Source organism: Neobacillus sp. B4I6 (assembly GCF_050434045.1).
Lineage (GTDB): Bacteria > Bacillota > Bacilli > Bacillales > Cytobacillaceae > Neobacillus.
Genome location: NZ_JBNPWB010000002.1, coordinates 5,727,501 through 5,842,843, shown reverse-complemented (window position 1 = coordinate 5,842,843; position 115,343 = coordinate 5,727,501). Strand labels below are relative to the sequence as shown.

Sequence of the window (115,343 nt, the reverse complement as noted above, 5' to 3'; positions counted from 1 at the left end):
CTTGTCAAGACATAAGAATATATACAAATTCGACACAAAACCAAGCAACATCCCCTTGCATTCGACGAATATCTTTGATTATATTATTGTGGGAATATTTTTTTTTTGTGGAATTTTCGAACTTCTTCTATTAGTTATATATTCTGGCATAGGTAGGTAACAACTATGGTATTTGACGGCATCATTATTTCGTTTATAGTAGGGTTTCTTCGAAAAGGGAATCTAAGAGCACTGGCACAGTTGAAGCTAAAGTGGGGATGGATCTTTCCTCTTCTATTGGTTGTTGAACTAGCCGTTTTTATGCTTCAAAATGATTACAAATTTCTGGGACAGTTAAGCGGATACATTTACATTGTGGTATATGTACTCGGTTTGCTATTTTTATTTATGAACCGCAATTACCAAGGATTTACTCTCGTTCTAATTGGTGTATTTCTCAATTTTTTAGTCATGGTGATCAACGGCGGAAGAATGCCGGTTTCATTGGAAGCTGCTGCAGTTTTGGATCCCGAATATATCGAAGTCCTTAAAGAAAGCCTATACGCCAAGCATACGATGCTAACATCTTCTACGTATCTTGGATTTTTGGGCGATGTTATTCCCATCACAGACCCCTATCCACGAACACAAATCATCAGTATCGGTGATATCGTTATGAATATTGGTATCTTCTTTTTCATCCAACATCTCATGGTTCATCATCCAGTCGCCAAAAAGAGTGAATACACACCCGCCTCCTTTAGAGGAGGTGAAAAAAGATGAAAAATGAACAAAAAAAAGGCATTAAATTAACTGGAATTCTTTTCAATGCAATCATTATCGGTTCAATTATTATTGCTTTAACATCTGGATATAAATTAGTATAAGAGTAGAATGGTAGGGAGAAGTAACTTTTTTTACTTCTCCTAAATTTATTTATGAGAGTGATGAGTATGCGTATTATAAAGACACCTGCAAATATATATCTTTTCTTAATTTCAGTCTTAGGTATTTTGTTTTTTACTTTCTCAATTAAAATCCCACAGTACTCTCAAATGGATTGGATTGTTATTTTTGCTTTTTCCGGTTCCATCTTATTGCTTAATTACTACACCGTACTGATTCCTCCAAAGGGTAATTCCCTTTCCATGGATTCTTCTATTTATCTAGCAAGTCTTTTTTTGTTTGGATTAAATACATCATTACTTGTTTTATTCATACATTCTATTGTATTTGCTTTATTCCAGCGAAAAATCGCCTGGTGGAAACATGTGTTTAACTTCTCTGTTTATTCTTTAATGATTAATAGTGCCTATTATGTTTTTATATATACAAATGGCATCACTGGACCGATCAGTGTCGATAACATTCTTTCCTATTTACTTTCTTTTTGCACCTATTTTGCACTAAATCTACTATTAGTTGGGATCTATTTCATATTGGCAACATCTGAAAACATCGTAAACTTTTTTAAGGAAATTATTGAAGAGACAGCTGCCACATATATTATCACACTTGTACTTTCATTAGTCCTAGTCATTTTAATGAAACCCGACGAATTATTCGGTCTGTCTCTTTTCACCTGTATTGCCTTTTTATTATCATTAGCATTTAAACAGTATTTTAATTTATATAAAGAGATTTCCGAGAAAGCCAACAAAGACACCCTGACCGGTCTCAATAACCACGGTTACTTTAAAGAAATTTTGGAAAAGGAAGTAGCTCTCGCAAAGGAAACGGATCAGCCTTTAAGTGTGGTCATCCTTGATATCGATGATTTTAAAAAATTTAATGATTTGTACGGGCATATTCAAGGCGATCATCTGCTCCAGGAATTTGGTGCCATTTTGAAAACCGAGTCCGACACGGCAAATTTTATCGTTGCACGCTATGGCGGCGAAGAATTTTCAATCATCATGCCAAACACCGATCGTAAAACCGCTTATTCGTTCATGAATGAATTACGGAAGAAAGTAAATGACACCTACTATAATGGGGTGGAACGTCTCCCATACGGCTGCTTGTCCTTTTCATCTGGGATTGCCGAATGTGAAAAGGAGACCTACAATATTTCTGAACTTTTGAACAGAGCAGACCAAGCCATGTATGCGGCGAAGAACCAAGGGAAAAATCTTGTCCAAATCTATAATGGGCTTTCCGAATATTCCGTTCATCACTCGCTTTCACTTGAAAAAGAGCTAGAGGAAGCGGAGTTTCAATTAAAGATCTTCCTCTCAAAGGATGTATATACCTATCGCCATAGTAAACGGGTCTACCAATATGCGGTTGATTTTTCACGGATGCTTAACTTAAGTGTTCATGAACGCAAAACGCTGATTCTTGGAGCTCTTATCCATGACATTGGAAAAATAGAAATCCCGCGGGAGATTTTAAATAAAAAAGGAAAGCTTGAGCCTCATGAATGGGAATTGATGAAGAAGCACGTAACCTATGGAAAAGAGATCATTTCAACGAATAAAAAATTAGAAGACTTGATTCCGCTAGTTGAACTCCACCATGAACGCTATGATGGGAACGGCTATCCATATGGCTTAGCAGGAAAATCGATTCCAAAGCTGGCGCGAATTCTCTGCGTGATCGATTCCTTTGACGCAATGACAACCGAGCGTCCTTATCAAAAAACAAAAACCTTCCATGAAGCAATCGCTGAATTGCGCAACTGCTCTGGAAAACAATTCGATCCTCAATTCATTGAACCGTTTATAGCGATGATCAAGGAGTTTGATCACTCCGGGGATGAACGGAAAAAAGAGCTTGTCACAGTGAATGGCTAATACCTTGAGTTTGTTCGAAAAAAACACCATGCTGCCACAACTGGTTAACTGCAATCCTCTTCCTTTGTGGGAAGAGGACTTTTTATGGGTTTCATAAATGACATTTTCCAAGAGATCCCATCTCAAGGATTAAGTTTCCTCTCTTTGATTCTACAAAACTCTCCAAAGTGTCCTTCGGCCGCTTGCCGATGGACAAAACTCTTCCTAGACACCAGCAAAATGTCCTTCGGATGGGTTCCGATGGACAAAAATATCCTTGGACACCCGTAAAATGTCTTTCGGACGGGTTCCGATGGACAAAACTCTCCTTGGACACCCATAAAATGTCTTTCGGACGGGTTCCGATGGACAAAACTCTCCTTGGACACCAGCAAAATGTCCTTCGGATGGGTTCCGATGGACAAAACTCTCCTTGGACACATGTGAATCACATATCTGTGTTATTATTGAACTAAATTTATGAGGGGGGATGACTGCGGTGATCCAATATAAAGAACTCCACCATGTTAGTCTAACGGTTACTGATTTAGAACGTGCCAAGCATTTTTATAGCAGCATCTTATGTTTAAAAGAAATACAACGTCCTAATTTTGATTTTCCTGGTGCCTGGTACGAAGTTGAGGGACAACAGCTCCATCTAATCGTTCTTCCTACATCACAAACGATTCGCCAAGATAAACGCCTGAGCAGCAGGGAAGGCCATTTTGCACTAAGAGTGAAGGATTACATAGAGACGCTGAATTGGCTGAAAAGTAAGGATGTTGAACTGTTAGAGAAACCTAATGGCATGAGCGGTTTTGCACAAATATTCTGTGCGGACCCTGATGGGAATCTAATCGAACTAAATGTCGATCAAAAAGACCTTTAGGAATGCCGGCAGCTGACGAACCTTCCAAAGTAAAAAGGAGAAGTGCGCGAACACTTCTCCCCTCTAACAACCTACCAATCTACGAGAGCGTGAGAGGTACAAAATTTTACGCTTCCACCGTCTTCGCAATAATGGCACCAACAACCAGCCCCCATACCGGTGCACTAATATGGAAAAATGATACTTGCGATAACGCGATGAGGAAAGCAAATAGGGCACTTAAGCGATATTTATTTTCGGAGAAACCCAGCTGCAAACTAGAAAGAAGGACGCCGATTAGCGCAAACCCTGCTAGCATCGATACAAAAGCATGGGGTAACGATTGGATAAATGGAACGATTTTCCAAGCAAAAACACCAAACAATAATGTCAAAATCCCTGATACCACTGCTGCCATATACCGCTTTGATTTTACCCCTGCATCCGAACTAGAACAGATGGCGGTCATCATGCCAGCAATATTCGCACTTTGCCCCCCGAAAAAACTGGCAATAATCGAAAACACTCCACTAAAAGAAACAATTTTTCGAATGGGCGGTTCAAAATCCGAGCTTTCTAGTGCGCCGATTCCAGGTGCCACATCATTACTTAAGATTAACATGGCCAGAGGCAGACCTAATGTGACCATCCCCATCCATGTAAATTCCGGCATTTGTATGGATGGTAGGAAAAAAGCAATCTCCTTAGATGAGCTTTGTAGATCTTGGGTTAAAAACAAAGTAATAAAAGCGACAACCACTGCGACCATAACGGCCGGGATCCGTTTTGAGATTTTCGTACTGATAAAAAAACTAAGCAAGGCGAATCCGCCTACTAAGGGTAACGCCTTAACGTCTTGGACAAGCTGAACAACGTAATTGGTGACCAGACCTGCCAGCATGGCTGCAATGACTTCTTTCGGAACCCATTTAATAATTTTAGTAAAAAGTCCTGACAACCCAATCAGCAAAATCAACAGCCCCGATATCACATACCCGCCAATTAGCTGGGGATAAGTAAAATGTGCTGTCACTGTCGCTAAAAAAGCAACCCCCGAAATCGAGTGAGCTCCGGTAATGGGAATTCTAAATAACAGAGGCATAACAATCCCTAACAACCCTCCAAAGAAATAGACGGCAAACATCCAATTGATGGTTTGCTGATTAGAGAAATGCCCTGCCGCTGCTGCCTGCAGAATGATTAACGCTGGACCTGTCATAACTAAAGTACTAGAAATTAATCCAGAAGATACGTTTTGAGTCGTTAGATCTTGAAAAATTGATTTCCCTTTATTTTCACGTAATGGTTCAATTGGTTGCTCACTAATTAATCTATTTACCTGCCCCATTTTTTCTCCTCATACCCTTCTTCAAATAAACGACTTTTATTGTTAGTTTAGACAACCTTCTACAAAATGTATAGGACCAAGGCAATCTTCGACAACCTATTAAAAACTCACTGGCAGCCCTTATCATAACAAAAGGGATGGGGAATAAACTAGAGGAAAAAATAGCTTAAAAAGGGGAAAGGTGCATTCTCGCCGGTTCTCGAGACTGCACCTTTTTTTCTTTTAGCCTTTGATGGCTTACTTTTCCAAATAATCCGCAAACTAATTAAAAGTTTGACCTAATTGCAGGTATTATTTCAGTTACTATTTCATAAATAATACCACCTGACATCACAACGGCTGGTACAATGAGAAGGGCGAAAAAAATGTAAGTGTATTTCAGTCTGCTATTCGATCGTTCCACCCAATTCGTAACCCGATCTACTAACCTAGCTAACAGCAAACCTCCAAAAAGGAAAAGGAGCGAAAATAATGTGATTCCTAATGGAGCTTGAGGTCCAAACAAGTCATTATCAGGGTTGGATAAAAAAAAGGAAATCCCCAAGATAACTAGATTCATACCTCCGTAAATAAAACCTTTACGCACCCACCCTGATGGTAAATAACGGTGAACAAACGTATAGACGATACTGTTAGCCAATGAAAAACCGATCCCGAGTAATATTAACAAAAATGTCCCTTCAAACGTAAACCCTCCGGCCATATGAGGAAATACCATAGCAATGATTTTCATGATTAGGCGTAGTAATAGTCCTGAAATAATTCCAGTCACAATGGCAGCAAAAAAGCCAATCCCTAAATTTTTGGCTATAAACTGTATGGGTTCCGAAGCTTTGGTCCTGACCTGTCGCTCTATAATGTACACCCCCTTTATCCTTGAAAGCTCAGCATTATATTATTGATACTAAAAAGAGGGGTGGATAATACCTTTAGTAACAAAAAGATTTTTTTATATCAAAGCTGGAGTATCCATTTTTTTTAACTCTACGGGCATCATACCCTTCCGTAATCCCAAACCTGCCGACCGTCAGCTCTTTGCCGAGAAACATATTTTCATAGACCGTTAGATAAGGGATAATATTTAACTCCTGATGAATCACAGCAATTCCTGTTTGTTCTGCTTCCTTCGGATTTTTAAAATGAACTTCTTTTCCTTTGATAAAAACTTTCCCAGCATCCCGTTCGTAAATACCGGTTAATATCTTAATCAATGTCGATTTCCCTGCGCCATTTTCCCCCATCAGGGCATGGATTTCACCTCGTAAAAGCTGAAAATCGACTTGATCCAACACCCTGTTTCCAGAAAACGATTTGCTGATACCCTTCATTTCGATGATAGGTGTGAGGCTCATATTAGAAAATCACTCCTGCGTGTAAAATGATATTGGCATAGGGAGTTGCTTCACCGGTGCGAATTACCGCTTTCGCATTCTTCGTTAACGCCTTTAGTTCTTCATGGGTAAGATAGGCAATTGGAACACCATTTACTAGATTCGTAACCTGCGCCTCTACTTCTGGATTCTGATCTTTGATTTCATGAGCAAGGGTTACTTTTTCCACCGCCATATCCGCTAATATCACTTCCAGTGTTTCTATAAACGATGGGGTCCCTAGGCTAAGAGCAAGATCAATTCGGATCGTTTCTTCCGGGATTGGCAGGCCGCAATCTGCAATCACGATCGTATCCGTATGACCAAGCCTTGAAAGGACTTCGGAAATGTGACTATTTAATATGCCGTATTTCTTCATAATTCTTCCTTCCTTTCCCGTAAAAACGTCCGAACCTCTTCCATCGTCGGCATGCCGCCTTGGGCACCAAGCTTGGTAACCGAAAGGGCCGCAACCGCTGTCGCAAACTGGCAGGCCTCCGCCAAAGACGCCCCTTGACTAATCGAATACGCGAATCCTCCATTAAAAGAATCCCCTGCACCCGTCGTATCGACAACATCTACTTTAAAACTAGGAATCTCTACTTTTTCCTCTTGAAAAAAAGTAATCCCCTTTGAACCTCTGGTAATAATACATTTCTTTAACATTGCTTGCCGTTCTTGCTCCGTCCATTCGACCGAATCAAAGAGTAATTGTTGTTCATACTCATTCGGAGTAAGATAATCGACCTTTTCTAGCAATTCCTTCGGAAGCGGCTGAATCGGTGCAGGATTCAAAATCACCTTTACCTGATGCTTGTGGGCAAGCTCGACTGCTTTTTCGACACTTTCAAGTGGTATTTCGAGTTGAAGCAACAAGATATCACTTTTTGCAATCACGTCCTCAAACGATGCCACAAACGCCGGTGTCACATGATAATTCGCACCTGGAATCACAATAATCTGATTCTCTCCATTCGAGATGGTAATCGCGGCGATTCCTGTTGAGGTATCTGTAACCGGTTCCACATTGTCCACATTGACACTCTGTTCTTTCAAATGCTTCAATAGGTCCTGGCCAAATAAATCCTTGCCGACACAGCCAATCATCGTCACATCCGCGCCTAATCTTGCAACGGCAACGGCCTGATTAGCGCCCTTTCCTCCAGGAATCGTATGAAAGGATTCCCCCATCAACGTCTCTCCAAGAATCGGTACTCGGTTGGTACTCGTCACTAAATCCATATTGATACTGCCGATGACAGTTATTTTTCTATTCTTCAAATGTTATCACTCCTAATCCCTTGTAGATTGGCCTTTCATTAATGAAACTTCAAACAGATGATCAAGCTTCGGAACGGTCTTTCCTTCAATCAGTTTTAGCAACAGCTCACCGGCTGTAGAGCCTAGTTCATAAATCGGCTGAGCCATCGTCGTGATTTCAGGACTGGTTAATTGGCTCAGTTGGATCCCATCAAAACCGATTAACGATAGATCGTCTGGTACCCGAATCCCCAGCTTTCTAGCCGCCTTTAAGACGCCTACTGCCATATAGTCGTTCCCTGCAAAGATCCCATCAATATCAGGATTCGTAATCAGTAACCTCGTGGCTGCCTCTGTCGTCTGCTCCACATGATAATTTCCATCCACCACTAAATCCGGGTGAAACCATGATTCGTGCTCCACCTCAGCTAAGTAGCCTTTATACCGTTCATCCGCATTGCTAATGTCGTGCGGACCGCGAATATGAGCAATCTTTTTGCAGCCAATCTTCTTCAAATACTGAACCGCTTGCCTTGCCCCTTCCAAATTGTTAACCGAAACGGAGGGAAGGTCGCTACTAATTGGCCTGTCTAACGCCACGATTGGGATGTCTCTATTTTTAATATGCTTAGGTGTCAATGTACTCGTGACAATAATAATTCCATCCACATATTTCTGCTTCATGACATCCAAATACATGATTTCCTTTTCCACTTGCCCATCCGAATTACAGAGAATCAATGTATATTCCTGACTGCTCATCACATCTTCAATCGCTCTTGCCACTTCAGGAAAGAACGGGTTCTTAATATCCGGAACAATCAGGGCAATCGTCTTCGACTGTTTCTTAAAAAGACTTCTGGCCACCTCATTTGGCACATAATTTAATTCCGAAATGGCGAGCAGAACCTTCTTTCTGGTTTCCTCGTTGATATAACCTTTATTATTTAAAACTCTAGAAACAGTGGCAACAGACACGTTTGCTAAAGCTGCTACATCCTTAATCGTGCTCATGCTGTTCACTCACTTCCCTTAATGAAAAATTTCTCATTTATTTTATGTAACCCGTTACATATTCTTTTAAAAAAAGCTCTTTTATACCTGGCTGTTGATTTCCGCTCCAGGCGCTTCGCTTTCCGCGGGCGGTCCGGGGAGCCTCCTCCGGCGCTAGAGATGAGCGGGGTCTCCCCTGCCCCGTCCTCCCGCAGGAGTCTTCGCGCCTTCCGCTCCAATCAACATGTGCCAAAATCAACAATGAGCTTTAACATAGCCTAAAAAAAAGGTCTTATCATTTTGTGTAACCCGTTACACATACTTCTAAAAAAAAGTGGTTGGTACCCTACTGAAATCTCAGCTTGTGTAACCCGTTACATACTCTTGTAAAAAAAGGTGTTGTTATCACTTTGTGTAACCCGTTACATACTGGTCAAAAAAATATCGATCCATCTCTTTTTGTAATCGCTTGCATTTACAAGTTTATTTTAGGGGCTATTATATTTGAAGTCAATACTTTTCTTATTAATTATTTTACAATAATTTAATTGTTACATTATTCTTCACATTTCGTAATATATTTACTAACCTTCATTAAATTAAGTAAATAGAACGATAGATCCCCTTCCTTACTGCCTTGCCAATCTGAACACCAATTACTTTCGACAAATATCGGGCGGTGCCTGTGTAACCGGAAAAAAAGCGCTTGCATTATTAAAATGTTCTATTATAATGCTTGTATACAAGTATACTCCTTAAGAGAAGGTGAATTTATGGCTGAATCAAAGGAATTTCTTTATCCTGAAAAATGGCTTTCAAAAGCTTCAGCTGGTGATCGTGTAACATCCGAGCTTAGAATGCGTATTATTTCGGGCATGATAGTAAGCGGTGCTATCCTATCTGAAAATAAATTAGCTACCGATTTTGGTGTGAGCCGCTCACCCATTCGAGAAGCGTTAAGAATACTTGCATCTGAAAATATCATCCGATTAGAAAGAATGGGTGCGGTTGTCATAGGTTTAACAGAAAAAGAATATGCAGAAATTTATGATGTACGTTTACTCATTGAAACGTTTGTGTTTGAACGGCTAGTAAGGATGGACACGAATGAATTAGTAATGGAACTTAATAAAACACTAGAAATGATGAAAATTGCCATAAAATACCGAGATGCTGATGAGTTTTCCTATCAGGATGTCCTATTCCACGAAACAATTATTCGGTCAATCAATCATTCCTACATCCTGATGATCTGGGAAAATTTGAAGCCTGTGATGGAAAGCTTGATTGTTCTATCCATGCGCAGTCGTTTTAAAGAAACGTATGAAGACTTTACAAGGATCATCAATAATCATCAACTGTATATTGATGCGATCAAAGCAAAAGATCGAGAGCTCATGATTAAGTCGTTACATGAAAACTTTGATGATGTTCAAGAGAAAGTTGAAGACTTATATATGTCCCAACAGATGCTTTCGAAAAAATCTGATAAAATCAAAAAAATCAGTAAAAAAATATAAAAATTTCTTAATTAATTTAAGCTGAAATATATATAGCCAATTCAATGGCTTAGTATATTTCAGCTTTTCTTTACAACATATATCTAAATGAGGTTTTTACATTTACACAAAATCCTCCTCAATTGCCATTTAAAATTAAAAAAACTTTATCCGCCTACCCCCAAAATCTTTAAATGATTATCTAAGTGTTTGGAGATGGTCATTTTTTGTCGAAAAATCTGCCCGCGAGATTGTAGGATAACTTTCAGTTAACATTTTTTACAAATTCAACAGTATAAAATCAATCTATTACAATAGAACGATACATTTTTCAACACTACACCTATAGGAGGAGTCAAAGTGAATCGAGTTTTTAGGTGGATTGTTAGATCATTATTTGCTCCTGTCACAGGAAATGCAGGAGCGGTTGCAAGTACACTTGGTTTTTTCATGGGGTTTTTCCCTTTAGATAGTTTTAGAATTCCATTATTGCTTGTTCTTTCACTTTTGTTGCGTCTTAATATCATTGCCTTATTTCTTGGAACGTTGATTCCGCTTTTTATACCAAAGATGAATCATTTACCCTTCCTCGATATGCGTGTATTGGAGGATTACTGGTTATTTTCTACCCTGAAGTCAAAAATACAGCTTTCACAAACTTTTGTCTCGGGGGTTCTAGGAGGCTTGATTGGCCTTGTCTGCTACTTTATTTTCCATTGGTTTTACAATTTAGGGCTGAAAAAGAGGGAGAGAAATCAAGAACATGTTTTTCTTGATCCAGCCAAAAGACGCTGGTCTATTATCAAACGAATGAGTGCAGGCTTTACGGTTTTAATTATTTTAGTATCGACTATTTTTATTGAAAGTCTTAATACGAACCCAGAATTTCCTGAACTACAATTGAATAAAAGCGCAGTAAAGAGCGGGATCGAGCCGATTAATAAAAGTTTCAGTACAGAACAGCTTGCCACTCAGTTTCAAAAAACGAGTCCTTCCCCTCTTATTCAAAAAAGTATCGGGCAATCAAACAAAAAACAAGAAGTGTATGGTTTTTACGTCGATTGGGACAAAAACAGCCATACTTCTTTTAAAAAGAATAGCGATTCGATTACAACATTAGTGCCGGGGTGGATGCAGCTTACTCCTGGCCTTACCCTAAAAACCAGCACGGACAAGTCCATTATTGCAGAGGCCAAAGCCCATAATATAAAGATTCTCCCATTAGTGAATAATTTTAGTCATAATAAATGGGATGGCGAAGCTCTTCACCGCTTATTTATTACTCCTGGTGCTGAAGATCTTTTTATTAAAAAGATGTTGGATTATGTGAGAACAAATGACTTTGACGGAATTAATATAGACTTTGAAGATATCCATCCAAAGGACAAAGATGATTTCACACATTTTATCGATAAAGTTCATGAGGCGTTTCATCCACATGGTCTTATGGTTACACTGGATGTTCCACCGAATAACAACAGTTTTAACTATACTTCTTTAGCAACGAATGTTGATCGGATGATTGTCATGCTCTATGACCAGCACCATTCGATGAGTAAACCTGGACCTGTGGCTCCATCTGATTGGGTAAAAGAGAACTTGAACCAGCTCCATATTCCTTCTGAAAAATTGATTGTGAGTTTGGGAAGCTTCGGTTACGACTGGGAAGAAAACTCCCATCAGCCCGCAGATACGGTTGCTTTCGGCGATATCATGGATTTAGGAATTGGGACCAACCTCCAAATCCAATGGAATAAACAAATAGGTAACCCTTATGTACGCTACAAAAGAAACGGAAAAAACCATGTTGTTTGGTTTTTAGATGCAGCTTCATTTTATAATCAAATGAAGTTAGCGATGGATCACGGTTCAAGAGGAATTGCGGTTTGGCGACTCGGTTCTGAAGATCCTTCAATCTGGAATTACCTGAATAAACCAAAGGAAATAACCGATCCATCCCATGCCCTTCAAACCTTGGTCAGCCCTAAGCCTGTTCACTATACAGGTGCTGGAGAGATTTTAAAAATTGCCTCTCCATCAGAAAAAGGAAAAAGAACGATTCAATTAGATTCACATGGGTTGATTCAAACCGAAACCTATCGTAAATTACCAAAGCCTTCCGAGGTCGTTCGGTATGGCCAACCAAAACGTAAGGAAGTCGTCCTTACCTTTGATGACGGTCCGGATCCAACCTATACACCACAAATATTAGACATTTTGGACAAGAATCACATAAAAGGAAGCTTCTTTATCATTGGAGAGAACGCACTGCAGCATCCAGAACTGGTTAACAAGATGTATAAAGAAGGTCACGAAATTGGTAACCATACCTTTACCCATCCGGATGTTGCATCGATCACACCATTTCAAACGAGAATGGAGCTAAATGCAAATCAGCGATTATTTCAAGAAATTACCGGTCATTCGATGACTCTTTTCCGTCCGCCGTATGTGGCTAATGCGGAACCGAGCACAAAGAGCGAACTGGAGCCAATCTTGCGAGCACAGGATATGGGTTATACCATGGTCGGTGAATTAATTGACTCAGACGATTGGCAAAGACTTTCTAGTGATGAAATTGTGAAGCGGGTCTTGGATCAGCTTCCTGAAGGAAATGTGATTTTGATGCACGATGCTGGCGGTAACCGCTCCAACACGGTAGAAGCCTTGCCTACGATTATTAAAGAACTCAAACAGCGCGGCTATACATTTACCACCATTGCTGATCTAACTGAAAAAAATAATAGTCAGATTATGCCCCCTGTTAAGGACAGCCCTTATTTGGTCTATGACAAGGCTGTTTTCATGGTGCTACAAGGCTGGCACGTAGGATTAAGCTTCCTGTTCTACTCAGCGATCCTGTTAGGAATCTTGCGATTGGTTATCTTTATTTTCCTTTCAAGGAAGCAGGTAAAAAGATATAAGGAGACCGTGATCGACCCTGGCTTTACCCCTTCTGTCAGCGTCGTGATTGCTGCCTATAACGAGGAAAAAGTAATTTGTAAAACAGTAGATTCTATTTTATCGAGCGATTACCCAGCTTTTGAGGTACTGATTATCGATGACGGATCAAAGGATGATACGGCTGGTGTCGTTCAAGAAACTTATGCAAAACATCCTCTTATCAGATTAATAAAAAAAACCAATGGGGGAAAATCTTCTGCTGTTAATCTTGGTTTTAAAGAAGCAAACGGGGAAATCGTGGTGGCTCTTGACGCGGATACACTTATCGCGGAAAATGCCATTTCATTACTTGTTAACCATTTTAAAAATGAAAAGGTTGCTGCGGTTTCAGGGAATGTAAAGGTCGGCAATAAGGGGAACCTTCTTACAAACTGGCAGCATATCGAATATGTAACAGGCTTTAACCTAGAGAGAAGGGCTTTTGCCGCTCTCAATTGCATTACGGTTGTACCAGGTGCAATCGGTGCATGGAGAAAGACGGCGGTAGAAGAAGCTGGATACTTTCAAGAGGATACACTGGCAGAGGATACCGATATCACACTTACCCTTTTACGCCAAGGGAAAAAGATTGAATTTGAAGAAAAGGCATATGCCTTTACAGAAGTTCCGGAAGATATTAAAAGTCTGGCAAAACAGCGTTACCGATGGGTTTATGGTACCTTACAATGCTTATGGAAACATCGGGAGGCTTTATTTAATAAAAAACATAACTCATTAGGATTTATCGCCCTACCAAACATGTGGCTTTTCCAATATATTTATCAAACCATATCGCCTATTGCAGATATCTTGTTTATTTTAGCCCTGTTTAACCCGCACCCTGAAAGAGCAGCGATTGGATTTATTCTTTTTTACTTGCTGGATTTCTTAACTTCTCTCTATGCGTTTCGCTTGGAGAAAGAAAGTCCCAAACCACTAGTCTCATTGTTTCTGCAACGAATCTTGTACAAACAGCTTATGACTTATGTAGTAATAAAATCCATCTTCTCAGCAATAAAGGGAGTAACCGTTGGCTGGGGTAAACTAAAACGCAAAGGTAATGTAACTCAGGATACCTCGATTGCGAAGGTTAAGGAAACGATGTAATGGATCTTCATACAGGTCTTCCCCATTTGGGGAAGACTTTTTCTCTGCATATAAAAAGGATCACCATCATTCGGTGATCCTTGCGGATAAATTACATTTTCTTTCCATTGTTTTCTTTTGTATCCCTACGGCTCTCAGCAGTTTCTTTTGCTTCTTGAGCGACTTGTTGTCCACGGTTGGTTTTTGTTGTGGTTGCAGTAGTTTTCGTCGGTGTAGTCATCGCAGGTTTTGAAGTTGTTGTTGGTGCTTTTGTACTTGTCGCAGGTTTCGTTGTTGCACTTGCTGCAGGTTTCGTTGTTGCACTTGCTGCAGGTTTCGTTGTTGCACTTGCTGCAGGTCTCGTTGTTGCACTTGCTGCAGGTCTCGTTGTTGCACTTGCTGCAGGTCTCGTTGTTGCACTTGCTGCAGGTCTCGTTGTTGTAGCAGTTCTCGTTGTAGTGGATTTACTCGTTGTTGTTGGTGCTTTTGTGCTTATTATAGGTATCGGTGTTGCAGCAGGCTTTGTGGTTGTTTTCACATTCGTATTAGCAGAACTGGTTGTAGTTCTACTGCTGGATTTTTCTATATTCTGTTGAATGGCTGCTACTTCCATATCATTGGTATTCCTATTTTTTAAAGATACTTGGATAACAGGACGGTCCTTCACATTCGCTGCTGGCGTTTGAGGTTTGTCCTTTTTTTCTGCCGGGTTGATTACATCTGCTTTTTTTCGGTCTGCCGATATAGGTATAGCCATTTCTTTTGTTAATCGTTTAATAGGTTGACCTAACAAAGCGTTGGCGGCAGAAAACGTAACAGATCCCGCTAATACCATGGCAATGGCTCCCTTGGTTATTTTAATCATGTTATACCCCTCGTGTTTTTTTGTGTGTTCATACTAATAGAATACGAACGATCCAAATGTCTTATGGGGGTGAGAAAATAGAGTCTATTAAAATTCCCAATGCAAGCAAAAAAAGTGCTGCTCTTCATGTCTCAAGACAAAAGAGCAGCACTTTTCTTTACCTTAAATCATTCACTATATTCTGTTATCACTTAACAACGTTAGAAATACCCTCGTTTAATCCGCCAACCACTTTCACTCGGAACTGGTAGGAGGTATTTTCCAACAACCCTGTCACTACTGCATTGTTTGAGCTTACTATAACCGGCTGCTTTGTTGTCGCAGTGCTCCATGTTACGCCATTATCGCTGGATTGCTCAATTTTCACTTCCGTTGCCTTGACAGCAGCTATCCAGCTAAGCGTAGCTGTATCTTTTGTTTTCTGCTCTTCAGATGTCCAGGAGCTTCTACAACAATAGCGATTGGATCTTTTGATATCGGAATTTTCTTTACTGAGAAATAACCTTGTGCTTGATCAATAGTTCCTTTTGTTTATGTACCTGAGCTTTTGCGTAAATAGAACTTGGGGGAATTACACAAATTAACGAATCATTTTGGAGGAATTGATGATTATAATATTTTACCAGTTTCATAAACTGTACGGGCAGGCGAAGCCACAACCACACTAAAAAATATGACCCAGAGCAGGAATCAACATACCTTTTTAAAAAGGAACCACTGGTAGCTGCTAAAACCAGCATTTGTGCCCATACATCATGCACCAACAGCTACCAATTTCCCACCAGCCAAAGCAGCGTGTGGCAAAAACTTAGCGTAACCCCACGAATCTTTTATGTTCCTTAATAATAAGCTGAATAAATCTTTCGCGCTCCTCTTCACTACTTTTGAGAATTTTAATATTTTCAGGCTTCCTTAAGAAGTGCTTAACTCTCTTGTTATGCCAAATGATGTAATTGTATCGAACATCTTTATTCAGGTTGGAAAACCATTCTTCTTCCTTTAATTCATCGATGTTTTTTTCTAGTTTTGACATCGGAGTAGGGAAAATTACCTCCACTAGACCACTAATCAAATCACCAATCAAATCAACCAAAAAATCACTAATGATTATCATAACTGCTCCTTGCCCTAAAATAGATTTTTCCCAGCAATTTAATAATATTATTGGAGGGGTTGGAAGTAAACATTCGTCCTTGGAGAAAGATATCCCTCGCACCAGGCCTTTTTAAAAAGAAGCAGCGGATACTTGCCTGGCGAGTAGTCTAAAAATACTCCGCTCAATATGAAGGAATGAAGAATGAATACAACAAACGCCGGGAGGAAATGCACATGCTCTTTAAACGTTTATAGGTAATTATCCCTGTAAAAATAGTTCCATTTTCATTATTTCATTTATAAGAAAAAAGTATTGTTTTAGTGCGCTTTACTAAATATTAACATTCTATCAATTACGGCTTTACAATTCTCCTATACTTTTAAATTGAAATACATAAACTTATAGGAGATGAATTGAAAATGAAAAAGAGTTTAATAGCCGGATTAGCTTGTCTGTCACTTTCGGTAACAGCAGCGGCTCCTTACGCTGTTTTCGCCCATCCCATTCAAAGCACTGCTACAGATAATGGACAATCGACTTTACGACCGCTTACCTCTGATGTAGCGGTAATTGCTCATCGCGGTGCATCTGCCTACGGCCCGGAACATACACTCGCCGCCTATAAGCAGGCGATGACGATGAAGGCGGATTATGTAGAATTCGATTTACAAATGACAAAGGACGGCCAATTGATCGCCATGCATGATGAAACCTTGGCGAGAACTACCAACGTAAAGGAACTTTACCCAGACCGCGCACCTTGGCGGGTAAAGGATTTTACTCTCGAAGAGATCAGCCGACTGGATGCAGGTTCGTGGTTTAATAAAACTTATCCAAATATGGCGAAAACTGAATACATCGGACAGCATGTGCCGACACTCGAGGAAGCAATTGAATTTGTCAAAAAACATGGTAACGGAAAAGTTGGCCTTTACATGGAAACAAAAGCGCCAAACGTTTATCCAGGGATGGAAGAGAAAGTAATTGAAATCCTGAAAGAAACCAATGTACTTGATGACGAAAAGCTTTTTCTCGAATCATTTAGTGAGGAAAGCCTTCGTAAATTAAAAACTCTTGCCCCTAATGTAAAGCTGATTCAACTGTATTCAGGAAGTATGCTGGCAGGCAAGGATGTATATCAGGAAATGAAACGGATCTCTGACTATGCAGCCGGCGTAGGTCCTAGTAAGGAGCTTGTTGTGCCAAAACTAATAGAAGCCGCTCATCAGAATCAGCTTCTAGTGCATCCATGGACAGTCAATTCAGAGGACGATATGGTCTCCTTGCTTTCCCTTGGTGTGGACGGAGAGTTCACAAATAATACTGACCAGCTTGTGGACTTACTGGAAAAGCCGTATATTTCACATGGAGTGGCAAGCGGAGATATAACGGATTCATCAGCGATTTTATGGGCCCGCGCAAATGTTGATGCAAGAGTTCAGTTTGAAATTTCAACCGACAGCAGTTTTAAACACGATACAATCGTCAAAACGAGCCATGCAGATGAAGCACATGATTATACAGTAAATGTAGAGGTTAACGGATTAAAGCCTGATACTACTTATCATTACCGGGCCCATGCAGTTTCCAGCCAGTACACCGTAAATGGTTCATTCAAAACAGCACCGGAGGAAAACAGCTTAAAGCCAATGTCAATCGTTTGGGGCGGAGATACTGGCGGCCAGGGAGAAATACCGCCATATAAATCTTTCAAAGCGATGTCAGCAATCAATCCAGATTTCTTCCTGTTCAGCGGGGATACCATCTATGCTGATAATAAGACACCGGCTGTTCCTAACCCTCCATCTCAAACCGTTCAGGATTTCTGGGCGAAATATAAGGAGAATCGTACGGATGCTGGATTACGCAGCCTTTTACAAAAAACAGGAACGTTTGCTATATGGGATGATCATGAAGTGACCAATGACTTTTCAGGTCCTTCCCAGCCGTTGACTTCAGCGGGGTTGGGTGCGTTTAAGGATTATTGGCCAATTTCAAGTGAACGCAGTTCAGCGAACAAGCTTTATCACAAGTATTCTTGGGGTAAAGCAATGGATATGATCATTCTTAACAACCGCGGCTACCGCTCTCCAAACACCATGGCAGATGGGCCTGATAAAACAATGCTCGGTGAAGAACAAGTGAAATGGCTGGAACAGCAGCTTCTCGAATCTGATGCCAAGGTTAAATTTGTCGCGACTTCCGTGCCAATCTCCGTTCCGACTGGAAAAGCAACTGCCAGGGATGGATGGGCAAATGGTAATCAAGTAAACCCTAATGATGTAACAGGATATGAGAACGAGTTCAAAAAAATCTCGGATTTTATCATTGAAAAAGGAATCAAAAACGTTTATTTCGTCACAACCGATGTCCATTTTGCCGAAGTCATCAAATATGATGCCAATCATGACGGCAAAACAGATTATCACGAATTAATCAGCGGTCCGATTGGAGCAGTAAAAATCAATCCTGGTACATTGGATCCTACCTTCGGTCCTGAACGCTTGTATGCGGAAGGTAATTTCTTCAACTTCGGTGTGTTCCATGTAGATCCGGCAAAAAATCAAGCAGGCGTGGAAATTCGCGATGAAAATGGAAAAGTCCATTTCAGCCATTCTTTCCAACTAGAAGATTAACTTAACTGTTCTAGTTAAAAGAAAACCGGGCAATTGCCCGGTTCTTTTTTGACTATGAATTACCTCTTGTAGAGCGATTTTCTTTTTACACAATAATGAGCCGGTCTGGCATCCATTTCATCAGAAAAGGAAACTCAGCTTCCAAGGGTCCTCTATGATACATAAATTTCAATTAGAAAGATCTAAAGCGGCAAGAAATTAGTTAATTTTTTCCAATTTAGTATAACTTAATTCTTTTCCAAAGAAGGATTCAAGCTGATTAATTAAATCCTTGAATACAGGATGTCCATGATACATAAAGTCATTATGTTTGCCATCGATAATGTATAGCTGTTTTGGTTCTGTTGCTGCTTCGTAAAAATGAATGGATTCATCTACAGGATGAAGAAGATTATCTTTTCCATGTGCTACGAATAGTGGACATTCAACGTCCTTTGCCACTTTATCAGCATTCAGACTAATAATGGAATCCGTAAATTGTAATTGTGTTAGTTTGCCAAATGGAGATAAAATGGCTAGTTCTTTCTGGACATAATCATTGGTTGCTGGATCTAATGGATAATGAATAAATGGGTCCTCGTTTTTAGAGCTTCCTGTTGTAACGCGAAGAATACGATCTTCTTCAATCATCTTTTTGATTTCCACCCACTCTACATAGGAGTGGATGGATTTTAGCCATCTTTCTCCATTGAAGAAACCGTTTAAAGCTGCAACCGCCTTAACTCGATCATCCGATGCCGCTACACGTACAACGTTAGATGCACCCATTCCCCAGCCGATTAATCCGATGTTTTCAGGATCAACCTCTTCCTGGATCTGCAAGAAAGTAATGGCATTTTTAATATCTTGTACTTGTTCATCTAAAATGACTCTTCCTTGCGGCCCCTCACTTTGTGCAAATCCGCGGTAATCAAACCCAAGGCAAACATATCCAGCCTCAGTCAAATTGCGGGCAAACAAACGAGGATAGAATTCATTAAAGCCATTGTAGCCAGAATTAGGGATGATAGCCGGTCTTTTTTCACCTGGTTGATAATCGTCTGGCAAATAAATGGTCCCCTCTAATTTAAATCCTTCACTATAAAAGCTAATTTGGCGTTCTCTCATTATTATTTCCTCCTAATTTTCATCAATTTGATAATTTTTCACTTAAAATGTGGATGGTCTTAAGGTCCTCGATATTTTGAATACAATTAAATAAATCCTCACAACGATTAGTCCCTAAGATGGGCTCTACTAAACTATTAAACTTTTGTCTCTTTTCAATCGCAGATAGTGGATAATCATAGTCTCCCTTTGCTTGATGGACCCCAGAAACGTATAGATTCCCCTCAAGATCTTCCAATTCTATTTTGCTAAGAGCCTTATTTGGGAATTCACTATTCAGGTCTTCACTCTCATAAACTTCAATTTTATCCATGATATTTAATATCTCTGGATGATCCAATTCATTTAAGACTTGATGGGGTCCTACCTCACCGGAATACAGATAAGCGGCAATCGGAAAGGTTAAGTTATATTGTGCTTCTTCTGTATTCTTTGGATGGGTTCTGCTTAAACAAGCTGACTCGGCAAAAGTATAAACTTTTATTCTATTGACATTAACCGATGAGATATCATATTTTTCTAGCAATTCCCTTAACGCTTCTATTCCTGGCTGGGCCCACCTGCAGCAGGCATAGGGCTTATAATAAAGTTCATCAATCCTATATAACTGCCCAAGTTCTTGTAAGTACGGAACAGCTTCCTCCATTTCAAACAGAGAAGGATTCCCGGAAAAGCCCTCCTTTGCTAGGTAGGAAGCACTGATTCCAGTCATACATCCCCAACCAATCCCGTCCTTCAACATGGAAGGTTTTTCAATACAGCGCATCATCGGTGAATAGGTAGATTGGTATTCAGCAATACCGAGAGCTTGATGAATTTCATTTGTAGATAAGCCTATCACCCTGCCCACCCCAGCTGCTGCGCCAATAGCTCCCCATGAACCAGTACAATGATATTCAGGACGAAGCTGGTGGGCAAGAATTCCTGCTCTAATTGCCACTTCATAGCCAATCAGTAAAGAAGTCATAAATTCTTCGCCAGAAATAAGGTATTCCTCAGACGCAGCTAAAACGGCTGGAAAAATAATCGCACCTGGATGACCCTTTACAAGGCGATGCCCATCATCCATATCCAACGCATTAGCTGACGTTGCATTAACTAAGGCAGCTCCCGTAGCATTTACTTTATGAGAAGTCATGATAATAGAGCTAGCTCCAGACCCATACTGACTTCTGACAAACTTATTCACTATTTCAAATACATTTGTTTTAGTCCCTGCAATCGTACAAGCAATAATATCTGCAAGTGTCTCTTTTAATGATTGCTTTATCTGGTTGGAACCCGATGTATAGGATTCTTCCGTTATATATTTCACTATTTTGCTAGGAACAACAGGCAAAAATATCACTTCCCTATTTGCTGCCCTTTATTTTTTTATTAGACTTTCCTTTTCTAACCACTCGCGGCTCACTTCCGTGACATCTTTATGTTCTATATCCACTGCATAATTGAGGGACATCATGGTATCATTATCAAGCAGGTCAGCTAGTTTATTAAGCAGCTTAGGAAGTTCAGGGTTTTTATCGACTACTTTCTGACTTACAACTGGAGCACCGTTATAAGCTGGGAAAAATTTCTTATCATCTTCGAGATCCACGAGCTTAAAGCCCTTGATACGACCATCAGTAGCGAAGCCAACCGAGACATCAACTTGCCCATCCTTTAAAGCATTGTAAAGCAGCCCAGAATCCATTTTGACAACGTTCTTTGAAGGAAATTCGAAGCCGTAAAGTTTTTGTAAACCTTTCACTCCGTCTTGACGAGCATAAAACTCTGCATTAGAAGCAAACTTTAATTTTTCTGGATTTTTTTCTACTAACTTAGCTAAATCGGAAATCGTTTTTACACCCAATTTATTTGCTGTATCTTTCTTCATCAAAATGGCATAAGTGTTGTTAAAGTTTGCTTTGTTTAACCAAGCGATTCCGTTTTTCTTATCGTTTTCCTTTACTTTTTCATACGCTTTATTAGAATCTGTTTCTACTTCTTGTTTTTGATAGACTACTAAACCAGTACCTGTATATTCCCAATACGTATCAATCTGCCCATTTTCTAACGCTGAGCGGACGACAGTACTTCCCATATTGCTTGCTTCCTCAACATCGAAGCCGTTTTCTTTTAAATATATGGAAGTAATTTTAGATAAAATATGTTGCTCCGTAAAATCCTTACCTCCTACCGTCACTTTACCTTTGCCAGAATCACCTCCTTCATTATTTGAAGTTGAACTACTACAAGCTGCTAAAGAGAATAGCATCACAACAGCGAAAAACAGGGACATAAATTTTTTCATTGGTAGTACCTCCTTATATGGTAATTATGCTGCTTCAAGTGTTCTTTGGAGACCTCGTGGAATGATTACCTTTTCGAGTCTTCCTAATAAAAAATCAAGAAGGATGGCTAAAATAATGACGGGGGCAGCTCCTGAAAGCATGATTCCAGTATCATACAGGGAAATTCCTGTAAAGATTAAATCCCCTAAACCACCGCCCCCAATTAGGAAGGCTAAAGCTGCCGTCCCAACATTTATGACTGCTGAAGTTCGAATTCCTGCCATTATCGCATACATGGCATTGGGAAATTCCAATTTAAAAAAGATTTGTTTTGAGGTCATTCCCATTCCTTTCCCCGCGTCAATGATAAGTGGATTGATGTTCTCAATCCCTGCGACCGTATTTCGAAGAATAGGAAGTAAGGAATTAAACCAGAGCGCGAAAACCGCTGTTTGCCAGCCCAGTCCAAAGTAGCTCATGACAAGTGCAAGAATAGCTAAGCTTGGTACCGTTTGGCCTATATTGGCAAAGTTCATCACGATCCAATCATATTTTTTAAATTTGGGACGAGTAATCATGATACCTAAAGGCACGGCAGTAGCAATCGCAAGAGCTGCAGAAATACCAACTAATTTTAAATGCTGTCCTGTTAAATAGAATAGATCGCCTGGGTTATCCATGATGAACTGAAAGGCACCAGCGAAGTATGCCCAGCCTAAAATAGCAAGAACGAATATAATTAGACAAACCTTCACGATTTGTTCTGTTTTTTTTCCAGTCAAGACCCTCCCTCCTTACCTTACAATTGAAATATCTTTAGGATGGACTTCCGTTAACAAACTGAAATCAGAAACACGAAGTACTCCAAGCTTCCTGTTATGATCATCCACCACACATGCCTCTCCGTTAGGTGCCATTAACAGCGTGGCTAAAGCTGACTTTAAGTTCTCATTTACAGAAATGACTTGACCATGCCATTCATTATTCAAGCGATTGATTTTAAAACCATCCATCAAGACTATCAAATCTCTTACAGTTAATAAGGTTAATCGCTTTAAGGACCGGTCGTCTCCGACGAAATCACGAACAAAATCATTTTTCGGGTTAGACAAAATTTCATCAGGTGTACCAATTTGCATGAGTTTACCTGTATCAAAGATGGCTATTTTATCCCCTAATTTAATGGCTTCATCGATATCATGGCTTACAAAAAGAATCGTTTTTTTCATTTCTCTTTGGATTTTCAAAAATTCATTTTGTAAGTGATCACGTATAACGGGATCGAGTGCTCCAAAGGGTTCATCCATTAGCATAACGGGCGGGTCAGCGGCTAATGCTCGGGCAATTCCAATTCGCTGCTGCTGCCCACCTGACAATTCATACGGATACCGCTTTTGAAATTGGCCCGCGTCTAATCCCATCATTTCCATCAAGTCACTGTATCGTTTTTTCATTTTCCCCTGATCCCAGCCCAACATTTTTGGGACGACATTAATGTTTTCTTCTATGGTCATATTTGGAAATAATCCATTATGCTGAATCACATATCCAATCGATCTACGAAGTTTAATCATGTCCATTGAATTGATATTTTTACCTTCTACTTCAATGATACCGCTTGTTATCGGGATTAAGCGGTTGACCATTCGAAGCAACGTCGTTTTTCCACAGCCTGATGGTCCAAGAAATACACATATTTCCCCTTGTTCAACATGAAAATTAATATTATTAACAGCTGCAACTTGCTTGTTACCGCTTTCATAAACCTTTTTGACATTTTTAAATTCAATCATTCCACTCCACCTTCCTCCTCATTTCGTAAAACTACTTTACAACTTTGCTTAAGTTCGGGCACTTCGGCCTGAAAATTTCCGCTGAAGCCTACCTAACAATAAATCTACGGATATAGCTAAAATAGAAACGGCGATTGCCCCGACCTGAATCATGGCTGCATAGCTGGTTGAAATACCACGCGCAATATATCCACCTAACCCGCCTGCTCCGATGTAAGCGGCAATGGCACCTATACCGATGGTTAGAACTATGGCCATTCGTACACCTGCCATAATCATCGGAAAAGCGAGTGGCAGTTCTACTTTCATTAACCGTTGAAATGTCGTCATTCCCATTCCAATCGCTGCATCTCTTACATTCGGATCCACATTCTTAATCGCAATATAGGTGTTTCGAATAATCGGTAATTGCGAGTACAAGATTAAGGCAACAATAGCTGGTAAAAAGCCAATCCCTTGGTTAATCAGTGAGAAAATCGGTATCATGATCCCAAATAAGGCAATACTCGGTATTGTCATGATAATGCCTGCAACAGCCAGAACCAAATCAGCCAAGCTCTCCCGCTGTGAAATAAAAATTCCAAACGGCACTCCAGTTACAATGGCAATCCCCACTGCTAATCCAACTAATTGAATATGCTCAAAAGTCATCTGAAGTATTTCTGTCCAGTTCGATTGGACAAAATCAAGTATCTCCAATGTCCGCCCCCCTTTGTGTTTTCTACTAATAAAAAATGCAAGTTTCGTGCCAACATTAAACACAATGTTTTTATGTAATTTTCTTAAAATTTGTAAAAATTACCCCTTTTTGTGTAAAAAAATATTTACAAAATCGATGTGTGCCATTAAAAAAGAAGAACTGATTCAAAAAGTCACTCGTTTATGACCGTTTGAATCAGCTCCCATTAGATATTTTCAGAAAAATACTTGTTCATCTTGTATAAAAGGCTTTGTCTAGAGATGCCAAGTTTTCTTGCCGCTTTTGCATGCTGTCCAAGTGATTCATCAAGAGCCCTTAAAATGTATTTTCTTTCAATTTCATCTAAGATTTCTGGCAATGGGACATTGTCTTCCTCGAAGTCAATGATCCCTTCATTTTTCATTGCACGTATTTCCCTTGGAAAATCCTCAATCGTAAGTAAATCTCCATTACATAAAACGACAGCTCTTTCAATCGCGTTTTCAAGTTCGCGAACGTTGCCCTGCCAATGATATTCAATTAAATAATTCAACAATTCCCGATTGGCTTTATAATTTTTTTGATGTTTATTTCGATACTTCTCCAAGAATTTTTCAACTAAAAGAGGAATGTCCTCCTTACGTTCCCGTAATGGCGGAATCGTAATGTCCACTATATTTAGACGATAATATAAATCCTCTCTAAATTTGCCCTCTTCCACTAGTTTCTTCAGATCCCGATTTGTAGCACAAATGATCCGGACATCGACTGTTCTTAAAACGTCGCTGCCAACCCTCATAAACGTCTTATCTTGAGTGACCTGAAGTAGCTTTGCCTGAAAAGCAGGTGAAATCTCACCAATTTCGTCTAAAAAAATAGTTCCTCCATTTGCAGCTTCAAATTTCCCTTTCCTGCTGGATACGGCGCCTGTGAAGGAACCCTTTTCATGACCAAATAGTTCACTCTCCAGCAATGATTCAGGAATCGCTGCACAGTTTACTGGAATAAAAGCAGCTTGTTTCCGGTCACTAAGCATATGGATCATTTTTGCAATTTTCGTTTTTCCTGTGCCGCTTTCACCTTGAATCAGGATATTTGCTTCCGTAGTGGAAACCCGTTCCACGAGGTTAAGGATGTTTTTCATCTTAGCACTGCTTGTCACTAGTCCTCCAAAGATTTCGGATTGCTGAAGCTGCTCTTTTAAAAGTTTATTTTCCTCTCTAACGCCAAGCCATTCAAATGCCTTTTCAATGATAACCACCAATTCCGTTAACTTTACCGGTTTCACCATATAGTCAAAAGCGCCTGCCTTCATCGCCGAAACAGCATTGTCAACGTTTCCAAAAGCCGTCATCATAATGTAGACCTTATTAGTATAAAGTCCAATAAATTCTTGCAGGAGCTCTAAACCAGAAGCATCGGGGAGCTTCATGTCTAAAAATACTAAACTCGCAGGAATTTCAGTAATTTTTTTCCGGGCCTCTTGACCGTTTGCAGCCGTATAAACGGTATAGCCCTGTTTGGAAAGCGAAGATTTTAAGATTTTTAAAATTTTAGATTCATCATCTACAAGTAATATGTTCTTCATGACCCTAGTTCTCTCCTCTCCGCGCTGAATTTCGGAAGCTGAACCGTTAATTTTGTTCCGCCTAGATCAGAATATGCTTGAATTTCCCCGCCAAACTGGGTGGTGATTTCATAGGCTATCGATAATCCTAAACCAGTGCCTTCCTTTTTGGTCGTATAAAAGGGGTTAAAAATCCAATTGATTTCCGATTCCGGAATTCCGATGCCCGTATCTTTTATTTCTACTAACCAATTTGCGCCTGACTCAGACAAATGAACCGATAGGTTTCCACCCGCTTCCATGGCATGAAAACTATTAATAATAATGTTTAGAAAAACTTGACTTAACTTCCCTGGAGAAGCAAAAACAAATGCTTCTTTCGTGTAGATAATCTTTGTAACGGAAATCTTCTGTTCTGAAAATTTATTTTTTAATAGATTTAGAAGTTCCTCTATTACGGCAACTATATCAACCTTTTCCCATTCCTCATCAAATTCGCCCTTTGATAATTTCAAGAACTCAGATAATGTTCGATTCATTCGATCGGTTGTTTCTAAAATATCGTCGGTCATTTCTTGAACATAAGAAGAATCGGTCAAATCTAATTGAATTGCTTCTGCTGCCGCTTGAATAATGCTCAGCGGATTTTTGATTTCGTGTGCAATCCCTGCTGTTAATTGTCCTAACGAAGCAAGTTTTTCACTTTGCTTCACGAATTCCTCCATTTTTTTAAAATCACTTACGTCTCTTATAATCAGAATCGGGCCAATAATCTTTTCCTCTTCATTACTAAAAATAGAAGAATAAATTCTGACGTCACGCTTGTTTCCATATTTATCATAAATATGGCTTTCCAGCTCGTTAATTTCCTTGCCTTCCTTAATGGTTTTCCAGGCTAAAAATTCATCTTCTGACCTTTTAAATGACAGATCAATAATAAATTTGCCCATTACTTCAGCTCTAGAATACCCTGATAAATCCTCTGCACCTTTATTAAAGGTAACAATCCTTCCATCCTTATTCATCGTGATAATTCCATATGGAATCGATTCTAATATATTAAACAAATATCTTTCTTTATTTTTAAGTTCTGTGGCCATGTTTGCCATGGTAGTAGCAAGATTCTCAAGCTCGTCACCGGTATGAAGCAGTTCAAAGTGATCCCTTTTACCTTCAGAATATTCCTTCGCTTGTTTCGTTAACGTAGTCACGGGCCTAATAATTCGAAATGCGCCGAATAGGGTTAGTAAGTAAGTTAGAAGCAGAATAATTAAAAAACCTTTCAAAAGTAGAACTTGCACTTTTTTTGCAGGTGCCAGCGCCTGGTCGATAGATTCACCAATAATAAGGCCCATCCCCCCTAAGGTCATGGGTCTGTAGGATGTGAGCATTACTTCATTAAATAATTTTCCTTCCCAAATACCGATTCGATATTTACTTAACCTTTTTCCTAACGGATGTTCCGATAACGATTCTCCAATATGATTTTCATTTGTATGGGAAATTATCGTTCCATTGCGGTCTATTAATATATTCAGTCCTTCTGTTCCAATCTTGCCTTGTGAAAGATAGTCTGAGAGGGTGCTTAAATTAACATATGCGATTACGGCACCCCGATAATTCTCTTTTTCATCAAGAATAGGATAGGCGATCCCGATTGTTTTCCGGCCGTCATCCAACGTAAGAAGATTGGTAATATAAAACGTTTTGCTCCATTCTAATCGATATAAAATAGAATTTAACTCGGTAGACCGTGAATTATTTACATTAGGTATGGTAGCAATGGAATTTCTAGATTCACCGAGGACGTCGATGAATAAATAAAGCGGATTTTTAGAAACGACATGATTCATCTCTGCCTGATAAGTATCCGTATTATCATTTTTAGCGAATTCAGAGATAACTCGGATATCATTGATCATTTTGTCAAACATAAAACTGGTTTTCGTACTAATCGTCTTTCCCATTAATTGATTCCGATACTTTATTTCGGAACGTACCGAATCATTTAATACAGTCATCGTAATATAATAAATCGAGGCTAAGGAACTAAATATAACAACAAAAGTAAGCAGGACATATCTTTTTGTAATTCTAGATTGCAATAATTGCTTCAAGTTCATTACTCCTATCGGAAGTTCTCCTCTTCTATTATATAATATTAAGAAAATTCGTGTAAATTTATATTATAGGAGAATAAGAAAAGCGAAAGCGCCCGTTTAGCAGCGTATGGACTGGAGCGCTTCGACGGGGATAAAAGAAAGACAGAGAGCGAAGCTATTGTCCGAAAAGCATCGTGAAATCCTCCGATGAAAAGACATCATGTAGCTTTTCGACGAGCTGAACAGCAGCTTCCTCTAATATGCTTTGGCGCAGGAGTACATAAGCGATTCGATGTTAACTTATCGTAGGGAGAAGAGCGAAGTACACTAGCCGCTGGGCGCTGAAGCTAGACAGGAAAATAAAATGCCCTTACTTTAAAGCACAGATCCTTTGATCCATACTCCAAAGCAGGGCTTTTTAATTCTGTAGGAATAGAACTAAATAAACTTCTGATCTGCAATCTCGTGATAATGCTTCATGGTTACATGAACATCCTCATCCCTTATGACAGGTAGAAGCTTTCTTATTTCTCTTACCAACCTCGTATCAATTTCACATAATTGAACGGACGATTCTCCATAAGGACATTGGACAATGATTTGGCCATATGGATCAATCACCTTTGAATTTCCATAAAACGCGATTTCATTTTCCGTCCCGACCCGATTGACTAATGCTACATAGCATCCGTATATTCCTGCATAAAACTTTCCAACTGTTTCCCAGCCCTCAGAACTGGAATACTGACTACCAAGGCCCCCTTCTGGACTATTGATTAAACCAATGAGGAGGGAGGTATGGTGATGGGCTGCAATATGTGGCAAGGACGGCTGCCATAAATCATTACAAATGAGCATGCAGGAAGTGAAGGAATCGATTTGCTGGACATTTACTTTCCTTCCCATAGAAAAATATTTTCCTTCTTCAAAAACACCGTAATTAGTCGGATAGATTTTTCTTTGAACTGATGCGACCTTACCGTCATTAATCATCATCGCGGAATTGTAAATTTGGTCTCCCTTACCTTGCTCCACAAAACCGAAAACAACACTCATTCCGATCTCTTTCGATGCCTTGCAAACCTGCATAATTTCATTTGAATCGGATGTTAACGCTACATCATAAAGCCGACTTTTAAGATCATAACCTGTTAAGGATAACTCCGGAAAAACCAGTAAATCTGCTTTTCCTTTATTTTTTTGCATGATGTTAATCATTTCTACTAAATTCGCATCAATGTTTCCAAAGACAGGTGCAACCTGGGCTATTCCTATTTTCATATATTTTCCCTCGTTCACTCATAAACTTCAATTGGTGCCTGTCACCCCACAAGCTTCTGCAAGTACATCTACTAAATGAACTCCTTGTACATGACCGCTGCATCCCTGTCTTTCGATTCCCACACGCATTTGCAGCAAGCATCCCGGATTAGTGGTGACAACGGTTGTCGCATTCGTCTTTTCCACATTATAAATTTTCTTATCAAGGATTTTCATCGATTCCTCAAAGTGAAGAAGATTATAAATACCACCCGAAGCACAGCAGCTATCACTGCCAGGAAGTTCCACAAAGACAGCCCCAGGGATGGAACGTAATAATTTCCTTGGCTCTTGATGGACCCCTTGAACATTTCGTAAATGACAGGAATCTTGATAGGTAATGACACCATCCCATTCTTTCTTAAACGGGAGTGGACCGAATTCCACGAGTACCTCACTAATGTCCTTGGAAGCCATGGTAAAGTTCTTTGCCCGCTCAGCCCACTCTTCCTCATTTTTTAAAAGATGGTCATATTCTTTTAGCTGTGCCCCACATCCGCCTGCATTGTTAATATAATACTTAGCATTTGCTTCCTCAAAGGCGGCAATATTTTTTTTCGCCAGCTTCTTGGCCTCTTCAGTCATCCCTTGATGGGCATGAAGAGCGCCACAGCAATTCTGTGATTTTGGAATAATGACTTCACATCCAACCAATGTTAACAGTTCAATGGTCAGCCTATTGGTTCGATGCAGCAGCGCGTCGGATATACAGCCTGTAAAAAACGCGACTCTTGCTTTCATTTTTCCCTTAGCAGGGATTACAGTACCAAACTTATTTCGTTTCATTGGAGACTCTAAAGCAGGAAGTACACTTTCAAATTGGGCCATCGGTTCCGAAATCTTAGGTAAAAGCTTTGTTTTATTCACCATCGTTCTGAGACCGGACTTTTGATAAAACCACGTTACATTCCCGAGCACTCTCATTCGCTTTGGATACGGGAAAACTTGTGATAATAGGAATTGCTTCAGCTTGTTATTCTTAGCTCGCTGATTCTTGTTTTTCTGCTCCTCGGCAATGACCTCTTTGGCTGATTCTAAAATATGCCCATAAGGAACGCTGACAGGACAAGCTACTTCACAGGCCCGGCACCCTAAGCATAGATCAATCGGTTCAGCCAAGTGATTGGAAACATCGATTTTTCCTTCAGCCGCCATTTTGACAAGGTTAATTCTTCCCCTTGGCGAAGCCGATTCTTTCCCTATTGATTCATACGTAGGACACGCAGGTAAACAATAACCACATTGGATACACTGATTAGTCGCTTCATAAGCTAAATCGTATAAGCGGTGAGCCTTTTTCGGGACGATCGAGAGTGGTGGAGCTGCTGGAATTGCATCTAATCTCTTTAAAGGAGCATTCATGCTAAACGAGCACCACCTTTGTTTGCCCTGCTTTTGGAAAAATTTTTCCCGGATTTAAGATATGGTTAGGGTCCCAGGCGTTTTTTACCTTTTTCATTAAATCAAGGCCAGCAACACCCAATTCCATCTCCATATAAGGTGCCTTCAGCGTTCCAATTCCGTGTTCACCTGAAAGGGTTCCCCCAAGCGATACAGCCGCCTCAAAAATCTCACTTACCGCATCTTCCACTCGTTTCATTTCCTCTATATTTCGTTTATCCGTAATAATATTAGGATGTAAATTCCCATCGCCTGCATGTCCAAAAACAACTAAATTCAGTTGATATTTTCTGCGGATTAGATTCAATTTCTCCATCATAGCCGGAATTTGGCTGCGGGGAACGGTGGCATCTTCAGAAATTTTCGTCGGTCCCATTTGCGTGATGGCAGGGGACACCATTCGACGCGCCTTCCAAATGTCCTCCCTTTCCTCTTCTGTTTTTGCTGCACGAACACTAGTTGCCCCTACTTGCCAGCAAAGCTCTTCACATTTTTCAATTTCCTCATTGATCGCCAAAGGATGTCCATCTACCTCGATAATCACGAGGGCCTCTGCATCAATCGGAAGCCCGCATGGACTGAAATTCTCGACTGCCCTTATGCATGCGTTATCCATTAGTTCCATGGCAGCAGGCAAAATACCAGAAGACAAGATTTTCGTGATGGCATACCCCGAATCAACTAATCTACTAAATGTCGCTAATAATGTTTTCCGTGCTTTTGGCTTTGGTATTAACCGGAGCGTGGCTTCGGTTACGATTGCCAAGGTCCCCTCCGACCCAGCAATTAATCTGGTTAAATCATATCCTGTTACATTTTTGACCGTTTTCCCGCCTGTGCGGACAATGTTTCCTTCAGGTGTTACCACTTCTAAGCCAATAATATATTCCTTTGTCGTTCCATACTTAAGCCCTTTTGGTCCACTCGAGTTTTCCAAGATATTGCCGCCAATGGTCGATATTTTGGAACTGCTCGGATCTGGCGGATAAAATAATCCCACCTCTTCCGCCTTTAGATGAATTTCACCAGTTATAATACCTGGCGAAACGATAGCTAGCATGTTCTCACGGTCAATGATTAGCTTTTTATTCATCCTCGTCATATCTAAGACAATACCGCCCTCAACTGGCAATGGCCCTCCGCTTAAGGACGTAGCCGAACCTCTTGGATAAATCGGGATGTGATACTTGTTTGCTATTTTCATAATCTCACTGATTTCATAAGCATTTTCAGGCTGAAGGGCTAATTCAGGTAAATATTCACCAAAAGAGGCATCATAGCTGTAAGAATATAGGTCCGCCAAGTCGGTCAACATCCGCTCGGAAGGGATAATTTGCTCAATTTCCTTTACTATTGTATCATCCAATTCGATTCTTCCTTTCTAAATCCCTAACAGCCTTTTAGGAATGTCATTGACCATCGTCGTAATTTCCTCTTCTGTTATCCCTTGTGCGAGCATATCCTCAATAAAATTGCTTAACGCTTTAATGGGCGGCAGATTGTGGCGCTGCCCATAATCGGTAACCATTACACAAGACTCAGCACCCAGTTGTTTAATACTTTCTGCCATTTCCTGAATAGTGATATCGTTAAAATCTTCACTACAGGCTAAATAGCATTTTTCGAGGATACATCCTTTTTTCACTAACTGTTTCTCTATTTCAAAATGAACCCTCGCAATGCCTAAATCCGTATGTTGGATTAGGATTTTCTCGACCTTTCTCTCTTTCGCCGCTTCTACTAAAACAAGAACTTCTTCAGCAGCTAAATGCCCCGTAGCTAAAACAACGTTAGCCTCTGCGATTAACTCTAGAATTTCATAGACCTCAGGAAGTATGTTCTTGTCTTCATCCCAAATTTCGATCCCAGCAGCAGGATGTGTCATCGCGCGTTTACTATTGAAAAATTTCGTTTTTTTCTTACCAAAATATCGTTGGTGTTCCTCAGCTGAAAATGTGGGCATCCAAATGATTTTTGCCCCCAAACGGATAGCGGCGTCAACAGCGGTTGCTGACAAACCTCCGGTAAAGTAATTACAAACTAAACCTCCATATACATGTAATCCAGGCTCTTTCTCACGAATTAGGCTTGCCCGGTCCACAGTTTGTGCTTCATGAGCTTTTAATACAACACCCGCCATTTCAGCCTTTTTAACATCTGCTACAAGTTCCCAATCCGTTTGTTTCCTTGGGAACAAACTTGGTGAACTGTGAACATGTAATTCAATGGCCCCTTTAAGTAGTGGATGGAATTCTTGAGTCATCCTGGTCACTCCCCCAACAGATAAATTCATTTATATATTAAGCAATTTTCATGCCAACTCCTTTTTCAGGATTAAGGCACAAATATTCACCATTTGATGAGAGATTATGTAAAAAAAGTAGAACAAAAGCGCAAGATTTTTTTACAATTGGGTATTTATTGTTTTCCTTCCGATGAATCAGATAAGCAACAACTATATATTGAAACAAGAATTTTCGAGCGTGACAGGCACCAAAATTTTTTCATGAACGTTTATTTTGTCACAACCGATGTCCATTTTGCCGAAGTCATCAAATATGATGCAAATCAAGGCAGCAAAACAGATTATCACGAATTAATCAGCGGTCCAATTGGAGCCGTAAAAATCAACCCTGGTACATTACATTGGATCCTACCTTCGGCCCTGAACGCTTGTATGCGGAAGGAAACTTCTTCAACTTCGGTGTGTTCCATGTAGACCCGGCAAAAAATCAAGCAGGTGTGGAAATTCGCGATGAAAACGGAAAAGTCCATTTCAGCCAAACATTCCAGCTTGAAGATTAAAAAAGGGTAACCGAAAAAAGGAGAGACTATATTAATTTACTAGAAGATAATAAAAGGGCAATACCCAAAGATTATGTCCAAAAGGTCAAGAAAGAGGGCTAACCGTTCTAGTAGATTACTACTTGTGGGTGAGCCCTCTAATTTTGCATTTAGAAAATGTAAAAGTACAAATAACCTATCCAAACTGATAAAACGCTAGGTTCGCTGATAAATGTTGGATTTCCGCTGATAAAATGATCCGATTCGCTGATATCTTACAAAAATCCGCTGATAAAATGATCCACTTCGCTGATATCCTTCAAAACTCCGCTGATAAACTGCACCAACAGGACTAATTTCACTCCTTCAGGATCATAAAGCTAACTATAAATCTATATGGAGCACATTTGTTTGCGATGGTTCTGCTTCTATGAACAAAAAACCGCTATTTTACTTATGATTAGGTTCAGCATAGAAGTTAATTCCAGAATAATTTTATTGTTGTTTTACAAACAATAACTTAGGGATCAACAGAGTTTTTCGTGAAATCATCATGAAAGGATAAAATAAATGAAAAAAACCTTTGTGCTCCTATTTAGCTTCATTTTATTACTACAAATCAATTTATCTCCAGCTCTTGCAGCGAATAACCCGAGAAATATATATGAGGTGAAATCCGGGGATTATTTATGGAAAATTGCTAATACCTATGGGTCCTCTGTAGCAGACCTGAAACTAATCAACGGATTACAATCGGATTTACTATTAGTTGGACAAAAATTAAGGGTCCCTATCATGTATCAAGTGGTTCCTGGGGATACGCTCTGGAAGCTCTCACAATCGTTCAATTCTACCGTCTCTTTAATCGCAACAACAAATGGACTCACATCCGATGCGATTTATGTTGGACAAAAACTAAAAATTCCTCCTAAAAAGCTGACCATGGATGGAAAGTTTATACGGATGAATCGAGAGGAATTTAAAGATTGGATATTTAATCAACAATTCACTAGAAAAGTTGGCAAAATCCAACAACATCACACGTATCAACCGTCTTATCAGCAATTCAATGGGTCCAATCATTTTGCTTTGATGAAGGACATGGAGAAATATCATGTTCAGGTGATGAAATGGAGTGAGATCAGTCAACAATTAACTACATTTCCAGACGGAACAGTGGTAGTAGGCAGGTCCTTTAACAAACCTCCAGAAGGTTCATTTGGATTACTAAATAAATCGGCCATGCATGCAATTGAAGCTGATGCGTTAGCCATTGAAAATGTTGGAAACTTCGATGCAGAACAAATGACTGCGGCACAGCGGGAAACGATTGTCACTGTCGCTGCCTTGCTTATGTTGAAATACGGGTTAACTCCTTCCGTAGATAGTATCACCTACCATCATTGGTGGGATATTAATTCGGGGGAAAGAGTGTTAGACCACGGTGAAGGACATGCAGTGAAAACGTGCCCTGGTACTGGATTTTTCGGTGGAAATTCCACAACGAATGCCAAAAACAATTTTTACCCTCTTGTGTCACAAAAAATGCAAGAAATTTTATCCTCAATGCATTAGACATCGAATCCAAATAGTTGGGGAAATAACATGTTTAATCGCACACAAAAAAACACCGTAATTAGCACGGCGTTTTTTTGTGTATTTAGTAAATCGAATATACTAATCATTTAATCCCTTTCCATTGAGAATTTGCTGCACATATTTTTCAACCCTTGACTCTCGAGTTTTGGATTGTTTGGGTTGAGAAAAATAAAGTATGTATGCTCTTTGCCGTCCCGGCGTCAATGCTTCAAAAGCAGTTTTCAAGGCAGGGATTTCATCGAATTTATTTTGAAATTCTTCAGGAATGGTGTATTCTGTATTCTTTTTAAAATTCACTTCCAAACCAGCTTTTTCAACTTCAATGGCTTCATAAATATAGGCTTTCAAGATGGGTTCCATTTCAACTATTTCTTGAACATTGGTGAACCGAATCTGGCGTGCCGCCTGTACATTCTCCGTTTGCTGGATTAGAATCCCATGGGCATCCTTTAACAAGGCACCTTTGTGAAACAGAAGCGCACAATATTCTTTAAATCCATGGATTAAAACTATGTTTTTTTTCTCAAACGTGTAACAAGGATGCATCCACTTAAATTCTTCGGTCAGATCACAGTCAAGAACGATATTTCTCAACCTCTCATATTCTTCCTTCCACTTTTTAGCTTTGCTTAAAAATTCATCAACCTTAGGATTCATTCTACTATTTGTCATCAAGGAACACCCTCTTCAATTTTTCAATCAGCTAACAATCAAGAATTATCATTCTCAATTTTTCCAATTCTTAAGAAAAAAAACATCCTATCTTGGACATTTTATGTTTTGGTTTTATTCCACTTTAACTTTTATACTATCAAAGGCATTGTAACCATAGCCCTTTCTGTTCCAAAATGGTTCCGAAGGTTGAACATTCCCTTGAGAATCAGTTGCTTTTAATTTTATCGTGTATTCACCTTTTTTTAGTGCCTCCCATTTATAATTCCAATGAACCCATGAGTATTTTTCGGATGGAGAATTTAGTTGACAGGGTTCCCAAGTTTGACCACCATCTAAACTAATTTCTACTTTTGTTATCATTCCTTCTCCTGTCCGTGCAATTCCTTTAATTTCATAAATTCCTGTATGCAATAATTGTCTATCTAAAGGATATTGTATGGTGGAGTTAACATTGGCAGCAGTGACGGAAAACTTTCCTCCATCGTTTTCTTTGTTTGGGTAGTAAACGTAATCAACTACTTGAAAGGGACCTTTAAATTCCTTGTCAATCACAGTAATTTTTTTAATCCATTTTACAGAAGCCATTGCATACCATCCAGGAACAATCAATCTCAGGGGAAAACCATGCTTGAATGGGATGGGTTGATTATTATATTCATAAGCAATAAGGATATCTGGTTCAAGGGCTTTTTTAATGGGTAAGCTTCTTGAAAAATTAAAAATTTGGTTGGAATCAGGCCTTTCTCCATAATCATAGCCTTCAAAAACAATTTCTTTTGCAGTATCAATCAAACCAGTGTGCTGTAGTAAGGTCCTTAATGAAACACCTTTCCAAATTCCTTGACTTATTGCACCTTTTCCAAATTGTTCACCAAATACCTTTGGTTGAAATAACTCACGCTTATCTCCAGCACACTCTAAAACAACTTTTATAGTTTTCGATGGCAATGAGTAAATTTCCTGTAAAGAAAATATTTTTGGGGTATGCACCAATCCATCAATTGGGAGAAGATAAAAGGATGATGTAAAGTGGGGGTAAGAAAAATGGTTTCTTCTGTAAAATAATTTCCCATCCACAATATCGCTATTTAAAAAATGTATAGGTGTTTCCTGATTTTCAGGGAATAAAGTCCTTGTAATTAGGTAGGGTTTTACCTGGGGATGGTCGAAATTTTTCAAGTAAATACCTCCTTAAAAATTGCTTTGTTATTTAATGCATATGTAATCGGTGGTTTATTATTCAAATTCCCCCTTATTAAATTATAATCTGTTTTTTTAGAATAATGGCTATGTTAAAGCTTATTGTTGATTTTGGCACATGATGATTGGAGCGGAAGGCGCGAAGACTCCTGCGGGAGTACGGGGCAGGGGAGACCCCGCAGGAGCGAAGCGACGAGGAGGCTCCCCGGCACGCCCGCGGAAAGCGAAGCGCCTGGAGCAGAAATCAACAGCCAAGTATAACAGAGCCAAAAAAATAAAAAAACACAACAGTTCGTTGTGTTCAATTCATCTATCGAAGTCGGTCCAATAAGAAACCGCCTTTAAATCTTCTTGGCTCATATGAAATAATAAACGCACGAGGTTCAAACTTTTCCACCGTTGCAATTAGTTCATTTTCTCTATTTCTCTTTGTCAATATTTCCATCCGATGACGTTCACTGTCTCGGCCTTCACCCGTATATAAAGTAACGCCGAAGCCATTTTGTCGTAATGTGTCTATCAAATTACTATTTTTTTCTTGTGTATTAACCGTTACGTTTATATAACCAATAGCTATTTTTTGTTCCAATTTCGTCCCAAGGATAATTCCTAACCCGAAGCCAACTGCATAAACAACCATTGATACAAAACTTTGATCTCCACCAAATACGAGAGAAAGGCCAAAAACATAAATTAACATTTCTGCAATACCTAATATCGATGCTAACACGGTTATATTTTTAACCAAAAAGATTGTTCGCAGCGTGTATATAGGTACATAAATCAGTTGTAACAGCAAAATCAAAAGAATCTCTTTCACTTTGGCACCTCTATCGTCATTTTTAAAGTACACTTTATTTTATCTTTTTTAATCTAAATAAAATAGTGTTATTCTTCCTTTAAAAGGAAAGAAGATATTTAACGTTTCTACAAACAATAATTTCAATAAAAATGATATATTGTCAGATTTTCTCAAACCTTGTAGAATTAAGATTGGATAGATGCGCCTGTAAAAAAAGAGAGAAATAGGTTATCTATACCGAAAATATCCTATCTAGGGGGAAATTATGAGAAACAGCAAGGTTACCATCTTTTTATTGTCCTTTTTCTTTCTATTAGCCGTCTTCTTCATTCCAGAAAAAGCTTTCGCAGCAATAGGGGACAGAGCGACACCGTACAGTGCATGGGATTATCACAAGTTCACTTTGCAGGAATTCAAGACCGACACACCTCAAGTGGTGGATTTGCAGCAATTTGATATGTATTTTGGGGAAGATGCCAACAAAATCATTCAATCTGAAGATGAATCAAACCAAGTTCCGGCAGCGGATGAACAGTGGATATTAATGGGTTTTGATATATCCTATATCTCAGGACCGGATGAACCCTTGGTTGCCGCTGATCTTATTTACAGCGATTATAATTTCTTTACAACGGGCGGGCAGAAAATCACTCCAATTGCAACCGCCTCGTTTACAGACCAATACGCAGGACTGGATGAATTAGATGTTAATTTGAACCGCGGTGAATCGTCCGAAGTATGGTATGGAATTCTTGTTAAAAAGTCAGCCGGCCTCCCGGTGATCAGGATTGGTACGGGTGTGAACCAGGCAACGGGTGCAATCAATTATAAGTGGTTTACAACCGATCCTTCTTACCTTGAGCCAGTCGTTACATCGAAAGCGACAGCGAGCTCCTATAATAGCATAAAGCTAACATGGACTCCTGCAACAGGGGTTGACGGTTATGACATTTACAGATCAACATCAAGTGCCGGGACTTTTACAAAAATTAGCAGCACAACCGATCCTACTGCCTATTACACAAACACAGGCTTGAATACTGGTACAACGTATTACTATAAAATCCAGACTTATTTTACATTTGATAATGGCGAAAAGATTTACGGTGCATTCAGCCCGGTTGTTTCCGCAAAGCCAGTACTGGCGGTCCCAGCTTCTCCGAAGGCAGCATCGGCTTCTTATTCTAGCATCAAAACAAGCTGGACGGCCGTCAGCGGTGCAAGCGGGTATGAAGTATCCCGTGCAACCTCCTCGACGGGGACGTATTCTCTAGTCGGTAATACTACGACCGCAACGAGCCTCACGAACACAGGGCTTTCTACCAACAAAGTATATTATTACAAAATCAGGGCGTACCGAATGGTCGGGACAACCAAAGTTTACGGCGGTTATACTACAGTGGTCTCAGCCAAGCCAATCCCGTCCGTTCCAACTAATTTCAAGGCAGCATCCGCTTCATATTCCAGCATCAAAACAAGCTGGACGGCCGTTAGCGGAGCAAGCGGGTATGAAGTATTCCGTGCCACCTCTTCAACGGGTACGTATTCCTTAGTCGGTAAAACCACGACCGCAACGAGCTTCACGAACACAGGGCTTTCTACCAACAAACTATATTATTACAAAATCAAGGCGTACCGAATGGTCGGGACAACCAAAGTTTACAGCGGGTATACTACAGTGGTCTCAGCCAAGCCAATCCCGTCCGTCCCAACTAATTTCAAGGCAGCAAGATACAGTTCAACAAGCATCAAAACGACCTGGAGTGCGGTAACAGGGGCAAGCGGGTATGAGGTGTATAGGACGACTTCCAGCACCGGAACATACAGCCTTGTCAAAAATACGACCTCCCTGTATTTCACCAATACTGGATTGACAACCGGAAGAACCTATTATTATAAAGCAAGGTCCTACAAGTTGGTCGGCACTCTAAAAGTGTACAGTGGCTGGACAGCTGTTTCAAGCGCAAGACCATAAAGCAAAAAGCCTGGAATTGGCAGCCAGGCTTTTTTTACGGTCTAAAAATGCTAGTAAACTACCAGCACGAGTTATAAGTGCAAGTGCTGAAATAAAGCCGCCATTGGCAGCTGGATTTCAAGTAAAGGAAGCTATCCAAAATCCATTCTTCAAGTGGAAGTTCCATTCAATCCTTTTAATCCCAGGATCCCGTATTTAATTTGCCCATTGTTTCAGAACTTGTTCTTGTGCCATACGATAAACTTCTTCTTCTGTTTGGTCTTTGCTAGCTATTACGTTGGTTTGATAGACTTTACCTTTATGTGTTACATAGATTGTATACTTGTACATTTTGTTCTATCTCCTTTATTTAATTCTAACTTTTTGTTCATTCCACTTCTCTTAGTTATTCCTACAAATGTTTTTTAACTTTTTTATATTTTACAAATAAAATGAAATTGATTAAAGCTAAATAATAGGTCAAGATTTGACAAATTCTCAACTTAACAAAAATTAATATACTCACTAGCAACGGTAATGACTGGAAAAGTCAGTAAAATCAACAAACTTTATATGATTCTAATCTCTTATGTAATTTTTTACACTTCTTAAAATGCAGAAAAATGTCGAAATATAAAAACTAAAAAAGGCTGGCTCCTTATACCGATCTTAAATTACCCTTTTGTTTTTTACTTTGAAGTTAAATAGCCCCAAAGTAAAAAACCCACCTTAGATAAGATGGATCTTACTTATTTATTAAACTAACTGGCCCGATAGCTCAATAGCAAATAAATTACAACTCGCTATTTCTCCCAAAGCTCGACCAGTCGACCTTCAGGATCTTCAATCCAAATAAACTTTCCAAACTCACTAACCTCTTTTTCCTTAACAAGAGGTACACCAATTTGTTCAAGATGCTTAATAGTCTCGTTTAGATTATGTACTTGAAAATTTAACATCACTTGTTGTTCTGTTGGAAAATAACTGTCATTCTCGGCAAAGAAAGAAAAGATAGTCTCATTTCCTAATTGGGGTTTTATCACAGTCCCATTCCAATTTTCTATTTCAATCTTCAACACTTCACTGTACCATTTTTTTATAACATCAAGATTCTTAGTTCTCCAAAATATCCCACCGAAACCTTTTATCATCGTAACTAACTCCTGTCTTTCTTTAAATTTTTAGTTTTTCGATTACATTAGACATTCGAGATTTAATGTTACGTTCCTTCTTCAACTATACTACATATAACTGCTCCTTTAGTTGAAGAAGAATAGCCTATTTGCTATGAAGAAATGCTGTTCTTCTTATGTTATATAAAATCATACAAATTTATTTTACATAATGTTTTTTAAAATCTGGGTGAATAGAAAATTTTTGACGTAAATTCACGAGGTTTTCCCCAAAACTTTCCTCTAAAAGTTCTCTATGTTTCTCCATAATTTCCATGAGATACAAATCATGAATCATGACTTCTGTAATTGGCATTACTAACCCAACATGCCTTGTCCATGCTGCACGGCTATCTTTACCCAGCGAGACAATACCTGCTACTACTTCTGAATCATCTCCACTAATAACAAGCCATCGTCCACCATACTCTTCTGTAATTTCATGACCCATATAATGTAGGTAAACATTAGCAAAATCAGTGACGATTTCCCCATAAGCAATAATTGTTACGTTGACCCCTCTTTTTACTGCCTGTCTTAGTTCAGACTCCAATTCTTCGAATTCCTCTTTCCAAACCTCTAAGAGAATTCTTTTTTTTGCAGATAATATACAAACTTTTACCTTATGGAGTATTTCATTGTGTCCCGTTATATTCCAGATATTTTCACGGTCATTTGCAGAACGTTCGAACTCCGCTAGTGATTTTTCTGCCAGTTCAAAATTCTCTTCTGCTTTCCTTCGGCGGTTTTTAATTAGCTCCTTTGCAGGAACAGGAGTGTACTGTGGCGTGTTTCCAGGACTAACCAGAATATCTCCTCGTATGGCGAGACTGTCTAGAACTTCATATATTCTTGAACGTGGTACACCAGAATTTTTCGCTACTGCATATCCAGTTAATGGCGATTCTTCCAATAAGGTAAGATACGCTTTCGCTTCATATTCGGTAAAATTTAGATTCTTTAATGTTTCGAAAATGGTTTCTTTCATAAACCCTCCAATAGAATATTAGTCGCTACCTTAGTAACTAATATTTTATCAAAATCTGTTGATTATTTCCAAAGGCTTCTGATATACTCGTAGTAAGTAGTTACCTCGGTAGTCACTATTAGCAAAGGAAGGGAGAAAAAACATGGATAGCTTACTAACATACATTTCAATTGCTGCAATGATGGTTGTTATACCAGGAGCAGATACTATGCTCCTGGTGAAAAACACGCTCAGCTATGGACCAAAAGCTGGACGTTATACGGTTCTCGGAATGGCAACGGGACTTTCTTTTTGGACGCTTATTGCTATTCTTGGATTATCTGTTGTTATTGCAAAGTCTGTAATTCTTTTCAGTACAATCAAATATTTGGGAGCTGCTTACTTAATTTATTTGGGTATAAAAAGTTTTTTTGCTAAAAGTTTGTTCTCTTTAGAGGAAATTCAAGCACAAGCGAATGGACCTACCAATTCTTCAAGTCGGCATAATAAAGAGTCCTTTATGCAAGCGTTACTTAGTAATGTTCTTAATCCAAAGACTGTTTTGGTTTATATAACTATCATGCCTCAATTTATCGATTTGAACGGAAATGTAAATCAGCAATTGATTGTGTTAGCATCAATCCTTACTTTACTTGCTGTATTGTGGTTTCTAACCCTTGTTTATGTAATTGATTACGCAAAAAAATGGTTGAATAACTCCAAATTCCAGAAAGTATTCCAAAAATCAACTGGCTTAATGTTAGTAGGTTTTGGCGTTAAAACAGGGATTTAAATTTCATTTATTAACACTCCTAATTCGACTTTTTCCGTTCAGACAACTGAACGGTTTTTTGTCCTCATTTGTTTCAAACGTGCAACTCACCCATTTTCAACAAAAGCACCCGGTAGTTAACCAACCAATCTAAACTGCCCGTTTTTTAAATGCCCCTTCATCGCTTTATCAATACAGACAAGTCACCCTCAAAAACTTTTTCATCTTTATGATTGAAGGTAGATAACAATACAGTAAGGATACCTGTTTCATCTTTAGTTGCTTTCTTATCAATAACTTTAACAGTGATTTGCAATTCGTCTTCAGGAAACACGGGCTTTATAAATTTAATATTATTCATTCGTGTTCCAGCAATAACATCATCACCATAGATACCTTCTTCAACCCAAAGCTTAAAAGAAATGGCTAGTGTATGTATACCAGAAGCAATTATTCCATTAAACCTTCCCTGATTTGCTTTTTCCTCATCCAAATGCATATATTGAGGATCAAATTCACCTGCAAACCTCATAATATCCTCTTTTGTTAATTTTAATGATCTAGTTTGGAACTCCTGTCCAATTGTAAACTCCTCTAACTTCATTCCTACACCTCTATTTTGTCATTCTTGTACTTGTTTATTTTAGCACCACTTAATCGCAAGTGAGAAAAAATCGTCAAAGTCTTATTCAGCTAATCTGCCCCTTTAGCCATCCATGAAGCGCAAAAATCAGCGTTTCACCACAGAGAAGGAAAATTGTTTTAAAAACACCAAAAGGAAAGGAGATTCAAACGTTCTCTACTAAAACTGTATTTCTATTACAGTTGGTTGACTGGATTAAACAACATAATTGTACCCATGTCGCCATGGAAAGCACGAGTGTTTATTGGAAGCCTATTGTAAATTTACTAGAAGCTGAGGATATCGAGTTTTTAGTTGTGAACGCCCAACAATGAAGGCTGTTAAGTTGGGATCTGTGGTTTCAGATGAATTGGGCGTTTCAGCACGAGATATGCTTGATGCCATTGCCGATGGTGAAGAGGACCCTTAAAAACCAGCAAATTTCGCTCGACGCAGTATGAAGAAGAAAGAAGAACTGGAACTCGCCCTAAAAGGCTATATCAATCCGATAACGATACATTGACGGAAGCTGCAACTTTATCCAAAATGCCAGAGATGACATTTTGTGACGTGCCAACTAAAAAACTAATGAGGATTAGCATGTAAATTTTCCGTGTGTTATTCATAGTGTCCAAGACACTCCTTTATCTTTAATTTGTTCTTCTTGCAAACTTAATAGTATTTTCAAAAAAGCTGGCATTCACAACCCTTCCTTTTGCCATCTGTTCCAAAATAATACTTTTTACCTGAAATGGTCTGACTTCAGCGTAAGTCACATCTTCAAGACGTGGAGAAATCTCTGGTGGGCAAAGTTTTACTTTTGGTGGAACATACATATTTTAATTCCCTCATATGATCAACGAAAAAGAAAACACACCCAGACGACAAGAATTACCTGACTGGGTGTGCTTTGCTATTATTGGTTTTTCTTTGAGACTTATGTAGTGATTTCTGCATCTCGTCCCACTACTGTTCCTTCTATCACTTTATCAGTTTACAGGGAAAATAAGAATAGCACCTACACACAGTGCAATAATACGAATCAGGTACATAGGTACTGAGAACAACCAGAACTGTGGAAGCTTATATTTACCCATGCCTAAAATCATAGCAGGCATACCATCGATTGGCATGTACCCGCCGTTCCATCCAGATACTACAACGGCAACTGCGGCAGCAACAGGATTAAGTCCCAAACTAAGGCTGGTTGCAATAGCGATTGGCGCAAAGATGAATACAGAACCCATATTTGAACCAGTAAAAGTAGCACAGGTACTAGTTAGAAGTGCGAAGATCAAGATAAGAATGAATGGATTGATATTAGTACCCAATGAATGCGCCACAACCTTTCCGATCATAGCTGTAAATCCAGAGTTAGCCAGAGCGTCAGCAACGCCGATAACACCAGCCATCATAAGGATTACAGGTGCACCCATATTATCACGAACTTCTTTGAAATCAAGTACGTTGATGATTAGTAAGAATGCTCCTGCAAGGCCAGGGATGACATAAGAAGCATTGCCCAACACGTTCATAAGCATCATACCAACAACACTGAGGGCAAATAAAGCGATGGTGCAGTATTCTTTCCATGCAGGCATAGCCACAATCTCAGCCGTAGCTGCCACCTCATCCATTACAGAAGCTGCCGAAATTGGATGATCCGGTAGAAGACGATAAGCAACCAAACTCCATACTAAGAAACCAAGAGCCAGGATGAAATTCACTACAGCAAATTTCGTCATAGAAAGCCCGTCGTGATAACCTGCCGTTTCCAGTACGCTGACAGTAACACCATAGAAGAGTGCTACATTGAAAGGAATCAAAGGGTGGTTAGTAGCAAACCCCAAAGGCATCATCAGTTTGGACGTAGGCATTTTTTTATTGTAAGGGATAGTAGATATCAAGGATAAAATCAGTACATAGTAACCAGTGGCCCCGGCACCTGGTAAACTGGCACCAAGCATAACTACCACGAGCAAAAGAGCATAGCTCTTATAACCGCCCTTATTTACTAAAGCAAGCATAGAGGCCTGAACCTTACCAATCAAGCTAGTCTTCATTAGTCCTGCCATAACAACCATAAAGCCAGCAATCATGATAACACTTGGGTTCACGAAGCCTGCGAAAGCCTCCTGAACAGTGGACAGACCGGTGACTACTAGCAGAAGGCAAGCCAGGATTGGTGGTGCACCGAAGGCCATCTTGTCCGACATGATCAATCCAATCATCAGGATCAAGATACCAAGGGCAAGAATCATGTGCAATGTCATTTCTTATTTCTCCTCTCTTAATAACCAAGTTAACTGGATATTTTTTTTACTTGGGTTTTATCCCAAAGCCTATCAAACTATAATTATGTGTAACTTAATATTTAACTTATTTCTCCAGATGTAGGATTGTAAACCCCTTCATTTTCTCGTTTTTCACCATATATATCTTCAACTGAAAAACTATTATATTTTACACATATTCTATTCTTATATGCGTATACTAAATGTAATCGTCCTTGGGCATCTTGATAAATAGTAGGATATTCAAATTGTGAATTATTCGTTTTATTCTCTGCTCCAATAAAACCTTCTGCGTGTTCAATAATTCGACCGATTGGCCAAGTATTTCCGCCATCTTCAGACACTGAAACCACTACCGGGTTTCTTAATCCAGGCCATGCTACTTTACCTTTTTCAGGATTATTAGCAGAGTTTGCATTATATGCAATAGCAATTGCATCGTTATCCAGTTTGATTGCACTTATACTTGCATTATTATTTGGTAAGGTTGTTGGCTCAGGCACTGTCCAAGAATCTCCATAATCCGTTGACTCACTTCTATAAATATAATCCGCAAATCTACTTCTCATAAATGCCACTAAATGACCATCTTCTAATTCTATAACATTGGCATGTACTCGTCCGTTACTTTCAGGCATGCGTACTTCTTTCCATGTTAGTCCTTCATCATCTGATACTTGAAATACTGTAGGATCGTTTGTAAGACCTAATTCTGAATCTTCACATACCCACGTGCTAAATATCCATCTACCATTACTTAATACTTGAATAGTTTGTCGAGCAAATGTACCAGGCTGGCTAAATAATACTTCTGGTTCAGTCCAATTTTCACCATTGTCGTATGTTTTCTGATATTTAATAATGGACGTAAACTGCATATTATCTTTATCTGGTCGTCGACCTTCCTGAGAAGTATAGATTAACCATACTGATTTATCAGGTGCGTGGAAAAATGCTGGGTTTTGCTCACTACGCCTATCATCCTGCGAGACAATTTTCGGTTCATTCCACTCTTGAGATTTATGATTAAATTTTGATAATACTATTGAAATATCGGGACTGCCTTCAAATGAACCTGCAAACCATGCACATAATAAATCTCCATCGTCTAACTTAATAATAGTTGGTGCATGTGCGGTTGGAAAAGGACCAGATGGAATTAAAGAAAAATCAATATTTGTATAATCATCATGATATAATTTACCGTTTGGAATTGACTCGCGAATTACTAATTTATTATTACTCATACTAATCACCTTAATCACCTTATCTTTCTAATTAAATTTCTACCTTAATTACCGCTTTATTGTATTTCGTCGCTTGATCTATATATTTTAACGCTTTATGTCCATCGTGAGGCAGACAAATATAGGCCATACCTTTACCGTTGGCGATTTTTGGATTTAATGATATATATTCATCTAAATTTTCTATTAAATCAAATATCACACTATTCACTTCGTTTCTTAATTAACATTATTTGCTAGCTGTACTGCGTAATCAATTGCATTTTCAAGACTAAGTTCACTCGCAGTCATCTTACCTGCTTGATCGAATGCTGTTCCATGATCAACTGAGGTTCGGATAATTGGTAATCCCAATGTAATATTAACTCCAGAAACCTCTTTCCATTTATTTTGTTCTTTATCAAATACAAACCCTAATAGTTTTAATGGGATATGTCCTTGGTCATGGTACATTACCACAACGATATCATACATTCCACCACGAGCTTTTGAGAAAACTGTATCTGCAGGTAAAGGTCCGAATACATTAATCCCTTCACTTTTAGCTGCTTCAATCGCAGGGATGATCTCATCAATTTCTTCCGTACCAAACAATCCATTTTCTCCACAATGTGGATTTAATCCCGCCACAGCAATCCTTGGATTTTCGATACCCAAGTTTAGACAAGCATGATGAGCAATGTTTATTACATCTAATACTCTCTCTTTTTTAACTAAATCGCAGGCTTCTCTTAAAGAAACATGCGTTGAAACGTGAACCACTCTTAAATCACCATCAGCTAACATCATAGAAAATTTAGAAGTATTTGTAAGCTGTCCATAAATTTCTGTATGACCAGCAAAGTGATGTCCTGCTAAGTTTAACGCTTCTTTATTTAATGGATTCGTAACGGTTGCGTCTACTTTCCCCTCAAGTGCTAATTCAATGACTTTTTCAACATAGAGATATGCTGCATTTCCGGCATCTTTAGACACTTCACCAATCTGTAATTCATTTGCATCTACAGAAGCTAAGTCAATTACATCCATTGTTCCCCATTCATACAATCCATCTTCCGGTGTAGTAATGGCATTTACTTTAATATTAACCTCTGGGAATTTCTCTAAATAGCTCTCTACAATACTTTTATCTCCAATAAGTAAGGGGTTACATTTTTCGTACAAGCTTTTCTTTTGAAAAGCTTTGATTGAAATTTCAGGCCCGATACCTGCAGGATCACCCATTGTTATTCCTATAATTTTTTTCATAATGTCCTCCTAACTACTTTATCCCTGCTTCAATATTTTCATTTAATACTGATTTTAATGCTGTAATTCCTTCATCAGACACTTGATTGAATGGTGAACGGCACTTCCCAACCGGATAGCCTAGTAGTTCAACAGCGGTTTTTACCACAGTATTTGGATTCGCAAATTTAAAACAATCTCTAAAACTTCTGATAGAATCTTGATATTTACGAGCTTCTTCAATATTATCATTTACAAATTGTTCGTATATTTGTGCCATAGTAAATGGATAAACATTAGAACATCCTGCAATTCCGCCTGTTCCCCCAGCAAGTAACGTCCATAATATTAATGAATCATTACCTGATAGCACAGAAAAATCTTCTCTATTTCTTGTTCTTTCAATATATTGAAGAATATTATCAAAGTTTCCACTACTATCTTTGACACCAACAATATTGTCAATGTGACTTAGTTTTTCAACAGTCGCAGGTTGAATCGTATTACCCGTTCTAGCTGGAATATTGTATAAAACAATTGGCATATCAACCGCTTCAGCAACTGTTTTAAAATGATGATAAATCTCTTCTTGAGTTGCTGCTGCAAAATAGGGTGTAATGATTGATAGGTAGTCTACACCAACACGCTTTGCTTCTAGAGACAAGCGAATGGTATCTTGTGTTCCAACTAATCCTGTGGATGCATAGACTGGAACCCTCCCCGCTACTGTATCAACTACTGTTTCCATGACTTGCACTTTTTCTTCTTCACTTAAAATGTATCCTTCTCCATTCGTACCAAACGTAAAAATACCATGAACACCATTCTCAATGACTCTATTCACCTGATTTACGAGTTCTTCATAGTTAACTTCTTCATTGTCATACATTGGTGTAACAAGTGGTGTGATAATTCCTTGTAATTTGTTTTGCACACGAATCACTCCTACATAATTTCTAAATAAATTTTACGAGCATCTTCTGGTGTTACTTCTCTCCTATTATTCACAAGTAATCGTTGAACTTCCATTCCGGCCTCGACTAATCCTTCTAGATCTTCCTCCGGCACATTGAAAGCTTTTAAGCTAGTTGGAATTTCAAGTGTTTTCACAATGTTTTCTATTAAATCAATGATATATTTTGACTTTTCATTTACATTTAATTCTTCATTTTTTTCTTTTACCACTCGGTCATAGGCTTTAGCTAAGAGGTCTTTAATAACTGGCTCATTAAACTTCATAACTGGTGTTAGTAGAATTGCGTTAGAAACACCATGAGCAATGTGATATTTTCCACCTAAAGGATATGACAATGCATGAACAGCGGTAGTCCCTGAGGATGTAATCGCTACCCCACCATAGAAAGAACCTAATAACATATTACGCTTCGCTTCAAGTGCATCTGGATTTGTGCAAGCTTCAATAATGTTATTCATAATTAAATCTAATGCCTCTAGTGCAAAGGTATCACTGATTGGGTTAGCTTTTTTTGAAGTAAAACATTCGATAGCATGTGCTAGAGCATCAATACCTGTTGCTGCAGCAATAGGTTTAGGTAAATTTTTTATCATGTTGCTATCTAAAATAACATGGTCAGCAATTAATTCACCATTTACAATACCAACTTTTAAATTTTTTTCAGGTACTCCTACAATACTATTGGGAGTTGCTTCAGATCCTGTACCAGCTGTGGTGGGAATCATTAATGTTGTCACTTGTTTTTTAGCTACTAACGGATCCTCTAGTAAATCTTTTACAGTATAATCATCAGTAGATAACACGGATGCTAATTTAGCGATATCCATAACACTTCCACCACCAACTCCAATGATAAAATCAGAGTTCAATGCTTTAAAATGATCAACAACCTCTTGAGCTTCTATGTAAGATGGCTCTGTTGGTATATCCGATAAGATTTCGTACTCGATATTATTCTTTTCTATAATACTGATGACTTCGTCTAGCAAGCCAACTTTAAGTATGCCTTTATCTGTAAATATCGTAATTTTTGTCACACCGTTTTTGATAATTGTATGGAGGTTTTGCATGGCATCTGAACCTGCAAATACATTTGTTGGCATTTTTAAATTATATTGATTTAACATAATGTGCATCCCCTTTGTCCTTAATCAATGTATTTAATTTAATAAATAAATCTTCATCACCAAATCCGCCAGATTTAGTAATGACATAATGTTTTTCATCCTTAAAATCAATACTTCCAAGAACAATTCCGGGGAATAATTCTTTCAGAGGTTTAATTTCAGTAATCTCCAATACTCTCATTGATTGATATAATGTATCTCCACCTGTAAATAATAACGTTCTTTTAATACCATTTGACATAAGATTCTTTACTAAGTATCCGAGTGACTGTCCTATTCTAAATCTTATTTCATTTCCTTGATCAGGCAGTTGATATACTTGATCGGTCGATACATTCCCAAATGTTTCAAACATGAAAGGTTGTTCAATTTTTAAATATTGATGGATATTTTCTTGCCCTTTTACTGTATCCCAATATTGTTTATCCCAAAGTTGCTCCATCGTTAAAGATATTCTTTCATATCCATTCACTTCCGCAAATGTAATTTGCTTTTTTGTTACTGGATTCACACTTCCACTTACAATCAATAAAGGAAGTTTAATATCGTTTTGAGTGGTATCCCTTTTTTTATAGATTATATTTGCTAATGCTTTAGCAAACCCCGCACACCCCACCGTTATATTTAATGCATCATTCATTAATAGCTCATTCCCTTGAGATAACATCTCCTCATCAGAGTGACTTTCTATTAACAAAATTCTTTCTTCTTTTGGAGGAATTTCATATTTTTTTGTAATATAAGTTTTTAAATCTGCTTCTTTAAGTAGAAGAGATGGGATATGGCTTTCAGTTACTGGTTCGTACGGATCTTGTCCAAAAACACTTTCACTTACTGGTATTGAATCTATAAGTAATATTCCTTCACAACTAAAGCGATTTTGTTCTGGATACGCCGGAATAAAGGGAATTGATACATCCTCGAAAACATCACTCAAAGCTCTTAACTCAGAAGCAACATTTCCTCTTAATGCTGAATCAACTTTTTTAAATATATATGGAATATTTTCTTCTTTAGCTTTTAAGACGATCTTCTTGATCACTTCATATGCGTCACATTTATTCAAATATCTTGTTTCAGTATTGAAGACAAGTACTTCTAATTGATCTGTAGTTTCACCAAATTCGAACTCTAAATCAGAGGTCACTACAGTTTTCACACCGTAATTAGAGAACTGGACTCCAGTATCAAGTGCTCCAGTAAAATCGTCAGCCATTATAAGTACCCTTATCATTTGTTCACCACCCACTTTATAATTGAATTATAGGTTTATACTCTACCTAAAAAAATATGATAATTATAATTATTGTTACATTTTGAAACTTTTCTATTGAAAACGTTACCACAATTCAAAAATTCGTGTTAAACTGTTTAAATATGAAACATATAAGGGGAATATAAATGGAAAATATAACAAAAATCCTGGGTATAGCACCTTACGAAGAGCTAAGAAAATCAATGGAAAATGTAGGATCTACTTTCTCTAATACTTTGCTAAATACGTATACTGGTGATTTACAAGAAGGAAAAAAGCTAGCCCTGGAGGTGATTCATAACGATTACGATATTGTCATATCAAGAGGAGGTACAGCTGACTTAATTAGGAAGAATATATCTATACCAGTTATAGATGTTTCAATATCTGTTTATGACATTTTAGGAGCGATCAAACTAGCAAATAACTACACTTCTAAATTTGCTATTGTAGGTTATTCAAGTATTACTGAAACGGCACATCTAATTTGTGACATATTAGATTATTCTGTGGAAATATATACGATAGATGATTCAAGTGATAAATTAGGTCTACTAAAATCACTGGGAAGAAAAGGGATTAAATTAGTTCTTTGTGATGCAATAACGAATAAACTAGCACTAGAAATTTCTTTAAATACGATCCTTATTACATCAGGAAGTGAAAGTATTAGACGTACATTCGAACAAGCAATAGAGTTAAATATGCATCTTCAAAAATTAAAATTACAAAATAACTTACTCACAGAAGCTATTGAAAATTTTAAAACTGACTGTTTAATTTTATCCAGTCAGTTTGAATTGATTTATTCAAGTTTAGATACAGAAATTAATGACTCAGTCTATAATTATTTACTTCATAAAAAAGATACTACTCCATTTAATGAATCACATACTTTTTATCATTCAGTAAACAACACTCTTTATAACTTAAAAGTAAATATTTCAAATAAGACAAATGATATTTTTTATATTGTAACCGTCCAAAAATCCGTAACACCTATCATGAATTCTAAATTCGGTGTTACCTATGAAGATAAGTCAGAAGTGGAACAAAAATTAAATAATAACTTATATAAAAATCCTATTATCACAGATGATATTAACGATAAAATTAAACAAATTAATTTAAGTAATGCGCCCATTATATTACTAGGAGAAAGTGGTACAGGAAAAGATATCGTCTCTCAAAGTGTCTTCACCAGTCAAAATAATAACAATAATACAATGGTAACAATTAATTCTAACTTACTAAATGATACAATGTGGAAACACCTTTTAAACACAAGTAACGGCCCCTTCCTTGAGGTTGGTAATACAATCCAGTTTAATCACTTTGATAAAATTTCAAATGAAAACTTCGAAAGGTTAATCACTATTATTGAATCTACTAACTTACACGTAAGTAATCGACTGATATTTATTTGCGAAAAAACATCTGAAGGTATTACATCAGAATTCTATAAAGAATTAATGAATCGAATGAATTCTATAAGTTTTCTTCTACCTACCTTAAGAGAAAGAAAAAATGAAATATCGGCTATATTAACTATGTTTTTAAATAAGGTAAATATTGAAAACAATACTGATATTATCGGGTACGAGCCCAATGCTCTGGCTACTCTTTCACAATATAATTGGCCAGGTAATTTCAAACAATTAAAACAAGTTCTAACTGAATTAGTATACTTATCTAAATCGCTATATATAACTAGTAATAATGTCAATAGTATTTTGGGCAAACAAAAAATTGTTGAAAATATTTCTTATTCAGAAGCTGGAATGAATATTTCTTTTAACAGTAGCAAAACATTAAATGAATTTAATTTGGATTTGATCAAGCTAGTACTTGATCAACATAATGGCAACCAAACTTTAACAGCTGAGCAGCTTGGTATCAGTCGAACAACGTTATGGAGATATTTAAATAAATAAAAAAGGCTCTTTGTCAAATTCATCGTGTCAAGAATCTTGGTATTGAAAGCCTGAACGATACAATGACCAATCCATGGTGTATTTCTTTTTCAAATGGATGAGCCTTGCTACATAATCAAATCCTAGTTTAAATATACTAATTTCTTGTATTTAATGGGTAAAATTAGTTAGTTTAGCAGGAAAGCTTTACTAGCAAAACCGCGATGCCATAAAAATAAAAAGCCCCGGATCCACGATAGTGAATACAGGGCTATGACAATCTATGATTGATCTAAAGAATACTGCTTCTTGAAGTAATTCTTGTATTCCCCACTAATAATTTGCTCCCACCACCACTTGTTATCCAAATACCATTCAATCGTTTGCGAGACTCCCGTTTCGAATGTGTAAATTGGTTTCCACCCTAGCTTCTCTAACTTCGTAGGGTCAATGGCGTAGCGCTTATCATGACCTAAACGGTCAGGGACAAACTCAATGAACTCTTCCGATTTTCCTAACGTGGTAATAATCGTTTTTACCACTTCTAAATTTGTCCGCTCGTTGTGCCCGCCTATGTTATAGACTTCACCGGTAACACCCTTATGCAAAACAAGGTCTAGTGCTGCACAATGATCATGGACATGCAGCCAATCACGGATATTCTTTCCGTCACCATAAATTGGTACCTTCTGATTATTTACTACGCGAGAAATCGTTAACGGGATCAATTTCTCTGGAAAATGGAAGGGACCATAGTTATTGGAACAACGTGTAATATTGACTGGCAGTCCAAATGTTTCGTGGTAGGCACGAACCAAGAAATCAGAGGAGGCTTTACTTGCACTGTATGGACTATTGGGTTGTAACGGCGTCTCTTCTGTAAACAATGTCGATGAATCCAGCTCTAACTCACCGTATACCTCATCCGTTGATACATGAACAAACTTGGTGACTTCTATTTGTTTGGCGGCATCAAGTAACATTTGCGTCCCTAGCACATTCGTCCGAACAAATATTTCTGGTTCCGTAATTGAGCGATCGACATGGCTTTCTGCGGCAAAATGGACCACATAATCAAACTTTTCTTTTTCAAAAAGCGGTAGAATGGTTTCGCGATCAGCAATATCGGCTTTCATAAAATGATAGTTTTCCTTCATTTCGATCTCACAGTGCTTGGTTAGATCGCCCGCATAGGTTAATCCATCTAAATTATAAATTTCATACTGAGGGTATTTGTTAATCATATATTGAACAAAGTTTCCACCGATGAATCCGGCTCCACCAGTTACAAGAAGCTTTTTCCCTTGCATTACTTCACCTCTTGCTTTAACGCTTTTAAGTACTGCTTTAAGGATTCCTGCCAAGACGGCAATGGAATAAATCCATTGTCCAGTAGCTTTTGCTTCGACAATCGCGAGTTCTTGGGACGGGCGGCCCTTGTCGGATATTCCTCTGTTTTAATCGAATGGACTTTTACTATTTTGCCCGCTTTGTGAAAAATTTCTTCGGCAAATTCAGCCCAGCTACAGAATCCCTCATTCGTGGCATGATAGATTCCATATCGATCCGTTTGAATCATATCAATTAATAAACGCGACAAATCCAAGCTATTCGTAGGCGAACCCACTTGATCTCCCACCACATGTAGTTCATTTTTAGTTTCAGACAATCGCAGCATCGTTTTTACAAAATTATTCCCGTTTAATCCAAAAACCCATGATACCCGGACGATGAACCAATCGGATAAGGTCGTTTGGACAATTTTCTCCGCTTCATATTTGGTCTGCCCGTAATAACCGACGGGGTTGGGCGCGCTCGTTTCGTCAAAAGGTGCATCACCCCATCCATCAAAAACATAATCTGTACTGATAAACATAAATTTAGCCCTTAGTTTCTTGGCGGCGCAGGCTAAATACTTGGTCCCATCAACATTCACCTTCCAGCAATTTTCTTGATCATCCTCTGCTTGATCAACCGCCGTATAGGCAGCACAATGGATTATCGCATCCGGGTTGATTTCTTTTACAACCTTGTAAACAGAACGCTCATCTGTTATGTCCAGATCTTTTGACCCCACGCCAACCATTTCAATACTGCGCCTCGCCCCTTCACGAACCACATCAAAACCGAGCTGTCCTGTAAAACCCGTCACTAGAATTTTCATCGTTTATTCTCCAAAGTTAAAATTATTTTCTGCATCTGCCAGGCATGGAGCCATTTCATCCTTTGTAGATAGTATCGGAGTCACAACTGGCCATTCAATTCCAATGGTTGGATCGTTCCAGATGATGCCCCGGTCACATTCAGGTGCATACAAGTGGTCTACTTTATATTGAACTTCCACATCATCGGTCAACGTCAAAAATCCATGTGCAAACCCCTTAGGAATCAATAATTGACGTTTATTTTCCGCACTTAACTCGATTCCAAACCACTTCCCATACGTGTGGCTGCCTTTACGAAGATCGACGGCCACATCAAATATCGCCCCTTTGGTACAACGAACGAGCTTGGTTTGCGCTTTTGGATGTAATTGATAATGCAATCCCCGTAATGTCCCTTTGGCTGCCGAGAATGATTGGTTATCTTGAACGAATTTCACAACGATTCCTGCTTCCTGCAGCCTTCCCTCACTATAGGTCTCCATAAACCAACCGCGATGATCGCCAAAAAGTTTTGGCTCGATAATCATTACCCCTGGCAGGGAAGTCTCAATCACATTCAACCTATCACCTCTTTTAATACTTGATGCTGCCATTGGCTACTTTTAATAAATATTGGCCATAACCTGTCTTGGAGAATCTCTCACCTGATTCAATTAATCTATCAATATCAATCCAGCCATTGATATAGGCGATTTCTTCGGGTGCAGCGATTTTAATTCCTTGATGATCCTCAATTGTTTTTACAAAATTAGTGGCTTCCACTAAACTTTGATGTGTTCCCGTATCCATCCACGTAAAACCCCGCCCAAGCAGCTCAACCTCGAGTTCTCCCATCCGTAAATATCGATCATTTACAGTAGTAATCTCTAACTCACCTCGTGCCGAAGGTCTGACACTTTTGGCAATATCCACAATTCGATTGTCGTAAAAGTACAATCCTGTGATCGCATAATTTGATTTTGGTACCTGCGGTTTTTCTTCGACGCTTAATACTTTTCCATTTTCATTAAATTCCACTACACCAAAACGCTCTGGATGTTGCACATGGTAACCAAAAATGGTTGCCCCACTCTCCTTTTGAGCCGCACGTTGGAGAATTTTTCGCATCCCACTGCCGTAGAAAATATTGTCTCCTAAAATCATCGCGACAGAATCATCACCAATAAACTCTTCCCCAATTAAAAAAGCCTGGGCTAATCCATCTGGGCTCGCCTGGATTTTATATTCTAGATGTATTCCAAACTGTGATCCATCACCGAGCAGCGCCTCGAAACGCGGGGTATCCTCTGGAGTTGAAATAATTAGAATATCACGAATCCCTGCAAGCATTAAGGTGGAAAGCGGATAATAGACCATCGGCTTATCATAAATGGGTAATAATTGTTTACTGGTGACCATCGTTAACGGATATAAGCGTGTCCCGCTTCCACCTGCTAGAATAATAGCTTTCATCGTAACCTCCATTCCGGGTCGTTAGGGAAGGAATTTTGGTTTGGGCTGCCTATCGGGTTTCATTCCTTTATGTATATATGCTTATTTTGTAGTTCACGAAATATTCCACTGCTGGTGCGAACAGGCATGTTCGTTGGTTTAAAAAACGCTTGAAAAGGCCCGATTTCTAGGGTGGTTTTGGTGATTGTTTTCGGGATAGCTGTGAATCTAATAATAATTGACTGGATTGACACAAGAATGCCAATGTTTTCCCATAAATTATGATTGAATAGATGATTCAAAAACTGTAAAATTAATAGAATTGATTTTGCTAATCCATCGGAGGAAATTATGAAAAAGAAGAATAAACGCAAATGGCAGATTGCCGGCTTTAGCATATTGGGGATTATTTTACTCCTTGTTGCGGGCCTTGGATATGAATACTATAAGATACAGCCGAATAATCATTTTACCACGGTGCCTGTAGTTAGTTCAGGAAAAACGGACGATTCCACATCAACAAGTGAATCTGTCGAGGTAAAAGAACCCGTTTTTAACCTGTTATTGATCGGGTCCGATGAACGAAAAGGACAAAATGTGGGTCACTCGGATTCGATGATGTTGGTCCATGTCGATTTAACAAAACATCAATATGATGCGATTAGCATTCCACGTGATACCCGAGTTCATTTAGATGGGTACGGCTATACCAAACTAACAAGTGTTCAATATATTATGCAGGCCACAAAAGGCGCCCAAAAAGGAGTAGAAGCAGCAGTCAATGCAGTCGCTGAATTAACAGGAACTCCGATCAATTACTATGTCGAAACCAATTATGGCGGCTTTCAAGCAATGGTTGATGCCGTCGATGGCATTGAGATGAGCGTACCATTTGATGTGAAATTAACGCATCCTTGGTATGGTGAAAACAAGGATAAAGTGATAAGTGCTGGAACCCATTCCTTTGACGGAAAAATGGTAGCTGAGGTTGTACACGAGCGCTATTCCCTCGCAAGTGGCGAATATGGTCGTCAAAAGTTACAAGAAGAAGCACTAAAAGGAATTGCGAAGAAGGCCTTAAGTCCAAATAATATCACCAACTTGCCTTCATTAGTGAAATCCATTCCTGACTTTGTGATTGCGACCAATATGTCTACACAAGATATGTTAAGCCTTGGACTAGCAGCGAAAGATTTCGACCCCAACACCCAGCTGGAATACCACCAAATCCCCGGTGAAGGAAAAAGAATGTACGATGATATCTTAAAAGCAAATAACTACCAGCTAGTGATTAATCAGGACAAAATCAAAGATCTAGTAGCTCAGAACTTTTAAATAGAATGGATTGGTAACTCTATTAAGCCGAATGATGATAAAGCATCATTCGGCTTTTTTTCGCTTTGGAGTGGAGAGGTAACCCTTTTAAAAATAGGCTTTGGCAAAGAAGTCAGTCACGTAGAGGGGTTCTACGTTACCCAATACGTTGGAATTTCTTGAGTTCAGTCACGTAGAGGGGTTCTACGTTACCCAATACGTTGGAATTTATTAAGTACAGTCACGTAGAGGGGTTCTACGTTACCCAAAACGTTGGAATTTCTTGAGTTCAGTCACGTAGAGAGGTTCTACGTGACCTAATACGTTGGAATTTCTTGAGTTCAGTCACATAGAGGGGTTCTACGTTACCCAACACGTTGGAATTTCTTGAGTTCAGTCACGTAGAGGGGCTCTACGTTACCCAATACGTCCAAAAATTCCGAGTACAGTCACGTAGAGCTACAAGGCGACGAAAATGTGATTGAATCTCTGATCGCCTGACCTAAAAATAAAAAAACAACCCCTAAAAGACGGGATTGTTTTAGAAAACGCTTTCATTTTATTGATGTGTTTCGATTAACTGGTCTCCTCTTTTCGCTGCAACCATTAGACTCATAATCAAAAGCATAGAGAACGATCCAACAAATAGGCCTGCAATAAATATAAACATAGTATTACCTCCTAGAGTGTGTTTTATAATTCGTAGTAAGGTGATCGATCATATTCGGTAACTGGCTAGCATAGTTTTGACAACCTTAGCCCCTCTAGTTTTGCGACACCATCTTTCAATGGGAGTGCCCTTTCGTACGAACTATGTGTTTATTTTCATATTATACCATCGATTACTATGGATTAAATAGCCCTATTAACCTATTTAATATGAAAATAAAGTGACGCAACGACAATCTTACATCCATTCGCACTTCACCACATTTATTGTCGAAATATTTTTTCAACTTTCGCGCATTTCTACGTTTTTCCCTAACAGTGGTTGGGTATCATAAAGGAAACAATCTGAAAACTTAACACCCCTTAGTTGGGGAAGGCCTATTCGAAATCCCAACTATTGAAAGCGTTATCAGTAAAACTCAAAAACCATAAATGTTTATCTATGTCGATCATAGGAGTGGATTTCATGGACAAGCAGGGGAATCTATTAATTGGATTAATTTGGGGTACATCACTAAGTGTTCCGTTATGGATTGCGTTTTTCGGTTGGATCAAAGTAATCACTCATTTTATTTTCTAATAGGCTGAACCGGCAACAGTATCATCTAAAAAAAAAGCGTAAAAATCCTTATCTCATAGGGGTTTTACGCTTTTTTTTGATAAAAATCGATTCACTATCCCATAAATCACAATTCCCACTATCGCTCCCGCACTATCAATGAAAACATCTTTTACCTGAGCCCCTCTGCCCGCTACAAATAACTGGTGGAATTCATCAGAGACTGCAAAAAGGACACAGATCCCAATAACCAACAAAAGGCGTTTAATTCCTTTGATCCGATTAACTCCTAACGCAATCTGCACCCATATAGCAAGGACCAGGTAAATAAAGAAATGTGCATTTTTTCTTACGATATGATTCAAACTGTCCAAGTTTAATTCCGTTTCAGGAGTAACCTTCTCCACGGTTTCTACCACTTTCTCCGTTACCCCTATACTAAGCTTGTCAGAATTCTGAGCTGCCTGAGCTGAAAGATTAAATATAAGTAACATCCAAATGACTACAATAAGCCATGGTAAAAGATACATGAGTTTTCGATACTTTAACATGACTCTCGCTCCATCTCCATTTGCAACTCTGACTATCCAAAATATATAACCTCCATTCTACCATTTTTTCAGAGAATATAAAATTATAGTAAAATTTCCCTAAGCGACACTTATTTCCGTGATTTTTTAAAATAATAATTAATAAATCCAATAACAAATAATAATTTGTTAATTTGAATTTTTTAAATTATTGAAAAATTACCTTGTAATCCCTCGACAAAATTGTTATTATAACGTACATGTAAAATTAATATTATTTAACAATACTATTGTTAGGGCAATAGTACTATTCGAATATCAAGCAGGAGGTTCTCATATGAGCAAAAAATCTATGAAACTATTATTAATTATACTCCCTTTTATTTCTCAGTTAGCAGTTTTACCTTTCGTAAATCGAATAGACCCAATTATTTTAGGATTACCCTTCCTTCAATTTTGGCTCTTTTTATGGATCGTATTAACACCGTTATGCACATTTGGGATTTATCAACTTCAGAAATCAGAAGGGAGTCTTGACTAATGCAGGGAAATTTGACAGCTTTGTTAATCACAGTCTTCATTGTCTTGACCGTTGTTTTGATTGGATTTATCGCAGGGCGGAATAAATCATCGCGAAGCTCTGTAGAGGAATGGTCTGTTGGCGGTAGACGATTTGGCGGATTGCTGGTTTGGTTTTTAGTAGGGGCTGATTTATATACAGCTTATACATTTTTGGGATTGACGAGTACAGCCTATGCAGGGGGAAGTCTTGCATTCTTTGCTATTCCTTACTGTATCTTAGCCTATTTTGTTTCATACTTTTACCTTCCTAAACTATGGAAAGTAGCGAATAAATTTAAACTAACCACACTTGCAGACTATGCGAGAGAGCGTTTTGGCAGTAAACTTCTTTCTTCTATTATTGCAATTGTCGGCGTATTGATGCTTATCCCGTATATCGATTTGCAGTTAGCAGGGATTCAAGATACGCTTCAAGTAGCTGGAACAGGATATATTAATGTGAAGGTAGTCGTGATTACGTCATTCCTTCTTGTGGCACTTTTTACATTCTTTAGCGGTATCAAAGGCCCAACCTATACAGCCATCATTAAAGATGTTCTCGTATGGGCGATTATGTTATTCCTTGTGGTTTCTCTGCCGATTATCCATTTTGGCGGCTGGAGCCCGATGATTGATACACTTGTGAAGGAATCACCACAATTGCTGACGATTCCAACCGACGGCCCCAAAGGCATTCCATGGTTCATGACAGCATCTGTAGTCTCGGCCTTGGCATTATTTATGTGGGCTCATGGAGCAACAGGAGTATTCACAGCGAAAAGTGCGGATGCCATTCGAAAGAATGCGATGTTCTTGCCTTTATATAATATAGTCTTAATTCTGGTCATTTTCCTTGGCTTTGTTGCTTACCATGTGTTACCTGCCGGAAGCAATCCGCGTTTTGCCTTTTTAAATCTAATTCAAGTTTCATACGGCGGGATTGGACAAGGGTTAGCTTATTCAACAATTGCCTTAGCATCCTTAATTCCATGCTCTATTATGGCCATCGGTGCTTCCAACTTATTTGCAAACAACATTTATCGTGATTTAATCAATCCCAACGTAAAAGGGTCTAAATTAACTCTCGTCACTCGTTCAATGGTGTTTGTTGTCATTGGTCTTGCTTTATTATTTGGACTGTTATTCCCTACAGCACTAGTATCTTTGCAGCTTTTAGGTGTTTCAGGAATGGTTCAAATTTTCCCTGCAATTGTTGTCAGCTTATTCTGGAAAAATCAAACGAAACAAGCAACAATTATTGGATTACTTGTGGGATTAGCTACAACATTTACAGTATACGGAACAAACAGCTCACATGGAATTTATGAAGGGTTCTGGGGATTATCAGCAAACTTCTTAACCATTATCATTTTGAATCCTTTTTTCACAGCAAAAGCGAAACATCAAACAAATTCTGTAAAAGAGTATCTGTTTAATTCATCAAAGTCTGTACAATCCAAAAAAAGAAAAGGCGCATAATTGGTTTCGAGAAATGCATAGAAAATGCCCTGGGAGAGATTAGTCTCACCAGGGCATTTTTAACGATTATGAACTTTAATTCGACTTACGCTTTTACAGCTGAAACTCTTTGCTACCTCTGCAACTTTTTCCAGACCTTCAGCAATAATAGTTTCAGCTTGGGCAGGCATCGCATTATGACCTTCGATAATTACTTCATCGACAATCTCCATACCGAATACGCCGCCAAAAACATTTTTAATATAATTAGCCTAAAAAATGTCGAGAGCTGTCTTCAACAATGACTGTTTTAAAAAGGAACCACCGTTGCTGTTGAACTAGATACTGTGACTTAAATCATCAAATTCCCTTTTTTTTAAACCATATCCCATAGGAAATTCGACACATTTTGACAAAACCAATGTAATAGTCAAATAAATACTTCCCATAAAAAGGTCAAACCTTTACATTATTCTGCTTTAATGGCAGGGATTTTTTCACATTCATAGAAATACATAGAAGACAAGTCATTATACGAGGGGGATTTGAATGGAGTTTTCAGTTCTCGTTTCAGGGTTGCAATATTTCTTGTTGATTATGGGTGGATGCTTGATTTTTTTCATCCTAGTGTTATTTTTCTCCAATAGATACACAAGGAGTAAATTAAATCAAATGGAACAAAACGAAAAAATGAATGAAATACAACGAATGACACGGTGAACAGTTTTCAATGTTTCCGCTAGTTAAAATATTTGGCCCTTCCAGCATAAATGTGAAGTACATACGCTTAAGCTGAGAAGGGCTGTTATATGGACGAGTGCAATCATAACAAATATGATCCACAATTAGAGGTAAATCATTTCAAGCGTTTCCCATTTCATATCTTAAAATTTTAGAGAATGAACGGTGTCGTAAAAGTCGTTTCTAAATATACGAAGTATTGATCGTATTTCAAATAAAAAACTGGATCGCGATTTAATCGATCCAGTACATTTATATGGGTTTTTCTTATAATTCTCCTTCATCCTTGATTTTCCATATAATATAACGAATGATGTTAAGTATTTTACTACAAGGATAATCTACATCTGTCCCTAGTATCGGCCCCACCTACGCCAGATACGCTGACGGCCACGCATGCCATCCAACCCATTATTTATTATAACGGAAAACGCTTACATTTTCAAATTTAAATTGAATTTTCAGAAAAATTTTCTTATAGTTATAAATTTACTGTTAATTTTAATGGGCAAAATCCTCCCTTTATCTTCTCTGGTAAAACGAATTATTGTCCAAAAAAAGAATTTCTGCTATTTCTTTTGCCTTGAATATCATTTTTCCCCTCCACAGAAAAGAACATTTAGCCTATTACTTTTTCTTTCTTACATGATTTCCTTATGAACTCAGTGCCAATTATTTACTTGGGTCTTTTCTCGCACGTCGCATTGTACCATTACAAATCTAGGAATTTATCATTTTGCTAAACAACGAAGAAAATGGGCACCACATAATGGCGCCATCCCTATTTCTCTTGAAACTGCCAAGTTAATATCACTGTATGCAACCTATCTGACACCTTACCCAACATACTTTATCATTGCGACTTCATCACAGCAATCCAACTTAGGACAATTCATACAATCCACCCACACTTTTTCAGGCAAAGTCTCCTTTGCTACGATCTTAAAACCACATTTTTTGAAAAACTCTGTTTCGTATGTGAAAGACATTACACGGCTAATTCCAAGTTTCGGCGCATCACTTATAATACGATTTACTAATTTGCGACCAATACCTTTTCCAGCATAATCGGGAGAAACAACCAAAGATCGTATCTCTGCCAGGTCCTGTCCTAAAACATGTAATCCTGCAACCCCTAGTATATTATTATCCTCTTTCATAACATACAAACATTGTAAATGTTGATAGAGTGATAAATACGTTCGAGGCAATACGATTCCTTTTTTAGCATAAATTTGGACTAAATCATAAATATCTTTAACATCACTTGTCACTGCATGATAAATATCCATTTTGTATCTCCTTTTGCAATAATTATTTATAAATATACAATAATACGTATTTTTATTCAATGATTATTAGGGACAAAAAATATTTTTATCCCCTTAAGTAAAAAATAGCTTGGATCAACCTCCCAAGCTACATTGCCATTAACAATTACTACCTTAAGTCATTTTCAACCGTTTCTTTTCCTGTTCACAAAATTCCTCACGGTTGATTTACTCCGATAGGTACTCTTCACATACATTATTTGTCAGCTAATGTTAACTTACTAGCTGTCGAACTGTTACATTTGAGATTGTAACTCTATAGCATACTTGCTGCTACACGGATAAATAAAGGAGCTCTTCTTCTTGAACTTACCATCTCCCCAAAATTTACTATACTCCTCTTACTGCTTTAACAAATTCTTGGACCATTTCCCTAAAACACAAGAGAATAATTTGGTAAATATGTATCAAAATTCAAAAAAATGAAACTCTTCCTCTCTCAAAGCGTATCTCTACATGGAAAGAGACAACAGGGATTTTACAGAGCGTCGGAACATAACTCTTTTTTTATGATGATTCCGGGTAACAAAAAAGTATTTGAAGGAGGTTTTTTACAACTATGATTTCTCGTTTCAAAAGTTGATAAAAGAAATAGTAAAGGTTATGAAACATTGTCGTACTGGAAATTAGCTTTGTCCTTTTTACTTGTGAAAAACTATACAATATAGAAATGGAAGGATGTAATAAATGGTTTCATCTAAAAGGTTTTCTGGATACAACTTACGCTATCTTCAAAAAGATTTGATTGCCGGGTTAGTTGTTGGGATTGTTGCGATTCCTTTAGCAATGGCTTTCGCTATTGCTAAAGGGGTAAGACCAGAGTATGGACTCTATACGTCGGCAATTGCCGGAATCCTTGTTTCTCTTTTTGGAGGTTCTAAATTTCAAATTGCAGGCCCGACTGGAGCCTTTGTCCCGGTTTTATTGGGAGTCGTGATCCAGTTTGGATATGAAAAGCTGTTAATCGCTGGCTTCTTGGCAGGGTTTTTAATTCTTCTTATGGGTGTGTTTAAATTAGGAAGGTATATTAAATTTATCCCTCGTCCAGTGGTAATCGGCTTTACTGCTGGAATTGCCGTGATTATCTTTTCTGGCCAGATTGCCAATTTCCTGGGGCTTGAAAACTTAAAAAAAGAAGAAGCCTTTCATTTGAATATGAAAGAAATTTTATTTAATTTAAATACAATCAATATTTATAGTATTTTTACAGCAAGTATTTGTTTAGCTATTGTCATATTAGCACCAAAATATTTGCCTAAAATTCCAGGTGCCTTGTTAGGATTAATGGTTTCAACTGTTGTTGCTGCACTGTTCTTTCCAAATCAGGTTGCAACCATCGGTTCAACTTATGGAGCCATTCCAAATGAATTACCAAAATTTGAGTTCCCTGAGTTAACGGTCAATGTAGTGATTGAACTCCTTCCTGCTGCGTTCATCATTGCCATGCTTGGGGGGATTGAATCATTATTATCTGCCTTAGTAGCAGACAACATATCCGGCAGTAAGCATGAAAGTAACAAAGAATTGATTGGACAGGGATTGGCCAATATCGTCACCCCTTTATTTGGAGGAATTCCTGCCACTGGTGCGATTGCGCGAACGGCAACGAATATTAAAAACGGTGCGTTCTCCCCTTTATCAGGTGTCATACACGGTGTTGTCGTAGTACTAGTGTTAGTATTGTTAGCGCCATATGCCTCTGCCATTCCTTTGGCCAGTATGGCTCCCATTCTTATGTATGTTGCATGGAATATGAGTGAGCGCAAGGAATTTGCCCATATTTTACAATCAAAAACGATGGATTCCCTTGTAGTAGTCTCTACTTTTCTGCTAACCGTTTTTATGGATTTAACTACAGGCGTTGGAGTAGGTCTGCTTTTAGCTCTCCTCGTTTTTGTCATCCGAATAAGCAGTACGTTAAAAGTATCAAAGGTTTTGCCGGATCCAAACGATAAACTAGTAAAACCCGAAATGGTCAAGCAAGGTTCAAACTGCCCGCAAATTAATATTTACACTGTAGAAGGTCCATTATTCTTTGGCACCACCGAGCAGTTTGAGAAGGAAATGGAAGAAATTTTGCATTTAAAACCAAGAGTGCTCCTGTTAAGAATGAGTAAAGTTTCCATCGTGGATTCGTCTGGGGAGGCCCTCCTCATGAATCTTGTAAAAAAATTCAAGGATAGTAACCAACAAAGTAATATTTTCTGGTATCCAGCCGCAATTGGAAGATTTATTTAAGAAAACTGGTTTTTATCAATTGGCAGGTAAGGAAAATTTCTTTGCCCATACAGGTGATGCTATCAATTATGCTCTCTCAAAACTGGACGTTAAGCGATGTAAAGGGTGTAAACATTTTTCTTTTGCAGAATGTTCAACCCTCTCAAAAGACGAAGCAAACCCTAAAGCAAAAAGAAAAACAAAACGTGAGCTTGGGTTAATTTAATTGGACATCCCCCTTTTTAGGGAGCCGATGTTAATAAAACATCCTAAAACATTAAATGGAGGAAAAAATTATGACCGCGATTTCTAAAATTCTCGATTTCAACAAGGATTTTGTTGACAAAACCGGTATGAGGAGTTTAAGACGACAAAATTTCCAGATAAAAAACTAGTCATCCTAACTTGTATGGATACTCGTTTGCTGGAATTGCTCCCCAAAGCTATGGGTCTAGGAAATGGGGATGCGAAAATAATCAAAAACGCCGGGGCTGTTATCTCTCATCCTTTCGGCAGTATCATGCGCAGCATTCTAGTCGCAATTTATGAACTGAAGGCTGAAGAAGTGTGTGTGATCGGTCATCATGGATGTGGTATGGTAGGTTTAGAAGCATCCTCTATTCTAAAAAAAGCAAAACAGAATGGAATTGACGAGGAGCGGATCGATATTCTCACAAACGCTGGGATTGATTTGTCCAGGTGGCTGACGGGTTTTCAATGTGTAGAAGAAAGTGTCGCCAACAGTGTCCGTTTAATTAAAAGTCACCCATTATTCCCTAAAAATATCTCTATTCATGGGATGGTGATTGATCCTGAAACAGGAAAATTGGATCTGGTGATCGACGGATATAAAGATATAAAGTCAAACAGCACAAACATACCCAGTCTTATAAGTGAGGTGTCTAAATGATTCCCCACTAGCAAGTTTCGAGGGAATAACTTAGGAGATTTTCAGAAAGATGCAGTTGTTGGATTGATCGTCGGTATTGTAGCGAGTCCTTTAGCGATGGCCTTTGCCATTGCTAAAGGAGTAAGACCGGAATATGGACTTTCCACAGCAATTATTGCCGGAATCAACATTCAACTGTTAATCTGTTGTATTCTGTTTAAAATGGTTGATAGCGTTTGGTTTAAATTATTTAATTCCACAAAGTCCAAAGACAAATTTTCTAGTAATTTAGTAGGAATACATTGAGCTTTGCCCTTCAAGTCTTCGCCTTTTTTAGTCAATGAAATGATTACCGTTCTTTCATCCTCTAAGGATCTCCGGCGTTCAATGAGACCATTCCCTTCCATACGCTTTAACATAGGAGATAATGTTCCCGAATCTAAAAATAACTTTTGCCCAAGCTCTTTAACAGTTACCGATTTTTCCTCCCATAGTACTAACATTACTAAGTATTGAGGATATGTGACATCCAACTCTTCTAATAAATTTCTGTATAATTTAGTGATTTCACGTTCTGCTGAATAAATCTTAAAACAAATTTGGTTCTCTAGTTTTAATTTATTGTTGTCCATTTTCTTGTCCTTTCTTCTTTCATCAGTACCATTATAATACTATAAACATTTATTTAAACCACAAATTAATTTTACACAATTTAATTGTTGACTGCAGATTATTTTATTGCTAATATAGTTTTATAAAATAAGTTGTGCACAATTTAATTTTATAAAACTATATTTTGGAGTGATTTTTTATGGAAACATTGTACACTGCAAGTGCTACAGCAGAGGGTGGTAGAGCTGGGAAAGTAACAAGTAGTGATGGAACCTTAAATTTAGCACTATCAATGCCGAAATCACTAGGTGGTCAAGGAAAAGAAAATGCAACAAATCCTGAACAATTATTCGCTGCTGGCTATGCAGCTTGCTTCGATAGTGCGTTAAATTTGGTCGCAAGACAAGAGAGAAAACGAATTGACTCTAAAGTTACTGCGGAAGTTTCACTTGGAAAAGATCATGATGGCGGATTCAAATTAGCTGCGGTCATAAACGTGTCAATAAAAGGGGTATCATTCGCAGAGGCTGAGGAATTAGTAAAGAACGCTCATGGTGTTTGTCCTTACTCTAAAGCAACAAAAGGGAATATCGATGTAAAATTAATGATGAGTGTAATTTAAATTTTCCCTTCAAGCAACGTCCTAAAGTGGATTTATTATCAAACAAAAAGAGGCTAACTCTCCTACAAACAAGGAGTAAGCCCCTTTCTTTTGTTCACTTTACTCATTTGCTTTCTAAAAGCCCGGCAAAACTGAATTTCCCTATATAATTTGTTCGACTTCTAGGTATTCGCCATTTGTATCCTCTGCTGTTTTAATAAATATTACCTTGGAATCACTTTCCCTCTTTGGCCACAAAATCTCCTCCAAAAGTTAATATTCAAATAAACCACTCTTTCTAGAAACATACGGCTTAATTGCAGATGGAAAAATAAATAAGAAGGGATTTCCTCAGAACTTCTTTCATTTATCTATGCTATTAAAAATGCAGGATACCAATTTAGCAGATGTTCATTTATTTATACAGAAATTTATATTTGGAAATGCATCTTACATTGGGAAATTGTTAGGTATGGACAAATACTTAACAATATATATGTAGATGCAAAATAGAAAATGAAGGTCGGGTTGGTCCGGAAAATGACGGTATCCAGAGGCAGGGCTTACACAGAATTTTGAACATGTTGGGTCGAAATTCGTTAATAAAATCTACTATTATCCAATTTTCGTTCTATTAAGCCCCTATATTATGGAATCTAGGTGTTATGTCCAAGCTCACTTATTCCTTTTCCATATAGTAATAAAAAAAGGAGGTGAGAAATTGAGCAAAAAAAAGTATAGCTCTTCACGCAAGGATGAAGAGAAAGTGAGTAATAGTGAGCAAAGCTCTTTACGTAAAGATATAGCAAAAATAGAATCGGCACACCAAGAGTGTATTGACCGTGCTTATCGTATTCCCATATTTTTAAGTACGACAACTCATTTAAATGACAACCAACAACGGTTTCTAAACCGTCTAATTTTAGAGATTGAGAATGCTTTGCTTTTTCCGCGTACATTACCTTTAAGCGAAAGTTATCCCGAATCCATTTTAACTGATATTCGTCGGTTAGTTTCATCAAGCTATGGAATGTTGGCTGTAAACCTTCGTCGTTTTAAAATTGAAACAGTTGACGTCAATGCAGGACCCCTTCCACCGTCCACTCCAGTCTGGGTAGGATCAGTTTATTCACAAGTAGAACCTTCTATGGCTTTTCAATTTGGTCTACCCTTATTATTAGTAAGGGAAGAAGATACTGACGCAAATAATGGAATTTGGGCAGGCGGAATTGCCCCACTTAACCTCTTTATAGTTTGGCATTCTGAAACTCAAACTGTTGATCAATTCTTTAGCACTGCTGAATGGAGATCAGCCTTTGAAAATTGGAGTGCACAAGTAAGAAATGCTTTTTATATTCAGACAGACCCTAAGTTCAAGTACAGATGTGAATGATAAACTGGTATATTAGCATCAAGTCGAAAATATACAAAGCTTTGTTCACCTTATATATTTTCGACTTATTTACATAAAATCAAATATTTCCATTTGGGTATCAAAAACAAAAAGATTTACTTCACTTTTTTTGAAAACAATTTGCCAAATTTCTTGGCACTATCCTTATTTTTTTGCACCTTAACGGCAAAAAGGCTCTTTCCGATAAAATGGAAAGAGCTTTTTAATTTTATATACACATGGAATCAAAAAAATAACACGCCTTTACAGAGAGTTCAAGGATTCTTTCTTTTTCCCTTCATTTTTCCTTAAAATCAAAAAGTTTTATTTTGATAGTTTGCCAATATTAACCTTTGTTCATTAAGCAAAGAGGACACGAGCCTCATCAAGTAAGCGATTTAAGAAATCTTGCAGCTTTTGAAAAAATGACTGACCCTCTTCAGATTGCAAATATGTCGAGATTTTTTCTGTCGTAACACTAAATTGTTCTTTTACTTGGTTCCAGTCAATATCCATAGCGTTTAGTTTATTGAAGAAGTCTACTAACATATCTAACTCTGCATCTTTTAAAGTAATCCCAAGCTCCGTGGCAACTTGTTCAATTAATGCACGCAAGTCAGCTTCTGTTTTCGGTTCATTCTTGGCGATTTCATCCTTGACTTTTCCCATGAGAGCAGCAGCATTTTCCGCTCCAATGGAGTCACCGAGCTGTGCGGTTTTCACCATTTCTTCATTCGCCACTTTTTTGATTTCTTCAGGAATTTCTTCATTAGTTGTCGTTTCGTAAGCTTTCATAATTCCTGTTAAAGCAGCTGTACCTGTAACAGAAAACGGAGCGGTAATCTGAATTTTTGCATCCTTTACACCCGCTGTAAACAAGGCATTTGTATACATTTCATCCGTAACCCATGTAATATTGTTCGTTTGAACGTCTAACCCGGAATCTTTGGCACCGATTGTGATGCTCGCTGATGAAATAGCAATAGAACCAATTTGTGCCTTAGGAATAGACTCCCCTAAATAATCATGCTCTTCTTTATTGGATACGGTAATAATTTGTGCGTTTTCCGGTACCGCTAACTCTGCTAACATTTCATTTTTTTGCTGTTCGGTTAGGTTTTCTCCTAATGTAACAATGACATCTCCTTCTGCTACGTCTGCAAAGCTGATAGAAGGAACAGAGAAAAGCATCAGTATGGCAAGAAACATTGCATGTAATTTTCGTTTCAAAAAAAGACCTCCTTTTATACATTCAACCATTCATATAAGAATGGTTAATGTTTCGCCAATTATATTTAATATCAATAAAGAATACTTCCTGAAAAATTGGCTTTGAATTATCTTAACATAGAGGTTGGGATTTTCATTGAAAGAATGGGTAACTTTTATGTTAAAAATCTATTAAGATTCTTACATGGCAGATAATAATGTTACAACCTTTACAGTAAACCTCAAAAAGCTTAATAAACTAACGTACGTATAACGAATATAATTTAGTGGAGTAAAACTTTGAAAGAAGTCTATAAAGACGATGAAAAATTACCAAGAACACAACTATATGAGGGACAAATCGAAGAAACGGAACGATAGTAAAAAATTCCAATCGAATGATGAATTTATGTAAAAACACTGTAAATTAGGTAATCTTTAAAGGAACTTTAAGCATGATAAAAAGGCTTCACAGGGAGCGAAACCTTTTTGTTAGCAGAGTTCATGTTAATCTTTTGTCTTGATTGAAATTAGATATTCTAACCTACTTTACTTTCTTCTATGGCATGTTGCCAACTTGGGTAGTAATACAAAGCACTCCGCATTAAATCAGGATAAAGTTGTTTTACCTCTTTTTTACGTAGAGAATTACCTTCGTTCTGTAACTTCTGGATCTGAGTAATGTAAAAAAGCCCTGGGAGAGGCTATTCTAACCAGGGCTTTTTGCACCTAAAACAGTATAATTAATAATCTATTTCTCCGACTTAGGCCGTTACAGCTGAAAAATTCTTTGCTACCTCTGCCACTTTTGCTAGACCTTCAGCAATAATAGTTTCAGCTTGTGCTGGCATCGCGTTATGACCTTCGATAATTACTTCATCAACGATTTCCATACCGAATACGCCGCCAAATACATTTTTTACATACGTGGCTGCCATTTCCATTGGTGCAGTTTCAGGCGTTGAGTAAATGCCTCCGCGAGCACTTAGGATAACGGCTTTTTTGTCAGTCATTAAGCTGATTAATTGACCAGTTTCACTGTATTTAAATGCGAAACCAGCTGCGTATACATAGTCGATAAACGTTTGTAATTTAGCAGGGATCGTTAAATTCCAAAGCGGGAAGGCAAATACCACTACGTCCGCAGCAGTTAAAGCATCCATTGCTTTTTGTTTAGCAGCTAAAATACGTTGTTCGACATCTGTCATCTCTTCGCCTGATTGTAATTTACCGAACGCGTTAAATAAATCTTGACCAAAGTAAGGCATATCTTCGGCAAAAACATCGTAAGTCGTTACATTGACGCCTTCTAAGTTCTCCATGAAAGTTTCATACATTTTACTAGAAACAGCTTCAGAAGCTGGACGGTTGTTTGCTTTCACTACTAATATATTCATCTATTTAAACTCTCCTTAAAAATCGTATTTATTTTTATCTCGAATTCATAATATATTAAATACGAGTTTTTGGCAAACGAAAGGTACTGACAAGGAAGGGAAATTTCGCCATGTTTACGTATTTTGAAAAAAACTTACAGACTCATGGGTTGATTCATTAACATCGTTACCGTTTTCTTCTTTTTTCTGCGATCATGGTAACGATTAGTTTCTATTCGTTACCGCTAACCCCGTTTTTCCTTGGTCACGGGCACAATTAGCTTCTTCCCCATCTCGAACATATTTACAGACCATTAATAGAATTAATCGTTTATTTACAATTCTTTACACTCACTCAATTAACATAGGTATGGTAGTAACCTATAATCATAGATGGAGATGAAAATCCACTACGTACATTATTCTTAGGTATACAGCTATATAAGAGGAGGAAATTTTAAATGCTACAAAATATTGGAATTCCTGGTTTGATTCTTATTCTTGTAATCGCCTTAATCATTTTCGGCCCTTCAAAATTACCGGAATTAGGCCGCGCGGTTGGCTCCACATTAAAGGAATTCAAAAAGTCAACAAGAGATTTAGTTTCCGATGAAGAGCCGGCAAAAGCACAGCCCAAAAAGGAGGAAAAAGCCATTTAATCCAATCATTTTTTAGGAAGATGTAAGGAGGCTTGCATCTTCTTTTTCATAAGGAGGACCGACCAGATGAAAAACCATGATATGGCCCTGATTGGTCATTTTGAAGAATTACGTAAACGTCTCATTTTCGTACTAGGAACATTTATCCTGTTCTTCATTGTATCCTTTATCTATGTACAGGACATTTATCTCTGGCTAGTGAAGGACTTAGAAGTGAAGCTGGCCATATTAGGACCGAGCGACATTTTATGGGTCTATATGATCCTATCAAGTGTCGTGGCCATTGCAGGAACCATCCCAATGGCCGCCTATCAAACTTGGCTGTTTGTCCGTCCCGCATTGAAAGAAACGGAACGTAAAGTAACGCTGGCTTATATTCCAGCACTATTCCTTCTATTTATTATCGGAATTTGCTTTGGTTATTTTGTCATTTTTCCAACGGTATTTCAATTCCTCCTCTCGATGTCAGAGGAAATGTTTATGACCTTTTTTACAACAGAAAAGTACTTTATGTTTTTAATTCATATGACGCTTCCATTTGGATTTTTATTTGAACTCCCAGTGATTATCATGTTCCTAACAAGTGTCGGAGTGCTGAACCCATATAGATTGCAAAAGATTCGAAAATACGCCTATTTTGTACTAATCTTAATCGCAATCTTTATCACCCCGCCGGATTTTCTATCAGACATATTGGTAATCATCCCCCTGATTTTCCTATATGAATGCAGTGTTCTATTATCAAAGGTCGTGTATCGGCGAAAACTACAAGTGAATCTAGCTGCGTAAAAGAAGTCTTAGTCTAAGTGCTAAGACTTCTTTTTTTATGAAATGGTCCATAAACGAGCCATCCAACATTAGTCAAAAAGAAAAGATGTAAACCAGACACAGGGCCGGTTTACATCTTTTTATAGATTCATATAAAGTTTAAATTTTCAGTCCGTGGCGCTCAAATGCCGCTGCTTCCAGAATCGACATTCCTTGACTCTCGGCAAACTGGGCAACCTTGTTAGAAACCTGTGGTGCAAAATTTTTCGAAGGAGCAGCGTAAGACATTTCTCTTGCACGGGCAGAGTTACTGCGGGCAAATGGACCCCAGATGGCAAAGGTTCTGCCTGGGCTTTGAATATTAACAAACAGCGTGTTTCCGTCAGGCGAGAAGGTAGGACCTGTCATTTCAGATCCATTGAGACGATTGTGAGCAAAAGGATAGATTTTGCCTTCAGGTGTAATTCCCATAAGTCGATCGTCACCTGCTCCATCTTCCACGAACCAAAGGTCGCCCCATGGAGTCATAGCAATGTTATCCGGAGATTCCATTTCTTTTGCATCTGTTGCCTCATAGAAAAGCTCCAAGGTATTGGTGCCTGGAATGTAGCGGTAAATGCGTCCAAGATTTTTTTCGCCGGCAGAGCTGTCATCGAACCAAAAGACACCCGCTTGGAAGAACGCTCCCTCTAATTTTTTGAATTCAATACAGCCTTGTGCCTTGGCATCCTCGCGGCATAAATGAGGATCTAGTTCCTTCCAGACAATCTTAAAGGTTTGTCCTGTTTTAAATGTGCTTGCTGATGGGCCAGCTACCTCTTCAATCGCCGCCGCATAAAGCTTGCCGCCTTTTTGCAGGGCACCCGGCTGTTGGGTGGTATCATTTGGGATAAAACGATAGAAATAACTTGGAGTTGCATCTTCAGTCAAGTAAACATATCCTGTCGCCGGATCAATCGCACAGGCTTCGTGAGAAAAGCGTCCCATTTCCTTAATTGGGGTTCTGGACATTTCATTCTCAGGCTGCTGCGGGTCCACTTCGAATACATATCCGTGCGTCGCAGAACGTGTTTCTTCACAAGTCAGCCACGTACCCCAAGGTGTCGCTCCTCCTGCACAATTTCGAATGGTACCTGAAGAGGTTACATATTCTTTGATGACGTTTCGATTTGGGCTAATAACTAGTGCAGTTGTACCCCCTGCAGCTGCGGCATCATAAGGCTTGGTTCCAATCACCGGATTTGCTGCACCTGGACTCAATTCATGATTACGAACAAGAATGGTTGTATTGTTAGGTCCTTCAAAAGCTGCCATTCCATCAAAGGCGCCAGGGATTTTACCGCCGTTTGTCAGTTGACCGCCCTCTTCGGAAATAATCTTATAATGAAATCCTTTTGGAAGATCGAGAATTCCATTCGGATCCTGAACCAAAGGACCATACCCGCCAAAACCGCTGGTTGGATTATTGGTAGTATCCGCAAATACTTTTGAACCGAGTGTTAACACTCCGGTTGATCCAAGCGTAATTGCAAGTGTGCTCATTCCTCCCGCTTTTAAGAAATCTCGTCGATTCATGCCATCTTTAGATACTTGATTTTCCATAATGTATATATTCCTCCTCATCAATGCTTTTTCTATCTATTTATAGTTTAACTAGCATTCATTAAGGATTAATGGAAATTTTGTAAGGATTAGGTAAATAAGATTAAAGAAATGTAAACATACTCCTACATAAATCGACTTTATAAATATGTGAAGACCTCCACCTCTTTTTTTAGTCTAAAGCCCAAAAATTATGTAGTAAGTTCCCCTAATTATGTATTTCCTTACAACGTATCATTGGTCATGAATAACTGTGGGATATGATTCACCGCTATGCTAATATAGGAAATAATAAAGAGGGTTTTAAGGAGGTTCACAATGGAAGTCACCAAAAAAGGAACGACCATTCAATCATTACAAATCGGAATGGGTATCCTAGATTTAATGGCCAAACAAGGAAGGCCATTAAAATTTACCGATATTCAAGATCTAACACAGATTACAAAAAGTAATCTTTATAAATACTTAAATACCTTTACACAATTAGGAATCCTTTATCGTGATAAAGCTACCGGATCCTATGTTCTGGGAAGTAAGTTAATTGAATACGGAATGGCAGCTGTCGATCACGAAAACGTTATCGATCGGATCACCCCTTACTTACAAGAACTGAACGAAAAAAGTTCAAGCACTGTCCTTTATTCCAGTTGGACCCATAATGGTCCAATGATCGTTAAAGATATTAACACCAATCGAGGATACAATATTGGAGCTCAGATCGGGACCTTACTTCCCATTTATTCCTCAGCCGGGAAAGTATTTATGGCCTTCATGGATGAGCAAACGATTCGTGAGTGGAAAGCGAGGGAATTGCTACAAAGTCCTCCAGAAAAGGTTAGCCAACTGGAAGTAGAACGCAGATTGATTCAGGAGAAAGAAATTTCTTTTGCAAGGGAGCCGCTGGTATCATCCGTGTCCTCCGTTTCGTTCCCAGTCTTTAACTTTAAAAAGAAACTCCTTGGAGCCGTAACAATCGTAGGTTTTTCCGAGTTAATCCCTAGTAATGAAGAAGAAGAACTAAGTCAATTTTTCATCCAAACCAGCAAAGAAATATCCCGTAGTTTCGGATTTTTATCAAATGAGGAATAAGAATAAATAGTAAGAAACTAAAAGCGGGATCATCCCCGCTTTTTTTTGTGTGTATTTGCCATTAAAAAATGTCGAATTTACAAAAAACTTTTAATATTATAATTTTTATATTGAAAATAAAGAAATTGCCCTTTATAATCTCTAATTAGATAACTATATTCACTATATCTATAATTAATCTGGTGCTTACGAACTTAATTGTATTACCGTAAGCGCTCTCACTAAGTTTGAAATGAAAAAAGGGGGAGAAAATTTGGCAACAATTAATTCGACAGAGATTATTGCTAACAGTAAATTTAACCGTTTTCATCTAGGCTTACTACTATGGAGCTTCTTCATCATATCGTTCGACGGATATGATCTAGTCGTCTATGGAACCGTCGTCCCAACTTTAATAGAGAAATGGAACCTTTCCCCTGTTGAAGCAGGAGCCATCGGAACCTATGGATTATTTGGGATGATGTTCGGTGCCATCCTTTTCGGAACACTCGCAGACCGGATTGGAAGAAAAAATGTAATTGCAATTACCTTAGTGTTGTTTAGTTTCTTTACCTTCTTATGCGGCTATGCAGAAACACCCACTGTTTTCTCAACCTTTCGCTTTTTAGCAGGATTAGGACTGGGAGGGATCATGCCAAATGTCATCGCATTATTGACAGATTATGCCCCTAAAAACATGAGAAGTATGATAGTTTCCATCGTATTATGCGGCTATTCAATTGGGGGAATCCTTGCTCCGTTATTAGGAATCTTTTTAATGCCAAAGTTCGGATGGGAATCGATCTTTTGGGTTGCAGGTCTGCCTCTATTACTGTTGCCTTTTATGTATAAGCAACTACCTGAAACAGCAAGCTACCTGATACGGACAGGCAAAAAGGAAAAGTTGATCTCTGCACTTACGAAGGTAAGCCCCGGATCAAAATTTAATAAACATGATGAAATCGTAGAAATAAAATTACAAGAAACAAAAGTTCCTATTTTTGGATTATTTAAAGAAAAAAGAGCATTAAGTACAGTTATGTTTTGGATTGCCTTTTTCAGTTGTTTATTGATGGTCTACGGTTTAAATACTTGGCTTCCTAAGTTGATGATTGAAGCAGGATATGGGCTTAATTCCAGCCTAACCTTCCTCATTACCCTTCAAGGCGGTGCCATTATCGGAACGCTTATCATTGGACGACTTTGTGATAAATACGGCTCCAAAAAAATGCTCATTCCGATGTATGCATCAGGAGCAGTGGCGTTGACATTGCTCGGATTTGGCGGAAGTTCATTTTTGATCTATCTCTTAGTAGCCATTGCAGGTGCTGCAACCATCGGTGCCCAAAATATAGTCCAGGCCTATGTGTCACAATACTATCCTCCAAATATGAGATCCACAGCATTAGGGATGGCTTCTGGCATCGGAAGAATGGGTGGTATGCTCGGACCACTTTTAGGCGGATTCCTGTTATCTGTTTCGTTACCGATTCACTTAAATTTCATTGCCTTTGCCATCCCTGGTTTAATAGCAGCAGCGGCCCTAGCTATCATACCTGTTAGACATGCATATTCTAATGAAAACGATACCAAAAATGAGTCGATTACAACCCATGTGAGTTAACATCATGACATCTGTCTGGGGCCATTTCATATGGCTCCAGACATGTTAATTACTTTCCAGCAAATGTCGTAAGTTTCGTAAAATATGTAGTAAGTCTCCGCAATCTTGTCGTAAGTCAACTGGTAAAAAACCGCCTCTTAAACAGGTGCGGTGAATCGTATCATAAGTAAATAAGGTTTTTTCCTTTGACCGAGTAGTTGACTTACAAATAAATAGCCATTCCGCTGCAAGTGTTTGGAATGGCCTTTTCATTTTAAGGTTCGTTCTTTGTCGTAAAATTAGGTACGAGCCAATGGATTAGCAATCCAGCAATGGTGGCGTAGGCGATACCATTATGAGCATATCCAACTCCGATGATGAAGATGATTGCGACGATGACCAAATTTTTCATATTAGCCAGACTCACTTTTTCCTCAATGAGGTGACGAATCCCCATTGCGGCGATCATACCAAACAACAGGATACATATGCCGCCCATCACTGCAACTGGAATGGATTGGATAACAGCTCCAACTTTACCGAACAAGCCAAGAAGAATCGCAAGAACAGCAGCGCCTTGAATGATTCTACTTGAAAATTGGCGTGTGATGGCTAGAACCCCGAGGTTTTCAGCGTAAGTTGTTTGTGCAGGTCCGCCGATGAAGCCGGAGATTAATGTTGCAATGCCATTCCCCCATAGGATGCTTGAAAATCCAGGATTTTTTGTCACATCTTTTCCTGTAATCTCATTTAGTACAAACATATGTCCAAGGTCTTCGATGATGGTAACCAGGGCAATCGGCGCCATTCCGAGGATCACGACCCACGTGAATTCAGGCATGACGACATGCGGAAGAGCAAAAGTCGGTGCACTGGCGATGGTATCAAAATCAACTAATCCACGCACCGCGGCATAAGCATACCCTACTGCAAGACCAATTATGAGCGGCAAGAGGCGGATCACCTTTGTACCTGCAAGCGTAGCGAGGACGGCTGCAAGAAGGCTGACGATAGCGACATCCCAATGGGTCGAAGCCATGTTGGTCACCGCCGTGGTTGCCAGCGAAAGACCGATTATACTTACAACTGGTCCTACGACAACTGCAGGAATTACTTTTCGGACTTTTTCAAAGCCGACAAATGAAATGATAATAGATACAATGGCATAAACAATGGAAACGCTGATAAGACCCGCAACCGCTTGACCAGGTGAATGCAACTTCCCCACATACAATGCTAGCGGAGCAATAAAGGCAAAGGATGAACCTAGATACGTAGGAACCTTTCCGCGTGTAATAAGATGGAAAATCAAGGTTCCTAAACCACTGGCAATAAGTGCACTTCCGGGATCAAGACCGGTTAGTGCTGGCACCAAAACTGTTGCACCAAACATTGCAAACAAATGCTGTAATGATAATGGTATCGCGCTTAAAAATTTTTTCAAACGTGTCCCCCCTTTAAATAGTGCCTTCTTATGATATATTTCTTCTATTTAATTTTAGAATAAAAAATTCATTAGAAGAATAATTTATGTCTTTAGTCATTGTGAGCCTATTGCACCTCACAAGGAAAAAATTCGGTTTACATTCTAGGACGGGAGCTCGTAAATTTGACCCCAGCCTTTGTTTATTGGTTTATACATGAGTATCCCCATAGCTGAAGCTAGGGGTTTCGAAAGAATAGGCTTTAAAGCCGCATTGTCTTTACGAGGGCTACCACAAGTCCCGCTACTACATCAGACCGAGGCCTTCAGCTTTGCCTTTCTTTTCTTTATGATGATTATTTTTCGTGGGGATTGGAGGAACTGTTTTCTCTCCAGTCCTTCGAAGACATCCTTGGTATGTTTACGGACAATATTAAAAGCTCCATTCACATCGGCATGGATCAAAATCTTAGAACCTTTGATTTTGTAAAAAGCTCTACTGCTTCTATACCCGCTAAAATTAGTTTGGTGCTCTTCCCCGTAAGTTGGAATCGGGTCATGATTCAAGAAACTAGACTTAGAGGTATAACTTTCTTCTCGAACAATGACTTGAATTCCATGTCGCTCTCCTTTGTATCGAATCATTCCTATGAAAGTGGTATATGGGATTTGTATGAAGGTTTGTTTACTAGTCTTTTGCATATCAACCTCCATCTTCCAACCCTTATTTTTTCCAATGATGATCGTATCTATGGTTCTTTCTTTCGCAATCTCCACCACTTTTGCACTGGCCTTATGTAAAAAATCCATGACTCGATTGTTCCTTTTTCGGTCTAATGAAGTTAATCTTGTGCTGTTAAAATTTCCTTCCTTTGGTCCTTTTCCATTTCGAAGGATACTCATGTATTTCGCTCTTAATTTGTTAAAATATTGATTGATCGATTTTAACCATTTTGCCCTTGATAAGCAGAGGCTTTAGCCCCGTGTTATCGATGATAGTTGCCAGGTTACCTACGCCTAAATCAATACCCATTACTCGTTTCGGCTCAAATAGCCATTCATTTAATTGTTTTTCTGATCGTTTGATCTCTTTTTCATCTTCACTTTTAAAAACGACTTCCATTACATACCGGCCATAAGTCGGGACAATCCGCACTTGTTGTAGTTTAACATCTATATGTGCGATTTTCCCTAGTTTTAATGTAAGAGGAGTTCCTGGTAATGAAAGCACATTTCCATTTTTAATTTTGGTAATTTGATTGGTTAAATAAGAAGTCGTACGTCCATTCTTCGGTTTATACTTAGGAATCTTTGGCTTTCCTTAAAAGCTAGTAGGCATGGTTTTATATTTCTTAGAGGCTTCGAAGAAACTTTTCCAATCATCATATACCTTTTTCATGGTTTGTTGATTGGACTGTGAGGGCATAGAAAGGTAATCGGTTTGTTTCATCACTTTAAACAGTGCTTCTACAAAGTTATAGGGAAGGAATGCTTTTTCTGGATGGGGCATTTCAAATAACTTCTGTTTTGGCTCCAAAACGTGACCATTATTATCAATTTTTTTAGGCTTAGATTTGGCTCTCTCAAAACTTTTTAGACGAATTTTATTCATTTCAGGTAAATGGACTTGAATATCTGTAAGAACTTGAAGTTGATTTTCATTTCTTGTTTCTTTTTTTAAAGCAGTGTAAACCTGTCTAATATAGTAGTTGGTGATATTGTACAAGTTTTTCGCTTTAAAACAGAGTGAGTCACAGTAGTCGAACAATTCATGTTCCGGATGAATTTGAATTTTATAGGATCGATACATATCATTCACCCCCTCTCCAAAAGGAACAAGTGTTCTGTGTATATATTCTCATTATAACAAAGAATTTCAAAGAATGTATAGTAAAACTACTTGCATTATCCTAAAAAAACGAAAAAAAAACAGCTTATATCCCTATATCTAAAGCTAGGGGTTTTACGCTGCTTTTTGATAAATAAATGAGGTCTTTAAAGCCCTTATCATAAAGGAATGCAGAAAAGGTATTTTTTAATATTGAGTAATCCAAAGGAAAAATCAGTAGTACCTGTCTGTCACCAATTTTGAGTCAATTACGAGTTACTTTTTGATACAAATGAAAGTAATTGTTTATTAAAAAAGGGTAGATCGTTAGAAGATCAATAGACAACTAACGACTTGCCCTTTATTAAGTGTGATTCGTTAATATTCTAGATTGTGAATGAGGGCTGACTGTTCAGTTAGGCACTGGAGAGTTAGCCTCATTTTCAACCTTCTATCCTTTATTAGTACGCAAATATCTTAAGCTGCTTCCTGCTGGAAACAAGGATCATTGAAGTATACAACTTCAGAAAGAATTTTACAGCCCTTCATGTTTTTGAGAGCCTTTCTTGCTGCTTCTTCTGTTTCATATTCAAACATGGAAATATTTGAATCTAAATAACGAGTGATAATCCACATAAAATTTCCTCCTATGTTTTATAAATCATTTCTGTCCTACCGACAGACGTCTAAAATTTGGCTAAATATACATAAGCTATGTTTAACCTCAAGGATGATTTAGCATGATGAAATCCGCACTCTAGGATTTAAAGAAGTAATTATTCATTTCCTCAAACCAATGATAATGCAATAATGGAAATATATAAAATGCAATAAAGTTATAGTTACAAATAAAAAATTTTTATATGGTAAAATTTTGAAAGGTAAAAAGTGGATTACCGGGATTGGAACTACCTAAACTGACTATTACATCATAAGATCTTTTAATATCATGTAGATTCAATTTAATCACCTTTTTGTTTTAATAGCTTTTTCTTTTCAATCTGAAATTCCTCTTCAGTAAGGTAGCCCTGTTCTTTTAATTTTGCTAGATTAACTAGTTGATCAACTGTGTTGTTATTAGGATTTCTATAAAGCTGAGGAACGACAACCAAGACTTGATTTTGACTTGTACGTTTCATGACTCTATAACCTTGGTCTGAGGCTGTTGCAATCCCTTCATTGTTTGGTTTGCAATAACTATTCACCCTGCATGTGCCATCATCCCGAACTAGAAGTTGTCCCATTAGACCAACCGCCACCCATTCCGGTCTTTCGGACCGTGGAATATATTCCTTAGTAGAGTCCCATTTAGGGTTCAAGACCGGCCTGTGTTCTGTCCGTTGCGGCACGATGACATTACCGTCAGCGTCAAAAACCGCAGGAATTGGGATGTCTTCGTACAAAATTTCTCCCCATTCAGTAGTCAAGTACTTGTGCTTCCATCGCATCTCTCCGCTATTGGCCAAGTATGCAGGCCTTGCACTTGTGATACCTAGTATATAATCATCTTGACCATTTGATATGCGCACTTTATTCTCTTCTAACGTGACGAAGTAGCCGAAATCGATCGGATTCCCATCTGTCGTTTCGAACATTTCCGCATAATCTGCTGCCGGGGTAGAGACGGCTCCGTCAATTTTGACGTTACCGTCGCTTAATATTTTAGCGGCCAAACCCGGAGTCGAAGCATCCGTACCATTAGCCAGGTACCACGAATACGGCAGTTCGTTTGCCGCACCGAATTTCCCCATGATATGAACGCCTTCCAAAAAGTTCGCATCCGTCGATTGCCCCTCCGTATGGGAGAAAAATCCGGAAGCCACCGTGTTCACTCCCTCCGCGTGCGAAGTGAAGCCGCTCGCAATGTTAAGAGCGCCTTCTGCATGAGAGTTTTGGCCGAGTGCCTGCGTCTGATTTCCTTGTGCATGGGAAAGATCCCCGGAAGCTATGGAGCGTTGCCCCTCTGCATGGGCAAAAATGCCGCTAGCCACTGTCAAGTTTCCTTCCGCGTGAGACGCCCTTCCGTTTGCTGCCGTCTGGTCGCCTTCCGCATGCGAAGATTCTCCTTGTGCCATCGTACCTTGACCTTCCGCATGAGAAACGAGTCCGCTAGCGACAGAATTTTCGCCCTCTGCATGGGAAGCAATGCCCGATGCGGTCGTCAAATTTCCCTCTGCATGGGCAGCTAAATTACTGGCTGTTGTGAACCGTCCCTCACTGTGAGAGTCCTGAGCATTAGCGATTGTATGGTTTCCCTCTGCATGAGCATGTGCTCCACCGGCCGTCGTGGAGTATCCTTCCGCATGGGAAGCCACTCCTCTGGCTGTGGTAGTGGTCCCTTCGGCGTGTGCCGTATCAGCTGCCGATTCGGTAATATAACCTTCTGTGTGGGAAGCATTTCCCACAGCTCTTGTGTTAATTCCTTCCGCATGGGAGGCTGACCCATTGGCGATTGTGCCAATTCCTTCTGCTTCCGAACAAGTTCCTATAGGATTTTGATTACATCCATTGGACATGGTTATTCCACTCCTTTTATAAAATTTATTGAGATATCATTAAGAGTTCTTTCTTTCAAAACAAAACAATTTATTAAATAATGATATTTCATTACTACCTTAGCTAGTAAATATCCTGGAAGTGTCTATAATCCAAGAAAGAACTAAAGAGTAATAAAAAATGTAACATTATGATGGTCATACCCCAGAGGCTTATCATAGATTTTTTTCCTGGAAGATAGAAAGACACTCTTATTATTATGTTATGTTCTATAGAAACATTGGTATGGACAAACTTTCTAAAGTGTAAAGTATTTAATTTCAAAGGATATTTTATTATTTTTCACATCATTATTTTTGGAGTTTTTTCTCCTGAATTTGTCAGTCAGATGAAGTTCAAATTTAGTTTTTATAGGTTAGGAGAAAAATTTAGAAATATTCGGTAACGTCTGTTGACCCTCTTCCCCGATTCCGAAAGGGTAGATGTATGCATAAGAATACGGCGAAAAGTGAACGTCTGAAATCATGCCAGCAATAGCTTGTTTCGGGCCAAATAGTGCGAATTTTATCCAGGAAAGTTGGAATGTCATCGATGGTAGAAAGCGGATTGAGCAAAGTAAATTTCATGCATTGACGGCCGCCGACCATAGTACGGGGATTGCTTGAAGATCAGCAAGGATGACCAATTTGTTAAGATTGACGTTAAAGGATATCCGCTTCGCTTCGCAGGCGGTTCGCGCTCTGCTTATCATTGCCGGATCGTTGTAATTAGGAGCGGAGCTAACCGATGGGTTTAGATTGGTTGTCAGCGAAAAACGGGGGTTTTCCTTGGGGAAAATGGTGATTGCTACTGAGGGAGCAGCTGTGCTACTTGGCTTTCTAATGGGTAGCCTTGTGGAATTGGCACGCTTGTGTTTTGTCTGATTTATGGACCGATAATCGATTACTTTTTGCGAGAGTAGTAAAAACATAAATGGATTAAATCTTTTTAATAGCTATGACAGGATGTATAGATTAGTAAACTCCTGAAATAGGACCAGCTCTTACCTTGGGAGCTGGTCTTTAAAAAAAAAAACTCATTTTGAACTGTTACGGTGAACCTTATCATAAGTAACTGCGAAAAAATGAAATGATAACTTGGTTTTATTTTTGTTATTTTGCACACGAAAAGGGAACCAGATGGTTTAACAGCCTGTTTACTAAATATAACCAAGGAAACAAATTTTTACTTTCAGAATAACAGGTGGTACCACCTGTCTGGATACAGTCTCAAGAGTATGCAAAGACAAATATAGATCATGTAACATACCTCAACCTACAGCTATTTAGCATTTTGTAAAAGAATTATCTTTGAAAAACTAAATTTCCACCCATATAAGTTTCTTTAACTAGAATAGTATCAATCTTGTCGATACTAATTTCAAATATGTCCTGGTCAAGCAAAATAAAATCAGCATAATTTCCTAGAGCAAGCTGTCCAACATGAGGGATCCGTGTGATCTCTTGTGCTGCTTTTGTGTAAAGCATGATGGCGGTTGTTACATCTATTCTTTGCTCCTGTCCAGTATCAGAACCATCATAGGCCAAGCGTGTAACAGCAGACTTGATCCCAACAAATGGATTTACAGGATCAGCCCAAGCGGTAGCAGGGGCATCGGAAGAAAGCGCCACTTTTATCCCTGATTGCAGCATGGATTGAATAGGATAAGTTTGCTTTGTACGTTCAGATCCAAGGTTTTTATGGTAGCTCTCAATTTCTGCAAATACAAAAATGGGCTGAGTAACAAAGGCAATACCTGTATCAGCAGCACGTTGGATGGCTCGAGGTGAAGGCATTGCAGCATGTTCAATTCGAATAGAGGGACCATTAGTAAGCCAGCTTTTTTTGCCGTAGAAAGTGTCAATGATTAAGTCAATCGCCTGCTCGCCCATAGCATGGACAACTAATTGAATATGGTTCTGTTCGGCTGCATTTGCAGCAGCTAATAACTCTTCCTTAGACGTCATAGGAATACCGTAATTCTCTTCCTCACCTAAGAATGGTGGATTAACCCATGCTGTTTTTCCAGAGACACTTCCGTCTGAGAATAACTTAATACCGCCAATGTGAATTTGATTTTCGTTGTTGATGTTATCTGGCCTCATTATAGGTTGTTCCTTTAAATCTTCCCACAGATAATATAGAACAGTACGTTGTTTTAGTCCTTTTCTGACAGCTGTTATATACATTTCTAGGTAATCAGTTGGCTCGGTTCTGCTCGATAGGTCTGTAATGGCTGTGATTCCATGTGAAAGTAAAAAAGGACTTAATTTGGCAAGTGATGCTGCGTTTTCCTCAAGAGATTTAACTGGCATAATGCGGTGGACGAGATCTTTCGCATTTTCTCGTAATATTCCTGTTGGTTCACCATTTGAATCACGATCAATCTTTCCGCCTTGTGGATCAGGTGTATCTTTCGAAATGCCTGCTAGTTCCAATGCTTTGCTGTTTACAACGGCAATGTGGGTACAGGTCCGGCTAATGATGATTGGAATGTCACCTGTTGCTTCATCTAAATCCCAGCGTGTTGGCGCTCTTCCTTCTGACAATTTTCCTTCATCATATCCCCAGCCTTCAATCCATTTACCTATTTCCATAGATTCACATAAATTCCGAATTTGTTCAATTAAATTTGCTATTGAATGGACAAGTGGAGGGGTGCAGGCGATTTGGGTTGATGCATTTGCAAGCCACAAAGGGTGTAAATGGGCATCGATAAGACCTGGAAGCACCCTGTGGCCTTTAAGATCCACGCAATCTCCAATGATATTTTCTAAATCTGATTGCTCACCAATCCACACGATCGTACCCTCACGCACAATCATGGTGCTTGCATATGGTTGTTCAGGATTAGAGGTGAAAATTTTCCCATTGATAAAAGTCTGTACTGAATGTTTTTGGATTGCCATTTGACTTTTTCCACCCCTCAATTTTCTTGTTTTGGAAAGTGATAAGCATATAAGAAGTAGAGGAAATCATCAAAAAGAAGGGACGACTCACCCTCGAGCTCGCCATTTCCGGAAACACCTGTTTTGATGGAGTTTCCCCATACTTGAAGGCTGTCGTTATTTGGATTGTAAAAGTAAACGCGAATGCAGCCTTTTGGGTCCTGGCAAACTCTTTGAATAAGTACTGCATGGGCTCCAAGCACTTGACCAGATTGGTTGTAAATGGTAATCCCAGCAGGCTGGGGAAGACCTTGATTGACATTTGGATTACTAGAAGGGTGATAGTGCCGATAGAATCGGGCTGTAAAGTCTGCATCACTATAAATATCTGAAAACTCGGTCCAAATTCCTTTTATATGAAAAGAGGGGTTGATCCATCTATGGGGATCCTGCCCGCGTCCATTCGCAGCCTTTAACATTTCAAAGTAGATTGAATCAAGGTGAGGGATTAAGAGTAGTGAGACGGTATCAATATTGTCCTCATCGTCCAATGAAACATGAGGAAGGGTATCGGAAGATATGGGTCTTCCCTCAAAATTAATGGTGATCTTTCCATGTTCAAGAAAATGATTAAATAATTTGAGCAGCAAAACAGGTTCCTTTTGTGACCAATAACTGAGTGCTCTAGTTGATTGGCATGTTGGGTTAAACCCTTGGCCAATCCCTAGGGGCTGCCCTAAAACGCTTATCATTCCTGAGACTATAAGAGAACGAATTGCGGATATATCTAATATTTTATGAACGTCTATAAGCCTATTCTTAATGTTATTATGAATGGGAACCTCTATAAGTCTCTTCATTTCAATGATAAATTCGCTCGTAAATACATCTCGCTGCAGAAGGCATATCAAACCGTAAATGCTTCCCCTAGTATTCATCGTAACGGCCGAAGAGATTAAAGAAGAAACAAAAGGCAGATTCGAGCGAAGGTTTTCCCTGGCTGTTTCGTCTACGCCCAGCAGGCTCTGCGCCAAGTCCGACTTTTCTTTATTAATAAATTTTAAAAATAATACATGGAAGGGTGAAACAAGACCGGTATGCTTCATGGATTCTCGCAGCTGCTTGGCTTCCTTGATTAGTAATAAATCATTACTGGCCTTCAGTTTATTTTCATAACTTTCCCTAGCAGCGGCTGCCAAATCCGATGGTAAATAGACCGCATTTTCGTATTTCATCAAGCTTGAATCCAAAACTTTCTGGCCGTCGGCTAATCTTCTTGCATTCGCAATCAATTTCAGAATTTTGTTCGTTACGATAGGCCTTTGAACAGCAAGATTATCAACTTCCTGATACAAAATTTGAAAAACATGGGAAGAAAAACAATGGTCTGAGATAAATCCTAGAATCTGTGACGCCTGTTTGTCTTTGTAAAGCTGCGTTACCCGATTTTCTTCCGTTTCCTTCATTAAAAGAAGATCCAGGTTCAAAGCCATGACCTTCGTCAAAAATTCAGTTGCATCAGCCGCCGTCATTTCTGGATGTACATAATCACCTCTGGCAATAGAGAGAATTCTCAGATCGCTCATTGCCTCAGCTGCTGCAGTAATACCGCCGGCATGCAAAGTGCCTCTTACAAGAGTAGGATTAAGCTTGCGGACATTTTCCCATGGCTTCCCCGCAAATACTCCGGCTTCATCAAAGACATGCGCATATTTAAAAATCTCTGCCAATCCATTCGGTTCTTTGAGAAGGGCAGCAGCTTCTACAAAAACTGCCTGTTGAAATAAACTTTTATTTAATGCGGAAGTTTTCCATAACTGATAAAAGGCTCTTTGAAACGAATCCTCTGAAGTAAATAGAAAAAGTCCCATATATCCATTCCCTTCCTTGCTATTACCTTCACAGTATCATATTGAAAAAAGATAAAGAGAATTACTTATTAGAAGAAAAAATTACAAATGCTTCATTATAAATCGAGATAGTGATGGTGATTCAGATGGTAAATTCGTTCTTCAACTTACCATCTGAACTGAAGAGACTCAAATTGGAGGGATGCGATCGTCTAATAATTTTTATGAATATTCACTCAATTCAAATTATTATTTGATAAATTTAACACAAAAAAGTGGATATTTCAAATAATAATTTCTTTTTCATTTTGCGGATACAGACTTTAAGTGCATGAGGTAGGGTGGCTCAAGAAAATACCTCTCCACTAAAATTTAAAATTGAATATTGTTATTTAACCAAGCTAAAATAAAAAAGGACCATGAAATTATATTTCAGGTCCTTTAAGTGACTCAATTTGTGATCGGCTCCTTATCATAAAATCTTGTACCATGCCATTTGCCTTTTTCAAAAAATGGCTTTTTACCAGAAACAATCATGACGCTTTCAACACCTGTTTCCACAACCGTAAGCGCGGATTGAACTTTCGGAATCATCCCGCCGCTAATTTCACCATTTGCAATATAGGTATTTACCTCTTGTTTTGAAAGGTCACTAGCGAGCGAGCCCTCAATGAAAACTCCATCCACATTGGTTACAAATAGGCATTGTTCTGCATCAAGGGCCTTAGCTACCTCTGCTGCCGCATAATCTGCATTAATATTAAGTTTTTCGCCATTTTCAGTAATCCCTATCGGGGTAATGACAGGAATGTAGTTCCCATTAACGGCAAGTTGTAAGTATTCTGTATTCACCTTGCTGATTTTCCCAACAAAGCCAAGTTTTTCACGACTTATGAAATCAGCTTGTAAACAATCGCCATCGCTTCCATTGATTCCGATAGCGGGGAATTGGTGCTGCTGAAGCATCGCCACAAGCTTTCTGTTCGTCTGGCCCGATAGAATCATTTCAGCAATTTTTAGTGTTTGCTCATCTGTTTTACGAAGTCCATTTACAAATTGTGGTTTCACATTAAATAATTCGAGCATGCCATTAATATCTGGTCCGCCGCCATGGACAAAGACCAGTTTAAAACCTTGCTTTTCCAGTTCGGAAAGACTTGTAAAAAAAGAGGATGTTAACTCGTCTAAAACACTGCCGCCGCATTTGATAACAATATATTTCATCCTTTTTTTCTCCAATCCTTACGTACGATAGCTGGCATTAATTTTGACATAGTCATAAGATAGGTCACAGCCCCATGCCCTACCGTCTCCTTTACCCACATGCAGATTAACTAAAATCTTAATCAATGGCTGATTTAAATAATTGCGTGCTTCGTCCTCTGAAAACACACATGGTACACTATTTTCCAGCATTTTAATGGGGCCGATGGCAATATCGACTGTATAAGGGTTAATCGCGGCTTTTGTCTGCCCGATCGCGCCGATGATTCGTCCCCAGTTGGCATCGGCACCAAATATGGCGGTTTTCACTAAATTTGAACCAACAATTTGTTTGGCAATGAATCTTGCATCCTCATGATCCTTTGCTCCTAGTACCTCGACTTCAACTAACTTCGTAGCTCCCTCTCCATCCATAGCAATTTGCTTTGCTAAATTTTCACAAGCCTTTGTTAAAAGCTCAACAAATGTTTCCCATTCTGGATGTTCTGGAGTTAACGGATTATTCTTTGCCAGCCCATTTGCCATAACGAGCACCATATCGTTTGTAGAGGTATCTCCATCCACGGTAATTTGATTAAAAGTATTATTGGTTACCCTTTTTAAGGCTGCCGATAAATTTTCAGAAGAGATGGCTGCATCCGTTGTTAAGAAACCAAGCATGGTAGCCATGTTCGGATGAATCATGCCAGACCCTTTTGCCGCTCCCCCAATCGTAATGGTTTTGCTGTCGATTACGCTTGAGTATCCGCATCTTTTCATCACAATATCGGTCGTCAGAATTGCAGTTTGAAAATCAACTGCATCACTGTTTAATTTGCCTGGTGATAATGATTGAATGCCGTTTGTGATTTTATCCATATCTAAATACTTACCAATGACACCTGTCGATGCGACAGCCACATAAGTTTCCTTAATATTGAATTTTTCAGATGTTAAGGAGCGCATTTTTAATGCATCCTTGTGTCCTCTTACTCCTGTACAAGCATTGGCACAAGCACTGTTTACAACAACAGCCTGTAAGAGCCCTTCACTCGCAATGCTTTCTCGAGTTACTAGTAAAGGAGCCGCTTGGAATTGGTTTGTGGTATAAACTGCTGCAGCTGAAGCCGGGATTTCACTAATAATGACCCCTAAGTCCTTTTTAGCATATCGGAGGCCTGCATTGACCCCTGCTGCCCGAAACCCTTGTGGCGATAAAATATTCCCATTTTCAATTTCAACTAATTTATCCATTAACAATGTTTGCATTCCAAATCCTCCTTAAGGGTACAAGGGAATAAATTCTAATCCCGTTTTCTCATCTAATCCATTCATCAAATTGGCATTTTGAACCGCCTGACCGGCAGCACCTTTCATGAGATTATCGATGACAGAAACAATCGTTAACCTTCCTGTTCTCTCGTCAACATGTAAACCAATATCACAATAGTTTGATCCTGATACTTCCTTTACAGAAGGAAAATTACCTATCTTCCTGATTCTTACAAATGGACTCCTCAAATACTGTTCATTATATAATTCAATGAGTCTATCAGTATTGATATTTTCTGTAAGCTTTACATATATGGTAGCCATCATCCCTCTTGTAATCGGCAGCAAATGTGTATTGAAAGTAATAGATGAAACTCCTGCATTCCAAAGGTTCAATTGCTGCTCGATTTCAGGAATATGCTGATGTTCGTTTACCTTATATATTCTGAAATTTTCATTCATTTCAGAGAATTGCAAGCTTTTAGATACAGATCTTCCAGCTCCGGAAACACCAGATTTTGCATCAATGATCATATCCGGGTCAATCAGTCCCTCTTTTACCACTGGTGCAAGACCCAATAACGTGGCTGTAGGGTAACAGCCAGGATTAGCGATTAATTTAGCATCGATAATTTTTTCTTTATTCCATTCACTCAACCCATAAACAGCTTTATCCAATAAACTGCTTTCAACTGGTTCGTGCTTATACCATTTCCTATACATTTCTCCATCGGTAAGCCGCAGGTCACCAGATAAGTCGATAATTTGAATACCTGTCCCAAAGAAGGCTGGAACAAGCTTACTAGATACCCCTGATGGGGCGGCTATAAAAACGATATCTGAATGCTTCGCTATTTCTCTAGCATCGATATGCTCAAGTTTTAAGCTTGTAATTCCATTCAGATGTGGAAACTCTTCATATAATGGAATCTCATCCCTAGTCGTATGCACAGATTGTATGCTAAAGACAGGATGATGATGTAATAGGCGAAAAAGTTCACCACCGCCATATCCAGTAGTACCAATGATAGATACTTTCATTACGATCCTCCTCGACACAACTTGTATATTTATTACTAGATCTCTTTTTCAAGGTAAAATTAATCATTTAAAGTAATATTGGATTTATATGATCATGCCACACATAATTTTTCCCCCAGCTGTCTTTTGCCAGTGCTTCCACTTCTTTAACAAGGCTGTCTTCAACCATATAGATGTCTCCTTGTTCGTATGGGTTATAGTGAAAGGCGTACATCCTTGATAAAAACTCGTGAAACGGCAGGGATGATTCACCTTCAAGTTCACCGAAACCTGAAACGCTCGGCTCTATTCCTTGACCCCAATTCTGGCCGCTGTCGTTGTTCGGATTGTAAAAATAAATCCGGTAATCCCCGCTCTGATCTTTTTTAATCCTTTGTATCGATACGGCGTGAAGTCCGAGCAGCGTCCCGTGTGCGTTTGTCGTGAAAATGCCAACCGGGTTTGGAAAAATTAATTCGTACCCTTCATTATAATCCGGATGGTGGGTCGCATAGAACAGCCTGACGAAAGTGGAATAATTGGCGACTTTCAGTGAGAATGGATCGATTACATTAATAAAGCCCTTCGGTATCCACTCACCGTAAAATTCTGGGTTCACCCACTTGTGACCGTCCTCTCCGCGAAGGAGCGTCCGTTTCATCATTTCGTTATAAATTTTATCGAGGTGGGGTACAAGAACAATCGATACAGGATCCAAATCTTGGTGGATCTCTCCAGCAACTCCCCCCGCTAGGAGGCTTGAGTGGATTGTCACCCCTTCAAATGTCATGTCAATATCATTATCACGGGCGGCACGGGCAATGTATTCGAGAAGCTGGCTGATTCCATGCTGGGACCAGAGAGATATGGCTCTCGCTGACTGGCAGGTTGGATTGAGACCCTGGCCCACACCAAGAGGTTGTCCGAGAACACTAATTACTCCAGCAACGAGCACACCGTTTAGGCTAATCCCGCACTGTTCATATTCAGGCTTTGAAAGGATTTGCTTGACCTCAGAATGGATCGGGAGTTCAAACAGGCGGCGAATGGCAGGCAGCAGGTGATCCTGTGTCAGAGCTCCGCGGTCAAGCATTCTTGCAAGGCCGTAAATGGCTTGCCGTGTTTCAGGAAAAATAGACAGCTGAATCATGTCATGAATCAGTTCTCTATTGGCATTAAAGCTCGCAGTCCCTGTTTCCGATAAATCAAGGGCAGCTGGAATCAAGTCAGGATACTTCCGGTTAAGGAACCGTAGGAGCACGGCATTATAGGGTGAAACAAGCCCCGTATCTTTTAACGCTCCTGCAAAAATCTTAGCCTCAGCCTCAAGCTCATCAGCATAGGCATCCTCTAAACTGAGCCTGTATTCCCTTTGATTGGAGGCATCCTTGCTTAGAGGTGTAGGTGCAGTGGCAGCACGTTTGTATTTTTTTAAAGCTTCCGAAGTTTTTTCATCCATTCCACTTTCAATTAGTGGTTCAGACATGCTGATAATGTCTAAAATCCGCCGGGGCATAATCGGGCGCTGTACTGTCAGACGGTCTATCTCCTGAACAATTTTATCAGCGATCGCCCTAAAGGAAAGCTCTTGACCCAGGTAGTGGAACAAGCGCTGTGCCCGAATCATATGATCTTCTAATCGAAGCCGGTTTTCCTCGATTTCCGGAGGGAACAAAAGGTCGAGATTAAGAGCCAGGATTTCATTTAAAAATGCTCTTGCCTTTTCCTGGCTTAAGCTTTCATGTATGTAATCTCCTTTGGCAATGGCAAGCATTCTCATTTCACTTAACAATTCAATAATGGAATGAACATCTTTAAGCTTTAATGAACCCCCGACAAGCGGAGGCTGCATTTTCGCCGGGTCCTCCCATGGGCCGCCATGGAAAACACCAGCTTTGTCAAACCTAGGGGCATTTCCATAGAGAATGGCCATTCCGTCATCTGAACGAGCAAGTTCAATTGCCAGTTGAAAGACGTCAGTCTGGTACATGCTTTTCGCGAATGGCTTAGCCTCTTCAAGCCTGTCTAGTGCCGTTTCAAATCTATTTTTTAAGACTTCTGTTAGGTTACTCATCCTTCTCTTCCCTCCTTAAAGGTAAAAATCATATTTTTCATATTTTTTCATGAGTGTCCTCATTACTTCGCTGTCATTCCCAGAGAAGAAAATCGTCCCGTAATGGTTCCCAAAGCCCACCCGTTCTGCCACTTTGGATGTGACAGGAATGAACATATCATGTCTTTCAAAATAAGGATGGTTTTTGAGTTCCACAGGTATATTCAGTTTTTCAATGATTTTTACGTTTGGATATACCATAAGGCTGCCAGCATATCCCATTGCAGCTACCACTTCCTCAGGGAAAAAGGCCTCAAGTTCTTCTTCTGTTGTATCGGGGTCGCTGCACAGCACCTGGGCCTGAAACGCGCTGAAGCCGTATGCCTTTTCGATCAACTCAAAAATATGTCCACCAGGAACACGAGCAGCCACCTCACCGAAATTCAATGTCCCATCCGGAGCAATGAAATATTCAGGGTGTATGAGGCCATATTTGATTTCGAAGGCGTCCACAAGCTTCTCAATCGCTTCCTTGATCTGCGGCCGCCATTCTTCAAGGGAAGGGGAAGCAGGAACGAAGTTAGAGTGACCAAGCTTTACGTACTCGGTAATATTTAGGAACCTCACCTTGCCGTCATGGATAAAGGCCTCACAGGAGAATTCCTGACCATCCAGATGGCTTTCCATAAGAAGTGGAAATTCAGAATCAGAAATTTGCTCAATCTCATGTCGATCCCGAATCATGTAATGACCGACTGTACCTGCTTTATTAAATGGCTTCACATGGATGGGGTCATTCGGATCACCATCCAGCTTGATTAATGCCTCATTTACTCTATGTAAGAAGCGATAGATATCATCCTTGTTTTGGGCTTCCGCAAATACTCCCACACGGATGCCTGCCATTTGTGCTTTACGCTTCATCAACCCTTTGTCTCGGAGGAGCAGAGATTTATGGAAAATGCGTGGGTTATTCTGGAGCCTTGCATTCATGGCGCCAGCCCATTCAACAGTTTCCTCGTAGATTGGTACAGCAATTTTTGTATTAAGATCCTTTAAATTTTCGTAGAGTTCATTCGACCGCTCCTCTAAATGGTCGAATATCCATGGGACAAACTGGATTCCATGGGTGGCAGCAAAACCTTCAAATTCAGGGGGACCAACAACCACATACGGTCGATTCATTTTGTCAATCGCTTCAATTGCGTGCAGGCTCCAGCCCAGTAATGCCGTTATTTTATCCTTGTTCTCTTTCATCTGCATAACTCTCCCTATTTGAAATATTTAAAAGATCATAACAGCCCTATTTTAGCAAAATTAATTATTATAATTTTCGGATTTACAAAAACCATACAAATATTCCAAACTATCTTAATAAATAATTTACATTGATTTACTAAAATAGGGGAGACATCAGTATAGATGTTGTCATAATCAAAAATTCGTTGCTAAGGGGTAATGTGATGAGAGACTGGTATAGTAGATTGACAGATTATTTTCCAGAAAAAGAAATGAAATCCAAAAAGCACTTTGAAATCCTTTTTCAAGAAAAACAAGGAATCTATCAATTAGAGGAAAGCCAAGAACATGTACTAGTCTACTTCGAAAAGTCTGATTATATCTTCATAGACTATATACTAGTGTCCCGAAACAACCGTGGAAATGGGAGAGGCAGTACGATCCTTGATCAGCTAAAACGAAAGGGGAAAGCGATTATACTAGAGGTTGAACCAGTTACTCTTATAGATCCCGACTCGGAAAAAAGAATACACTTTTATGAAAAAAATGGTTTCTTTAAGAGGGATACCATTCGTTATGAAAGAATCCATATGGTCACAAATGAGTTGAATAAAATGGACATTTTTTGCTGGTCACCAGTACATAGAACGGAAGAATGGGTGTATGACCGAATGAAAACTATATATGATGATGTACATGCTTTTAAAGCCAGGGAACTGTATGGGCGCAATCCCCAGTCTGTATCAGATGTCCTCGGGTTGAGAGAATTAACGTATAGTAAAGCTTAGTTGAAATTGTTATACAAGTCTCTAAAGTCAGTCCCACACTAAGTTATGTGTTGGGGACTGGCCCTTTTTTGTTGGGGACAGAATCAAAGCAAAGAGACACCCGGACCGAAGTCATTAGGTGTCCCTTTTTTTAAAATGTACATCCTTTATAACCCTCCACCAATTTCTAAACTCGTCAGGATAATTCCCCCCTATTGTTCCATACTCCGCAAACATAATAGAATGTATACTGTAAAGTTTGGGTTTTAGGTACAGCCAATGATAATTAATTTTCATGAAATTTTATGTAATAATAAATAAGGGTAATTGTCACCCTTATTGTCACCCTCGCCTACCTTTACTGCACACTTAGAGTGGCAGCTTGGTAGTTTACTGGTAAGTAATCATATGGATCGGTTGCTGAGTTTGTTATGGTTTGCGCATACCAGGTATAATCTCCAATAATGGAAGGAGACAGCCAACCAGAAAAAGTAAAGGTGATACTTTGGTTCCCCGCAAGGCCAGCCGTGTCAATGTACACATAATTTCCAGAAAACTTTAACTGGCTTGAAAGGTTTGTCCCATCACTCTTTGTAGCTGTAACAGTAGCCCCAGTTGGATCTGGCCACTTAGGAGGAGCCATAATCTCTACCTTTTGAATCGGGTAAGTAGACGGAGCACGAAGAGTCACATTAATCGTTTGATTTGTCCCCGCCGTAACAGTGCTCTTATCGATCGAAACGCTGCCCCTTCCATAGGAACCTCTTATTCTTAAAAACTCATTATAATATTTGTCAGCAGTTGCTTTATCATGGATGACCATTAGGTTTTCACTGTTGGTGTCATTTGCATTTGCACTTGCGTTAAAAGAACCTGTTACCACAACAGCGATTGTATAGCCTTTGTCAGCAATCAGAACTTTATCGTGCAATTTTCCATCATACGGATTATCTGCAATACTGACTGGGATTCCAGCCTCTGCCAGGTACGCAAGTTCCCCGTATGGACCGTTGCTCCCATATTGGCTGCTGTCAAATATTCCTTCAACATTTACCCCGCGGTTTTTCGCATTGATCAATGCTGTTCTTACGTTATCATCTGTAAAAGAGAAGTAATCGAAGTAAACATTATATTTAGCGTTATTTATGACATCGATAATAGAAGTAATCGGATTGTCTTCAGGAGCGAAATAAACTTCCACAGGTATATTTGCAGTTGAGGTTGAAACGGTCACCTTTTGCGAGCTTATGGTGGAAGGAGAAGCAGTTTTTGTAAATTGGTTATATACAAACATTTCTTCAAAATCAGTTTTATAGATTGATGCAAGAGAAGAAGAATTCCATAGGATTGTATTATTATAGTTATTTGCATTGCAGGTATCGGTAACATTAGTTGAACCCATCCAAACTTCCTTTCCATCAATAATGGCATATTTGTTATGCATTAAAGCCGATCGGTTGTCTCCCTTTACAGAAATGCCCGCGTTGATGAGTTGCTGTGTAAAGGTGTTGGAAATGTAATCTGAATCGGTTACAATGCGAATCGCTACTCCGCGGTTCTTCGCTTGAATAAGCGCGTCAACAAATGGCTGATAACGGATTTCATAAAATGCTCCGTCAATCGTAGAAGTTGCCTTGTTAACCTCCGTAATAAGTGCGTCCACCAGGTTTACCGCTTGACCTGGACCGAAGGATACTGTTTGAGAATCATAGGATACTGCACTAACCTTGTGATTAACGTCTGGGACAAAATTAAACGTTAATGCTGCTGCAAAAATCAGTAAGGAAATTCTTCTAAATAAAATCTTGGACATTTCTTGGCCACCTTTTCACCTTTTGTTTGAACATTTCAATTTTAGCAAATAAACAAATGGCAAGGATTAAGAACTCTCAAAAAGTTTCTAAAGAGTTTGTAAATTCCCTAACAAAATTAGTCCAGTTTAACCGTCGCGATCACAAATAAAAAACACCGCTCCCCATAAATCTGAACGGTGCAATTGTAATAGAATCATATTTTTGTCGTTTAACATAAATCCCTTCCAGGGAATTTCATTTTCTGCTTCTAGCGGTTGAGAAAGCAAGCTGGTCTCCTAACATGGGGTTAATTAATTTTCGTGACCCGTCCTTCGATCAAAGAAGTAAATGGCTGCTTCAGCTGCTTCACATAATTTTCAAAGACATCGATGTCAACCGGACCGTCCACTTTGTCGGTCCCTTCAAGGAAAACGGTGAAATCGTCCCCGCCATTAGCCAGGTAGCTGGTAACCGTAACTGTATATTTGGAATCAGGGTTAATAGGGGTCCCGTCAGCACGGAAGATATCAAGGACCTTTCTTTTCGTACCTTTAGGTCCGCTCCAGGTGTATTTCAGTCCGGAAATTTGCAGCATACGCACGATTCCCTTCGGCTGCCATTGCTGATTCAAGACTCGGCGAATTTGGTCGCCGGTCAAAGTCACTTTAACTAGATTATTTTTAAACGGTAGAATGGTGAACAGCTCTCCCCAATTGACCTCCCCAGCTTGGATATCGGCCCGGATTCCAGCAGGGTTCATAAAAGCAAAGTCAGAGTTCATGGCTTTTCGTTGGGAATCGGCAATCAGATTTCCTAAAGCGGATTCACCGTTTTTGTTCCTAATGCCGGTAATGTCATTTGCAGCCGTTCCAACGACTTTACTTACAATGGGAGCGACCTTGGCCTCGTACTTTTTCATCATTTTCTTAATTTCCTCGTCCGGTTTGATGGCGTCCTGATAGACGTTTACAATTTCAGCTTTTTTGGTCACAATCTCTTTAGTTGCCGGATCAAGCTCCAAGTCGACGTCGGAGAAAGCTGTTCCGTAAGAATAAGCTTCAACAAGCAGCTTTCCGTCCACTTTGGCGTTAAGATACGTGTGAGTATGACCGCCAAACATCACGTCTACTTCATCGTCCACCTTTTTGGCGATATCAATGATGTCTCCGGCAGCAGCACCAGTCAGGGCGGACTGACTGCCACCATTGTGTGCAAGAACGACGATAGCTTTAACGCCTCGTTTTTTGAGTTCTGCCACTGCTTTATTAATGGCTTTAACTTCATCTGTGAATTTTACGTCCACTAATAAACTCGCATTCACAATCTTGGGCGTATCGCTCAATACAACTCCAATAAATCCGATCGGTATGCCATTAAACTTTTTAATTTCATAGGGAGGGAGAATTGGTTTACCCGTCTTTTCGTCAATAACGTTGGCACATACATAAGGGAATTGAGCACCTTCAAAGTATCCGTCCTTCGGGTTGGTTCCACCGTGGATCAGGCGCATCATTTCTTTCACACCCCGATCGAATTCATGATTCCCTAACGTTCCCAAATGAAAGCCTATTTTGTTCAACACTTCAATCGTAGGTTCCTCTTGCAAAAGCGAAGATACGGGTGCGCTGCCACCCACCATGTCACCTGCATGGACCAAAAGAGTGTTTTTGTTCTCCCCTTTCCTTTGCTTCAAATAGGCTGCTAGATATTCGACTTTGCCCATATACCTTCCGTTAAATTTTCGGGTCCTGTCCAATTGTCCATGCAAATCGTTAAGGCCGAGTAATTGTACTTGAATGAAACGGTTCTTATCATTCTCGGTGTTTTTGGGTATGCCTGGAGATTCAGAATTTCCGTTGGCCAAAACAAAACCCGCAGATATTGTGGTCATAAGAACAATAGCAGGAATTGCTTTTTTCACTGCGTCCCAATTCAAAGTTGCCCTCACTCAGTTCTCCCCTCCCAATCCTTTAGTGGATTACTACTTTAGGATAAGGAGAAATTGTTAAATTTAGATAACATTACCATAAATTTTAAGTTAATTTATAAGTGGAAAAATTTCAGGTAAAAACACGCGTCACAAACCAATACAATCCGGCAAATCCCACCAGGACGGAACCGGTTTGTACAGCTCTTGGCCACCAGCGGAAATTTTCCACTTTTCGAATCAGAGGGTAGAGACAGACCAAGATGAGCAATTGACCCAATTCAACTCCAAGGTTGAAGGTAAACAGCGCAGTGAGTTCGTGGTTTTTAGGCAACCCGATTTCCTGCAGCACTCCGGCAAAACCAAATCCGTGTATCAATCCAAAGGCAAACGTTAACGCCCAGCGGTGCTGAAAATCCCGTAACCAAAGATTTTCCAGCGCCACGTAAACGATGGTGAGAGCGATCGTCGCTTCTACAATCCGGGAAGGCAGGGACACGACGTCCAAAGCTGCTAGAATGAGTGTGATGCTGTGTGCAAAAGTAAAGGAGGTGACGACGGCCGCTATACTTCGAAACTTCATTTTTACCAAAAGAAGGGCCAGCAAAAACAACATATGGTCGTACCCAGTTAATATATGTTCGATTCCAAGCCGTATAAATTGAAAAGCCGTGTCAAAAAATCCCGGGGCTTCACCGAACGTTCCTGTCCACTCCTTTTTATCTTTAGAAAATATATATTCGAACGATTTTCCGTCTACCGTTTTAAATGTGGCGACATTCGTATGTTTGTTTTCTGACCGGTCAAAAAACAAATTATAAAAGATTGACACTGTCCCGATTTTGGAAGAATCCTTAAAAAATAAATCGATCTGAATCATCGACAGTTGGGGGACCGATTGAAGTTCATGGGTCATAGACAAAACGCGGCCGTTATTTTTTACTGCCAAGCCTTTTTCAATGTAGGGACGAACTACCTCGTCGTAGGCGTTTTTCAATTCATCTTGATCGATTATCTCGTCATGATTGGCATCCACACCCGGGAATTCGGCGATGGATAATGAATCAATCAGGAGGGTAATTTTTACCGTATCTCCGTCCGCCGCGATTTTAGCAAAGCCGTAGCTTCCGGAATGTGCGAACGCTTTATCGGTATTGGAGGATAAAAAGAAAAATCCCAGAAAAATGATAATTGAAATGAGAAGTAAATAGGTTTTTTCCAATGTGAATCCCCCCTAAGATCTAGTAACCTGAGAAACATTTACTTGAGAAGAAAAGAATGATATGGAGAGGAAAGAACAAGGTTGCATGGTTCAAAATTGATTCCTACGACAGGAACGATATTGCTTGCGGCTTCCCATTTTGCTAACCACGGGATAATTCTTCGGAAATCTATTAAGCAACACGGAAAAAACATATGATACTAGTATTTGATTTATTCATATAGCGTTCCAATTTTAAGGAGCTAAAATAACTTGGATAAAAATTTTGCGATAGCCTTGTTACGGGGGAACCTTATCATAAATAGAGCGGTTTTAAAGAAGCCATAATTAAAGGTGATACAAATTTCTGTATCACCTTTTTAGGTTGATTAATTTCTAAGAGGAAATAAATAAATTTTATTGAATTTATTAATATGATCATCTTTATCCAATAACAAAGCCTGTAGGAGATGAAGAACGTGGGAATATTTGATAAATTCAAGAAAAAAAAGAAAATATTGATTATATTGATGAAATAATTACTAAATTGGATTGTGACTGCTCGATTATTGAAGAGGACGATGTTAAAAGGGTTATGACGAGGTATCATCAAGCTCTCATAGAGGGAAAAAGAGAAGGATATACACCACTTATCATTATCCCTTCAGAGATGATGTTAGAAATCGTTGATACCAATGCGGATAAAGAATACTTGAACGATGATCGAGAATCAATCGTAGCCAAAGCGAAGGATATGGATGTAAAAGAATTATTAAAGAGACTGCTAGATGAGGTCATGCCCATGGAGGAAGACGATGATATCACTGGTGAGTTTTCTTTAGAGGGACAGATGGACCATTTTCTATCCATTGAAGATGTAATAAATAAGAAAATAATTATCGCAAAGATTCCAACGGATAAGCCTTGGGAAGTAGCTGCTTGGGTTCCAATGGGCGGGTTTAATGATTGTCCTATGCCAGAGGAGCAAGTTGCAGTATTCAAATACTGGTACGAAAAATATGGAGCTACTCCCGCTTTAGTATCCACAGATGTATGGGAATTATTTGTTGAAAACCCTCCTAAGACACAAGAAGAATCAGAATTACTCGCTTGGGAACAATTTGGATATTGTAGTGATATAGTCTGGCAAGGGATTGGAACAGTAAATTCCCTAGCAGGAACTCTTATCAATTCTTCGGTTTGGTATTTTTGGTGGGACTAAAAAACGTTATAATCACCCAACTATTATAGGGAGTCAATTAGGACCTCAATCCGACATCCTTGTAAGTTTCTATAATTATGTCGTAAGTGCCCGTTATTATGTAATAAGCTGATTGGTAACGATAATTTCGTAGTTTCGGATATCTATCACGTGGGGAATAAGTATTAATCAGTAAGAAACAAAGCGGGATGATCCCATTTTTTTGTTATCCTTAAGCCACCTTTTTAAGGCACACAAAAGAGGAGTGCGCTATACTCACACCTCTCCCCCTTACGGCCCGGAAGTTTTTTTCGGAACCAAGCCTGAATCACCTTAAAACACATCAAATTTGAAAAAACAATTTCAATAGATGTTACAGAGCTCCTTTTATCGTCTCGATCATTTTCTGATATTCTTCTTCTGTTAAGTATGTTTTTCCTGGGTTCATCTCGAAAGTGGACCCCCAATTTTCTTTTCCTTCATACTTAGGCACAATGTGCATATGTAGATGATGTAATGTATCACCATACGCTCCATAATTAATCTTGTTTGGCTGGAAAGCCTGATCGACCGCTGCAGCTACCCTTTTTACATCGTTCATAAAAGCCGCTAATTCATCATTACTGAGCTGAAATAGTTCTTTAACATGATCCTTATAAACTACATTACATCTGCCAGTATACGTCTGTTCTTTAAAAAGAAAAACTGTTGAAACCTCCAACTCACATATTTCAATCATAAGATTGTCTCGTCTTTCATCCTTCATGCAATACATACAATCTTTATTTAACTCCATCTTTTTTCTGCCTCGCTTATTTATGAATTTTGAACCTATCTCTATAGTACCTCAGTTTTGAAAAATATATTTAGATTTGGATTTCTAAATAGGCAGACAGGATGGATGATCGCTTTTTGTCTTTTACTTGATGAAGCATAAAAGTAGAAACTCCACATAAAAAATCAGGAAATCATTTGCGATATCCTGATTTTATCGATTGTTTAGTATATGACCACTGGCTCGTATGTGCTGAGATTATTATATACGGTTTTCATAACATCTGGCGGTGTGTTGACGCAGCCATGTGATCCTGCATTAAGATAGGCATTACTTGACCAGTTGGACCGAAAGCCGGCATCGTGGAATCCTTGTCCATCATTCGTAAAAGGAGCCCAATAATCAACTTTTACTGAATAACCTGGTTTTCCTCCGAGTTCTCTGCCCGTTAGTATCGAAGGTGTTCGTTTATAAAGAATATACCACACTCCTTTTGATGTATCATTACCGGTGCTGTGTTTCCCGGTCACAACATTCGATGTGACGACTAATTTACCATTTTTGTAAATCCAAATCCGCTGTTGTGCAATCGAAACTTCAGCATATGTATCACCGATGCCATTGTTTGATGTCGTTTCATAACCATAGCCTTCACCACTCCAGCCATGTCCGATAATATTAGTAGCAGCGATCGATTTCTCGCCTTTTTCAAAAGCTTTCTTAATCTGTGTTGTTTCTTTTTCCACATCTAATGCCCAGCCATAGCCTTTTCCTTTTACGGTTTTGACTGCTCCTGAATGGGTCTTAAATGTGAAATCTTTATCTAATGTGGATTGAGAACTATTAATTTCAGCAATTTTCTCGTTAATATCACTTGGGTCAATCGTGACCTTCAAGTCTTTTGTCACCGATGCATTTTTTATTAATTCGCTGCCTTTTAACGAAAAAACTTTATCCTGTACCTTATAATCAACGGTTTGCAGAAGGAGTTCTTCTAGCCTTTTCTGTTCATTTTTTACAATCGGACTGTCTTCTTTGATTGGCTGGATGTATACAGGGTTCAAACGGATTTCACTCGTATATTCCTGCTTTTCGTAGTCCTTTAATAGACTGGCAAAATCAAGCTGCTGTCCATCATTACTTTTCGAGACGACAACTTTACCTTGTTCCAAACTGGCCTTCGCATCTTTAGGCGCTGTTAAACTCTTATTCATTGAAAGTAGCTTTTCTTCCACTTGTTTCTTCATCTCTTGGCTGCGATACTGATCGGGTTGGCTAGGCATTAATGAAAATTCTTTTGCCTTTGAAGAAGGAAAATACGTTCGCTGGCTGTTTAATAATTTTTCAACACCTGCTAGATCCTTATCTGTAAAACCCATCTTCGTATCTTGTCCATCAAAAATTTGTTGTTGCCCGACATAGACGACGTTTTTTAAAACAGCTGTGTTTAATTTGTTAAGTGCCTCATCAGCAGTCAGTCCATTGACATTTACGCCATTAATCTTGATATTTGCATTAAAATGGTTTGCCTGATAATAGCTGATTGCCCCAAATATGAGCGCTATAATAATGATTATACCCGTTGTAATAAACTTCCAGTTCGTATACCATTTAAAAGATTTCGCCCGCCGTTCTCCAACTTCTTCCACTGATTCATTCACTGCATTTTCCATTAAAATTCCCCCCGCATACCTAACAATCGAGCTTTCGACGTCTTTCGACTTGAAGCTTTTGGTTTTGCATCATAAATATAAATTATAGTATCAATTCTCAAATTTTACTACTATTCTACTAGATATAAAGTGTGAACTTTGTCACATTTTGTATCTGCGTGAAATTTTTTTTGTCTTTTTGTAATTTGGTTGCCTGAAGTTAGGGTTGGTTCGGACTGAGCTTTCTTTTTTTAACCAATTTCCAATAATTATCCAGCAAATGTTGTAAGTTTCGTAAATTATGTAGTAAGCATCCGTAATTCACCCCAAAATCGATTGGAACTCCATAAAACGCCTCCAAAAATCAAATTTGCTAGTAAAAATCACCTCAATTAGCCCAAAATCCCTTCCAAAAGTGAATATTGTCCGTTCGATACGATCGAGCATTCCCGCTATGGTAGAGGTACCCGGGAATACATGAAAAGCGCGCTTTCTGAAAGGACTTTCCCTTGGAAAGCTTTGAACAGTTAGTCGACCAGTACAAGCCCATGCTCCATAAAATCATGCACTCGCTCCACCTTTACAAACACCATGAGGAATTCTATCAGCACAGTCTCATCGCCCTTTGGGAAGCTAGCCAGCGCTTTGACCCCCAAAAAGGGAGCTTCACCAACTATGCCTACACCTATATCAAAGGCTATCTTCTGATGGAATTGAAAAAATTACACCAAGACCAAGAACGAAATGTTCACCCTGATGAGCAATTCTGGGACCTGGCAGCAGATCCCTATTCGGATGACCCATTACAGGAGGAAATTCTATTATCCTACTGCGAAACACTGACACCGAATCAAAAGAAATGGCTCCTGTATACCATCCGTGATCGCCTATCGGTCAAGGAAATTGCCGAACTAGAAAAGGTATCCTTATCAGCCGTGAAAGGTTGGCGCAGTGGTGCTAGAGAAAAAGTAAAGAATTTAATACGGGAGTAGAATACGAGAATAATAAATATGTGCGTCCGGTCGTCAATTCCGAACCAAAGCATTCTTACCCCATTATTTAATGTAGTTGTACTTTATAGGTTCATCTAATGTTTCTTCCTCGAGATTTAAGTGGTTATTTTAACCTAGCAAGATCGTTTTACATGTTCTGTTAGGATGTTTTCGTAAAGATTACTGCTATTTACTACTTTTCAACACCTTAGCCGCTTTAATTTAGTGTAAAATTACACCTCGCCAGCGAATGGTTCTTGGTGTCAGGCACCACAGATGGACAAATGTCCTTTCATGGTGCCTGACACCATTTTTAATATGTAGCGATTGTTAAGTCACAGTTGGTTTATTCATTTTTCAACTACTATTTTTAGGCATTTTTTAAATGAAAAAGTCTATTTTCGAAAAACATGAGTATCATTTTAGTAATGAAGGAGGCGATCTGATGGAATCAATTGGGATTTTAGGAGTCGGGCAAGCAGGCGGTAATTTAGCGGAAGTTGCTTCATCAATGGGGTTTCAAACCGCACTTATCAATACGAACAAACGCGATGGCATAGTGAACACAAAAGTGGAAAGGAAGTATTTTGTTCCTGGTTACAATGGTGCTGGGCAGGATCGATCCATCGGTTTAAAAGCGGTTAACGATAACTACCGAGAGATTGTCGACTTTGTAAAGAATTCCTTTAAGAAAATTAAACTTTTATTAGTGGCCTTCTCAACCGATGGTGGTACTGGATCAGGGATGAGCCCGTTATTGATCGATCTGTTATTGGAACATCTGTCCGGCGTTAACATAGGTGCCATTGCAATTGTTCCTGATCGAAATGTATTAACAGGTAACCGCATCAATGCTACAGAGTGTATTGAAGAGCTTTCCAAGATAAACTCGCTTTCATCGGTTTTCCTAGTTGATAATGATCAAATGAGAAAGTTAAACCCACAATCCAGTAAACATCAAATCTACCTTTCTTCTAATCAGCAAGTCATGGAAGCCATTAAGAGTGTGTTGCAAGTAACGAAAAAGAGCTCGTTTTACGGAAACTTTGACGAAACTGATCTGATGAATATTTTGGGAACAAGAGGAGTAACGATTATATCTTCTGCTCAAATTACCGATGCAAAAACAACCTCAGATGTTACTAGTAAAATACAACAATCTTGGGCTACCTCCGTATTCTGTCCGGTGGAGTCAACCGGTGTAATCCGCTCGGGGTTAATCTACGAAGGCCCAGAAAAAATGGCTAAACTAATTAATGTTCCATCCATTTTTGAACGAATTGGAGAACCACTCGAATTATTCGAAGGGACCTACTTCTCGGAATCAGATCCAACGGTAACGACTATTTTGGCGGGACTCGCCTTTCCTTCACGGCGTATGCATGCCCTTGAGGAATCCCTAGAAAAAAACAAAGATCGGTTACAGAACCTAGTCAAAAAGGAACATACCCAGAAATATGAATCAAAAATAGCTTGGGCATCAACCCTAAAAGCCAAACCTCAGGAGAGAAAGCCCAGCACCGTAACCTCTAAGTTAGATAAGTACCAAAAATAAGAGGAATATATAGTTATTGGTGTCAGGCACCACAAATGGACAAATGTCTTTTCGTGGTGCCTGACACCTTTTGCACTATTTCCCCCTTAGTAACTGCATGCGCTGGTTGAAAAGGCTTGGGTATGATAAATATCCGAGCATGGCGCTTGTGACTGCAGCGGTTGTTAACAAGAGAAAGAGAATGAGCAATTGAAATTGGACTGCTTGCATTGGGTTGGCTCCTGCGATGATTTGGCCACTCATCATTCCCGGCAACTGGACGAGGCCGATTGTTTTCTGGCTCTCAATGGTCGGAATCATGCTTGCTTTTATAGAAGTGATGAGCTGTGTGTGTATGGCTTGTTTAGGTGTTCCGCCGAGTGACAGGATGAGTTCCGCCTCATCTTGATGCGCCTCTACTTCTGCAGTGAATCTGTTGAGGAAGAGAATAGCGAGCACCATCGAATTTCCGATGACCATTCCGCTAATTGGGATAATGTATTGGGCCGTGGCAGGTGTGATCTTGAATCCTAATAAAATACTTTGTGTCAGCACTTCAATTACTAATAATGTGACGATCAATTTCCATGTGATCCCTTTTATAGAAACGCCTTTTTTCCGGGCACTTTGTGTCGCCGCGGCAATCATGATTGTCACCATCAGGAAAATATACATCATATGTTCGGAATCAAATACAAACTTCAAAATATACCCAACCGCCAATAATTGAATGATGGAACGTATCACAGCTATGATGGTATCTTTTTCAAGTCCCAAGTTAAGCGTTTTGGATAAAATAATTGGAAGGAAAACGAAAATAAGGGCAATAGTTAAGTGGAGATAACTCATTCCATATCCCCCTTTACAAAAAGTTGCACTTTCTCATTAACAGGAGCGCGCAGTAAGCTGCTTTTTCCTGTTTCAATCACTTCACCATTCATCATGACCCAAGTGTAGTGTCCAATCGTCATTGCCTGCTGTAAATTATGGGTAATCCAGATGATAGTTGTCCCGTATTTTTGATTAATTTTTACAATGAGTTCTTCGATTTCCAGCTGTGATACACGATCAAGTGAAGAAGTGATTTCATCAAGCAATAATATCTGTGGATGGTTAACAAGTGTCCTTGCTATCGATACTTTTTGACGTTGTCCTCCTGATAAATCCTTGATAGGTCGAAGCAAACATTCCTCCTCTAACCCCACATCATGCAATAAATTTTTTGCATCTTTTTCAGCTAGTTGTTTCCCTTGCAATGCTAAGGGTAAGGCAAGATTTTTTAGAACACTGCCATTAATCATTGGCGCACTTTGAAGTGCAATCCCCACAAGCCTGCGTAATTCCACGGGTTCATAGCTGCAGATAATGTTACCTTTGATATGAATTTCTCCCGCACCAGGTGATAGCAACCCATTACATAATTTGAGCAAAGTCGTTTTTCCTGCTCCTGAAGGCCCCACTAAAGTGGTAATACAACCTTCGGGGAAAGATCCCGTAATATTTTTTAAAATATGGATTCCATCAAGTGAATAATTGACATGATTAAAATGCACGGCGGGTTTATAACCTGAAGTCATCAGATACACTTCCTTTAAAAAAGAAAACAGCAAACCCTCATACTGTTCTGTTTTCTTCATATTCTATATTCCGAGGTCATCTTTCTAAAAATAACAAATCTTGACAGCGGCGTCCATTCAAAATTACTAGTCACTATGTTCTGCTTACTTACGAATGCAGCAGTAGAAGCGGACATACCTCCCGAAGTAGTAAAAGCCGTGGCTACACAGGAAAATGGGAACTGGGAGCAATTTGATGATGCTGGAAAGCCTGTTGTTTCTCCAGATGGTGGTATCGGTCTCATGCAGCTTACCAATCAAGATGAATACTACGAGGAGAAGTTGAAAAACGATATCGTCTATAATATCGAGGCCGGTGTAAGAGTCCTTAGCAGTATGTATACACGAACGGATTTGCCGAAAATCAAAGGGGCAGGACGCCAGGTGATTGAAAATTGGTATTTCCCTATTTTGGCATACAACGGGACAAAACCTGTGAACAGTCCGCTTAAACAAGAGACCGGTGAAAGAAATAAGGATGCTTATCAAGAACAAGTTTTTGCTAAATTAGAAGCTCAAAGTTATTTAGATGATACAAAACTAGCACAATACCCATTTAGCACATCTGATTTTCAATATGATCGTGATAGCACTGAAAGCATTAAGTTTAATAGGTTGGAATACACACTAACTGATCAAGTACACAACTCCGCTTATTTTTTTAAAGTTGGAAACCGTGTGGTAACGACGGCGGACAGTGTTAAATTGCGAGAAGCACCAGGTACTTCAATTCTCAAAACCTTACCTAAAAATACAGCATTGATCATTGACGGAGAATTTACTTATGACTCTACAAATCAATTTGTTTGGTACCCTGTTTTAACCGAAGACCATAAGATGAGAGGATATGTTTCTTCAGCTTATATAATAAAGGATACGGTGAAACCTGTCATTACAGGTGCCACAAGCAAATCTATTCCGATCAAATCCACTTTTAATGCTTTAACAGGTGTGAAAGCATTAGATAATGTAGATGGTGATATCACAAGTGCTATTCATGTGACGGGTATGGTTAATACGACGAAATTAGGCACGTACGATTTAATTTACAATGTAGCTGACAGGTCTATGAATGTGACTACAGTTAAAAGAAGAATAACTGTTTATGATAATGTGAAACCTGTCATTTTAGGTGCCACCAACAAAACAATTAGACTAAATTCTTCATTTAATCCAAGAGCAAGTGTAACGGCGAGCGATAATATTGACGGTAATTTGACTAGTAAAATAACAGTCAGCGGCACCGTTAATACAAAGAAAAAGGGTACTTATACATTAAAGTACACGGTCACTGATAATTCAAAGAACGTTACCACTGTTACGAGAAAAATCACGATTGATAGTACAAAACCAGTCATTTCTGGGGCTAAAAATATAACCATTCGTTACAAATCTTCCTTCAATCCGAAAACAGGGGTAACTGCAAAAGACAATTTAGATGGCAGTTTAACCAGTCAGATAAAAGTTACAGGAACGGTTAATACAAAGAAAAAAGGTTCCTATACAATAACGTATACTGTTACTGATAAATCCCAAAACACGACAGTAGTGAAGCGGATGATTACAGTAAAATAGGAACAGGGACATTGTCCCCTTTCCCCAAGCATAGAAAAACCACCTTTTAAAATCTTAAAATGTGGTTTTTCTCTTCTATTTTATTAAATTTAGGCGAATGGTCTTCAGGATCAGACTGCTTGTTTACTACTTTGATCATTTTGATCCTTTTCTTTCATCCGGCTGAAAATATTAGCGAGAACGGAGCCAGATAGATTATGCCAGACACTGAAAATGGCACTTGGTACTGCCGCTAAAGGCGAGAAATGAGCGGTAGCGATAGCGACTCCCAAGCCCGAATTCTGCATACCAACTTCCATTGCTACAGCCTTTTGTTTTGCAAGGTCCATCCCGCATAAACGGGCAAAGAAAAAGCCTAGGAAGAATCCAAGCAGATTATGAAGGATTACTACACCAAAAATAAGTAGACCCGATTCAGCAATTTTGGTCGCACTGCCTGCTACGACAGCAGATACAATTAACACAATCGCAATAACGGAAACAAGTGGCAATGCTTTTGCACCGGCTTTTGCCTGTTTGCCAAAGAACTTTTTAATGATAAAGCCAGCTGCTAATGGAACAATGACAACTTGTACAATCGAAAAGAATAAGGAAGCAACACTGACATCAACCCATTTGCTCGCAAACAGAAGAATAAGCAATGGTGTAACAATTGGTGCAAGAATCGTAGAAACTGAGGCAATTGCAACGGCAAGTGCCACATTTCCTCTTGCTAGAAACACCATAACATTGGAAGCAGTTCCGCTTGGACAGCATCCTACTAAAATGACACCTACAGCAACTTCTTCAGGTAAATGGAGTCCGACCGCCAATAAAAAGGCAAGTAACGGCATAATAATAAAGTGACCGATGACCCCAAGCGCCACTTCTTTCGGTCTTCTAAATACTTCTTTAAAATCCGATAGCTCGAGTGTCAGGCCCATTCCAAACATAACAATTCCTAGTAGAGGAACAATATAGCCTCCCAGCCACACAAAGTTTCCAGGATTAAGATAAGCAATAACCGCAAATATCAATACCCATAACGTAAATGTTTTCCCAGCAAAGCTGCTGATTTTCTCGATGACTTCCAAAACAATTCCCCCTATAAATTAATTCCGACTATTTTAATAAATTTAATACACATTATATTAGAATAAATATTTAAAAAAATCAATATATTCCTACAAAATGTTACAAAATTTTCTGTCTATTGTTGATGCTTTCTGCTCTCATCATCATTGATATCGCAAACTCAAATGCGGCTTGACTAAGAGAACCGTCCCCATGGTCTCACATTAATTTTCGTGCAACTTATACTTTTACCGACCTACATCTGAGAATATTGCCAGTTTTGTATGCGAAAAATAGATTCGCTGATAAATGTGCGTTTTAAAATGCCCTGGGGGATGCTATCCCCACCAGGGCATTTTTCAACTAAAAACTATTAATCTTCGACCACCAATTAAAATCTTCTTCTCCCTACCCTGTCCTTTTTGCCGATTTTTCTATATATAGAAGGTGAAAGGTGGTGAGAGACAATGGCACAAGCATTATTAGAGGTTACGAAACTTCGCATCGTGTTTGATGCGGGCATGGATGACGAAGGAAACCCCATCCTCAAAGCAAAAACGTTTAGCAATGTCACAAAGGCTGCTACCGCAGATCAACTATCGCAAGCGGCACTAGCAGTAGCTGCTCTATGCAATGACCCGCTAAACAAAGTGGAGCGAAATGACAGCTCCGCGATTCTAGGTTAATAGTCTAACGAAATAATAAAGGGAGTGGAATTGAAAGAAATGGCAAAAACATTAGAATTGCAATTTACCACAGAGTTTGGAAAGACGGCAAATCTTTCCGTCGATAACCCTAAAGAGCCGATCGATGAAGAAGTGGTAAAATTATCGATGGCGCAGATTATTGCATCTGAAGTTTTCACAACGGCCAGTGGCAAGTTTGTAGCTGCAAAAGGAGCAAGAGTCATCGACCGAAATGTGACAGATTACGTAATTGCCTAATAAGGGAGAGAGGCTGGATTCATGATGAATCCGGCCTCTTTTTATTAATTATAGAAGGAGGAGAGAAAGTGGAACAGTTGATTCCAATCATCAGCCAGATGGGATTCCCAGTCGACTACACAAACCGTCCCCATGGTCATTCCTACCTAATTTATAATAGTGGTATATGACCTTTTTACCAAAAAATGGACAAATAAAGGAGATTAGACTTACTATGTAGAAATTATAGTAACATACTCTTTTGGGGGGAAATGGCACCATGAGACAAAGTCGACAATATAAATCTCCATTTGCTGCTATGTTATGGTCGTGTGTTTTACCAGGCTTCGGACCATTTTACAATAAAGATTATATTGTTGGCGCTGTGTTGATTGGCTTGGAATTTATAGTGAATTTGAATTCAAACCTAAATATTTCTCTCATTGATTCCTTTATGGGAGATATTAATTCAACCCATCATGTGATTGATTATAGTCAGACATTTTACGGTCATTAGATTTCTAGATTTCCCTGTCTTTAATGGACTTGTAATAGGATTGTTGACAGGAACTTTCGGACATATAATGGAAATTGTATTTTATCGAAAACAAAAAGCGGCCTTTAGATCTACATAGGACAATGGAGTAAACTAATGCTCAGTTATATTAATAACTACAGTGAACACCATACATATACGTTGAAAAATAAAAAAAACAACCTTTTCAGGTTGTCTTTAATTTGCCTGGCAACGTCCTACTCTCACAGGGACGCGTGTCCCAACTACCATCGGCGCTGAGAAGCTTAACTTCCGTGTTCGGTATGGGAACGGGTGTGACCTTCTCGCCATTACTGCCAGACTATTTTTTTAGAGGAATCATTCCCTCAAAACTAGATAATGCAGAAGGAGTTTGTAAAAACGAGTATGCCTTATAAAATTGGTTAAGTCCTCGAACGATTAGTATCAGTCAGCTCCACATGTTACCACGCTTCCACCTCTGACCTATCAACCTGATCATCTTTCAGGGTTCTTACTAGCTTGCGCTATGGGAAATCTCATCTTGAGGGGGGCTTCATGCTTAGATGCTTTCAGCACTTATCCCGTCCGCACATAGCTACCCAGCGATGCCCTTGGCAGAACAACTGGTACACCAGCGGTGCGTCCATCCCGGTCCTCTCGTACTAAGGACAGCTCCTCTCAAATTTCCTGCGCCCACGACGGATAGGGACCGAACTGTCTCACGACGTTCTGAACCCAGCTCGCGTACCGCTTTAATGGGCGAACAGCCCAACCCTTGGGACCGACTACAGCCCCAGGATGCGATGAGCCGACATCGAGGTGCCAAACCTCCCCGTCGATGTGGACTCTTGGGGGAGATAAGCCTGTTATCCCCGGGGTAGCTTTTATCCGTTGAGCGATGGCCCTTCCATGCGGAACCACCGGATCACTAAGCCCGACTTTCGTCCCTGCTCGACTTGTAGGTCTCGCAGTCAAGCTCCCTTGTGCCTTTACACTCTGCGAATGATTTCCAACCATTCTGAGGGAACCTTTGGGCGCCTCCGTTACTCTTTAGGAGGCGACCGCCCCAGTCAAACTGCCCACCTGACACTGTCTCCCACCCCGATCAGGGGTGCGGGTTAGAATTTCAATACAGCCAGGGTAGTATCCCACCGACGCCTCCACCGAAGCTAGCGCTCCGGCTTCTCAGGCTCCTACCTATCCTGTACAAGCTGTACCAAAATTCAATATCAGGCTACAGTAAAGCTCCACGGGGTCTTTCCGTCCTGTCGCGGGTAACCTGCATCTTCACAGGTACTATAATTTCACCGAGTCTCTCGTTGAGACAGTGCCCAGATCGTTACGCCTTTCGTGCGGGTCGGAACTTACCCGACAAGGAATTTCGCTACCTTAGGACCGTTATAGTTACGGCCGCCGTTTACTGGGGCTTCGATTCAGAGCTTCGCGTGAGCTAACCCCTCCTCTTAACCTTCCAGCACCGGGCAGGCGTCAGCCCCTATACTTCGCCTTGCGGCTTCGCAGAGACCTGTGTTTTTGCTAAACAGTCGCCTGGGCCTATTCACTGCGGCTCTTCGAGGCTATTCACCTCAAAAAGCACCCCTTCTCCCGAAGTTACGGGGTCATTTTGCCGAGTTCCTTAACGAGAGTTCTCTCGCTCACCTTAGGATTCTCTCCTCGCCTACCTGTGTCGGTTTGCGGTACGGGCACCTTTTATCTCGCTAGAGGCTTTTCTTGGCAGTGTGGAATCAGGAACTTCGGTACTAAATTTCCCTCGCTGTCACAGCTCAGCCTTCGCGAGAAGCGGATTTGCCTACTTCTCAGCCTAACTGCTTAGACGCGCATATCCAACAGCGCGCTTACCCTATCCTCCTGCGTCCCCCCATTGCTCAAACGATAAAGAGGTGGTACAGGAATATCAACCTGTTGTCCATCGCCTACGCCTTTCGGCCTCGGCTTAGGTCCCGACTAACCCTGAGCGGACGAGCCTTCCTCAGGAAACCTTAGGCATTCGGTGGATGAGATTCTCACTCATCTTTCGCTACTCATACCGGCATTCTCACTTCTAAGCGCTCCACCAGTCCTTACGGTCTAGCTTCAACGCCCTTAGAACGCTCTCCTACCACTGACATCTAAGATGTCAATCCACAGCTTCGGTGATACGTTTAGCCCCGGTACATTTTCGGCGCAGAGTCATTCGACCAGTGA

97 protein-coding genes, 2 rRNA genes, 7 pseudogenes and 1 riboswitch (1 of these 107 only partly in view) are annotated in these 115,343 nt (G+C 39.1%); of the genes and pseudogenes, 34 read left to right on the top strand and 72 right to left on the bottom strand.

Annotation, left to right across the window (positions count from 1 at the left end):
• Window positions 1-165 precede the first annotated feature (165 nt).
• The 3 genes from QF028_RS31010 to QF028_RS31000 all read left to right on the top strand — a co-directional run bounded on the left by QF028_RS31010 (window position 166) and on the right by QF028_RS31000 (window position 3,642).
• A complete protein-coding gene (locus tag QF028_RS31010) occupies window positions 166-762 on the top strand; it encodes a DUF5317 domain-containing protein (protein ID WP_429471459.1) in 597 nt (198 codons plus the stop codon).
• Window positions 763-932: 170 nt separating this feature from the next.
• On the top strand, window positions 933-2,774 hold the full coding sequence (locus QF028_RS31005) for a bifunctional diguanylate cyclase/phosphohydrolase (RefSeq protein ID WP_429471458.1): 1,842 nt from the start codon (window positions 933-935) through the stop codon (window positions 2,772-2,774).
• Window positions 2,775-3,252: 478 nt separating this feature from the next.
• Window positions 3,253-3,642 carry a VOC family protein gene (locus tag QF028_RS31000; protein WP_214997871.1) on the top strand — a complete coding sequence of 130 codons (390 nt, stop codon included), beginning with the start codon at window positions 3,253-3,255 and terminating at the stop codon, window positions 3,640-3,642.
• 106 nt (window positions 3,643-3,748) lie between these two features.
• Here QF028_RS31000 and QF028_RS30995 read toward each other — a convergent pair whose 3' ends face one another.
• The 6 genes and pseudogenes from QF028_RS30995 to QF028_RS30970 all read right to left on the bottom strand — a co-directional run bounded on the left by QF028_RS30995 (window position 3,749) and on the right by QF028_RS30970 (window position 8,613).
• Window positions 3,749-4,969 carry a benzoate/H(+) symporter BenE family transporter gene (locus QF028_RS30995; RefSeq protein WP_429471455.1) on the bottom strand — a complete coding sequence of 407 codons (1,221 nt, stop codon included), beginning with the start codon at window positions 4,967-4,969 and terminating at the stop codon, window positions 3,749-3,751.
• A 265-nt stretch (window positions 4,970-5,234) separates the two neighbouring features.
• On the bottom strand, window positions 5,235-5,834 hold the full coding sequence (locus QF028_RS30990; RefSeq protein WP_429471453.1) for a hypothetical protein: 600 nt from the start codon (window positions 5,832-5,834) through the stop codon (window positions 5,235-5,237).
• Between the two features lie 142 nt (window positions 5,835-5,976).
• Window positions 5,977-6,321, bottom strand: a pseudogene (locus QF028_RS30985) (ATP-binding cassette domain-containing protein); the annotation flags it as partial.
• A 1-nt stretch (window position 6,322) separates the two neighbouring features.
• Window positions 6,323-6,718: a D-ribose pyranase gene (gene rbsD, locus QF028_RS30980; RefSeq protein ID WP_214997880.1), complete on the bottom strand. Its 396-nt coding sequence runs from the start codon at window positions 6,716-6,718 to the stop codon at window positions 6,323-6,325.
• Window positions 6,715-7,620: a ribokinase gene (rbsK, locus tag QF028_RS30975; protein WP_429471451.1), complete on the bottom strand. Its 906-nt coding sequence runs from the start codon at window positions 7,618-7,620 to the stop codon at window positions 6,715-6,717. The genes rbsD and rbsK overlap by 4 nt, the downstream gene beginning before the upstream one ends.
• A gap of 12 nt (window positions 7,621-7,632) precedes the next feature.
• Complete coding sequence (locus QF028_RS30970; RefSeq protein ID WP_429471449.1) at window positions 7,633-8,613, bottom strand: LacI family DNA-binding transcriptional regulator; 981 nt, start codon at window positions 8,611-8,613, stop codon at window positions 7,633-7,635.
• Window positions 8,614-9,365: 752 nt separating this feature from the next.
• Between QF028_RS30970 and QF028_RS30965 the strand changes: the two genes are divergently transcribed.
• The gene (locus QF028_RS30965) at window positions 9,366-10,112 is read left to right on the top strand and encodes a GntR family transcriptional regulator (protein ID WP_429471447.1); all 747 of its coding nucleotides are present in this window, start codon (window positions 9,366-9,368) and stop codon (window positions 10,110-10,112) included.
• Window positions 10,113-10,451: 339 nt separating this feature from the next.
• Window positions 10,452-14,141 (top strand): polysaccharide deacetylase family protein, encoded by a 3,690-nt coding sequence (locus QF028_RS30960; protein ID WP_429471445.1) that lies wholly within the window; start codon window positions 10,452-10,454, stop codon window positions 14,139-14,141.
• Between the two features lie 91 nt (window positions 14,142-14,232).
• Here the strand turns inward: QF028_RS30960 and QF028_RS30955 are convergent, their stop codons facing one another.
• The 3 genes from QF028_RS30955 to QF028_RS30945 form a co-directional block, all read right to left on the bottom strand.
• Entirely contained in the window at window positions 14,233-14,985 is a 753-nt protein-coding gene (locus tag QF028_RS30955; protein ID WP_429471443.1) for a hypothetical protein, read from the bottom strand.
• A gap of 187 nt (window positions 14,986-15,172) precedes the next feature.
• Complete coding sequence (locus QF028_RS30950; protein WP_429472628.1) at window positions 15,173-15,460, bottom strand: fibronectin type III domain-containing protein; 288 nt, start codon at window positions 15,458-15,460, stop codon at window positions 15,173-15,175.
• A 333-nt stretch (window positions 15,461-15,793) separates the two neighbouring features.
• On the bottom strand, window positions 15,794-16,099 hold the full coding sequence (locus QF028_RS30945; RefSeq protein ID WP_429471441.1) for a hypothetical protein: 306 nt from the start codon (window positions 16,097-16,099) through the stop codon (window positions 15,794-15,796).
• A 401-nt stretch (window positions 16,100-16,500) separates the two neighbouring features.
• On the opposite strand from QF028_RS30945, the gene QF028_RS30940 reads away from it, so the two are divergent.
• Window positions 16,501-18,717 (top strand): glycerophosphodiester phosphodiesterase family protein, encoded by a 2,217-nt coding sequence (locus QF028_RS30940; protein WP_429471439.1) that lies wholly within the window; start codon window positions 16,501-16,503, stop codon window positions 18,715-18,717.
• Window positions 18,718-18,915: 198 nt separating this feature from the next.
• On the opposite strand, the gene QF028_RS30935 is transcribed toward QF028_RS30940, so the two are convergent.
• From QF028_RS30935 to QF028_RS30880, 12 genes are all read right to left on the bottom strand, one after another.
• A complete protein-coding gene (locus tag QF028_RS30935; protein WP_429471437.1) occupies window positions 18,916-19,824 on the bottom strand; it encodes an alpha/beta hydrolase in 909 nt (302 codons plus the stop codon).
• A gap of 22 nt (window positions 19,825-19,846) precedes the next feature.
• Window positions 19,847-21,163: an MmgE/PrpD family protein gene (locus tag QF028_RS30930; protein ID WP_429471435.1), complete on the bottom strand. Its 1,317-nt coding sequence runs from the start codon at window positions 21,161-21,163 to the stop codon at window positions 19,847-19,849.
• Window positions 21,164-21,190: 27 nt separating this feature from the next.
• Window positions 21,191-22,117 (bottom strand): glycine betaine ABC transporter substrate-binding protein, encoded by a 927-nt coding sequence (locus QF028_RS30925; RefSeq protein WP_429471433.1) that lies wholly within the window; start codon window positions 22,115-22,117, stop codon window positions 21,191-21,193.
• Between the two features lie 24 nt (window positions 22,118-22,141).
• Window positions 22,142-22,879, bottom strand: coding sequence for an ABC transporter permease (locus QF028_RS30920; protein ID WP_429471431.1), 738 nt, complete (start codon window positions 22,877-22,879; stop codon window positions 22,142-22,144).
• A gap of 12 nt (window positions 22,880-22,891) precedes the next feature.
• Window positions 22,892-23,890 (bottom strand): ABC transporter ATP-binding protein, encoded by a 999-nt coding sequence (locus QF028_RS30915; protein WP_429471429.1) that lies wholly within the window; start codon window positions 23,888-23,890, stop codon window positions 22,892-22,894.
• A gap of 48 nt (window positions 23,891-23,938) precedes the next feature.
• Window positions 23,939-24,589 carry an ABC transporter permease gene (locus QF028_RS30910; protein ID WP_429471427.1) on the bottom strand — a complete coding sequence of 217 codons (651 nt, stop codon included), beginning with the start codon at window positions 24,587-24,589 and terminating at the stop codon, window positions 23,939-23,941.
• 206 nt (window positions 24,590-24,795) lie between these two features.
• A complete protein-coding gene (locus QF028_RS30905; RefSeq protein WP_429471425.1) occupies window positions 24,796-26,157 on the bottom strand; it encodes a sigma-54-dependent transcriptional regulator in 1,362 nt (453 codons plus the stop codon).
• Window positions 26,154-28,253 (bottom strand): sensor histidine kinase, encoded by a 2,100-nt coding sequence (locus QF028_RS30900; RefSeq protein ID WP_429471423.1) that lies wholly within the window; start codon window positions 28,251-28,253, stop codon window positions 26,154-26,156. The genes QF028_RS30905 and QF028_RS30900 overlap by 4 nt, the downstream gene beginning before the upstream one ends.
• 423 nt (window positions 28,254-28,676) lie before the next feature.
• On the bottom strand, window positions 28,677-29,519 hold the full coding sequence (locus tag QF028_RS30895; protein ID WP_429471421.1) for a nitrilase-related carbon-nitrogen hydrolase: 843 nt from the start codon (window positions 29,517-29,519) through the stop codon (window positions 28,677-28,679).
• 27 nt (window positions 29,520-29,546) lie between these two features.
• The gene (locus QF028_RS30890; protein WP_429471419.1) at window positions 29,547-30,920 is read right to left on the bottom strand and encodes a (Fe-S)-binding protein; all 1,374 of its coding nucleotides are present in this window, start codon (window positions 30,918-30,920) and stop codon (window positions 29,547-29,549) included.
• Between the two features lies 1 nt (window position 30,921).
• Window positions 30,922-32,274 carry an FAD-binding oxidoreductase gene (locus QF028_RS30885; RefSeq protein WP_429472626.1) on the bottom strand — a complete coding sequence of 451 codons (1,353 nt, stop codon included), beginning with the start codon at window positions 32,272-32,274 and terminating at the stop codon, window positions 30,922-30,924.
• Between the two features lie 66 nt (window positions 32,275-32,340).
• Window positions 32,341-33,222, bottom strand: a complete 882-nt coding sequence (locus QF028_RS30880) for a DUF6282 family protein (protein ID WP_429471417.1) — start codon at window positions 33,220-33,222, stop codon at window positions 32,341-32,343.
• A gap of 383 nt (window positions 33,223-33,605) precedes the next feature.
• Between QF028_RS30880 and QF028_RS30875 the strand changes: the two genes are divergently transcribed.
• Both QF028_RS30875 and QF028_RS30870 read left to right on the top strand, forming a co-directional pair.
• A complete protein-coding gene (locus tag QF028_RS30875) occupies window positions 33,606-33,764 on the top strand; it encodes a hypothetical protein (RefSeq protein WP_429471415.1) in 159 nt (52 codons plus the stop codon).
• Between the two features lie 549 nt (window positions 33,765-34,313).
• Complete coding sequence (locus QF028_RS30870; protein WP_429471413.1) at window positions 34,314-35,318, top strand: LysM peptidoglycan-binding domain-containing protein; 1,005 nt, start codon at window positions 34,314-34,316, stop codon at window positions 35,316-35,318.
• 102 nt (window positions 35,319-35,420) lie between these two features.
• Here the strand turns inward: QF028_RS30870 and QF028_RS30865 are convergent, their stop codons facing one another.
• The 3 genes from QF028_RS30865 to QF028_RS30855 all read right to left on the bottom strand — a co-directional run bounded on the left by QF028_RS30865 (window position 35,421) and on the right by QF028_RS30855 (window position 38,037).
• Window positions 35,421-36,014 (bottom strand): YdeI/OmpD-associated family protein, encoded by a 594-nt coding sequence (locus QF028_RS30865; protein WP_429471411.1) that lies wholly within the window; start codon window positions 36,012-36,014, stop codon window positions 35,421-35,423.
• A 114-nt stretch (window positions 36,015-36,128) separates the two neighbouring features.
• Entirely contained in the window at window positions 36,129-37,196 is a 1,068-nt protein-coding gene (locus QF028_RS30860; RefSeq protein ID WP_429471409.1) for a sulfite oxidase, read from the bottom strand.
• Between the two features lie 331 nt (window positions 37,197-37,527).
• Entirely contained in the window at window positions 37,528-38,037 is a 510-nt protein-coding gene (locus QF028_RS30855) for a DUF2179 domain-containing protein (RefSeq protein ID WP_429471407.1), read from the bottom strand.
• 247 nt (window positions 38,038-38,284) lie between these two features.
• On the opposite strand from QF028_RS30855, the gene QF028_RS30850 reads away from it, so the two are divergent.
• The gene (locus tag QF028_RS30850; RefSeq protein WP_429471406.1) at window positions 38,285-39,994 is read left to right on the top strand and encodes a fibronectin type III domain-containing protein; all 1,710 of its coding nucleotides are present in this window, start codon (window positions 38,285-38,287) and stop codon (window positions 39,992-39,994) included.
• Window positions 39,995-40,189: 195 nt separating this feature from the next.
• Here the strand turns inward: QF028_RS30850 and QF028_RS30845 are convergent, their stop codons facing one another.
• The 3 genes from QF028_RS30845 to QF028_RS30835 form a co-directional block, all read right to left on the bottom strand.
• Window positions 40,190-40,324: a BA3454 family stress response protein gene (locus QF028_RS30845; RefSeq protein ID WP_088089908.1), complete on the bottom strand. Its 135-nt coding sequence runs from the start codon at window positions 40,322-40,324 to the stop codon at window positions 40,190-40,192.
• A gap of 452 nt (window positions 40,325-40,776) precedes the next feature.
• Window positions 40,777-41,124, bottom strand: coding sequence for a VOC family protein (locus tag QF028_RS30840; RefSeq protein WP_214712295.1), 348 nt, complete (start codon window positions 41,122-41,124; stop codon window positions 40,777-40,779).
• Between the two features lie 181 nt (window positions 41,125-41,305).
• Window positions 41,306-42,133, bottom strand: a complete 828-nt coding sequence (locus tag QF028_RS30835) for a TrmB family transcriptional regulator (RefSeq protein WP_429471403.1) — start codon at window positions 42,131-42,133, stop codon at window positions 41,306-41,308.
• A 142-nt stretch (window positions 42,134-42,275) separates the two neighbouring features.
• On the opposite strand from QF028_RS30835, the gene QF028_RS30830 reads away from it, so the two are divergent.
• Complete coding sequence (locus QF028_RS30830) at window positions 42,276-42,905, top strand: homoserine/threonine efflux transporter (RefSeq protein ID WP_429471401.1); 630 nt, start codon at window positions 42,276-42,278, stop codon at window positions 42,903-42,905.
• A gap of 157 nt (window positions 42,906-43,062) precedes the next feature.
• Here the strand turns inward: QF028_RS30830 and QF028_RS30825 are convergent, their stop codons facing one another.
• Entirely contained in the window at window positions 43,063-43,488 is a 426-nt protein-coding gene (locus tag QF028_RS30825) for a MaoC family dehydratase (RefSeq protein WP_429471399.1), read from the bottom strand.
• A gap of 164 nt (window positions 43,489-43,652) precedes the next feature.
• On the opposite strand from QF028_RS30825, the pseudogene QF028_RS30820 reads away from it, so the two are divergent.
• Window positions 43,653-43,835 (top strand): annotated as a pseudogene (locus QF028_RS30820) (IS110 family transposase); the annotation flags it as partial.
• Between the two features lie 177 nt (window positions 43,836-44,012).
• Here QF028_RS30820 and QF028_RS30815 read toward each other — a convergent pair.
• The 9 genes and pseudogenes from QF028_RS30815 to QF028_RS30775 form a co-directional block, all read right to left on the bottom strand.
• A pseudogene (locus QF028_RS30815) lies at window positions 44,013-44,132 on the bottom strand (MFS transporter); the annotation flags it as partial.
• 24 nt (window positions 44,133-44,156) lie between these two features.
• On the bottom strand, window positions 44,157-44,342 hold the full coding sequence (locus tag QF028_RS30810) for a hypothetical protein (RefSeq protein ID WP_429471396.1): 186 nt from the start codon (window positions 44,340-44,342) through the stop codon (window positions 44,157-44,159).
• Between the two features lie 153 nt (window positions 44,343-44,495).
• Window positions 44,496-45,779 carry an SLC13 family permease gene (locus QF028_RS30805; protein WP_214997897.1) on the bottom strand — a complete coding sequence of 428 codons (1,284 nt, stop codon included), beginning with the start codon at window positions 45,777-45,779 and terminating at the stop codon, window positions 44,496-44,498.
• A gap of 101 nt (window positions 45,780-45,880) precedes the next feature.
• The gene (locus tag QF028_RS30800) at window positions 45,881-47,047 is read right to left on the bottom strand and encodes a sialidase family protein (RefSeq protein WP_429471393.1); all 1,167 of its coding nucleotides are present in this window, start codon (window positions 47,045-47,047) and stop codon (window positions 45,881-45,883) included.
• Window positions 47,048-47,078: 31 nt separating this feature from the next.
• Window positions 47,079-47,249 (bottom strand): hypothetical protein, encoded by a 171-nt coding sequence (locus tag QF028_RS30795; RefSeq protein WP_429471391.1) that lies wholly within the window; start codon window positions 47,247-47,249, stop codon window positions 47,079-47,081.
• A gap of 17 nt (window positions 47,250-47,266) precedes the next feature.
• On the bottom strand, window positions 47,267-48,295 hold the full coding sequence (gene pdxA / locus QF028_RS30790; RefSeq protein WP_429471389.1) for a 4-hydroxythreonine-4-phosphate dehydrogenase PdxA: 1,029 nt from the start codon (window positions 48,293-48,295) through the stop codon (window positions 47,267-47,269).
• Between the two features lie 13 nt (window positions 48,296-48,308).
• Window positions 48,309-49,208 (bottom strand): 4-hydroxy-tetrahydrodipicolinate synthase, encoded by a 900-nt coding sequence (gene dapA, locus QF028_RS30785; protein ID WP_429471387.1) that lies wholly within the window; start codon window positions 49,206-49,208, stop codon window positions 48,309-48,311.
• Between the two features lie 11 nt (window positions 49,209-49,219).
• Window positions 49,220-50,377 carry an iron-containing alcohol dehydrogenase gene (locus tag QF028_RS30780; protein ID WP_214997900.1) on the bottom strand — a complete coding sequence of 386 codons (1,158 nt, stop codon included), beginning with the start codon at window positions 50,375-50,377 and terminating at the stop codon, window positions 49,220-49,222.
• Window positions 50,361-51,611: a four-carbon acid sugar kinase family protein gene (locus QF028_RS30775; RefSeq protein WP_429471385.1), complete on the bottom strand. Its 1,251-nt coding sequence runs from the start codon at window positions 51,609-51,611 to the stop codon at window positions 50,361-50,363. The genes QF028_RS30780 and QF028_RS30775 overlap by 17 nt, the downstream gene beginning before the upstream one ends.
• Before the next feature lie 167 nt (window positions 51,612-51,778).
• Here QF028_RS30775 and QF028_RS30770 point away from each other — a divergent pair, with 167 nt between their 5' ends.
• Window positions 51,779-53,566: a PrpR N-terminal domain-containing protein gene (locus tag QF028_RS30770; RefSeq protein WP_429471383.1), complete on the top strand. Its 1,788-nt coding sequence runs from the start codon at window positions 51,779-51,781 to the stop codon at window positions 53,564-53,566.
• 260 nt (window positions 53,567-53,826) lie between these two features.
• Here the strand turns inward: QF028_RS30770 and rfbB are convergent, their stop codons facing one another.
• The 4 genes from rfbB to rfbA are packed head-to-tail and all read right to left on the bottom strand — an operon-like array spanning window position 53,827 to window position 57,162.
• The gene (gene rfbB, locus QF028_RS30765) at window positions 53,827-54,855 is read right to left on the bottom strand and encodes a dTDP-glucose 4,6-dehydratase (protein ID WP_429471381.1); all 1,029 of its coding nucleotides are present in this window, start codon (window positions 54,853-54,855) and stop codon (window positions 53,827-53,829) included.
• The gene (gene rfbD / locus QF028_RS30760; RefSeq protein ID WP_429471379.1) at window positions 54,855-55,709 is read right to left on the bottom strand and encodes a dTDP-4-dehydrorhamnose reductase; all 855 of its coding nucleotides are present in this window, start codon (window positions 55,707-55,709) and stop codon (window positions 54,855-54,857) included. The genes rfbB and rfbD overlap by 1 nt, the downstream gene beginning before the upstream one ends.
• A gap of 3 nt (window positions 55,710-55,712) precedes the next feature.
• Window positions 55,713-56,303 carry a dTDP-4-dehydrorhamnose 3,5-epimerase gene (gene rfbC, locus QF028_RS30755; RefSeq protein ID WP_429471377.1) on the bottom strand — a complete coding sequence of 197 codons (591 nt, stop codon included), beginning with the start codon at window positions 56,301-56,303 and terminating at the stop codon, window positions 55,713-55,715.
• Window positions 56,284-57,162, bottom strand: a complete 879-nt coding sequence (gene rfbA / locus QF028_RS30750) for a glucose-1-phosphate thymidylyltransferase RfbA (RefSeq protein WP_214997906.1) — start codon at window positions 57,160-57,162, stop codon at window positions 56,284-56,286. The genes rfbC and rfbA overlap by 20 nt, the downstream gene beginning before the upstream one ends.
• A gap of 330 nt (window positions 57,163-57,492) precedes the next feature.
• On the opposite strand from rfbA, the gene QF028_RS30745 reads away from it, so the two are divergent.
• Window positions 57,493-58,476 carry an LCP family protein gene (locus QF028_RS30745; protein WP_429471375.1) on the top strand — a complete coding sequence of 328 codons (984 nt, stop codon included), beginning with the start codon at window positions 57,493-57,495 and terminating at the stop codon, window positions 58,474-58,476.
• Window positions 58,477-59,178: 702 nt separating this feature from the next.
• Window positions 59,179-59,264, bottom strand: a riboswitch (cyclic di-GMP riboswitch).
• Window positions 59,265-59,757: 493 nt separating this feature from the next.
• Here the strand turns inward: QF028_RS30745 and QF028_RS30740 are convergent.
• Window positions 59,758-60,234 carry a VanZ family protein gene (locus QF028_RS30740; protein ID WP_429471373.1) on the bottom strand — a complete coding sequence of 159 codons (477 nt, stop codon included), beginning with the start codon at window positions 60,232-60,234 and terminating at the stop codon, window positions 59,758-59,760.
• A gap of 316 nt (window positions 60,235-60,550) precedes the next feature.
• Between QF028_RS30740 and QF028_RS30735 the strand changes: the two genes are divergently transcribed.
• Window positions 60,551-60,754 (top strand): DUF3311 domain-containing protein, encoded by a 204-nt coding sequence (locus QF028_RS30735; RefSeq protein WP_429471371.1) that lies wholly within the window; start codon window positions 60,551-60,553, stop codon window positions 60,752-60,754.
• Window positions 60,754-62,253: a sodium:solute symporter family protein gene (locus QF028_RS30730; RefSeq protein WP_429471369.1), complete on the top strand. Its 1,500-nt coding sequence runs from the start codon at window positions 60,754-60,756 to the stop codon at window positions 62,251-62,253. The genes QF028_RS30735 and QF028_RS30730 overlap by 1 nt, the downstream gene beginning before the upstream one ends.
• A 59-nt stretch (window positions 62,254-62,312) precedes the next feature.
• Here the strand turns inward: QF028_RS30730 and QF028_RS30725 are convergent.
• Window positions 62,313-62,501 (bottom strand): annotated as a pseudogene (locus QF028_RS30725) (hypothetical protein); the annotation flags it as partial.
• A gap of 280 nt (window positions 62,502-62,781) precedes the next feature.
• Here QF028_RS30725 and QF028_RS30720 point away from each other — a divergent pair.
• On the top strand, window positions 62,782-62,952 hold the full coding sequence (locus QF028_RS30720; RefSeq protein WP_168241004.1) for a hypothetical protein: 171 nt from the start codon (window positions 62,782-62,784) through the stop codon (window positions 62,950-62,952).
• A gap of 857 nt (window positions 62,953-63,809) precedes the next feature.
• Here the strand turns inward: QF028_RS30720 and QF028_RS30715 are convergent.
• Window positions 63,810-64,265, bottom strand: coding sequence for an N-acetyltransferase (locus QF028_RS30715; protein WP_215004464.1), 456 nt, complete (start codon window positions 64,263-64,265; stop codon window positions 63,810-63,812).
• Between the two features lie 726 nt (window positions 64,266-64,991).
• On the opposite strand from QF028_RS30715, the pseudogene QF028_RS30710 reads away from it, so the two are divergent.
• From QF028_RS30710 to QF028_RS30700, 3 pseudogenes are all read left to right on the top strand, one after another.
• A pseudogene (locus tag QF028_RS30710) lies at window positions 64,992-66,747 on the top strand (SulP family inorganic anion transporter).
• 70 nt (window positions 66,748-66,817) lie between these two features.
• A pseudogene (locus QF028_RS30705) lies at window positions 66,818-67,431 on the top strand (beta-class carbonic anhydrase).
• Between the two features lie 6 nt (window positions 67,432-67,437).
• A pseudogene (locus QF028_RS30700) lies at window positions 67,438-67,608 on the top strand (SulP family inorganic anion transporter); the annotation flags it as partial.
• On the opposite strand, the gene QF028_RS30695 reads toward QF028_RS30700, so the two are convergent.
• Window positions 67,602-68,042 (bottom strand): MarR family winged helix-turn-helix transcriptional regulator, encoded by a 441-nt coding sequence (locus tag QF028_RS30695; protein ID WP_429471366.1) that lies wholly within the window; start codon window positions 68,040-68,042, stop codon window positions 67,602-67,604. The pseudogene QF028_RS30700 and the gene QF028_RS30695 overlap by 7 nt on opposite strands.
• A 179-nt stretch (window positions 68,043-68,221) precedes the next feature.
• On the opposite strand from QF028_RS30695, the gene QF028_RS30690 reads away from it, so the two are divergent.
• Together QF028_RS30690 and QF028_RS30685 are read left to right on the top strand one after the other, a co-directional pair.
• Window positions 68,222-68,644 carry an organic hydroperoxide resistance protein gene (locus tag QF028_RS30690; RefSeq protein ID WP_429471364.1) on the top strand — a complete coding sequence of 141 codons (423 nt, stop codon included), beginning with the start codon at window positions 68,222-68,224 and terminating at the stop codon, window positions 68,642-68,644.
• 745 nt (window positions 68,645-69,389) lie between these two features.
• Window positions 69,390-70,016 carry a hypothetical protein gene (locus QF028_RS30685; RefSeq protein WP_429472624.1) on the top strand — a complete coding sequence of 209 codons (627 nt, stop codon included), beginning with the start codon at window positions 69,390-69,392 and terminating at the stop codon, window positions 70,014-70,016.
• 360 nt (window positions 70,017-70,376) lie between these two features.
• Here QF028_RS30685 and QF028_RS30680 read toward each other — a convergent pair whose 3' ends face one another.
• Window positions 70,377-71,246, bottom strand: coding sequence for a DUF1002 domain-containing protein (locus QF028_RS30680; RefSeq protein ID WP_429471362.1), 870 nt, complete (start codon window positions 71,244-71,246; stop codon window positions 70,377-70,379).
• Window positions 71,247-71,989: 743 nt separating this feature from the next.
• Window positions 71,990-72,622, bottom strand: coding sequence for an FMN-dependent NADH-azoreductase (locus QF028_RS30675; protein ID WP_429471360.1), 633 nt, complete (start codon window positions 72,620-72,622; stop codon window positions 71,990-71,992).
• A gap of 440 nt (window positions 72,623-73,062) precedes the next feature.
• On the opposite strand from QF028_RS30675, the gene QF028_RS30670 reads away from it, so the two are divergent.
• Window positions 73,063-73,260 (top strand): twin-arginine translocase TatA/TatE family subunit, encoded by a 198-nt coding sequence (locus QF028_RS30670; RefSeq protein WP_168241012.1) that lies wholly within the window; start codon window positions 73,063-73,065, stop codon window positions 73,258-73,260.
• 66 nt (window positions 73,261-73,326) lie between these two features.
• Window positions 73,327-74,049 carry a twin-arginine translocase subunit TatC gene (gene tatC / locus QF028_RS30665; RefSeq protein WP_429471358.1) on the top strand — a complete coding sequence of 241 codons (723 nt, stop codon included), beginning with the start codon at window positions 73,327-73,329 and terminating at the stop codon, window positions 74,047-74,049.
• 138 nt (window positions 74,050-74,187) lie between these two features.
• On the opposite strand, the gene QF028_RS30660 is transcribed toward tatC, so the two are convergent.
• Window positions 74,188-75,630, bottom strand: coding sequence for an alkaline phosphatase PhoX (locus tag QF028_RS30660; RefSeq protein ID WP_429471356.1), 1,443 nt, complete (start codon window positions 75,628-75,630; stop codon window positions 74,188-74,190).
• 318 nt (window positions 75,631-75,948) lie between these two features.
• On the opposite strand from QF028_RS30660, the gene QF028_RS30655 reads away from it, so the two are divergent.
• The gene (locus tag QF028_RS30655) at window positions 75,949-76,719 is read left to right on the top strand and encodes an IclR family transcriptional regulator (RefSeq protein WP_429471354.1); all 771 of its coding nucleotides are present in this window, start codon (window positions 75,949-75,951) and stop codon (window positions 76,717-76,719) included.
• A gap of 253 nt (window positions 76,720-76,972) precedes the next feature.
• The gene (locus QF028_RS30650; RefSeq protein WP_429471352.1) at window positions 76,973-78,322 is read left to right on the top strand and encodes an MFS transporter; all 1,350 of its coding nucleotides are present in this window, start codon (window positions 76,973-76,975) and stop codon (window positions 78,320-78,322) included.
• 253 nt (window positions 78,323-78,575) lie between these two features.
• On the opposite strand, the gene QF028_RS30645 is transcribed toward QF028_RS30650, so the two are convergent.
• The 6 genes from QF028_RS30645 to QF028_RS30620 all read right to left on the bottom strand — a co-directional run bounded on the left by QF028_RS30645 (window position 78,576) and on the right by QF028_RS30620 (window position 84,068).
• Window positions 78,576-79,745 carry a uracil-xanthine permease family protein gene (locus QF028_RS30645; protein WP_429471350.1) on the bottom strand — a complete coding sequence of 390 codons (1,170 nt, stop codon included), beginning with the start codon at window positions 79,743-79,745 and terminating at the stop codon, window positions 78,576-78,578.
• 291 nt (window positions 79,746-80,036) lie between these two features.
• On the bottom strand, window positions 80,037-80,627 hold the full coding sequence (locus QF028_RS30640) for an IS200/IS605 family accessory protein TnpB-related protein (RefSeq protein WP_429471348.1): 591 nt from the start codon (window positions 80,625-80,627) through the stop codon (window positions 80,037-80,039).
• A gap of 19 nt (window positions 80,628-80,646) precedes the next feature.
• Window positions 80,647-80,955: a hypothetical protein gene (locus QF028_RS30635; RefSeq protein WP_429471346.1), complete on the bottom strand. Its 309-nt coding sequence runs from the start codon at window positions 80,953-80,955 to the stop codon at window positions 80,647-80,649.
• Window positions 80,956-81,045: 90 nt separating this feature from the next.
• Complete coding sequence (locus QF028_RS30630; protein WP_429471344.1) at window positions 81,046-81,534, bottom strand: hypothetical protein; 489 nt, start codon at window positions 81,532-81,534, stop codon at window positions 81,046-81,048.
• Between the two features lie 495 nt (window positions 81,535-82,029).
• Window positions 82,030-82,188 (bottom strand): hypothetical protein, encoded by a 159-nt coding sequence (locus tag QF028_RS30625; protein ID WP_410888912.1) that lies wholly within the window; start codon window positions 82,186-82,188, stop codon window positions 82,030-82,032.
• 326 nt (window positions 82,189-82,514) lie between these two features.
• Window positions 82,515-84,068 carry a peptidase G2 autoproteolytic cleavage domain-containing protein gene (locus tag QF028_RS30620; RefSeq protein ID WP_429471341.1) on the bottom strand — a complete coding sequence of 518 codons (1,554 nt, stop codon included), beginning with the start codon at window positions 84,066-84,068 and terminating at the stop codon, window positions 82,515-82,517.
• Between the two features lie 641 nt (window positions 84,069-84,709).
• Between QF028_RS30620 and QF028_RS30615 the strand changes: the two genes are divergently transcribed.
• Window positions 84,710-84,844: a hypothetical protein gene (locus QF028_RS30615; protein ID WP_429471340.1), complete on the top strand. Its 135-nt coding sequence runs from the start codon at window positions 84,710-84,712 to the stop codon at window positions 84,842-84,844.
• A 547-nt stretch (window positions 84,845-85,391) separates the two neighbouring features.
• Here QF028_RS30615 and QF028_RS30610 read toward each other — a convergent pair.
• The 7 genes from QF028_RS30610 to QF028_RS30580 all read right to left on the bottom strand — a co-directional run bounded on the left by QF028_RS30610 (window position 85,392) and on the right by QF028_RS30580 (window position 95,630).
• On the bottom strand, window positions 85,392-86,996 hold the full coding sequence (locus tag QF028_RS30610; RefSeq protein ID WP_429471338.1) for an amidohydrolase: 1,605 nt from the start codon (window positions 86,994-86,996) through the stop codon (window positions 85,392-85,394).
• A 17-nt stretch (window positions 86,997-87,013) separates the two neighbouring features.
• Window positions 87,014-88,846 carry a hypothetical protein gene (locus QF028_RS30605; RefSeq protein ID WP_429471336.1) on the bottom strand — a complete coding sequence of 611 codons (1,833 nt, stop codon included), beginning with the start codon at window positions 88,844-88,846 and terminating at the stop codon, window positions 87,014-87,016.
• 429 nt (window positions 88,847-89,275) lie between these two features.
• The gene (gene argB / locus QF028_RS30600; RefSeq protein WP_215013729.1) at window positions 89,276-90,049 is read right to left on the bottom strand and encodes an acetylglutamate kinase; all 774 of its coding nucleotides are present in this window, start codon (window positions 90,047-90,049) and stop codon (window positions 89,276-89,278) included.
• Between the two features lie 18 nt (window positions 90,050-90,067).
• Window positions 90,068-91,297: a bifunctional ornithine acetyltransferase/N-acetylglutamate synthase gene (gene argJ / locus QF028_RS30595; RefSeq protein WP_429471334.1), complete on the bottom strand. Its 1,230-nt coding sequence runs from the start codon at window positions 91,295-91,297 to the stop codon at window positions 90,068-90,070.
• A gap of 12 nt (window positions 91,298-91,309) precedes the next feature.
• On the bottom strand, window positions 91,310-92,341 hold the full coding sequence (gene argC, locus QF028_RS30590) for an N-acetyl-gamma-glutamyl-phosphate reductase (RefSeq protein ID WP_429471332.1): 1,032 nt from the start codon (window positions 92,339-92,341) through the stop codon (window positions 91,310-91,312).
• A 67-nt stretch (window positions 92,342-92,408) separates the two neighbouring features.
• Window positions 92,409-94,394 (bottom strand): hypothetical protein, encoded by a 1,986-nt coding sequence (locus tag QF028_RS30585; protein ID WP_429471330.1) that lies wholly within the window; start codon window positions 94,392-94,394, stop codon window positions 92,409-92,411.
• A gap of 15 nt (window positions 94,395-94,409) precedes the next feature.
• A complete protein-coding gene (locus tag QF028_RS30580; RefSeq protein ID WP_429471328.1) occupies window positions 94,410-95,630 on the bottom strand; it encodes an ATP-grasp domain-containing protein in 1,221 nt (406 codons plus the stop codon).
• Between the two features lie 206 nt (window positions 95,631-95,836).
• Between QF028_RS30580 and QF028_RS30575 the strand changes: the two genes are divergently transcribed.
• Window positions 95,837-96,400, top strand: a complete 564-nt coding sequence (locus QF028_RS30575) for a GNAT family N-acetyltransferase (protein WP_215013713.1) — start codon at window positions 95,837-95,839, stop codon at window positions 96,398-96,400.
• A gap of 337 nt (window positions 96,401-96,737) precedes the next feature.
• On the opposite strand, the gene QF028_RS30570 is transcribed toward QF028_RS30575, so the two are convergent.
• The 4 genes from QF028_RS30570 to QF028_RS30555 form a co-directional block, all read right to left on the bottom strand.
• On the bottom strand, window positions 96,738-98,192 hold the full coding sequence (locus QF028_RS30570; RefSeq protein ID WP_429471325.1) for a phospholipase D-like domain-containing protein: 1,455 nt from the start codon (window positions 98,190-98,192) through the stop codon (window positions 96,738-96,740).
• A 126-nt stretch (window positions 98,193-98,318) separates the two neighbouring features.
• Window positions 98,319-98,459, bottom strand: a complete 141-nt coding sequence (locus tag QF028_RS30565) for a hypothetical protein (protein WP_429471323.1) — start codon at window positions 98,457-98,459, stop codon at window positions 98,319-98,321.
• Between the two features lie 20 nt (window positions 98,460-98,479).
• Window positions 98,480-100,063, bottom strand: a complete 1,584-nt coding sequence (locus QF028_RS30560; protein ID WP_429472622.1) for a bifunctional metallophosphatase/5'-nucleotidase — start codon at window positions 100,061-100,063, stop codon at window positions 98,480-98,482.
• 169 nt (window positions 100,064-100,232) lie between these two features.
• Window positions 100,233-101,321, bottom strand: coding sequence for a HupE/UreJ family protein (locus tag QF028_RS30555; RefSeq protein WP_429471321.1), 1,089 nt, complete (start codon window positions 101,319-101,321; stop codon window positions 100,233-100,235).
• A gap of 574 nt (window positions 101,322-101,895) precedes the next feature.
• Here QF028_RS30555 and QF028_RS30550 point away from each other — a divergent pair.
• Complete coding sequence (locus tag QF028_RS30550) at window positions 101,896-102,522, top strand: DUF4253 domain-containing protein (protein WP_429471319.1); 627 nt, start codon at window positions 101,896-101,898, stop codon at window positions 102,520-102,522.
• 352 nt (window positions 102,523-102,874) lie between these two features.
• On the opposite strand, the gene QF028_RS30545 is transcribed toward QF028_RS30550, so the two are convergent.
• Both QF028_RS30545 and QF028_RS30540 read right to left on the bottom strand, forming a co-directional pair.
• Window positions 102,875-103,297 carry an HIT family protein gene (locus QF028_RS30545; RefSeq protein ID WP_429471318.1) on the bottom strand — a complete coding sequence of 141 codons (423 nt, stop codon included), beginning with the start codon at window positions 103,295-103,297 and terminating at the stop codon, window positions 102,875-102,877.
• 203 nt (window positions 103,298-103,500) lie between these two features.
• On the bottom strand, window positions 103,501-104,949 hold the full coding sequence (locus tag QF028_RS30540; RefSeq protein ID WP_429471316.1) for a L,D-transpeptidase family protein: 1,449 nt from the start codon (window positions 104,947-104,949) through the stop codon (window positions 103,501-103,503).
• Window positions 104,950-105,437: 488 nt separating this feature from the next.
• Between QF028_RS30540 and QF028_RS30535 the strand changes: the two genes are divergently transcribed.
• Window positions 105,438-105,920, top strand: coding sequence for a sigma-70 family RNA polymerase sigma factor (locus QF028_RS30535; RefSeq protein ID WP_429471314.1), 483 nt, complete (start codon window positions 105,438-105,440; stop codon window positions 105,918-105,920).
• 445 nt (window positions 105,921-106,365) lie between these two features.
• On the top strand, window positions 106,366-107,475 hold the full coding sequence (locus QF028_RS30530; protein WP_215003815.1) for a tubulin-like doman-containing protein: 1,110 nt from the start codon (window positions 106,366-106,368) through the stop codon (window positions 107,473-107,475).
• A gap of 75 nt (window positions 107,476-107,550) precedes the next feature.
• Here the strand turns inward: QF028_RS30530 and QF028_RS30525 are convergent, their stop codons facing one another.
• Together QF028_RS30525 and QF028_RS30520 are read right to left on the bottom strand one after the other, a co-directional pair.
• On the bottom strand, window positions 107,551-108,303 hold the full coding sequence (locus QF028_RS30525; protein WP_429471312.1) for an ABC transporter permease: 753 nt from the start codon (window positions 108,301-108,303) through the stop codon (window positions 107,551-107,553).
• The gene (locus QF028_RS30520) at window positions 108,300-109,031 is read right to left on the bottom strand and encodes a phosphate ABC transporter ATP-binding protein (protein WP_429472620.1); all 732 of its coding nucleotides are present in this window, start codon (window positions 109,029-109,031) and stop codon (window positions 108,300-108,302) included. The genes QF028_RS30525 and QF028_RS30520 overlap by 4 nt, the downstream gene beginning before the upstream one ends.
• Window positions 109,032-109,166: 135 nt before the next feature.
• Here QF028_RS30520 and QF028_RS30515 point away from each other — a divergent pair, with 135 nt between their 5' ends.
• On the top strand, window positions 109,167-110,645 hold the full coding sequence (locus tag QF028_RS30515; protein ID WP_429471310.1) for an immunoglobulin-like domain-containing protein: 1,479 nt from the start codon (window positions 109,167-109,169) through the stop codon (window positions 110,643-110,645).
• A 110-nt stretch (window positions 110,646-110,755) separates the two neighbouring features.
• Here QF028_RS30515 and QF028_RS30510 read toward each other — a convergent pair whose 3' ends face one another.
• On the bottom strand, window positions 110,756-111,718 hold the full coding sequence (locus QF028_RS30510; protein ID WP_429471308.1) for a bile acid:sodium symporter family protein: 963 nt from the start codon (window positions 111,716-111,718) through the stop codon (window positions 110,756-110,758).
• A 447-nt stretch (window positions 111,719-112,165) separates the two neighbouring features.
• Here QF028_RS30510 and QF028_RS30505 point away from each other — a divergent pair, with 447 nt between their 5' ends.
• The 3 genes from QF028_RS30505 (at window position 112,166) to QF028_RS30495 (ending at window position 113,138) form a co-directional block, all read left to right on the top strand.
• Entirely contained in the window at window positions 112,166-112,384 is a 219-nt protein-coding gene (locus QF028_RS30505; RefSeq protein ID WP_429471306.1) for a DUF1659 domain-containing protein, read from the top strand.
• 39 nt (window positions 112,385-112,423) lie between these two features.
• Window positions 112,424-112,642, top strand: coding sequence for a DUF2922 domain-containing protein (locus tag QF028_RS30500; protein ID WP_429471304.1), 219 nt, complete (start codon window positions 112,424-112,426; stop codon window positions 112,640-112,642).
• A 259-nt stretch (window positions 112,643-112,901) separates the two neighbouring features.
• Window positions 112,902-113,138 (top strand): hypothetical protein, encoded by a 237-nt coding sequence (locus QF028_RS30495; RefSeq protein ID WP_429471302.1) that lies wholly within the window; start codon window positions 112,902-112,904, stop codon window positions 113,136-113,138.
• Between the two features lie 223 nt (window positions 113,139-113,361).
• Here QF028_RS30495 and rrf read toward each other — a convergent pair.
• Window positions 113,362-113,478: ribosomal RNA gene (gene rrf, locus QF028_RS30490) — 5S ribosomal RNA — on the bottom strand.
• A 78-nt stretch (window positions 113,479-113,556) separates the two neighbouring features.
• Window positions 113,557-115,343: ribosomal RNA gene (locus tag QF028_RS30485) — 23S ribosomal RNA — on the bottom strand; it runs 1,148 nt beyond the window's last position.

What these genes read in the sequence shown, in the direction of transcription:
- QF028_RS31010 (WP_429471459.1), top strand. Translation starts at nt 166, where the DNA reads ATGGTATTTGACGGCATCATTATTTCGTTTATAGTAGGGTTTCTTCGA.
- QF028_RS31005 (WP_429471458.1), top strand. Translation starts at nt 933, where the DNA reads ATGCGTATTATAAAGACACCTGCAAATATATATCTTTTCTTAATTTCA.
- QF028_RS30995 (WP_429471455.1), bottom strand. Translation starts at nt 4,969, where the DNA reads ATGGGGCAGGTAAATAGATTAATTAGTGAGCAACCAATTGAACCATTA.
- rbsD (WP_214997880.1), bottom strand. Translation starts at nt 6,718, where the DNA reads ATGAAGAAATACGGCATATTAAATAGTCACATTTCCGAAGTCCTTTCA.
- QF028_RS30970 (WP_429471449.1), bottom strand. Translation starts at nt 8,613, where the DNA reads ATGAGCACGATTAAGGATGTAGCAGCTTTAGCAAACGTGTCTGTTGCC.
- QF028_RS30965 (WP_429471447.1), top strand. Translation starts at nt 9,366, where the DNA reads ATGGCTGAATCAAAGGAATTTCTTTATCCTGAAAAATGGCTTTCAAAA.
- QF028_RS30955 (WP_429471443.1), bottom strand. Translation starts at nt 14,985, where the DNA reads ATGATTAAAATAACCAAGGGAGCCATTGCCATGGTATTAGCGGGATCT.
- QF028_RS30945 (WP_429471441.1), bottom strand. Translation starts at nt 16,099, where the DNA reads ATGATAATCATTAGTGATTTTTTGGTTGATTTGATTGGTGATTTGATT.
- QF028_RS30940 (WP_429471439.1), top strand. Translation starts at nt 16,501, where the DNA reads ATGAAAAAGAGTTTAATAGCCGGATTAGCTTGTCTGTCACTTTCGGTA.
- QF028_RS30935 (WP_429471437.1), bottom strand. Translation starts at nt 19,824, where the DNA reads ATGAGAGAACGCCAAATTAGCTTTTATAGTGAAGGATTTAAATTAGAG.
- QF028_RS30925 (WP_429471433.1), bottom strand. Translation starts at nt 22,117, where the DNA reads ATGAAAAAATTTATGTCCCTGTTTTTCGCTGTTGTGATGCTATTCTCT.
- QF028_RS30915 (WP_429471429.1), bottom strand. Translation starts at nt 23,890, where the DNA reads ATGATTGAATTTAAAAATGTCAAAAAGGTTTATGAAAGCGGTAACAAG.
- QF028_RS30905 (WP_429471425.1), bottom strand. Translation starts at nt 26,157, where the DNA reads ATGAAGAACATATTACTTGTAGATGATGAATCTAAAATTTTAAAAATC.
- QF028_RS30895 (WP_429471421.1), bottom strand. Translation starts at nt 29,519, where the DNA reads ATGAAAATAGGAATAGCCCAGGTTGCACCTGTCTTTGGAAACATTGAT.
- QF028_RS30890 (WP_429471419.1), bottom strand. Translation starts at nt 30,920, where the DNA reads ATGAATGCTCCTTTAAAGAGATTAGATGCAATTCCAGCAGCTCCACCA.
- QF028_RS30885 (WP_429472626.1), bottom strand. Translation starts at nt 32,274, where the DNA reads ATGTTGACCGACTTGGCGGACCTATATTCTTACAGCTATGATGCCTCT.
- QF028_RS30880 (WP_429471417.1), bottom strand. Translation starts at nt 33,222, where the DNA reads ATGACTCAAGAATTCCATCCACTACTTAAAGGGGCCATTGAATTACAT.
- QF028_RS30870 (WP_429471413.1), top strand. Translation starts at nt 34,314, where the DNA reads ATGAAAAAAACCTTTGTGCTCCTATTTAGCTTCATTTTATTACTACAA.
- QF028_RS30865 (WP_429471411.1), bottom strand. Translation starts at nt 36,014, where the DNA reads ATGACAAATAGTAGAATGAATCCTAAGGTTGATGAATTTTTAAGCAAA.
- QF028_RS30850 (WP_429471406.1), top strand. Translation starts at nt 38,285, where the DNA reads ATGAGAAACAGCAAGGTTACCATCTTTTTATTGTCCTTTTTCTTTCTA.
- QF028_RS30845 (WP_088089908.1), bottom strand. Translation starts at nt 40,324, where the DNA reads ATGTACAAGTATACAATCTATGTAACACATAAAGGTAAAGTCTATCAA.
- QF028_RS30840 (WP_214712295.1), bottom strand. Translation starts at nt 41,124, where the DNA reads ATGATAAAAGGTTTCGGTGGGATATTTTGGAGAACTAAGAATCTTGAT.
- QF028_RS30835 (WP_429471403.1), bottom strand. Translation starts at nt 42,133, where the DNA reads ATGAAAGAAACCATTTTCGAAACATTAAAGAATCTAAATTTTACCGAA.
- QF028_RS30830 (WP_429471401.1), top strand. Translation starts at nt 42,276, where the DNA reads ATGGATAGCTTACTAACATACATTTCAATTGCTGCAATGATGGTTGTT.
- QF028_RS30825 (WP_429471399.1), bottom strand. Translation starts at nt 43,488, where the DNA reads ATGAAGTTAGAGGAGTTTACAATTGGACAGGAGTTCCAAACTAGATCA.
- QF028_RS30810 (WP_429471396.1), bottom strand. Translation starts at nt 44,342, where the DNA reads ATGTATGTTCCACCAAAAGTAAAACTTTGCCCACCAGAGATTTCTCCA.
- QF028_RS30805 (WP_214997897.1), bottom strand. Translation starts at nt 45,779, where the DNA reads ATGACATTGCACATGATTCTTGCCCTTGGTATCTTGATCCTGATGATT.
- QF028_RS30800 (WP_429471393.1), bottom strand. Translation starts at nt 47,047, where the DNA reads ATGAGTAATAATAAATTAGTAATTCGCGAGTCAATTCCAAACGGTAAA.
- pdxA (WP_429471389.1), bottom strand. Translation starts at nt 48,295, where the DNA reads ATGAAAAAAATTATAGGAATAACAATGGGTGATCCTGCAGGTATCGGG.
- QF028_RS30780 (WP_214997900.1), bottom strand. Translation starts at nt 50,377, where the DNA reads ATGTTAAATCAATATAATTTAAAAATGCCAACAAATGTATTTGCAGGT.
- QF028_RS30775 (WP_429471385.1), bottom strand. Translation starts at nt 51,611, where the DNA reads ATGATAAGGGTACTTATAATGGCTGACGATTTTACTGGAGCACTTGAT.
- QF028_RS30770 (WP_429471383.1), top strand. Translation starts at nt 51,779, where the DNA reads ATGGAAAATATAACAAAAATCCTGGGTATAGCACCTTACGAAGAGCTA.
- rfbB (WP_429471381.1), bottom strand. Translation starts at nt 54,855, where the DNA reads ATGCAAGGGAAAAAGCTTCTTGTAACTGGTGGAGCCGGATTCATCGGT.
- rfbD (WP_429471379.1), bottom strand. Translation starts at nt 55,709, where the DNA reads ATGAAAATTCTAGTGACGGGTTTTACAGGACAGCTCGGTTTTGATGTG.
- rfbC (WP_429471377.1), bottom strand. Translation starts at nt 56,303, where the DNA reads ATGGCAGCATCAAGTATTAAAAGAGGTGATAGGTTGAATGTGATTGAG.
- rfbA (WP_214997906.1), bottom strand. Translation starts at nt 57,162, where the DNA reads ATGAAAGCTATTATTCTAGCAGGTGGAAGCGGGACACGCTTATATCCG.
- QF028_RS30745 (WP_429471375.1), top strand. Translation starts at nt 57,493, where the DNA reads ATGAAAAAGAAGAATAAACGCAAATGGCAGATTGCCGGCTTTAGCATA.
- QF028_RS30740 (WP_429471373.1), bottom strand. Translation starts at nt 60,234, where the DNA reads ATGTTAAAGTATCGAAAACTCATGTATCTTTTACCATGGCTTATTGTA.
- QF028_RS30735 (WP_429471371.1), top strand. Translation starts at nt 60,551, where the DNA reads ATGAGCAAAAAATCTATGAAACTATTATTAATTATACTCCCTTTTATT.
- QF028_RS30730 (WP_429471369.1), top strand. Translation starts at nt 60,754, where the DNA reads ATGCAGGGAAATTTGACAGCTTTGTTAATCACAGTCTTCATTGTCTTG.
- QF028_RS30720 (WP_168241004.1), top strand. Translation starts at nt 62,782, where the DNA reads ATGGAGTTTTCAGTTCTCGTTTCAGGGTTGCAATATTTCTTGTTGATT.
- QF028_RS30715 (WP_215004464.1), bottom strand. Translation starts at nt 64,265, where the DNA reads ATGGATATTTATCATGCAGTGACAAGTGATGTTAAAGATATTTATGAT.
- QF028_RS30695 (WP_429471366.1), bottom strand. Translation starts at nt 68,042, where the DNA reads ATGGACAACAATAAATTAAAACTAGAGAACCAAATTTGTTTTAAGATT.
- QF028_RS30690 (WP_429471364.1), top strand. Translation starts at nt 68,222, where the DNA reads ATGGAAACATTGTACACTGCAAGTGCTACAGCAGAGGGTGGTAGAGCT.
- QF028_RS30675 (WP_429471360.1), bottom strand. Translation starts at nt 72,622, where the DNA reads ATGAATATATTAGTAGTGAAAGCAAACAACCGTCCAGCTTCTGAAGCT.
- QF028_RS30670 (WP_168241012.1), top strand. Translation starts at nt 73,063, where the DNA reads ATGCTACAAAATATTGGAATTCCTGGTTTGATTCTTATTCTTGTAATC.
- tatC (WP_429471358.1), top strand. Translation starts at nt 73,327, where the DNA reads ATGAAAAACCATGATATGGCCCTGATTGGTCATTTTGAAGAATTACGT.
- QF028_RS30660 (WP_429471356.1), bottom strand. Translation starts at nt 75,630, where the DNA reads ATGGAAAATCAAGTATCTAAAGATGGCATGAATCGACGAGATTTCTTA.
- QF028_RS30655 (WP_429471354.1), top strand. Translation starts at nt 75,949, where the DNA reads ATGGAAGTCACCAAAAAAGGAACGACCATTCAATCATTACAAATCGGA.
- QF028_RS30640 (WP_429471348.1), bottom strand. Translation starts at nt 80,627, where the DNA reads ATGAGTATCCTTCGAAATGGAAAAGGACCAAAGGAAGGAAATTTTAAC.
- QF028_RS30630 (WP_429471344.1), bottom strand. Translation starts at nt 81,534, where the DNA reads ATGTATCGATCCTATAAAATTCAAATTCATCCGGAACATGAATTGTTC.
- QF028_RS30625 (WP_410888912.1), bottom strand. Translation starts at nt 82,188, where the DNA reads ATGTGGATTATCACTCGTTATTTAGATTCAAATATTTCCATGTTTGAA.
- QF028_RS30620 (WP_429471341.1), bottom strand. Translation starts at nt 84,068, where the DNA reads ATGTCCAATGGATGTAATCAAAATCCTATAGGAACTTGTTCGGAAGCA.
- QF028_RS30610 (WP_429471338.1), bottom strand. Translation starts at nt 86,996, where the DNA reads ATGGCAATCCAAAAACATTCAGTACAGACTTTTATCAATGGGAAAATT.
- QF028_RS30605 (WP_429471336.1), bottom strand. Translation starts at nt 88,846, where the DNA reads ATGGGACTTTTTCTATTTACTTCAGAGGATTCGTTTCAAAGAGCCTTT.
- argB (WP_215013729.1), bottom strand. Translation starts at nt 90,049, where the DNA reads ATGAAATATATTGTTATCAAATGCGGCGGCAGTGTTTTAGACGAGTTA.
- argJ (WP_429471334.1), bottom strand. Translation starts at nt 91,297, where the DNA reads ATGCAAACATTGTTAATGGATAAATTAGTTGAAATTGAAAATGGGAAT.
- argC (WP_429471332.1), bottom strand. Translation starts at nt 92,341, where the DNA reads ATGAAAGTATCTATCATTGGTACTACTGGATATGGCGGTGGTGAACTT.
- QF028_RS30585 (WP_429471330.1), bottom strand. Translation starts at nt 94,394, where the DNA reads ATGAGTAACCTAACAGAAGTCTTAAAAAATAGATTTGAAACGGCACTA.
- QF028_RS30580 (WP_429471328.1), bottom strand. Translation starts at nt 95,630, where the DNA reads ATGAAAGAGAACAAGGATAAAATAACGGCATTACTGGGCTGGAGCCTG.
- QF028_RS30575 (WP_215013713.1), top strand. Translation starts at nt 95,837, where the DNA reads ATGAGAGACTGGTATAGTAGATTGACAGATTATTTTCCAGAAAAAGAA.
- QF028_RS30570 (WP_429471325.1), bottom strand. Translation starts at nt 98,192, where the DNA reads ATGTCCAAGATTTTATTTAGAAGAATTTCCTTACTGATTTTTGCAGCA.
- QF028_RS30560 (WP_429472622.1), bottom strand. Translation starts at nt 100,063, where the DNA reads ATGACCACAATATCTGCGGGTTTTGTTTTGGCCAACGGAAATTCTGAA.
- QF028_RS30550 (WP_429471319.1), top strand. Translation starts at nt 101,896, where the DNA reads ATGACGAGGTATCATCAAGCTCTCATAGAGGGAAAAAGAGAAGGATAT.
- QF028_RS30545 (WP_429471318.1), bottom strand. Translation starts at nt 103,297, where the DNA reads ATGGAGTTAAATAAAGATTGTATGTATTGCATGAAGGATGAAAGACGA.
- QF028_RS30540 (WP_429471316.1), bottom strand. Translation starts at nt 104,949, where the DNA reads ATGGAAAATGCAGTGAATGAATCAGTGGAAGAAGTTGGAGAACGGCGG.
- QF028_RS30530 (WP_215003815.1), top strand. Translation starts at nt 106,366, where the DNA reads ATGGAATCAATTGGGATTTTAGGAGTCGGGCAAGCAGGCGGTAATTTA.
- QF028_RS30525 (WP_429471312.1), bottom strand. Translation starts at nt 108,303, where the DNA reads ATGAGTTATCTCCACTTAACTATTGCCCTTATTTTCGTTTTCCTTCCA.
- QF028_RS30520 (WP_429472620.1), bottom strand. Translation starts at nt 109,031, where the DNA reads ATGACTTCAGGTTATAAACCCGCCGTGCATTTTAATCATGTCAATTAT.
- QF028_RS30515 (WP_429471310.1), top strand. Translation starts at nt 109,167, where the DNA reads ATGTTCTGCTTACTTACGAATGCAGCAGTAGAAGCGGACATACCTCCC.
- QF028_RS30505 (WP_429471306.1), top strand. Translation starts at nt 112,166, where the DNA reads ATGGCACAAGCATTATTAGAGGTTACGAAACTTCGCATCGTGTTTGAT.
- QF028_RS30500 (WP_429471304.1), top strand. Translation starts at nt 112,424, where the DNA reads ATGGCAAAAACATTAGAATTGCAATTTACCACAGAGTTTGGAAAGACG.
- QF028_RS30495 (WP_429471302.1), top strand. Translation starts at nt 112,902, where the DNA reads ATGAGACAAAGTCGACAATATAAATCTCCATTTGCTGCTATGTTATGG.